86 protein-coding genes, 1 tRNA gene and 25 pseudogenes (2 of these 112 running past the window's edge) are annotated in these 115,343 nt (G+C 62.4%); 54 read left to right on the forward strand and 58 right to left on the reverse strand.

Going from position 1 to position 115,343, the window contains the following annotated elements:
• The 4 genes from ACTGJ9_RS36545 to tnpA all read right to left on the reverse strand — a co-directional run.
• Window positions 1-144 carry the 5' portion of an IS4 family transposase gene (locus ACTGJ9_RS36545; RefSeq protein WP_456674494.1) on the reverse strand. It extends 1,020 nt beyond the left edge of the window, so 144 of the gene's 1,164 nt are visible here — the first part of the coding sequence; the start codon lies at window positions 142-144; its stop codon lies beyond the left edge, outside the window.
• 484 nt (window positions 145-628) lie between these two features.
• Complete coding sequence (gene tnpC, locus ACTGJ9_RS36550; RefSeq protein WP_456674891.1) at window positions 629-2,218, reverse strand: IS66 family transposase; 1,590 nt, start codon at window positions 2,216-2,218, stop codon at window positions 629-631.
• 69 nt (window positions 2,219-2,287) lie between these two features.
• Entirely contained in the window at window positions 2,288-2,641 is a 354-nt protein-coding gene (gene tnpB, locus ACTGJ9_RS36555) for an IS66 family insertion sequence element accessory protein TnpB (RefSeq protein WP_456674892.1), read from the reverse strand.
• Complete coding sequence (gene tnpA, locus ACTGJ9_RS36560) at window positions 2,638-3,060, reverse strand: IS66-like element accessory protein TnpA (protein ID WP_456674986.1); 423 nt, start codon at window positions 3,058-3,060, stop codon at window positions 2,638-2,640. The genes tnpB and tnpA overlap by 4 nt, the downstream gene beginning before the upstream one ends.
• A 235-nt stretch (window positions 3,061-3,295) precedes the next feature.
• On the opposite strand from tnpA, the pseudogene ACTGJ9_RS36565 reads away from it, so the two are divergent.
• Window positions 3,296-4,226: pseudogene (locus ACTGJ9_RS36565) on the forward strand (IS630 family transposase).
• Window positions 4,227-4,231: 5 nt separating this feature from the next.
• Here the strand turns inward: ACTGJ9_RS36565 and ACTGJ9_RS36570 are convergent.
• Window positions 4,232-4,674: pseudogene (locus ACTGJ9_RS36570) on the reverse strand (hypothetical protein).
• On the opposite strand from ACTGJ9_RS36570, the gene ACTGJ9_RS36575 reads away from it, so the two are divergent.
• The 4 genes and pseudogenes from ACTGJ9_RS36575 (at window position 4,673) to ACTGJ9_RS36590 (ending at window position 8,989) form a co-directional block, all read left to right on the forward strand.
• Window positions 4,673-5,080: a hypothetical protein gene (locus tag ACTGJ9_RS36575; RefSeq protein WP_456674987.1), complete on the forward strand. Its 408-nt coding sequence runs from the start codon at window positions 4,673-4,675 to the stop codon at window positions 5,078-5,080. The pseudogene ACTGJ9_RS36570 and the gene ACTGJ9_RS36575 overlap by 2 nt on opposite strands.
• A pseudogene (locus ACTGJ9_RS36580) lies at window positions 4,999-5,970 on the forward strand (HD domain-containing phosphohydrolase); the annotation flags it as partial. The gene ACTGJ9_RS36575 and the pseudogene ACTGJ9_RS36580, both read left to right, overlap by 82 nt.
• A 183-nt stretch (window positions 5,971-6,153) precedes the next feature.
• The gene (locus ACTGJ9_RS36585) at window positions 6,154-6,822 is read left to right on the forward strand and encodes a hypothetical protein (RefSeq protein WP_456674988.1); all 669 of its coding nucleotides are present in this window, start codon (window positions 6,154-6,156) and stop codon (window positions 6,820-6,822) included.
• Between the two features lie 19 nt (window positions 6,823-6,841).
• Entirely contained in the window at window positions 6,842-8,989 is a 2,148-nt protein-coding gene (locus ACTGJ9_RS36590; RefSeq protein ID WP_456674989.1) for a CHASE2 domain-containing protein, read from the forward strand.
• A gap of 29 nt (window positions 8,990-9,018) precedes the next feature.
• On the opposite strand, the gene pobA is transcribed toward ACTGJ9_RS36590, so the two are convergent.
• Complete coding sequence (gene pobA / locus ACTGJ9_RS36595; protein WP_456674990.1) at window positions 9,019-10,191, reverse strand: 4-hydroxybenzoate 3-monooxygenase; 1,173 nt, start codon at window positions 10,189-10,191, stop codon at window positions 9,019-9,021.
• A 49-nt stretch (window positions 10,192-10,240) separates the two neighbouring features.
• Between pobA and ACTGJ9_RS36600 the strand changes: the two are divergent.
• Window positions 10,241-11,165 (forward strand): annotated as a pseudogene (locus ACTGJ9_RS36600) (helix-turn-helix domain-containing protein).
• 8 nt (window positions 11,166-11,173) lie between these two features.
• Here ACTGJ9_RS36600 and ACTGJ9_RS36605 read toward each other — a convergent pair.
• Entirely contained in the window at window positions 11,174-11,563 is a 390-nt protein-coding gene (locus ACTGJ9_RS36605) for an SPW repeat protein (protein ID WP_456674991.1), read from the reverse strand.
• A gap of 93 nt (window positions 11,564-11,656) precedes the next feature.
• Window positions 11,657-12,672 (reverse strand): annotated as a pseudogene (locus ACTGJ9_RS36610) (GlxA family transcriptional regulator).
• 54 nt (window positions 12,673-12,726) lie between these two features.
• Between ACTGJ9_RS36610 and ACTGJ9_RS36615 the strand changes: the two are divergent.
• From ACTGJ9_RS36615 to ACTGJ9_RS36625, 3 genes and pseudogenes are all read left to right on the forward strand, one after another.
• Window positions 12,727-13,116, forward strand: a complete 390-nt coding sequence (locus ACTGJ9_RS36615; RefSeq protein WP_456674992.1) for a nuclear transport factor 2 family protein — start codon at window positions 12,727-12,729, stop codon at window positions 13,114-13,116.
• Window positions 13,117-13,193: 77 nt separating this feature from the next.
• A pseudogene (gene pncB, locus ACTGJ9_RS36620) lies at window positions 13,194-14,497 on the forward strand (nicotinate phosphoribosyltransferase).
• A 236-nt stretch (window positions 14,498-14,733) separates the two neighbouring features.
• Complete coding sequence (locus ACTGJ9_RS36625) at window positions 14,734-16,041, forward strand: GGDEF domain-containing protein (RefSeq protein ID WP_456674993.1); 1,308 nt, start codon at window positions 14,734-14,736, stop codon at window positions 16,039-16,041.
• 9 nt (window positions 16,042-16,050) lie between these two features.
• Here the strand turns inward: ACTGJ9_RS36625 and ACTGJ9_RS36630 are convergent, their stop codons facing one another.
• Window positions 16,051-16,563, reverse strand: coding sequence for a TetR/AcrR family transcriptional regulator (locus ACTGJ9_RS36630; protein WP_456674994.1), 513 nt, complete (start codon window positions 16,561-16,563; stop codon window positions 16,051-16,053).
• A gap of 158 nt (window positions 16,564-16,721) precedes the next feature.
• Between ACTGJ9_RS36630 and ACTGJ9_RS36635 the strand changes: the two genes are divergently transcribed.
• On the forward strand, window positions 16,722-16,988 hold the full coding sequence (locus ACTGJ9_RS36635; RefSeq protein WP_456678742.1) for a hypothetical protein: 267 nt from the start codon (window positions 16,722-16,724) through the stop codon (window positions 16,986-16,988).
• Between the two features lie 227 nt (window positions 16,989-17,215).
• The gene (locus tag ACTGJ9_RS36640; RefSeq protein ID WP_456674995.1) at window positions 17,216-20,623 is read left to right on the forward strand and encodes an acyl-[ACP]--phospholipid O-acyltransferase; all 3,408 of its coding nucleotides are present in this window, start codon (window positions 17,216-17,218) and stop codon (window positions 20,621-20,623) included.
• A 119-nt stretch (window positions 20,624-20,742) separates the two neighbouring features.
• Here the strand turns inward: ACTGJ9_RS36640 and tcuB are convergent, their stop codons facing one another.
• Window positions 20,743-21,843, reverse strand: coding sequence for a tricarballylate utilization 4Fe-4S protein TcuB (tcuB, locus tag ACTGJ9_RS36645; RefSeq protein ID WP_456674996.1), 1,101 nt, complete (start codon window positions 21,841-21,843; stop codon window positions 20,743-20,745).
• Window positions 21,830-23,220, reverse strand: a pseudogene (tcuA, locus tag ACTGJ9_RS36650) (FAD-dependent tricarballylate dehydrogenase TcuA). Before tcuA ends, tcuB begins: the two are co-directional and overlap by 14 nt.
• A 156-nt stretch (window positions 23,221-23,376) precedes the next feature.
• Between tcuA and ACTGJ9_RS36655 the strand changes: the two are divergent.
• A pseudogene (locus tag ACTGJ9_RS36655) lies at window positions 23,377-24,070 on the forward strand (GntR family transcriptional regulator).
• 10 nt (window positions 24,071-24,080) lie between these two features.
• Here ACTGJ9_RS36655 and ybaK read toward each other — a convergent pair.
• The 8 genes and pseudogenes from ybaK to mobB all read right to left on the reverse strand — a co-directional run bounded on the left by ybaK (window position 24,081) and on the right by mobB (window position 33,938).
• On the reverse strand, window positions 24,081-24,554 hold the full coding sequence (ybaK, locus tag ACTGJ9_RS36660; protein WP_456674997.1) for a Cys-tRNA(Pro) deacylase: 474 nt from the start codon (window positions 24,552-24,554) through the stop codon (window positions 24,081-24,083).
• A gap of 224 nt (window positions 24,555-24,778) precedes the next feature.
• Complete coding sequence (gene fdhF, locus ACTGJ9_RS36665) at window positions 24,779-27,544, reverse strand: formate dehydrogenase subunit alpha (protein WP_456674998.1); 2,766 nt, start codon at window positions 27,542-27,544, stop codon at window positions 24,779-24,781.
• Window positions 27,541-29,250 (reverse strand): NADH-ubiquinone oxidoreductase-F iron-sulfur binding region domain-containing protein, encoded by a 1,710-nt coding sequence (locus ACTGJ9_RS36670; RefSeq protein WP_456674999.1) that lies wholly within the window; start codon window positions 29,248-29,250, stop codon window positions 27,541-27,543. The genes fdhF and ACTGJ9_RS36670 overlap by 4 nt, the downstream gene beginning before the upstream one ends.
• 245 nt (window positions 29,251-29,495) lie before the next feature.
• Window positions 29,496-29,779, reverse strand: a pseudogene (locus tag ACTGJ9_RS36675) (hypothetical protein).
• An 88-nt stretch (window positions 29,780-29,867) separates the two neighbouring features.
• On the reverse strand, window positions 29,868-31,520 hold the full coding sequence (locus tag ACTGJ9_RS36680) for an OFA family MFS transporter (RefSeq protein WP_456675000.1): 1,653 nt from the start codon (window positions 31,518-31,520) through the stop codon (window positions 29,868-29,870).
• Between the two features lie 316 nt (window positions 31,521-31,836).
• Entirely contained in the window at window positions 31,837-32,100 is a 264-nt protein-coding gene (locus ACTGJ9_RS36685; RefSeq protein ID WP_456675001.1) for a sulfurtransferase TusA family protein, read from the reverse strand.
• A gap of 44 nt (window positions 32,101-32,144) precedes the next feature.
• Window positions 32,145-33,401, reverse strand: coding sequence for a molybdopterin molybdotransferase MoeA (locus tag ACTGJ9_RS36690; protein WP_456675002.1), 1,257 nt, complete (start codon window positions 33,399-33,401; stop codon window positions 32,145-32,147).
• 9 nt (window positions 33,402-33,410) lie between these two features.
• Window positions 33,411-33,938, reverse strand: a complete 528-nt coding sequence (gene mobB, locus ACTGJ9_RS36695) for a molybdopterin-guanine dinucleotide biosynthesis protein B (protein WP_456675003.1) — start codon at window positions 33,936-33,938, stop codon at window positions 33,411-33,413.
• A gap of 107 nt (window positions 33,939-34,045) precedes the next feature.
• On the opposite strand from mobB, the gene fdhD reads away from it, so the two are divergent.
• Together fdhD and mobA are read left to right on the forward strand one after the other, a co-directional pair.
• Entirely contained in the window at window positions 34,046-34,936 is an 891-nt protein-coding gene (gene fdhD, locus ACTGJ9_RS36700) for a formate dehydrogenase accessory sulfurtransferase FdhD (RefSeq protein WP_456675004.1), read from the forward strand.
• A gap of 64 nt (window positions 34,937-35,000) precedes the next feature.
• Window positions 35,001-35,600 carry a molybdenum cofactor guanylyltransferase MobA gene (gene mobA, locus ACTGJ9_RS36705; RefSeq protein ID WP_456678743.1) on the forward strand — a complete coding sequence of 200 codons (600 nt, stop codon included), beginning with the start codon at window positions 35,001-35,003 and terminating at the stop codon, window positions 35,598-35,600.
• A 122-nt stretch (window positions 35,601-35,722) separates the two neighbouring features.
• Here mobA and ACTGJ9_RS36710 read toward each other — a convergent pair.
• The 4 genes and pseudogenes from ACTGJ9_RS36710 to ACTGJ9_RS36725 form a co-directional block, all read right to left on the reverse strand.
• Window positions 35,723-36,694, reverse strand: a pseudogene (locus ACTGJ9_RS36710) (FAD-dependent monooxygenase); the annotation flags it as partial.
• 43 nt (window positions 36,695-36,737) lie between these two features.
• A pseudogene (locus tag ACTGJ9_RS36715) lies at window positions 36,738-38,686 on the reverse strand (molybdopterin biosynthesis protein).
• A gap of 13 nt (window positions 38,687-38,699) precedes the next feature.
• A pseudogene (locus tag ACTGJ9_RS36720) lies at window positions 38,700-39,805 on the reverse strand (molybdopterin-binding protein).
• A gap of 55 nt (window positions 39,806-39,860) precedes the next feature.
• Entirely contained in the window at window positions 39,861-40,688 is an 828-nt protein-coding gene (locus ACTGJ9_RS36725; RefSeq protein WP_456675005.1) for an extracellular solute-binding protein, read from the reverse strand.
• 252 nt (window positions 40,689-40,940) lie between these two features.
• Between ACTGJ9_RS36725 and ACTGJ9_RS36730 the strand changes: the two genes are divergently transcribed.
• Window positions 40,941-42,155 (forward strand): ABC transporter substrate-binding protein, encoded by a 1,215-nt coding sequence (locus ACTGJ9_RS36730; protein ID WP_456675006.1) that lies wholly within the window; start codon window positions 40,941-40,943, stop codon window positions 42,153-42,155.
• Between the two features lie 26 nt (window positions 42,156-42,181).
• Here ACTGJ9_RS36730 and ACTGJ9_RS36735 read toward each other — a convergent pair.
• Window positions 42,182-43,145: pseudogene (locus ACTGJ9_RS36735) on the reverse strand (TAXI family TRAP transporter solute-binding subunit).
• 107 nt (window positions 43,146-43,252) lie between these two features.
• Between ACTGJ9_RS36735 and ACTGJ9_RS36740 the strand changes: the two are divergent.
• Together ACTGJ9_RS36740 and ACTGJ9_RS36745 are read left to right on the forward strand one after the other, a co-directional pair.
• Complete coding sequence (locus tag ACTGJ9_RS36740) at window positions 43,253-44,227, forward strand: Bug family tripartite tricarboxylate transporter substrate binding protein (RefSeq protein ID WP_456675007.1); 975 nt, start codon at window positions 43,253-43,255, stop codon at window positions 44,225-44,227.
• A 351-nt stretch (window positions 44,228-44,578) separates the two neighbouring features.
• Window positions 44,579-44,654, forward strand: a tRNA-Ile gene (locus tag ACTGJ9_RS36745).
• Between the two features lie 225 nt (window positions 44,655-44,879).
• On the opposite strand, the gene ACTGJ9_RS36750 is transcribed toward ACTGJ9_RS36745, so the two are convergent.
• The 7 genes and pseudogenes from ACTGJ9_RS36750 to ligD form a co-directional block, all read right to left on the reverse strand.
• Entirely contained in the window at window positions 44,880-46,292 is a 1,413-nt protein-coding gene (locus tag ACTGJ9_RS36750) for an AAA family ATPase (protein ID WP_456675008.1), read from the reverse strand.
• Between the two features lie 96 nt (window positions 46,293-46,388).
• Window positions 46,389-46,961, reverse strand: coding sequence for a TetR/AcrR family transcriptional regulator (locus ACTGJ9_RS36755; protein WP_456675009.1), 573 nt, complete (start codon window positions 46,959-46,961; stop codon window positions 46,389-46,391).
• Window positions 46,962-47,045: 84 nt separating this feature from the next.
• On the reverse strand, window positions 47,046-47,483 hold the full coding sequence (locus ACTGJ9_RS36760) for a DUF302 domain-containing protein (RefSeq protein WP_456675010.1): 438 nt from the start codon (window positions 47,481-47,483) through the stop codon (window positions 47,046-47,048).
• Window positions 47,484-47,551: 68 nt separating this feature from the next.
• A complete protein-coding gene (locus ACTGJ9_RS36765) occupies window positions 47,552-49,018 on the reverse strand; it encodes an amidase family protein (protein ID WP_456675011.1) in 1,467 nt (488 codons plus the stop codon).
• Between the two features lie 331 nt (window positions 49,019-49,349).
• A complete protein-coding gene (locus ACTGJ9_RS36770; protein ID WP_456675012.1) occupies window positions 49,350-50,078 on the reverse strand; it encodes a type II toxin-antitoxin system VapC family toxin in 729 nt (242 codons plus the stop codon).
• 5 nt (window positions 50,079-50,083) lie between these two features.
• Window positions 50,084-50,581: a hypothetical protein gene (locus tag ACTGJ9_RS36775; RefSeq protein WP_456675013.1), complete on the reverse strand. Its 498-nt coding sequence runs from the start codon at window positions 50,579-50,581 to the stop codon at window positions 50,084-50,086.
• Window positions 50,582-50,586: 5 nt separating this feature from the next.
• Window positions 50,587-52,403: pseudogene (gene ligD / locus ACTGJ9_RS36780) on the reverse strand (DNA ligase D).
• A gap of 225 nt (window positions 52,404-52,628) precedes the next feature.
• Between ligD and ACTGJ9_RS36785 the strand changes: the two are divergent.
• Window positions 52,629-53,093: a hypothetical protein gene (locus ACTGJ9_RS36785; RefSeq protein ID WP_456678744.1), complete on the forward strand. Its 465-nt coding sequence runs from the start codon at window positions 52,629-52,631 to the stop codon at window positions 53,091-53,093.
• Window positions 53,094-53,125: 32 nt separating this feature from the next.
• On the opposite strand, the pseudogene ACTGJ9_RS36790 reads toward ACTGJ9_RS36785, so the two are convergent.
• Window positions 53,126-53,363: pseudogene (locus ACTGJ9_RS36790) on the reverse strand (hypothetical protein).
• 1 nt (window position 53,364) lies between these two features.
• Complete coding sequence (locus tag ACTGJ9_RS36795; protein WP_456675014.1) at window positions 53,365-53,589, reverse strand: hypothetical protein; 225 nt, start codon at window positions 53,587-53,589, stop codon at window positions 53,365-53,367.
• A 245-nt stretch (window positions 53,590-53,834) separates the two neighbouring features.
• On the opposite strand from ACTGJ9_RS36795, the pseudogene ku reads away from it, so the two are divergent.
• Window positions 53,835-54,686 (forward strand): annotated as a pseudogene (gene ku, locus ACTGJ9_RS36800) (non-homologous end joining protein Ku); the annotation flags it as partial.
• A gap of 16 nt (window positions 54,687-54,702) precedes the next feature.
• Window positions 54,703-54,951 (forward strand): hypothetical protein, encoded by a 249-nt coding sequence (locus ACTGJ9_RS36805; RefSeq protein ID WP_456675015.1) that lies wholly within the window; start codon window positions 54,703-54,705, stop codon window positions 54,949-54,951.
• 176 nt (window positions 54,952-55,127) lie between these two features.
• Here ACTGJ9_RS36805 and ACTGJ9_RS36810 read toward each other — a convergent pair whose 3' ends face one another.
• Window positions 55,128-57,119 carry a protein-L-isoaspartate(D-aspartate) O-methyltransferase gene (locus ACTGJ9_RS36810; protein ID WP_456675016.1) on the reverse strand — a complete coding sequence of 664 codons (1,992 nt, stop codon included), beginning with the start codon at window positions 57,117-57,119 and terminating at the stop codon, window positions 55,128-55,130.
• A gap of 340 nt (window positions 57,120-57,459) precedes the next feature.
• Here ACTGJ9_RS36810 and ACTGJ9_RS36815 point away from each other — a divergent pair, with 340 nt between their 5' ends.
• On the forward strand, window positions 57,460-58,470 hold the full coding sequence (locus tag ACTGJ9_RS36815; RefSeq protein ID WP_456675017.1) for a hypothetical protein: 1,011 nt from the start codon (window positions 57,460-57,462) through the stop codon (window positions 58,468-58,470).
• Between the two features lie 40 nt (window positions 58,471-58,510).
• Here the strand turns inward: ACTGJ9_RS36815 and ACTGJ9_RS36820 are convergent, their stop codons facing one another.
• The gene (locus tag ACTGJ9_RS36820; protein ID WP_456675018.1) at window positions 58,511-58,774 is read right to left on the reverse strand and encodes a hypothetical protein; all 264 of its coding nucleotides are present in this window, start codon (window positions 58,772-58,774) and stop codon (window positions 58,511-58,513) included.
• A 249-nt stretch (window positions 58,775-59,023) separates the two neighbouring features.
• Here ACTGJ9_RS36820 and ACTGJ9_RS36825 point away from each other — a divergent pair, with 249 nt between their 5' ends.
• The gene (locus ACTGJ9_RS36825; RefSeq protein WP_456675019.1) at window positions 59,024-60,715 is read left to right on the forward strand and encodes a recombinase family protein; all 1,692 of its coding nucleotides are present in this window, start codon (window positions 59,024-59,026) and stop codon (window positions 60,713-60,715) included.
• Window positions 60,716-60,965: 250 nt separating this feature from the next.
• Here ACTGJ9_RS36825 and ACTGJ9_RS36830 read toward each other — a convergent pair whose 3' ends face one another.
• From ACTGJ9_RS36830 to ACTGJ9_RS36840, 3 genes and pseudogenes are all read right to left on the reverse strand, one after another.
• Window positions 60,966-61,781: an exonuclease domain-containing protein gene (locus ACTGJ9_RS36830; protein WP_456675020.1), complete on the reverse strand. Its 816-nt coding sequence runs from the start codon at window positions 61,779-61,781 to the stop codon at window positions 60,966-60,968.
• Between the two features lie 1,132 nt (window positions 61,782-62,913).
• Window positions 62,914-63,066: pseudogene (locus ACTGJ9_RS36835) on the reverse strand (hypothetical protein); the annotation flags it as partial.
• Window positions 63,067-63,236: 170 nt separating this feature from the next.
• Window positions 63,237-63,943, reverse strand: a pseudogene (locus ACTGJ9_RS36840) (SOS response-associated peptidase).
• Window positions 63,944-64,116: 173 nt separating this feature from the next.
• Here ACTGJ9_RS36840 and ACTGJ9_RS36845 point away from each other — a divergent pair.
• From ACTGJ9_RS36845 to ACTGJ9_RS36865, 5 genes are all read left to right on the forward strand, one after another.
• A complete protein-coding gene (locus ACTGJ9_RS36845) occupies window positions 64,117-65,340 on the forward strand; it encodes a site-specific integrase (RefSeq protein ID WP_456675021.1) in 1,224 nt (407 codons plus the stop codon).
• Window positions 65,337-66,260 (forward strand): tyrosine-type recombinase/integrase, encoded by a 924-nt coding sequence (locus ACTGJ9_RS36850; RefSeq protein WP_456675022.1) that lies wholly within the window; start codon window positions 65,337-65,339, stop codon window positions 66,258-66,260. Before ACTGJ9_RS36845 ends, ACTGJ9_RS36850 begins: the two co-directional genes overlap by 4 nt.
• Entirely contained in the window at window positions 66,257-67,234 is a 978-nt protein-coding gene (locus ACTGJ9_RS36855; protein WP_456675023.1) for a tyrosine-type recombinase/integrase, read from the forward strand. The genes ACTGJ9_RS36850 and ACTGJ9_RS36855 overlap by 4 nt, the downstream gene beginning before the upstream one ends.
• Before the next feature lie 190 nt (window positions 67,235-67,424).
• Window positions 67,425-68,063: an SOS response-associated peptidase family protein gene (locus ACTGJ9_RS36860; RefSeq protein WP_456675024.1), complete on the forward strand. Its 639-nt coding sequence runs from the start codon at window positions 67,425-67,427 to the stop codon at window positions 68,061-68,063.
• A gap of 99 nt (window positions 68,064-68,162) precedes the next feature.
• Window positions 68,163-68,756 (forward strand): hypothetical protein, encoded by a 594-nt coding sequence (locus ACTGJ9_RS36865; RefSeq protein ID WP_456675025.1) that lies wholly within the window; start codon window positions 68,163-68,165, stop codon window positions 68,754-68,756.
• A gap of 18 nt (window positions 68,757-68,774) precedes the next feature.
• Here the strand turns inward: ACTGJ9_RS36865 and ACTGJ9_RS36870 are convergent, their stop codons facing one another.
• The 5 genes from ACTGJ9_RS36870 to ACTGJ9_RS36890 form a co-directional block, all read right to left on the reverse strand.
• A complete protein-coding gene (locus ACTGJ9_RS36870; protein WP_456675026.1) occupies window positions 68,775-69,188 on the reverse strand; it encodes a hypothetical protein in 414 nt (137 codons plus the stop codon).
• Entirely contained in the window at window positions 69,167-69,358 is a 192-nt protein-coding gene (locus ACTGJ9_RS36875) for a hypothetical protein (protein WP_456675027.1), read from the reverse strand. The genes ACTGJ9_RS36870 and ACTGJ9_RS36875 overlap by 22 nt, the downstream gene beginning before the upstream one ends.
• A gap of 108 nt (window positions 69,359-69,466) precedes the next feature.
• Complete coding sequence (locus ACTGJ9_RS36880) at window positions 69,467-69,994, reverse strand: phage exclusion protein Lit family protein (RefSeq protein ID WP_456675028.1); 528 nt, start codon at window positions 69,992-69,994, stop codon at window positions 69,467-69,469.
• A gap of 5 nt (window positions 69,995-69,999) precedes the next feature.
• Complete coding sequence (locus ACTGJ9_RS36885; RefSeq protein ID WP_456675029.1) at window positions 70,000-70,311, reverse strand: hypothetical protein; 312 nt, start codon at window positions 70,309-70,311, stop codon at window positions 70,000-70,002.
• Window positions 70,312-71,280: 969 nt separating this feature from the next.
• The gene (locus ACTGJ9_RS36890) at window positions 71,281-71,871 is read right to left on the reverse strand and encodes a LabA-like NYN domain-containing protein (protein ID WP_456675030.1); all 591 of its coding nucleotides are present in this window, start codon (window positions 71,869-71,871) and stop codon (window positions 71,281-71,283) included.
• Between the two features lie 1,217 nt (window positions 71,872-73,088).
• Here ACTGJ9_RS36890 and ACTGJ9_RS36895 point away from each other — a divergent pair.
• A pseudogene (locus tag ACTGJ9_RS36895) lies at window positions 73,089-73,288 on the forward strand (hypothetical protein).
• Between the two features lie 16 nt (window positions 73,289-73,304).
• Window positions 73,305-73,724, forward strand: coding sequence for a hypothetical protein (locus ACTGJ9_RS36900; protein ID WP_456675031.1), 420 nt, complete (start codon window positions 73,305-73,307; stop codon window positions 73,722-73,724).
• A 221-nt stretch (window positions 73,725-73,945) separates the two neighbouring features.
• Here the strand turns inward: ACTGJ9_RS36900 and ACTGJ9_RS36905 are convergent, their stop codons facing one another.
• Window positions 73,946-74,677, reverse strand: a complete 732-nt coding sequence (locus ACTGJ9_RS36905; RefSeq protein ID WP_456675032.1) for an alpha/beta hydrolase — start codon at window positions 74,675-74,677, stop codon at window positions 73,946-73,948.
• Window positions 74,678-74,929: 252 nt separating this feature from the next.
• Here ACTGJ9_RS36905 and ACTGJ9_RS36910 point away from each other — a divergent pair, with 252 nt between their 5' ends.
• The gene (locus tag ACTGJ9_RS36910; RefSeq protein ID WP_456675033.1) at window positions 74,930-75,412 is read left to right on the forward strand and encodes a cupin domain-containing protein; all 483 of its coding nucleotides are present in this window, start codon (window positions 74,930-74,932) and stop codon (window positions 75,410-75,412) included.
• Between the two features lie 184 nt (window positions 75,413-75,596).
• Here ACTGJ9_RS36910 and ACTGJ9_RS36915 read toward each other — a convergent pair whose 3' ends face one another.
• Together ACTGJ9_RS36915 and ACTGJ9_RS36920 are read right to left on the reverse strand one after the other, a co-directional pair.
• Window positions 75,597-77,042, reverse strand: coding sequence for a DUF5939 domain-containing protein (locus ACTGJ9_RS36915; protein ID WP_456678745.1), 1,446 nt, complete (start codon window positions 77,040-77,042; stop codon window positions 75,597-75,599).
• An 85-nt stretch (window positions 77,043-77,127) separates the two neighbouring features.
• Complete coding sequence (locus tag ACTGJ9_RS36920; protein WP_456675034.1) at window positions 77,128-78,189, reverse strand: transporter substrate-binding protein; 1,062 nt, start codon at window positions 78,187-78,189, stop codon at window positions 77,128-77,130.
• A gap of 733 nt (window positions 78,190-78,922) precedes the next feature.
• Here ACTGJ9_RS36920 and ACTGJ9_RS36925 point away from each other — a divergent pair.
• From ACTGJ9_RS36925 to ACTGJ9_RS36945, 5 genes and pseudogenes are all read left to right on the forward strand, one after another.
• A complete protein-coding gene (locus tag ACTGJ9_RS36925) occupies window positions 78,923-79,105 on the forward strand; it encodes a DUF3606 domain-containing protein (protein ID WP_456675035.1) in 183 nt (60 codons plus the stop codon).
• A 254-nt stretch (window positions 79,106-79,359) separates the two neighbouring features.
• Window positions 79,360-79,965 carry a hypothetical protein gene (locus tag ACTGJ9_RS36930; RefSeq protein ID WP_456675036.1) on the forward strand — a complete coding sequence of 202 codons (606 nt, stop codon included), beginning with the start codon at window positions 79,360-79,362 and terminating at the stop codon, window positions 79,963-79,965.
• 520 nt (window positions 79,966-80,485) lie between these two features.
• Entirely contained in the window at window positions 80,486-81,310 is an 825-nt protein-coding gene (locus ACTGJ9_RS36935; protein WP_456675037.1) for an IS5 family transposase, read from the forward strand.
• Window positions 81,311-81,526: 216 nt separating this feature from the next.
• A pseudogene (locus ACTGJ9_RS36940) lies at window positions 81,527-81,766 on the forward strand (IS21 family transposase); the annotation flags it as partial.
• A gap of 214 nt (window positions 81,767-81,980) precedes the next feature.
• A complete protein-coding gene (locus tag ACTGJ9_RS36945; RefSeq protein ID WP_456675038.1) occupies window positions 81,981-82,253 on the forward strand; it encodes a hypothetical protein in 273 nt (90 codons plus the stop codon).
• Window positions 82,254-82,585: 332 nt separating this feature from the next.
• On the opposite strand, the pseudogene ACTGJ9_RS36950 reads toward ACTGJ9_RS36945, so the two are convergent.
• Window positions 82,586-83,059: pseudogene (locus ACTGJ9_RS36950) on the reverse strand (transposase); the annotation flags it as partial.
• A gap of 187 nt (window positions 83,060-83,246) precedes the next feature.
• On the opposite strand from ACTGJ9_RS36950, the pseudogene ACTGJ9_RS36955 reads away from it, so the two are divergent.
• Window positions 83,247-83,639 (forward strand): annotated as a pseudogene (locus tag ACTGJ9_RS36955) (transposase); the annotation flags it as partial.
• Between the two features lie 1,218 nt (window positions 83,640-84,857).
• Here ACTGJ9_RS36955 and ACTGJ9_RS36960 read toward each other — a convergent pair.
• A complete protein-coding gene (locus ACTGJ9_RS36960) occupies window positions 84,858-84,998 on the reverse strand; it encodes a P27 family phage terminase small subunit (RefSeq protein WP_456675039.1) in 141 nt (46 codons plus the stop codon).
• 133 nt (window positions 84,999-85,131) lie between these two features.
• Between ACTGJ9_RS36960 and ACTGJ9_RS36965 the strand changes: the two genes are divergently transcribed.
• The 4 genes and pseudogenes from ACTGJ9_RS36965 to ACTGJ9_RS36980 all read left to right on the forward strand — a co-directional run.
• Window positions 85,132-85,353, forward strand: coding sequence for a hypothetical protein (locus tag ACTGJ9_RS36965; protein WP_456675040.1), 222 nt, complete (start codon window positions 85,132-85,134; stop codon window positions 85,351-85,353).
• 226 nt (window positions 85,354-85,579) lie between these two features.
• Entirely contained in the window at window positions 85,580-85,858 is a 279-nt protein-coding gene (locus ACTGJ9_RS36970; protein ID WP_456675041.1) for a hypothetical protein, read from the forward strand.
• Between the two features lie 168 nt (window positions 85,859-86,026).
• The gene (locus ACTGJ9_RS36975; RefSeq protein ID WP_456675042.1) at window positions 86,027-86,257 is read left to right on the forward strand and encodes a hypothetical protein; all 231 of its coding nucleotides are present in this window, start codon (window positions 86,027-86,029) and stop codon (window positions 86,255-86,257) included.
• A 311-nt stretch (window positions 86,258-86,568) separates the two neighbouring features.
• Window positions 86,569-86,664 (forward strand): annotated as a pseudogene (locus ACTGJ9_RS36980) (hypothetical protein); the annotation flags it as partial.
• Window positions 86,665-86,697: 33 nt separating this feature from the next.
• Here ACTGJ9_RS36980 and ACTGJ9_RS36985 read toward each other — a convergent pair.
• Both ACTGJ9_RS36985 and ACTGJ9_RS36990 read right to left on the reverse strand, forming a co-directional pair.
• Entirely contained in the window at window positions 86,698-86,991 is a 294-nt protein-coding gene (locus ACTGJ9_RS36985) for a hypothetical protein (RefSeq protein ID WP_456675043.1), read from the reverse strand.
• 281 nt (window positions 86,992-87,272) lie between these two features.
• Window positions 87,273-87,635 (reverse strand): DUF6538 domain-containing protein, encoded by a 363-nt coding sequence (locus ACTGJ9_RS36990; RefSeq protein ID WP_456675044.1) that lies wholly within the window; start codon window positions 87,633-87,635, stop codon window positions 87,273-87,275.
• Between the two features lie 338 nt (window positions 87,636-87,973).
• On the opposite strand from ACTGJ9_RS36990, the gene ACTGJ9_RS36995 reads away from it, so the two are divergent.
• Window positions 87,974-88,513: a hypothetical protein gene (locus tag ACTGJ9_RS36995; protein ID WP_456675045.1), complete on the forward strand. Its 540-nt coding sequence runs from the start codon at window positions 87,974-87,976 to the stop codon at window positions 88,511-88,513.
• A 331-nt stretch (window positions 88,514-88,844) separates the two neighbouring features.
• Window positions 88,845-89,303, forward strand: a complete 459-nt coding sequence (locus ACTGJ9_RS37000) for a hypothetical protein (protein WP_456675046.1) — start codon at window positions 88,845-88,847, stop codon at window positions 89,301-89,303.
• Window positions 89,304-89,864: 561 nt separating this feature from the next.
• Here the strand turns inward: ACTGJ9_RS37000 and ACTGJ9_RS37005 are convergent.
• The 4 genes from ACTGJ9_RS37005 to ACTGJ9_RS37020 form a co-directional block, all read right to left on the reverse strand.
• Window positions 89,865-91,661 carry an NAD(P)/FAD-dependent oxidoreductase gene (locus tag ACTGJ9_RS37005; protein ID WP_456678746.1) on the reverse strand — a complete coding sequence of 599 codons (1,797 nt, stop codon included), beginning with the start codon at window positions 91,659-91,661 and terminating at the stop codon, window positions 89,865-89,867.
• Between the two features lie 630 nt (window positions 91,662-92,291).
• Complete coding sequence (locus ACTGJ9_RS37010; RefSeq protein ID WP_456673553.1) at window positions 92,292-93,491, reverse strand: IS91 family transposase; 1,200 nt, start codon at window positions 93,489-93,491, stop codon at window positions 92,292-92,294.
• A 10-nt stretch (window positions 93,492-93,501) separates the two neighbouring features.
• On the reverse strand, window positions 93,502-94,377 hold the full coding sequence (locus ACTGJ9_RS37015; protein WP_456673554.1) for a tyrosine-type recombinase/integrase: 876 nt from the start codon (window positions 94,375-94,377) through the stop codon (window positions 93,502-93,504).
• A 412-nt stretch (window positions 94,378-94,789) separates the two neighbouring features.
• Window positions 94,790-96,178, reverse strand: a complete 1,389-nt coding sequence (locus ACTGJ9_RS37020) for a hypothetical protein (RefSeq protein ID WP_456675047.1) — start codon at window positions 96,176-96,178, stop codon at window positions 94,790-94,792.
• 1,020 nt (window positions 96,179-97,198) lie between these two features.
• On the opposite strand from ACTGJ9_RS37020, the gene ACTGJ9_RS37025 reads away from it, so the two are divergent.
• Complete coding sequence (locus ACTGJ9_RS37025) at window positions 97,199-98,302, forward strand: S1C family serine protease (RefSeq protein WP_456675048.1); 1,104 nt, start codon at window positions 97,199-97,201, stop codon at window positions 98,300-98,302.
• Window positions 98,303-98,630: 328 nt separating this feature from the next.
• Window positions 98,631-99,194 (forward strand): ATP-dependent DNA ligase, encoded by a 564-nt coding sequence (locus ACTGJ9_RS37030; RefSeq protein ID WP_456675049.1) that lies wholly within the window; start codon window positions 98,631-98,633, stop codon window positions 99,192-99,194.
• A 482-nt stretch (window positions 99,195-99,676) separates the two neighbouring features.
• Here ACTGJ9_RS37030 and ACTGJ9_RS37035 read toward each other — a convergent pair whose 3' ends face one another.
• Window positions 99,677-99,853 carry a DUF6894 family protein gene (locus ACTGJ9_RS37035; RefSeq protein ID WP_456675050.1) on the reverse strand — a complete coding sequence of 59 codons (177 nt, stop codon included), beginning with the start codon at window positions 99,851-99,853 and terminating at the stop codon, window positions 99,677-99,679.
• A gap of 763 nt (window positions 99,854-100,616) precedes the next feature.
• Between ACTGJ9_RS37035 and ACTGJ9_RS37040 the strand changes: the two genes are divergently transcribed.
• From ACTGJ9_RS37040 to ACTGJ9_RS37070, 7 genes and pseudogenes are all read left to right on the forward strand, one after another.
• Window positions 100,617-101,033: a hypothetical protein gene (locus tag ACTGJ9_RS37040; RefSeq protein ID WP_456675051.1), complete on the forward strand. Its 417-nt coding sequence runs from the start codon at window positions 100,617-100,619 to the stop codon at window positions 101,031-101,033.
• A gap of 322 nt (window positions 101,034-101,355) precedes the next feature.
• Complete coding sequence (locus tag ACTGJ9_RS37045) at window positions 101,356-101,625, forward strand: DUF2934 domain-containing protein (protein WP_456675052.1); 270 nt, start codon at window positions 101,356-101,358, stop codon at window positions 101,623-101,625.
• A 2,397-nt stretch (window positions 101,626-104,022) separates the two neighbouring features.
• A pseudogene (locus ACTGJ9_RS37050) lies at window positions 104,023-104,392 on the forward strand (transglycosylase SLT domain-containing protein); the annotation flags it as partial.
• 461 nt (window positions 104,393-104,853) lie between these two features.
• Window positions 104,854-105,225: a hypothetical protein gene (locus ACTGJ9_RS37055; protein WP_456675053.1), complete on the forward strand. Its 372-nt coding sequence runs from the start codon at window positions 104,854-104,856 to the stop codon at window positions 105,223-105,225.
• A gap of 713 nt (window positions 105,226-105,938) precedes the next feature.
• Window positions 105,939-107,918, forward strand: a pseudogene (locus ACTGJ9_RS37060) (PAS domain S-box protein).
• On the forward strand, window positions 107,918-108,589 hold the full coding sequence (locus ACTGJ9_RS37065; RefSeq protein ID WP_456675054.1) for a response regulator transcription factor: 672 nt from the start codon (window positions 107,918-107,920) through the stop codon (window positions 108,587-108,589). The pseudogene ACTGJ9_RS37060 and the gene ACTGJ9_RS37065 overlap by 1 nt, the downstream one beginning before the upstream one ends.
• Before the next feature lie 96 nt (window positions 108,590-108,685).
• Entirely contained in the window at window positions 108,686-109,072 is a 387-nt protein-coding gene (locus tag ACTGJ9_RS37070) for a response regulator transcription factor (RefSeq protein WP_456675055.1), read from the forward strand.
• A 384-nt stretch (window positions 109,073-109,456) separates the two neighbouring features.
• Here ACTGJ9_RS37070 and ACTGJ9_RS37075 read toward each other — a convergent pair whose 3' ends face one another.
• Complete coding sequence (locus ACTGJ9_RS37075; protein ID WP_456675056.1) at window positions 109,457-109,654, reverse strand: hypothetical protein; 198 nt, start codon at window positions 109,652-109,654, stop codon at window positions 109,457-109,459.
• Window positions 109,655-109,923: 269 nt separating this feature from the next.
• Here ACTGJ9_RS37075 and ACTGJ9_RS37080 point away from each other — a divergent pair, with 269 nt between their 5' ends.
• Entirely contained in the window at window positions 109,924-110,052 is a 129-nt protein-coding gene (locus ACTGJ9_RS37080; protein ID WP_256374932.1) for a hypothetical protein, read from the forward strand.
• 204 nt (window positions 110,053-110,256) lie between these two features.
• Here ACTGJ9_RS37080 and ltrA read toward each other — a convergent pair whose 3' ends face one another.
• Window positions 110,257-111,666, reverse strand: a complete 1,410-nt coding sequence (gene ltrA, locus ACTGJ9_RS37085) for a group II intron reverse transcriptase/maturase (RefSeq protein ID WP_456675057.1) — start codon at window positions 111,664-111,666, stop codon at window positions 110,257-110,259.
• A 548-nt stretch (window positions 111,667-112,214) separates the two neighbouring features.
• On the opposite strand from ltrA, the gene ACTGJ9_RS37090 reads away from it, so the two are divergent.
• Entirely contained in the window at window positions 112,215-113,414 is a 1,200-nt protein-coding gene (locus tag ACTGJ9_RS37090) for an IS256 family transposase (RefSeq protein ID WP_456675058.1), read from the forward strand.
• Window positions 113,415-113,949: 535 nt separating this feature from the next.
• The gene (locus tag ACTGJ9_RS37095; RefSeq protein ID WP_456675059.1) at window positions 113,950-114,183 is read left to right on the forward strand and encodes a hypothetical protein; all 234 of its coding nucleotides are present in this window, start codon (window positions 113,950-113,952) and stop codon (window positions 114,181-114,183) included.
• A gap of 67 nt (window positions 114,184-114,250) precedes the next feature.
• Here the strand turns inward: ACTGJ9_RS37095 and ACTGJ9_RS37100 are convergent, their stop codons facing one another.
• Window positions 114,251-115,343 carry the 3' portion of a lipopolysaccharide biosynthesis protein gene (locus ACTGJ9_RS37100; RefSeq protein WP_456675060.1) on the reverse strand. It continues 152 nt past the right edge of the window, so the window shows 1,093 of its 1,245 coding nt (coding positions 153-1,245); the start codon falls outside the window, past its right edge; its stop codon occupies window positions 114,251-114,253.

The following is a 115,343-nucleotide window of genomic DNA, read 5'->3' on the forward strand; positions in this document are numbered from 1 at the left end:
CGCATAGATCAGCGTCACCAGGTGATCCCAGCTCTTGAACGACTTGTCATAGGCATCCCCGTCCAGACGATCCACAGCCGTCTGGAACTGCCGCCGATTGATCGGTTCAAGCAGACTACTAAAAATGCTATCACGAAATCGCATGCTCGGCCTTCTGTGTCTCGACAACCAGAAAAAACCGATTTGCCTCGGTTTTGCCGAGCATGCACCGCGACACAGTGAATCATTCCCCGGACAGCCCTGCGATTGTGGCGGCGTCATGCGCATCGTCGAGCGCTTTCGACACAGCTTCAATTGCTCCAGCCCTCGAACATCACCGTTCCAGTGCGACACATCGTGAGCCAGCTCATGCCATGTACGACAATCATCATGTGTCATCCCACTCCCAGCGGCTCGATCATCGTGGACGCTGTCGAATCCGTGCTGCCACATTGTGCGACAACAACCGCCCGATGCAGCGCTCCGCCCATCGCCACCGCTCGCAAAGCGCGTCTGATCCCAATCCATTGCCGATGCGCACATCTCGTGTCGCTGCCGCACACGCCGAGCCGGCAGACCGGACCTCGCGATCTCCAACAATCCCCATAGCTGCAAAACCGCGCATAACCGTAAGCGCTTAGCCGCAACCCTATTGAGGCTGGCTTGACGTTTTGCGGAATCGCCACGGCATAAGGTCTTCGATGCGGCTATGGGGATGGCCGTCGATGATCGTCTCGAGTGTTTCGGCGATGTAGGCGGCCGGGTTGATGTCGTTGAGCTTGCAGGTGGCGACGATCGACGCGAGCAAGGCCCAGTTTTCGGCTCCGACCTCATGACCGGCGAAGAGCGCATTTTTTCTAGTCAGGCAGACTGGCCGGATGGCGTTCTCGACCGGGTTCGTGTCAAGCTCGAGGCGCCCGTCTTCGAGGAAGCGGGTCAGCCCTTGCCAGTGATTGAGCGCGTAGCGGATGTCCTCGGCGAGCGTCGAACCACTGGAGATCATCGACAGCTGTTTTTCGAACCATGGCTTTAGCGCGGCGACGATTGGCAGCGAGTGCTCCTTGCGCGCGGCCAGCCGGATGTCCGGCGATGAACCGCGTACCATGGCTTCGATGGCGTAAAGCTGTGCGATGTGCCGAACCGCAGCCTCGGCGATCGGCGATTTGCTGTTGCGGGCCAATTTGACGAAGCGCCGCCGCAAATGGCTCCAGCAATGCACAAGCGTCCACGGCCCCTGCGGTCGAGCGACTTCGGTCAGCCGGTCATAACCGTCATAGGCATCGCATTGCAGGAAGCGTCCGTTAAAGCCATGCAGGAACTGCTCCGCGAAGGCGCCGCTGCGACCGGGGGCATATCGGAACAGCACGATCGGAGGACTTGGGCCGCTGTGGCCGCGGTCGTCGGAGACGATCGCCCAGAAGTAGCCTTTCTTCGTTTGGCCACGCCCGGGATCGAGCACCGGTGCCGTGGTTTCGTCCATGAACAGACGATCTGCCCTCTCCAGATGGCGACGCATGTGGTCCGCTACGGGTTGGAGATGGAAGCAGGCGCGGCCGGACCAGTTGCCCAGTGTCGCCCGATCAAGCCGGATCCCCTGCCGAGCATAGATCTCGGCCTGACGGTAAAACGGCGTATGGTCGCCGAACTTGGAGACGATCACGTGCGCAATGGCCGCTTCGGTCGGCAGCCCACCAGGCACGACGTGCTCCGGCGCGTGGGCCTGCACGACAGGGCCCGAGCAGCGGCGACAGATGTATTTCGGGCGGCGCGTGACCAGCACGCGCCATTGCGCCGGGATCACGTCGAGGCGTTTGCTGACGTCCTCGCCGATCTTTGTCATGGCGCCGCAACCGCACGGACAGAGCGTGCTCGCAGGCTCGATGATCCGTTCCACCCGAGGCAAATGGGCAGGCAAGCAGCCGCGATTGCGATGAGAACCTTGATCCGGCGCGCTCCGCGATCGGCCCTGGATCACAGCCTCGGCTCTCTCCTGAGCCGCGTCCAGGATGCCTTGCGCGATCTCCACGTCTTCCAGCGGCAAGTGATACTGATCTGGCCGTAGCTTCTCGGACTTCGCGCCGAACTTCTCGCGTCTCAATTCCCCGAGAATGACCTCCAGCCGACGTCGCGCTTCCTCCGATGCCGCCAATGCCCCCTGATGCTCGCTCAAGGCTGCCTGCGTTTGCGCCAAAAGCGCCTTCAGGCGTTCGTTTTCGTTGCGCAGCGCCGCAATGCTCATGCGCTATTTCGAGCACGTCGCCACCGCGCCTGCCACGTTCAAAATAGCTCCCGAGTCAATCTGCCGCAGTTATCCAGCCGCCTGGGGACGCCGCGCTTCTTTCGGGCGGACTAACCTCCAATCCAGCCCTTCGAACAGGGCTGCGAACATCGCTGGCGATATGCGCATCACGCCGTCTGCGATCGTTGGCCAAACGAACTTGCAGCCTTCGAGGCGCTTATGAACTAACACCAGGCCCGTTCGATCCCAGACCAAAATCTTGATCCGGTCCGCTCGTTTCGATCGGAACACGAAGGCTGCGCCGCTGAACGGGTCGAGGCCAAGCATCTCCTGCACCTTCGCCGCAACTCCATCGTGGCCACAGCGGAAGTCGATCGGCCGCGTCGCGATGTAAATCTTCAGATCGGCACCGGCCGCGATCATCGTGACGCTCGCACTGCGCGGATCACCCGGGACAGCTGCTCGCCATCTATTGCTGTGTCCGTCCGCAGCACGACATCGCCGATCGCGATCTCAAGCTTGATCGCCGGAACGTGACCCTCCTCCAACGCGCTTTCCACGACCAGCGGCGCGAATGTCGACTGCGACGCCTCGCACGGCGCCAACAGGCCTCGCTGTCGAAAGCGTCGTCGCCAATCGTAAATCTGCCAGCGCGTCGCCCCGTGCTTGCGCGCCACCTCGGAGACCTGGGCACCGGGTAGCAGACTCTCGGCGACGATCCGAGCTCTCTCAGCCTCCGAACGCACGCGGCGTCCCGACGGTCCTTCAAGGACCTCCAGCCGGCTCACCGGCCCTACCGATGAGCCGTCCAAATCGACGTCCTTTTTGCTGTCCAATCCCATCCCAAACCTCCGTCCAAGCCGGAGGCTTCTTCGCACGTTCATTCGAATTCTGAAGCAAGGGTATCGGCTTCGCGCTTACGCATAACCGCCCGCGCCTTCGTTCAATCCGGCTTCAATGAGGTCGCACAACTGCACCTGCCGCACCATCGCGTGAACGCGACCTCACAGAACCCTCCAGATTCCCAAATCAGCTTGTTTCTGATTCACCATGCTGGCCGGGCGGAGGCCAGCATGGATGGGCAAGCCTTATTCGTTGGATCTTCGCAAGCGCGTGGTTTCGGCAATTGAGGGCGGGATGTCCCGCAATCGGGCCGCCAAGCAGTTTGGAGTGGCGATCAGCACGGCGATCGGCTGGCTGAAGCGGTCGATGAGACCGGCAGCGTTCCCCCGGGCCAGATGGGCGGTCACAAGCCGAAGGCAGTTTCGGGAGACCACGCGGTCTGGCTGTCGCAGCGGATCAAGGACGGCGACTTTACCATACGCGGGCTCGTTGCCGAGCTTGCCGGTCGCGGCCTGAAGGTCGACTATCACTCGGTGTGGGACTTCGTGCATGCCGAGAAATTCAGCTTCAAAAAAGCGTGGTGGCTGGCGAACGCGATCGTCCCGACGTGGCACGGCGGCGAGCCCAGTGGACAAAGTACCAAGGTCGCGTCGAAGCTGAGCGGCTGGTCTTCATCGACGAGACCTGGACCTGGACCCGGACAGACATGGCGCCGTTGCGGGGATGGGCCCCGCGCGGGCACAGGCTCCCCGCCAAAGTCCCACACGGCCGTTGGAAAACCATGACCTTCCTGGCGGCCCTGCGCCATGACCGGATCGATGCTCCATGGTTCATCGAGGGACCAATCGATGGCGCGAGCTTCCGGATCTATGTCGAGAAGGTTCTTCTGCCGACCCTTCGTCCCGGCGATATCGTCGTCCTGGACAATCTCGGCAGTCACAGAAGCAAAGCCGTACGCCAGCTCATCCGCTCCGCCGGAGCCAAGTTGTTCTTCCTGCGAAATACTCCCCCGATCGAACAGCTCTTTGCCAAGCTCAAGCATCTGCTTCGCAAGGCAGCCGCACGAACCATCGATGCGGTCTGCGCCACCATCGGCGAACTCCTCGACGCCTTCACGCCCGAAGAATGCGCCAACTACCTCAAAAATTCAGGTTATCGAAGCTAATGCCATCATGCTTTAGGCGATCCCGGCGTAGACGGCGGTCGCGGCCGCGACCGGCTGTCGAGCCCTTGGGTAGCTTGTCGGGATTGAGCTTGAGGACCGCGCATTTGGCGTCGGCGGCCAGCACTTCTTCCTGGCTGTAGATCAGCGTGCACTCGAACCTGACCTCGGGCGCCTCTCGCGCCGTGCCCGAGCACGTCGCCATTGCGCCGCTGCAGAAGCCGGTCAGATTGACCTCGACCTCGTCGGGACCGAACACGCTCGGCGGACCATCGGCATGGCGTTTCACGATCAGGACGGCGGTGAAGCGTTGCTGATCGACCTGATAGAAGCCGCCATAGGTGAAGAAGCTGTCGCGGCCCGAGATCCGCCCCTCGATCAATTCGACAAGGCCTGTGCCCTGGCCACGCGGGGTTCTGAACCAGGCAGCGTATTTGCCGTCTCTCAGCATGAAAAACATCCGTCGTAATATTCAAACGTATTTGCGACGAACTCTGGGGCGCGACAATGACTCATGCGGCGCGTATTCCGGCACGGTTAACGCCGTGCAAAACCAATTCGTCAAATTTCCGGTGCCGCATGCGGCACGCCGGCCTGCAAACTCAAAACAATTCGATGCCATCATCCGCGGGCACGACCGCCTCGACCCGGCGAACGGCGGCGCTCGACGACAGCCCGAGCGCTTGCAAAAATTCCCGGTGGACGCCGCGCTCGCGCTCCATCGTGTAGCGCGCGAACAGATCGTCGAGCAGCGCCTCGTCCTGCGGCTGCGGCCGAAATGCCGCACATGGACGGCATCAGCTTCATTCGCACCCTTCGTACCTTGCCGGGATGCACCGACATTCCAATTGCGATGATCACGTCGCGGCAGACCGAGGATATCAAAATGGATGCGCTGCAGGCTGGTGCAACCGATTCCCTGCCCAAGGCACCGCAGAGCGTCGAGATGACTGTGCGCCTGCGGAATTTGATTCGGCTTGGTGCAGCCGTACGCAAGCTCAACGATCGCGCGGCGCATCTGGCGAGCGAGGTCGCTGCCGCGACGCGCAAGCCCGGCGAGCGCGAGGAAGAGATCATCCTGCGGCTCGCGCTCGTGGTCGAATACCGCGACAACGATACCGGCGAGCACACGCTGCGGGTCGCCCGCTACAGCCGGGTCATCGCCGAGCAGCTCGGCCTGCCCGCCCGGCTCTGCCGCGACATCTATCTCGCCGCCCCGCTGCACGACGTCGGCAAGGTCGCCATTCCCGACAGCATCCTGCTCAAGCCCGGCAGGCTGACCGACGACGAGATGGCGGTGATCCGCACCCATGCCATCATCGGCGAAAAGATTTTGGCCGACTCCAGCTGCGAACTGATCCAGCTCGGTGCGCAAATTGCCGCAGGCCATCATGAGCGATGGGATGGCGTCGGCTATCCGAACGGCCTTCGGGCGGACGAGATCCCGGTCGCCGCACGCGTGGTCGCGGTCGCCGACGCCTTCGTCCCCTGACGACGCGGCGGCCATATAAAGAGCCGATGCCGCTGGACCTGGCGCGTGACTATCTGGTCGAGAACCAGGGACGGCAGTTCGACCCGGCCTGTGTCGAGGCCTTTCTGTCGCGCTGGGATGAGGTGGTGGCGATCGCCGCCGGGCAAGCCGTGACGCCGTTGCCGAAATCGAGTCGCCCGCGCACCCTCTATATCGGGAGCGACGGGAAGCCGTCCGGACCTGAAGCGCACGGGCGAAGCCGCCGCGGCGGTCTGACATTGTCTCTACGGTAACGGTTTGCCGCGCCGCCGTTTTCTGCCATCACCGGTTTGAACCTGTTCCTGCCAGGGCGCACCAATACCAAGAGTGATTCTGATCACACTTGCCTGGGCGATCCCCTGCTAGGCTCCCGCCGGGACGTGGATCAGTCGGACATCGTTCGAACTGGATGAAAAAGTCATGAGAAGCCTGATCGGCGCGATCGCCGGCGTATTTTGCCTCGCGGCGCCCGCCATTGCCGAGACGCCCGCCGCCATCGTCGAGGACGTGCAGGGCAAGATCGACGGCATCGAATTCATGGACTACGTCGCGCCCGGCAAGATCATCAAGCTCGGCCCCAAGGCCGGCATCACGCTCAGCTATCTGAAATCCTGCCTGCGCGAGACCATCACCGAAGGCGTCGTGCTGGTCGGCGCGGAGCAAAGCACCGTGCAGCTCGGCAACGTCCAGCGCGTCAAGGTGCCCTGCGACGCCAACGCCGCGCAACTCTCCGAGCGCGAGGCGAACCAGAGTGCGGCGACCACATTCCGCACCATGCGATCCGATGCCGGCAGCGCACCCGCCAAGCTGCCGACGATCTACGGCACAGCCCCGCTGATTCAGGCCAAGAGCGGCAGCACCCTGGTGATCGAACGCACCGACGGCAAGGAGCCCACGATCAGCCTTCCCCTCAAGAGCGACATCATGGTCGCCGGAAAATTCTATGACCTCTCGAAAGCCGGCAAGTCGCTGACGCCGGGCGGCAGCTATCTCGCGAAGCTCGGCACCAAGCGCTACATCTTCCAGGTCGACGCCAGCGCGACCTCGTCGCCGACGCCGATTGTCGGCCGTCTACTTCGGCTCGAATAGCCGGGCCGCGACAGCAACGATGCGGCGGATCGGCAGACGGGACATCGTTGCGGCGATCCTGATTGCGCTCGCAACGGGCGCGGCTTTCACGTCTCCACCGTTGCAGAACCTGCAAGGTCTCTCGCTCGACATCCTCACGGCCTTGCGATGGCGGCTGGTCGGCGACCACCGCGATCCCGCGACATCGCCGGTCGTCGTCGTGGCGATTGACGGCGAGACCTACGACACACCGCCCTTCAAGGGATCGCCGACCCAGACCTGGACGCGCGAGATCGGCCGGGTGCTCGGCAGCATCACCGGGGGCGGCGCCAAGGTGATCGGATTTGACGTCATCTTTCCGAGCTTGATCGAGCAATCGGAAATTCCCTTTGGCGACACATCGTTCGGCGACCGTGTGAGGGGATTTGACCGGGATTATCTGATCGCGCTGCGGAAGCTGTCCGACAGCGGCAAGCTCGTGCTCGGCGAAATTCTCAGCAACGACCATCCGGACAGGCCGGATCACGCGCAGCAGCTGGCGGTAAAAGACAACATTCGCGCCCTCAACGTCCATACCGACGCCGACGACGTGATCCGGCGGATGCCGCTGAGCTTTTCCATCGCAGGCCAACGGGTGCCCACGATGCCCGTCGAACTCGCCGCGCGCGCACTCGGTGCCAAGCCCGAGATCGGGCCGACCGGCATGACGGATTTCTCCGGCTACGCAATCCCAGGCGCGGTCCCCAACGCGCTCACGCTCAATTTCCGCGGCATGGGGCGCGACGTCCCCACTTATTCCTTCGCCGATTTGCGCGCCTGCGTCGAAAAGGGCGACACCGAGTTCTTCCGCCGCGCCTTCGACGGCAAGATCGTGCTGCTCGGCAGCATCCTCAATTTCGAAGACCGCAAGCTCACCTCAATGCGCCTGGCCAGCGGATATGACGGGACACCCGGGCCGCGATGCGCCCTGCCCGCGTCTGCGAGCACCGCGCAACAAGCCCGCAATGCGCTCGCCGGCGTCTTCGTCCACGCCACGGCCGTGCGAAATCTGCTCGAGCATGACGCCATCACCGAGCTCGGCTTCCCGCTGCGGATGATCCTGACAATTGTGTTCGCGGCGATTATCGCTGCTGCCGCCTGCCTGCTCGCTCCGGTCGGCGCGGCGGTTACCTGGCTTGGGCTCACCGTCGCCTACGCTGCTGTCGCCGTCAGCGCATTCGCGCATGCCATAGCGTTGCCCCTGACCCAGCCCGTGCTCGCGGGTCTCGCAGCGCTCGCGATGATGATCGGCTACCGCTTCGTGATTGCCGACCGTGAGGAGCGCTTCCTGCGCAAGAGCTTTGCGTTCTATCTTGCGCCCGAGGTGATCGACGGCATGGTCGCCTCCGGCAAGATGCCGGTGCTCGGCGGCGAGATGCGCAACATCACCATGTTCTTCTCGGACGTCAGCGGCTTCTCCTCGATCGCCGAGAAAATGACGCCAAGCGAGCTGGTCGCGTTGATGAACGTTTATCTCTCCGCGATGACCGACATCATCGAAAGCCATGGCGGCTATGTCGACAAATATATCGGCGATTCCATCGTCGCGATGTTCGGCGCGCCCGCCGACGATCCCGATCATGCACGTAACGCCGTCGCCGCTGCGCTGCAATGCCGCGATCGGCTCGAGGAGCTCAATCAAGACCATCCCGCGTTCCGCGGCCGTGGCCTCGCCCATCGCATCGGGTTGAACAGCGGCGAAGCCGTGGTCGGCAACATCGGCTCGCGCCGCCGCTTCAACTACACCGTCATGAGCGATACCGTGAACATCGCCTCGCGGCTCGAAGGCGCCAACAAATATTTTGACACCGTGATCATGGCCTCCGAGATGACCGTGAACCAGAGCCGTAGCGCCTACACCTGGCGCGAGCTCGACATGGTCAGGGTGCAGGGACGCGACGAGCCGATCAGGGTGTACGAGCCGCTCGGCGAGAAGAACCAGGAGACGCAGGAGCAGGGTATCCGCACGGCAACCTACGCCAGGGGACTTGCATGCTGGCGTGCGCGCGATTTCGCCAAAGCGGCCGAGCTGTTCGAAAGCGCCGGCGACGATCCGCCGTGCCGATATTTTGCCAAGCGTGCGCGGACATTGGCGGCGCATCCACCGCCGGCCGACTGGACGCCGGTGAATACGCTGGAGGGAAAGTAACGGCAGAACGTACCGTGCGCCGCGGGAGCCTAGAACGGCAGCCCCACATAATTCTCCGCGAGCAACCGCTGCGCCGTCTCGGACGACAACAGGTACTCCAGCTCGGTCTGCTGGAGCCGGTCTTCATACTCGGAACGATCCGGCAAACGGTGCAACATCATCGTCATCCACCACGAGAAGCGCTGCGCCTTCCAGATCCGCGCCAATGCCTTGGCGGAATAGCCACTCAGCCCGGAATCGTCGCCATCCTGATAATGCGCGAGCATCGCGTGGTAGAGATAGTAGATGTCGGAGGCGGCACTGTTCAGCCCGCGCGCGCCGGTCGGCGGCACGATGTGGGCGGCGTCGCCCGCGAGAAACAGGCGGCCATAGCTCATCGGCTCGGCGACGAAGCTGCGCAAGGGCGCGATGCTCTTTTCGATCGACGGGCCGGTGATCAAGCGGTCCGCGACCTCATCGGGCAAGCGACGCTTCAGCTCCGCCCAGAACGCATCGTCCGACCAGTCCTCGATCTTGTCAGTCAGCGGCACCTGGACGTAGTAGCGGCTCAGCACCTGTGAGCGCAGCGAGCAGAGCGCAAAGCCGCGCGCATGCTTCACGTAGATGAGCTCGGACGACACCGGCCTGGTGCGCGACAACACGCCGAGCCAGCCGAACGGATAGACCTTCTCATATTCACGCAGCACGGCTTTCGGGATCGACTTGCGACTGACGCCGTGAAATCCGTCGGCGCCGACGATGTAATCGCACTCAACGCGGACCGTCTCACCGTTCGATCGATACGTCACGCAAGGCCGGTCGGAGGTTAGATCATGCGGCGTCACCTCCTCGGCATTGTGCACGACCTTGCCGCCGAGACGGTCGCGCGCCTCATAGAGGTCGCGCGTGAGCTCGGTCTGACCGTAGATCAGCACCGAATTGCCGCCGGAATGCTTGTGCAGATCGATGTGGGAGGGCACCCCATCATGGGCGATCTCGAAGCCGTTGTGCATCTCGCCCTCGCGGTCCATCCGCTCGCCGCATTGCGCCTCGCGCATCAGCCGGGCAAAACCGTGCTCGAGCACGCCGGCGCGAATGCGGGCCAGCACGTGCTCGCGGCTGTATTTCTCCAGCACGATGGTGTCGATGCCCTTCAGGTGCAGGAGCTGGGACAGCAGCAGCCCGGACGGCCCGCCGCCGATGATGCAGACCTGAACTTTCAATTTTCCGTCCTCCCGCCGGCATTCTTTGCAGATTCCGCAGCCCGAGCCGATGGAGGGTTTCGCCATTGTCTTGTACGATTCGAACATGAGAACCGTAGCGCCCGCCCCCGCCATCCGCGTCTACAATCTGTTCGGCGAAGCCGGCGACCTGCCGGACGTCGTCCATTGCGAGACGATTGCGTCACGCTCGGTGCTGCATGACTGGACGCTCGCCGTGCACCGCCACGCTCGGCTGCATCAGGTGCTGCTGATCGAGCGCGGCGGCGGCGAAGCGACGCTCGACGGACGCGTGGTGCCGCTCAAGCCGATGCAGATCGTCAACGTGCCAGTCGGCCACGTCCACGGCTTCCAGTTCGTGCCGGGGACCCAGGGCTGGGTGTTGACCATCGCGGCCGAAATCCTGGACGAGGCACTGCTCGCCGCTGAGGGACTGCGCGGTGTTCTGTCACGATCGGCCATCGTTCGCGGCACACCGCAGATCCGCGCGACGATGAAGCAGATCTTTGCCGAGCACGCCGCGCGCGATTTCGGCCGCGCGCATGTGCTGCGCGCCTTGTCCGCCGCCATGATCGGCCTCGTGGCAAGGGCGCTTACAGGCGAGAGCGGCACCGGCAGCAGCTCTGAATCAGACCTGTTCCGCCGCTTCGAAGCCCTGCTCGAACAACATCATCTGGAGCGCTGGGCCGTTGCGGACTACGCGAACGCGCTGGCGATCACGCCGACCCATCTCAACCGCGCCGACCCATCTCAACCGCGTCACGCGCGCGGCGACCGGCGACACCGCCTCGCACCTGATCCTGAACCGGCTGATCCGCGAAGCGCGCCGCAACCTCGTCTATACCAACCTGCCGGTCTCGACGATCGCCTATGCGCTCGGCTTCGAGGACCCCGCCTATTTCAGCCGGGTCTACGCCGCAGCCACTGGGTTGTCACCCCGCGCCTTTCGCGCGCAGCTTCATGGCGATGAAGGATGATCCGCACGTTACCGGCGCGCTCGCTCCTCCACGGATTCCGCCGACGCTTCCTCGGGATGCCGCTGCTCGTAATGCAGGAAGAGATCGAGCAACGCCAGGAGCACGATGACGGCGCCGAAGCCGATGCTTAGATGCATCGCCCGCGTATGCGGAAATCCGAGTAGCCAAGGTGACGCGATGAGCCAGACGCCCATGAGGACGTTGATCCATTCCTCCCAGTCCCGATAAGCGATGATGGCTGCCAGCGAAAGCACGACGATGATCGCGCTCGTGACCCAGAGGTCGATCTTGCCCTGACTGTTTGTCAATTTGAACAGCCATGGCGATATGAAGAGGACGGCCGCGAGAAACAGATTATAAACGTCCGGGACAGTTTCGCGCTCTTGCAACCTGCTCATGACACACCTCCGCGGCCGCCCCGGCGGAGCAAAGATCGGGAAGCGATTTGGTTCCCATTCGAGGTGGGCTTGCTGGCTAGACTTTGGTCTCACTCAGGAGCCGAACCGGCGTCGATAGTCCTGCGGCGCCGTGGCCAGCACCCGCAGAAAGCTGCGGCGCATGGTCTCCTCCGAGCCGAAGCCGCAACGCTGGGATATCCGCTTCACCGGCAGGCGCGTCTCCGACAGCATTCGCCGCGCCGCTTCCACCCGCAGCCGCTCGATCGCCCGAAGCGGCGTCAGTCCCGTCGCCTTGACATAGTGGCGGCCGAAACTGCGTTCGCTCATACCGGCCTCGCGCGCCAGTCTGGGCAGGGAGAGATCGCCGGCGAGATGCTTGCTGATCCATTGGTGCAGCGCGCCGAATTCATCCTCGGCGGATTGCAGCGACAGCGCCTCGCTGAACTGCGCCTGCCCGCCCGGCCGCTTGAGGAAGACGACAAGATAACGCGCCACGGCCAGCGCGGTGGTGCGGCCGAGATCTTCCTCCACCAGGGCGAGCGCCAGATCAATGCCGGCAGTCACGCCTGCCGAGGTCCAGATCGAGCCATCGCGCACGAAGATCGGATCGGGCTCCACGCGCACAGCCGGGAAACGCCGGGCGAGCTCGGCGCAATACGACCAATGCGTCACCGCACGACGCCCGTCGAGCGCGCCGGATGCACCGAGCAGAAATGCGCCGGTGCAGACCGAGGCCACCCGCCGCGCCTTCTTCACGCGCTGCCGCAGCCAGTCCAGCAGCACCGGATCGGAGGCGACAGCATCAACGCCAGGGCCTCCGCAACCACCAACGTGTCCAGGCCGCCGCCGGCGCGCGGCAGCGGCTCCGTTGCAATCTCCAACCCTGAGGACACCGTCACACGCGCGCGATCTTTCGCCACCACGCGAAGCGCATAAGGCGGCGTTCCACCGGCCTCCACGATCTGCTCGTTGGCAGTGGCGAACACCTGGAGCGGTCCGGTGACGTCGAGCAGCTGCACCGATGGATAAGCCAGCACTTCAATCACGCGTGCGGAATTCCGCGAGGCGCGCGAAATGGAATTTGGCGGAAAGCGAGGGGTCTTTGGCATTCGCGCCAAAGCGTGCCCGGTTATGATGCCGCTGTCCAGCCTCGAGGAGAGACCATGACCACGAAGACCTTTACCAAGACCGCCCCGCCGGACTGGCTTCTCGCAATGTGCAAGGAGATCAACGACAAGACCTTTGGCAAGGGGTTCGACTGTTTCGCCGAAGATGCGATCTGCAATCTCGGTGTCGCCGACTGGCACGGCCGCGAGGCGATCCGCAACAATCTGCGGCAATTCATCGACCGCGGCTTTACCGCGCTCCACGACGTGGTCGAGTTCTGGGACAGCCCCGAGCTCAAGATCTTCCACGGCAAGGTCGCGATGCGCTTCGATGACCCCAACATCGCAGCCGTGAGACCGACGATGGTCCATTTCTTCTACATGGACGAAAAGGACCCCACCAAGGTCAAGCACTGGATCGGCGCGGTGGGACCGACCGGATTCTAGCTTCCCGGATCGAGACAACAGAAACGGCTGCGTAAAACCCACTGGTTGCGCAGGGGCCGTCACGCTAGAATTCGGCCATGACAGTGACCGACATTGCGAGCCGGACCTACAATCACAGCTGGCGGCTGGATCCCATCATCCGCAGCCTGCTTGATACCGACTTCTATAAGCTATTGATGCTGCAGCTGATTCGGGAATCATACCCGGATCAGCAGGTGACATTTTCGGTCATCAATCGCTCGCGCCATGTGCGCCTTGCCGAGATCATCGACGAGGGCGAGCTGCGCGCCCAACTCGATCATGCCCGCACCATTCGCTTCACCAAGAAGGAATTGATCTGGCTCGCCGGCAACACCTTCTACGGCAAGACCCACATGTTCTCGGCGGATTTCATCCGCTGGCTCGCCGAATTCCGCCTTCCCGAATACGAGCTGCGCAAGGTCGAGGGCCAGTACGAGCTGCACTTCCACGGGCCCTGGACCCACACCACGATGTGGAGATTCCGGCGCTCGCCATCCTCAACGAACTGCGCTCGCGCGCAGCGATGAAGGGACGCGGCCGGTTCGAGCTCGACGTGTTGTTTGCGCGTGCCAAGGCGAAGCTATGGACCAAGGTGGAGCGGCTGCGCAAGCTGGAGAATTTACGGTTGTCCGACTTCGGCACCCGCCGTCGCCACGGCTTCCTGTGGCAGCGGTGGTGCGTGGAAGCGGTGAAGGAAGGGCTGGGTCCATCCTTCATCGGCACCTCCAACGTGCTGCTCGCGATGGACAACGATCTCGAAGCCATCGGCACCAATGCGCATGAGCTGCCGATGGTCGCCGCCGCGCTCGCCAAGAACGACGAAGAGTTGCGCTGGGCGCCCTATCGCGTTCTCGACCAGTGGCGTCAGACCTATGGCGGCAATCTGCTGATCGCCCTGCCGGACGCTTTCGGCACCAAAGCCTTCCTGCGCGATGCGCCGGAATGGGTGGCGGACTGGACCGGCTTCCGCCCCGATAGCGCGCCGCCAATCGAGGCCGGCGAAGAGATCATCGCCTGGTGGGAGAAGAAGGGCCGTAACCCCAAGGACAAGCTGCTCGTGTTCTCCGATGCGATGGATGTCGGCTCGATCGAGGAGACCTATCACCACTTCGCCGGCCGCTCGCGGCTCTCGTTCGGCTGGGGCACCAACCTTACCAACGATTTCGTCGGCTGCGCGCCGGACGGCTCATTCGATCTCGATCCCATCTCGCTGGTCTGCAAGGTGTCGTCGGTCGACGGACATCCCGCCGTCAAGCTCTCCGACAATCCGGAGAAGGCGACCGGCATGCCCTCGGAGATCGAGCGCTATCTGCGCGTGTTCGGCGACGCCGGTCGCGTGCGCCAGCCGGTGCTGGTCTAGTCCCGATCCAAATTCTTCCAATCGAGTAAATCCCGGGCGGCGGGATTCAAGGCATCGGCGCGTCGGTTCCGGTTTGACGGCATTTGCGGCGACATGGACGAATCCGTTTCACGACACCTTCACCCTGCGAGACAGTCTCCCGGCTTTTTCAGCGCGAGTTAAGCAGCGTTCCCGCCTCATTCGCGTTATGAGCGGAATGCTCCGCTGGGATCGTTGAGTGATTTGGGGAACGCAGGGTGTTTCGCAGAACAGCAACGTCGGCGAAGGAACGCAGCTTCCTGCACGCCACCAAGCTCGTCTCGCCTTTCGTCATGGTCGTCGTGCTTCAGGCGGCGATTGCGGGATTCAGCTTAGAGGTGATGTCATCGGTTCGCGCCTATGTCGCGGGCGAGGCGATGTGGTCGCGCTCGCAGAAGAACGCCGTTTATTTCCTCAATCGCTATCTGCATTCGGGCCAGGCCAGCCAGTTCGCGCAATATCAGGCCTCGCTCGCCGTCCCGATCGGAGACGAATATGCGAGATGGGCACTCGAGGGCGATCCGGTCGACGTCGAGCTCGCGCGCATCGGCTTCCTGCAAGGCGGCAACCATCCGGATGATGTTCCCGGCCTGATCTGGCTGTTCCGCTATTTCAGCCGAGTCAGCTTCCTCCGCGAAGCGATCCGGGAGTGGGCTGCCACTGATCCGATGCTGCTGGAACTCAGCGTCTTCGGTGAAGTCATCAAGAGTGAACTAAAAGACGGTCCCATCAAGGACAACGACCGTCTGCAATTCCTGTCGTCGCGCCTCTCGGAGCTGAACAGGCAGTTCACAGGGCATGCCGAGCGATTCTCGACCGTGCTCGGCGAAGGCTCCCGCGCCATCAAGCTGACGTTGACATGGCTCAACATCGCCACGGCCGCGACCCTGATCCTGCTCCTGATCTGGCACACGCGGCGGCTGGTGCTGCAGCGGCAGGCGTTCGAGGATGCGCTGCATGCCGAGAAGGAGCGCCTCGCCTTTCAGGCCTCGCATGACTGGTTGACCGGCATCGCCAACCGGCGGGCCTTCGAGGCGCGCCTGCAGAGCGAGCTCGATGGCCGCGGCGAAAATTCGCTGAGCCTGATCCTGCTCGACCTCGACCAGTTCAAGAGCGTCAACGACAGTTGCGGCCATCTCGCCGGGGATCGACTGCTGTGTCAGGTCGCGCGCCTGCTCCAGCAGGACCGCCGGCCGCACGATCTAGTCGCGCGGCTCGGCGGTGACGAGTTCGGCCTGATCCTGCCGCAATGCGCGCCGTTCGACGCCGTCGATATCGCCGAGCGGCTGCAGCGATCACTCGAGATGTTCAATTTCGCCTGGGACGATCGCTATTTTGCGGTGACCGCCAGTATCGGCGTTGCCTGCATTGCCGATGCCAGCACCACGCTCGAAGAGGCGATGCGCCGGACGGATGCCGCCTGCTATCGCGCCAAGGAAAGGGGACGCAACCGGGTTCAGGTCGACAACGGAAGGCCGGACGTCACTGTTGTCGCTGCGCCGCTGCGCGAAGCTGCCCGCGCGTAACCGTCGCCACTATCGTGCCGGCAAGATCCCGAGACCCAGCAGATGCGCGTCCAGGAACTGCGTCACCTGCTGGCGCAGCATCTGCCGCGGCACGGCGACCATGCGCTCTTCGAGGCCGAGCGAGATGATGCCATGGACTGCGGAAAACAACGTCCGCGACAGCAGTGCAATCTTCACGTCATCCGCATCAGGTAGCACCCGCACCAGAGGCGGATGCATCAACGCGAAGGCGTCCATCACCATCTGAAGAATGTCATCGGGATAAGGACGGTCATCCTCCATCCGATGCTCGAACAGCGAGCGCAACAGGTTGGCGTTCTCAGCGAAGAATTCGAGAAAGGTCTCGGCCAGACCATAGAGCTGGCGGACCGGGTCCTCAGCCGAAACACGGCCCAGCCGCTCCGTGAGCGCCTGAACCGTCTCCCGATTGACGGTCAGGATCACCCCGTCAAAGTCGCCGAACTCGTTATAGACGCTGCCCACCGAGCAGCCGGCGGCCTCGGCAACGTCCCGAACCTTCAATGATCTCAGTCCTTTAGTCGCGATAATGGTGCGGGCGATCTCCAGAATCTGGAGACGTCGTCGATTCTTTTTTGGTCCCGCAGCGATTCTTCTTGAACATTGTTCATTTTTAAACTACCAATGTGAACATCGTTCAAATTAACCCGGAGACCTGCAAAATGCAAACCCTCGCTGTTGATATCGCCTCCACCTTCGTCGATGACGCCGCAGCCCGCTTGAGCAGCTTCGGCCGCGCCCTGTTGCTTGTCGTCATGACCCCGATCGATCGGATCACAAACGCCTGCGACATTGCCGGCGTACTCGCCGAGCGCCGCGCCACCTTCCGGATGTGGCGCACCAGCCGCGCCCGTGCCCGCCACGGGCGCCGCCGCTTCAGCCTGCTCGGCCGCTTAAACCCCTTTCGCCATCTCGTTCACCTCACCTAAGGAGAACCGATGCGCAGGCGAGTCCGCTCGAATGCGTGGACCGGCCGCAACAAACCGGATGTTTGCGAACCTAACGAGACCACTTGGAGACCAACAGGATCGGAGGGACCGAAGGGACAGAGCAGGCCACCATCGTCACCCTGCAATCAATCCTCCCATAGCCATCCGGTCGTGACGTTTCACCAGCAACGCAACACTCAGACTGCTCTTCCAAGACAGGACTCGTCATGATCAGGGATTTGATGTCGTCACGCCGCTTTGCGCCGCTGTTCTGGGCGCAGTTCTTCTCGGCACTCAATGACAACGTGCTCAAGAACGCACTCGTCATCATCCTGCTTTACAGCGCTGCGACCGGTCACGGCGATGCGCTGGTGACGGTCGCAGGCGCCGTCTTCATCTTCCCCTATTTCATCCTGTCAGGGCTCGGCGGCCAGCTGGCCGACAAATACGTCAAATCGGTCGTCGCAAGGCGGCTGAAATTCACCGAGATCTTCGCTGCGGCGTTCGCCGCCGCCGGCTTCTTTCTACATTCGGTGCCGCTGCTGTTCGCGGCGCTTGCGCTGTTCGGCATCATCGCCGCCCTGTTCGGACCCGTAAAGTACTCCATGCTGCCGGACCAGCTCGAACTTGGTGAGCTCGCGACCGGCAACGCGCTGGTCGAAGGCGCGACGTTCATGGCCATCCTGCTCGGCACCGTCGCGGGCGGCCAGTTCGTGGCCGGCTCCGCCCATATGGGCTGGGTCGCATCGGCCGTGGTCGTGCTGGCCTTGTTGTCGTGGGCCTTTGCCTCCCGCATTCCGCAAACAACGCCCTCCGCGCCCGATCTGCCCGTCGATGCCAATCCCTGGACCTCGACGCTCGGCCTGTTGAAGACGCTTCATGCGGATCACCGGCTCTGGGACGGTACGGTGATCGTCTCCTGGTTCTGGCTGGTCGGCGCGATCGTGCTGTCGCTGCTGCCGGCGCTGGTCAAGGACGTGGTCGGTGGCAGCGAAGGCGTGGTGACGCTGTGCCTCGCGATCTTCGCGATCGGCATCGCCATCGGCTCGCTGTTTGCGGCCCGCCTGAGCCACGTTCGCCCGAACCTCGCGCTGGTTCCGATCGGTGCCATCATGATGGGATTTGCCGGCATCGACCTTGCCTGGGCCATCGGCGTCACCGCGAAGGCGAACGACATCGCGGCGGTCGATTTCGCAACCTCGTTTGCGGGGCTGCGCATGCTGGTCGACTTCGTCGTCTTCGCGTTCGGCGGCGGAGTGTTCGTCGTTCCGTCCTTCGCCGCGGTGCAGGCCTGGTCGGAGCCGTCCGAGCGCGCCCGCATCATCGCCGCCGGCAACGTGCTGCAGGCCGCCTTCATGGTGCTGGGCTCGTTGTTCGTCGCGCTGTTGCAGGCGGCCGGATTGCACGTTGGCTGGATCTTCCTCGGCCTCGGTGTTGCAAGCTTCGGCGCGGTGTGGTTCGTGCTGACGAAATGGGGCAAGGACGGCGTACGCGATTTCGGCGGGCTCTTGTTCCGCGCCCTGCTCCGCACCGAAGTGCGCGGGCTCGAGAACCTGCCGCCATCAGGCACGCGCATGTTGATCGCGCCCAATCATGTCAGCCTGATCGACGGCCCGCTGCTGCACGCCGTGCTGCCGATCGATGCGAGCTTCGCGGTCGATACCGGCATCTCGAAGGCTTGGTGGGCCAGGCCGTTCCTGCGTGTCGTCAAGCACTACACCATGGACCCGAGCAAGCCGCTGGCCGCACGCGACCTGATCAAGCTCGTCGCCGCCGGCGAACCGGTCGTCATCTTCCCGGAAGGTCGTATCACCGTCTCCGGCTCGCTGATGAAGGTCTATGACGGTACTGCGATGATTGCCGACAAGGCCGACGCCGTGGTCGTGCCGCTTCGCATCGAGGGCGCCCAGCGCTCGCATCTCAGCTATCTCAACAGCAGCCAGATCAAACGCTCGTGGTTTCCGCGAGTGACGGTCACGATCCTGCCGCCGGTCAAGCTTCGGGTCGATGAGCAGCTGAAGGGCAAGGCGCGTCGCAATGCTGCGGGCGCCGCGCTCCAGGACGTGATGATCGATGCGATGGTCAAGAACGCCATGCTCGACCACACGCTGTTCCAGGCGCTCGGCCACGCCTACCGCGACCGCGACACCGGCAAGGTCATCGTCGAGGACGCGCTCGGCACCAAGCTGACCTATCGCAAGCTGATCCTGGGCGCGCAGGTCTTGAGCCGCAAGCTCGAATCCGGCACGACAGTCGGCGAGAATGTCGGCGTGCTGCTGCCGAACTCGGCGGGCGTCACCGTCGTCTTCATGGCGCTGCAGAGCATCGGCCGCGTTCCGGCGATGCTCAACTTCTCCGCCGGCCCGGTCAATGTCCTCGCCGCCATGAAGGCTGCGCAGGTCAAGACCGTGCTGACCTCAAAGGCGTTCATCGAGAAGGGCAAGCTCGACAAATTAGTGACAGCGATCTCCGCTGAGGCGCGCGTCGTTTATCTCGAGGACGTCCGCGCCTCGATCGGTACGGCCGACAAGATCAAGGACCTGCTCGCCGGCACCGCATCGCGCGTTGCCCGCGAGGCCAACGATCCAGCCGTGGTGCTGTTCACGTCGGGCTCGGAAGGTACGCCCAAGGGCGTGGTGCTGTCTCACCGCAACATCCTCGCCAACGCCGCGCAGGCGCTGGCGCGGGTCGACGCCAACGCCAATGACAAGGTGTTCAACGTGCTGCCGGTGTTCCACTCCTTCGGGCTGACCGGCGGCATGATGATGCCGATGCTCGCGGGCATTCCGATCTACATGTACTCCTCGCCGCTGCACTACCGCATCGTGCCCGAGCTGATCTACCAGACCGGCGCCACGATCCTGTTCGGCACCGACACCTTCCTCGCCGGCTACGCGCGTTCGGCGCACGCCTACGACTTCCGCACCTTGCGTCTGGTGATCGCTGGCGCCGAGGCGGTCAAGGACCGCACGCGGCAGGTGTTCATGGAACGCTACGGCATCCGCATCCTCGAAGGCTATGGCGTCACCGAGACGGCGCCGGTGCTGGCAATGAATACGCCGATGGCCAACCGTCCCGGCACCGTCGGCCGGCTGTCGCCGCTGATGGAAAGCCGCCTCGATCCGGTCCCCGGCATTGAGGAAGGCGGACGCCTCTCGGTGCGCGGACCGAACGTGATGCTTGGCTACTTGCGGGCCGAAAATCCCGGCGTGCTCGAGCCGCTTGCCGAAGGCTGGCACGACACCGGTGACATCGTGGCGATCGACGCAGCCGGCTTCATCACCATCAAGGGCCGCGCCAAGCGCTTTGCCAAGATCGCAGGCGAAATGGTCTCGCTCTCGGCGGTCGAGAGCATCGCGACGACGCTGTGGCCGCAGGCCGCATCGGTCGCCGTGTCGATCCCTGACCAGCGCAAGGGCGAACGCATCGTGCTGCTGACGACGGAGAAGAATGCCGAGCGCAGCGCGATGCAGGTCCAGGCCAAGGCGATCGGCGCCTCCGAGCTGACCGTGCCCGCGGCGATCATGGTGGTCGATAAGGTGCCGCTGCTCGGCACTGGCAAGACCGACTATTTTACGGCAACGACGACGGCCCGCGAGCAGGCGACGGCAACATCGGAGCGCGAAATTGCGTGATACACGCCCCGCGACGGTCGCGCCAGCGCGGCGCCCATGCCGGTTGCCGCGTCACGCCGCCGCGATCGAGCAGACGATCGCGTTTCTGTGCGAGGGTCGATTCAGTCCGCCCTGACGACTCACGCCGACGTTCGCCGCTCCTGCGCGTAACGCACCAGCGCCGCGAATCGATAGATGCCATGCACGAACTTGCCATAGGGCATCGTAACGAACAGCGCGAACACCGCGCCGAGATGCAGCGCCAGCAGCGGGCCCATGGCGGCGGTCTCGCGCAGGAGCAGAAGCAGCATGCCCGTGAGCCCCGTCAGGAACAGCATGGCGATGAAGCCAACATCCATGCCGTAACGATTCTCGTCGAGCAGCTCAGGCGCCCGGCGCGATTTGGCGACGAGCAGCCCGACAGGGCCGACAACGAGGCCGATGCCGCCGAGCGTGCCGAGCACGACCGGCAGATCCCACCACGGATACGGAGCCTCCCGCCCGAGGAGGTAGTGGTACAGCGTGGCGACCGAGGTCGCGGCGAAGCACAGTAGGAAGCCGTAGAACGTCAAATGATGGAAAAGCTTGCGCCGGTCCGTCGGCGTGTCGTCCTCATTGTAGCAGCCGACCCCGCCGCCATGGAGATAGCGCAGCTCGCCGGCGTCGCGGATGGCCTGGAATATTGAGCCGCCGTCAGCCCGGCCGCCGATCGGCGCGCCGATGTCGCGCCAGAATGCGCGCACGCTCATGGTCATCGCGAAGATCGCATAGAGAAAGGCCGCGCTGAACAGCGCGGCCATGGCATTATGCGGCATCAGCTTGTAGAACGCGCCGGGACCAGTGTGCACGCCAAGCAGCACACCGCGGTCGTTGAGAGCCGCAAAGCCGAGGATGAAAGCGGCCATGCTGAGCGCGGCGACGATGCTGATGACGAGGCCATTGCGTGCGAAAGCTCCGGACAATGCCCGCGGCCAGGCATAAGCAGCATAGGATTCGGCGCGCGCCACCGCCAGCGTCTTTGGAACGTTGACGTTGAATTCGTGCGGCGGCGAGAACTGGCAGTCGACGTAGCAGGCGCCGCAGGAATGGCAGAGGTTGGCAAGATAGTTGAGATCGCCATCGGAGAAGGCGCGTCTCAGCTCCATCGCGGGAAACACCGCGCAAAGACCCTCGCAATAGCGGCAGGAATTGCAGACCGTCATCAGACGGTCGGCTTCGTCCAAAATTCTAGTTCCGTGCATGTTTCGCCGCTTCCCGTCCTGCGATCCGCCCGAACACGCTGCCGATGGTCATGCCCATGCCGGCGGCATAACCCTTGCCGAGCACGTTGCCAGCCATGATCTCGCCGGCTGCAAACATGTTGGCCGACGGCTTGCCGTCAGCCATCTGCATCCGCGCCTGCTTGTCTACGCGCGTGCCGAGATAAGTGAAGGTGATACCCGGCCGCACCGGATAGGCGAGATAAGGTGGGGTCTCGATCCGCCGCGCCCAGTGCGTCTTGGGGGCGTGATGCCTTCGGTCACGCAATCGTCGAGAATGGTGTGGTCGAAAGTGCCGGGCCGCACCGCGGCGTTGAATTCGGTGATGGTCTTTTCCAGCGCGGCCGGATCGAGCTCAAGCTTGGTTGCAAGCTCGGCGATCGTCTGTCCGGCAATCGGCGGGAACAGCGTCGGCATGAAGCTCGTGACGACTGTGGAGTCGAAGATGATGTAGGCGATCTGGTCGGGCTGCGCCGCAACCAGGCGACCCCAGATCGCGTAACGCTTCGGCCAGATGTCCTCGCCTTCGTCGTAGAAGCGCTGCGAATGCTTGTTGACGACGACGCCGAACACGACGGAGTCATGCCGCGTAATGATGCCGCCGTCGAATTTCGGCGCGCGGGCGTCAATCGCCACCGCATGGCACTGGGTGGGATCGCCGACCTCCTGCACGCCCCTGTCGAGCAGCAGCTTCAGGATCGAACCGCGATTATAGGGCGTACCGCGGATCAGGAAATTGTCGGCGGCGTCGCCCCAATATTGCTTCAGCCATTCGATGTTGGCCTCAAACCCGCCGGCCGCGGCGACCAGCGAGGTCGAGCGGATCTCGGTCTCGCCATCGATCGGCCGCTTCAGGCGCGCAGCAAGGAACATGCCGTCTTCGATCACGAGGTCGGTGACCTCGGCGTCGTATTCGATGTCGACGCCGAGCCGCTCGGCGGTGAGATAAAGCGCATTCAGCATCGCGCGACCGCCGCCGAGGAAAAAGGAGTTGGTGCGGCCCAGACTGAGCGTGCCGCCGAGCGACAGTTGCCAGCGCACGCCCTGCTCCACGATCCAGTTCAGAATGTCCTTGGATTCCCGGATCATGTGGCGAGCTAGCACCTCGTCGGTCTGTCCGCCGGTGACGCGCAGGAGATCCTCCCAGAACTCCTCCTCGGTATAGGGACCGGTCAGGATTTCGGTTGCGGTGTCATGGGCGCAACGCATGTTGCGGGTGTGACGGGTGTTGCCTCCGCGATAGAACTTTGGCGCACCTTCGAGCACCAGCACCGAGGCACCGCCGCGGCGGGCACCGATTGCTGCGCACAGCGCCGCGTTGCCGCCGCCGATCACCAGCACATCGTATTTGCTGCCCATGCCGTCTGTCCAATTCGACGAAGTTAGAGACATTCTGCCCGCAGGCGGTCCTGGTCAAGCGATCCGCCATTGCGTACTATTGTATACAAATATATACATCAGCGCTGCAAGCGGCATCTGTGCATGGGCAGGATGCGCATTGGGGCCCGAGGATTCATGGCCAGACGCCCGGCAAAGCTAAGCGGATCGATCGCACGTGGCGGCGGCGTCCCGCTGGGCGAAGCAGTGTTCCGCTCGCTCTGCGAGGCGCTGCAGGCCGGCAGCTACCGCGCCGGCGATCGCCTGCGTGAGGAGGAGGTCGCCCAGCGGCTCAAGGTCAGCCGGACGCCGGTGCGCGAAGCGCTTGGCCGTCTCGCGGCACGTGGCTTCGTCGAGCCCGCCGGCGGCCGCGGGCTGATCGTCCGCAATCTCGACATTTCCGAGGTGCTCGAGCTTTACGCCATGCGCGAAATCATGGAGGGCGCCGCCGCCCGCCTCGCCGCCGAGCACGCATCTGCGCCGGAGATCGGCGCGCTCCGGGACATCGAGCTTGCCTCTCGAAGTGTCCGAAACCGGTGCCGCCGAGATGGCAGGAGAAATGGCAAGGCTCAACCGTGCCTTTCACGAAGCCATCTGCCGCGCCGCGCGGAACCGCTATCTCGACAACGCGTCGCGGGAACTACAGGACTGGATCGCCCTGCTCGGCCCGACCACCTTCACCGTGACGGGGCGCCCCTCAACCAGCCATAGCGAGCATCAGGCCATCATCGAGGCCATTGCCGTGCGCGACGGCGACAGGGCCGAACAGCTCGCGCGCGCGCATATCCGAGAGGCGCTGCGCTGCCGTCTCAAGCTGCTGCGGAAGCAGTAGGGCTGGATCCTCAAGCGAGCACGTCCGCTGCGATCGCCTTCAAGAGGTCCCGCACATCCGTCGGTTTCATCCGTACCTGCAGGCCGCGCTGACCGCCATTGAGATAGATCAGATCTTGTGCAAGCGCGCTCTGCTCGATCACGGTACGCACCGGCTTTCGCTGCCCGAACGGGCTGATGCCGCCGACCTTGTAGCCGGTGACACGCTCAGCCTCCGGCGGCTTCATCATCTGCGCCGACTTGCCGCTCACGGCCGCGGCGAGCTTTTTCATCGAGACTTCCTGGTCGGACGGAACGATCACGCAGATCGGCTTGCCGTCCACCAGCGCCATCAGCGTTTTCAAGACGCGTGCCGGGTCTTCGCCGAGCGCAGTGGCCGCATGAAGGCCGATGCTCTCGACGTCGGGATCGTAATCGTAAGCGTGGACGGTGTAGGCAACACGAGCGGCCGTCAGCGCACGGGTGGCTGGGGTGACCTTGGACATGCACGAGGCTTACGACCGTCGTTGCCGGCGGCGAAGCGGCGCAGACGCCACGCACTCAGTCGTCGTCCCGGCGAAGCCCGGGACCATAACCCCAGGAAGAGGTTTGGCGATGACTCGGTACTGCGACTTTCTTCCACCGAGAGATCACGCGGTGTGAATCCCGGCCGTCGCCGGGACGACAGCGGTGATTTGGCAAACACCGTGCCGCCAAACGATCGCAGCCCCTACTCCGCCGCGTCCCGCATCTCCGCGCGTTCGGCCCTCGCCGCGCAGAACTTGAACTCCGGGATCTTGCCGAACGGATCGAGCGCCGGGTTGGTCAGCAGGTTTGCGGCCGCCTCCGCGTAGCAGAACGGCATGAACACCATGTTCTCGGGCACGTCGCGGTCGGAACGAACCTTGACCTCGACCGCGCCGCGGCGGGTTTCCAGCCGAATGAAATCCCCGGGCACCAGCTTCTTCCTGTGCATGTCCTTCGGCGACATGAACGCGACGGCCTCAGGCTCGATCTGGTCGAGCACCTGGGCGCGGCGCGTCATCGAGCCGGTGTGCCAGTGCTCGAGCACGCGGCCGGTCGACAGCACCATTGGATACTCGGCATCAGGCAGCTCATCCGGCGGAATGACATGGGCCGGCACGATCTTGCCGCGGCCGCTCGCGGTCGGGAAGCCCGTTGTGAAGATGATCTCGTTGCCGGGCTTGTCCGGATCGTCGGCCGGATAGGTGACGGCGCCTTCGCGCACCAGCCGTTCCCAGCTGATGTTCTTCAGTGACGGCATCAGCTCCGCCATTTCGGTGTAGACCTCGCCCGGGCCGGAGTAATTCCAGGGCAGGCCCATGCGCTTGCCGATCTCCTGGATGATCCAGAGATCCTGCCGCGCATCGCCCGGCGGCTTGATCACCTGGCGCGCGAGCTGCACGCGGCGGTCGGTGTTGGTGAAGGAGCCGTCCTTTTCCGCAAACGCAGAGGCCGGCAGGATAACGTCGGCGTGGAACGCGGTCTCGGTGACGAAGAGATCCTGCACCACGAGATGATCAAGCATGGCGAGCGCCTGGCGCGCATGCTGCAAATCAGGGTCGGACATCGCGGGGTTCTCGCCCTCGATATACATGCCCTTGACCTCGCCGGCGTGGATCGCGTTCATGATCTCGACCACGGTCAGGCCGCGCACGGGATCGAGATCCTGTCCCCACAGCTTCTCGAAACTGCCGCGCAAATCGTCGCGGCCGACCGGCTGGTAGTCCGGCAGGAACATCGGGATCAGGCCGGCATCGGAGGCGCCCTGCACGTTGTTCTGGCCACGCAACGGATGCAGGCCGGTGCCGGGACGGCCGACCTGGCCGGTGATCAGCGCGAGCGCGATCAGGCAGCGCGCATTGTCGGTGCCGTGGACATGCTGGCTGATGCCCATGCCCCAGAAGATGATCGACGATTTTGCGCGCGCATAGGTCCGGGCGGCCTCGCGCAGCGTCTGTGCCGGGATGCCGCAGATCGCCTCCATCTTCTCCGGCGTGAATTCCTTGATCTTCTCCTTGAGATCCTCAAAGCCCTCGGTGTAGCCGGCGATGTACTGATCGTCGGTCAGGCCTTCGGTGATGATCGTGTTGATCATCGCGTTCAGCATGGCGACGTCCGAGCCCGGCTTGAACTGCAGATGCTTCGTCGCATGACGCGACAGTGTCTGCCGGCGCGGGTCCATGACGAAGAGCTTTGCGCCGTTCTTGGCCGCGTTCTTGATGTAGGTCGCGGCGACGGGATGATTTACCGTCGGATTGGCGCCGATCACCCAGATCACCTCGGCGTCCATCGCCGCCGAGAACGGCGCCGACACAGCGCCCGAGCTGAGGCCCTCGAACAGGGCCGCGACCGACGAGGCGTGGCACAGACGGGTGCAGTGATCGACATTGTTCGAGCCGAAGCCGGTGCGCACCAGCTTCTGGAACAGATAGGCCTCTTCGTTTGAGCCCTTGGCCGAGCCGAAGCCGGCCAGCGCCTTCACGCCCTTCTCATCCCGGATCTTGACCAGGCCCTTGGCGGCGATGTCGAGCGCCTCGTCCCAGCTCGCTTCACGGAAATGCGTGAAGGGATTGGCGGGGTCGACCTGGTCGTTGGAATCCTTCTTCGCATTCGGCAGCCGCACCAGCGGCTTTGTCAGGCGGTGCGGATGGTGGATGTAGTCGAAGCCAAAGCGGCCCTTGACGCAAAGACGGTTGTGATTGGCCGGGCCATCACGGCCTTCGGCATAGATCACCTTCTCGTCCTTGACCTCATAGGTCACCTGGCAACCGACGCCGCAGAACGGACAGAGGGAATCTACCTTCTTGTCGGCATAGGTGACGCGTGTCTGCTTGTCGTCGAGCATCACGGCCGGCATCAGCGCGCCGGTCGGGCAGGCCTGCACGCATTCGCCGCAGGCGACACAGGTGGACTCGCCCATGGGATCGTCAAAGTCGAACACGATCTTGGCGCCGTGATTGCGGTAGGCCATGCCGATGACGTCGTTGACCTGGACCTCTCGGCAGGCGCGCACGCAGAGGCCGCACTGGATGCAGGCATCGAGATTGACGCGCATCGCAGGATGGCTGGCATCGGTCTCCCAGCGCTCGGCGGCGGGAAAGCGGCTCTCGGTCACGCCAGTCGTCTCGGCCCAGTGCCAGAATTTGGACTCCGGATCGTGCGACGTCTCGCGCGCCGGCTGGTCGGCCACCAGCAGCTCCATCACCATCTTCTGCGCCGAAACCGCCCGCGCAGATTCGGTCTTCACCTTCATACCGACCGACGGCGTGCGCTTGCAGGACGCGGCCAGCACGCGCTCGCCTTCGATCTCGACCATGCAGGCGCGGCAGTTGCCGTCAGGGCGATAATCGGGCGCCGGCGAATAGCAGAGATGCGGAATCTCGCGGCCCTGACGTTCGGCGACCTGCCAGATCGTCTCGCCGGGTTTGGCCTCGACCTGCTTGCCGTCGAGCTCGAACGTAATCTTCGTCATTCGGCCGCTTCCTTGAACTCGTCAGGGAAATATTTGATCACGGAGGACAGCGGATTCGATGCCGCCTGTCCGAGCCCGCAGATCGAGGCATCGCGCATCGCCTGACTCAATTCTTCCAAAAGGGCGCGGTTCCAGACCGGCTTCTGCATGAGTTGCGCCGCCTTCTGGGTTCCGACCCGGCACGGCGTGCACTGGCCGCAGCTCTCGTCCTCGAAGAACTTCATCAGGTTCAGCGCGGCTGCACGCACGCTGTCGTTCTGCGACAGGATCACGATCGCCGCCGATCCGATGAAGCAGCCGTATTTCTCCAGCGTGCCGAAATCGAGCGGGATGTCGTCCATCGATGCCGGCAGGATGCCGCCGGACGCGCCGCCCGGAAGATAGGCATAGAACTGATGGCCGTCGGCCATGCCGCCGCAATATTCCTCGATCAGCTCGCGCACGGTGATGCCTGATGGTGCGAGCTTCATGCCGGGGTTCTTGACGCGGCCCGACACCGAGAAGCTGCGCAGGCCATGGCGTTCATGACGGCCATGGCCCTTCCACCAGTCGGCGCCCTTTTCGACGATGTCGCGCACCCACCACAACGTCTCGATGTTGTTGATCAGCGTCGGCAGGCCGAACAGGCCGACCTGGAACGGATAAGGCGGCTTGTGCCGGGGCAGGCCGCGCTTGCCCTCAATACTTTCGAGCAGCGAGGATTCCTCGCCGCAGATGTAAGCGCCGGCGCCGCGGCGCATGTGCAGCGTCGGACCACCCGCGGGGAGTTTTGCGATCTCCCGCTCCAAAATCTCGCGCGAGGCCGGATATTCGTCGCGCAGATAGATGTAGACGTCGGAGGCCTGCACCACATGCGCGCCGATCAACATGCCCTCGATGAAGCGATGCGGGTCGGTTTCGAGATAGACGCGGTCCTTGAACGTGCCGGGCTCGCCCTCGTCGCCGTTGATCGCCATCAAGCGCGGACCGGGTTCGCCGAGCACCGCGCGCCATTTGCGCCCCGTCGGGAAGCCGGCGCCGCCGAGGCCGCGCAGCGAGGCGTCGTCAAGCGCCTTCAGCAAATCGTCGTTTGGCAGCTCGCCGGAGCGCAGACGATTGAGCAGCTTGTATCCGCCGCCGGCGACATAAGCGTCGTAGCCGATATATTTCGGCAGATGCGGGTGGGTGTCGCCGGCCTTTGCGGCGGCGATCACATTGGCCACGGTCGCATGGTCGACGAAGTTGTGGCCGACTTCCGCGGCCGGCGCGGTATCGCAGCGGCCGACGCAGGGCGCACGCACGACGCGGATGCCGGGGCCCGACGCGCTCTGCAGATCCTCAAGCAGCTTCTCGCCGCCGAGCATCGCGCAGGTCAGCGAGTCACAGACGCGGATCGTCAACGGCGCGATATCAGGTTCGCCTTCCTTCACCACGTCGAAATGCGCGTAGAAGGTCGCGGTCTCGAACACTTCGGCGAAGGCGAGCTTCATCTCGTCGGCGAGCGCAGCAAGATGCGCGGCCGAGATTTGGTGGTATTTGTCCTGGATCAGGTGCAGATATTCGATCAGGAGGTCGCGCCGCCGCGGCTTGTCGCCGAGCAATTGCTCGATCTCGTGCGCGGCTGTCGGATCGACCTGACGGCCCTTGGGCGTGGCCTTGGCGCGCTTGCGCCCCTCGCCCGGATGCTCGAATTCCCTGACCTTGTGAACGTCGTCGTTGCTGCTCATGGAAACGTCGCGTTCTCCTCAAAAGCGCGATGATCTAAGGGCGGACGCCATCGCGATCCGCTCTCATACCCAAGGCCGATTGACCGGGAACCGCGTCTCGCGCGTGCCGCGGATCGAGCCTCATCCAATCGACTGTAGTCTCTGGTATGCCAGATGCAAGAGGAATTTAGAACGTCTCTATAACGCTTTAGGAGCCGGCAGCCGCGCCGCCATGCCCCTCTCCCAGACACCATGCGGAACCCGGCTCAGGTCTTCTCCATGCAGTCCTGGATGTAGAACCAGCGATCGTCGCCGATCAGCCCCTTGACCTTACCTCGGCGCGGCAAGCCTTCAGCTTCGGCTTGTTGGCGGTCCACTTCGCCTTCATGTCCTTTAGCTTTTGCATGGTGAGTTTCATCTTGCCCGGCGGCTTGGCATCCTTCGTCGTGGCAGGTGCCGGTGTTGCGGGCGCGGTTGCGGTCTGGGCAGACGCGGTGTGAAGGCTTGCTACCAGCAGCACGGCGGCAAGACAGATACGGGTATGAAGCATAGGAATCCCCCTAGGTCCCATTCTCAATTATTTTGTAAGGCGAGTACCGCGGGCGCTGGCATCAGCCTCCCGCGGTTGCGGGTTGCGATCAGAGAATCTTCACCGCGCTTTCGAGCGTCTTGTACACGCCCCATGCCAGCGGGATGCCGACGAAGAGCCAGAACAGCGCAGCCTTGACGTCGAGGCCGCCGGTGCCGATCCCGAAGGAGCCCGTCTGAATCGGACCTGCGCCGGCGTTTGCCGCCTGCAGCTTCGCGACTTCGGCCTCGCTCATGTACCATTTCGAATCGACCGGCTTGACCAGATAGTTGCAAATGATGCCCGCGATCAGCATCGCACAGAGGATGTACATGGTCGTGTTGTAGAGCTGGTCGCGCGGCACGCCCGCCGCGAGCTGGAACTCGCGGATATAGTTGACGACGACTGGACCGATGATGCCTGCAGTCGACCATGCCGTCAGCAGCCGGCCATGGATGGCGCCGACGAACTGGGTCCCGAACATATCGGCGAGATAGGCCGGCACCGTGGAGAAGCCGCCACCATACATCGACAAAATGATGCCGAAGCCGAGCACGAAGAGCAGCTTCGAGCCCATCGCCGCGAAGGTCGGCGCCAGCGCGTAGAGCACGATGCCGAGGATGAAGAACGTGTAGTAGGTGTTCTTGCGGCCGATGTAGTCCGACAGCGACGCCCAGACGAAGCGGCCGCCAATGTTGAACAGCGATAGCAGACCGGCGAAGCCCGCCGCGATGCCGGCGATGACCGTCTTCTGCTCGGCCGAGAGCTGACCAAAGGCGAGCTCCGGGTGGCCGATCAGCTTGCCCGCGAATATCTCCTGGAGCATCGGCGAGGCCATGCCGATCACGCCGATGCCGGCCGATACGTTCAAGCACAGTACCCACCAGATCAGCCAGAACTGCGGCGTCTTGTGCGCATTGTCGAGATGAACGTTATGCTCGGAGATCATCGTCTTCTTCTCGCTCGGCGGCGTCCAGCCGTCGGGCTTCCAGCCGGCCGGCGTCACGCGATAGGCGAAGGCGCCGATGGTCATGAAGACGAAATAGACGACCGCCATGACGACGAACGTCTGCCACACACCGACGTCGGTGGAGGTCTTGAAGTAGTTGATCAGGAGGTTGGCAAACGGCGCGCCGATCATGGCGCCGCCGCCGAAGCCCATGATGGCCATGCCGGTCGCCATGCCGCGGCGATCGGGAAACCATTTGATCAGCGTGGAGACCGGCGAGATGTAGCCGAGGCCAAGGCCGACGCCGCCGATCACGCCGGAGCCAAGCCACATGATCCAGAGCTGATGGGTATAGATACCGACGGCGCCGAGCAGCAGACCGCCGCACCAGCACAGCGCGGCTACGAAGCCGGCCTTGCGCGGCCCGACGCGCTCGAGCCAACCGCCCCACAGAGCGGCGGACACGCCGAGCACAACGAAGAACAGGGTGAACATCCACCCGAGGCTCGCAACCTTCCAGTCGCAACTGGTGGTGAACAGCTCCTGCCACAGCGACATGTCCGGACAGGCCTTCGGCGCGGTCAATCCGATCGCGCGCGACAGCGGCAGCCAGAACACCGAGAAGCCGTAGGCCATGCCGATGCAGAGATGAATGCACAGCGCCGCCGGCGGCACCAGCCAGCGATTGAACCCGGCGGTCGCGATGGTCCGCTCGCGATCAAGAAAACCTGCGCCAGCGCCTGAAATCCTTCCAGCGCTCTCAACTGTCGTCATGAATTCCTCCCCTGCAGCTGTCCTTCTGAGCAGCTTGCCGCTACCATCCTGGTCCTCAGCCCGTTGCGGTGCAGCTGTTGCCCCTGCTGCTCCGCACAATCACCCGACACGCGCCAGGATCATCACGCGCGTCTGGAAGTTAACCCCTCGAGCGGGGCTCTATGCCCGATACGATTTGCAGGCTTCGCAAGTGGCCCGTTGATCCGCTTACCGCGGACAGGACTCAACCTCCCCGCCTGCATGGGCAAAGTCAATTGGGGCAGAAGCCGGGTTCGATGTCGATAGATAAATGGTCGGTATCAGCGCGGTAACGCGCTCAAGAACGCAGCGCAACATTGGCACTGCCTATCGAACCATTTGCTTTTTCTATCAAGAACACGATGCGCGCGTCGTTGCGGTCGGTGATCTCCACCTTGTCGCCGGTCTCGCGGATCAGGTTCGGAATGTCGATCACCGACAAGGGATCCGTGCAGTGCACTTCGAGCTGATCGCCCGGCTGCAATGGTTTCAGCGCCTTGCGCGTCTTCAAGGCGGGCAGCGGGCATTTCAGCCCGGTGAGATCAAGCGTCGTTCTGGTCATGAGCGCAACATGGCGGCAGGGGTCGATGGCGTCAACGCGTCGCCTCAGATCAGATCGGCATAGGACAGGAAACCTACACTGTCGTCCGGCTCGACACGCGTGATATCTTCGCCGAGCTCAACGAGGCCGTCGGTCTCGACCAATGACGAGAGCAGTCCGGCGCCCTCGCGCGGGAACTTGACCGCCTCCAACGCGCCGTCGTCTCCCCGGCGCAACGAGGCGCGAACATATTCGCGCCGGCCGATCTTCTTCTTGTAGGTGAAGGCGGCGCGCACGGGGATCGGAATGAGCTTTTCCGGCAGACTGCCGGCGAGTGCCAGCACGGTCGGCCGCACCACATGGACGAAGGTGACGAAGCTCGCGACGGGATTGCCGGGCAACCCGATCAACGGCGTGCCGCCGATGATGTCCATCGCCACGGGCCGTCCCGGCTTGATCGCCATTCGCCACAGCACCAGCGAGCCGACGCTCTCGACCGCCGCCTTGACGTGATCTTCCTCGCCGGTCGAGACCCCGCCGGTGGTGAGGATCAGATCCTGGTGGCCTGCAACCCGTTTCAATCCGTTGGCGAGCGAGGTGCGTTCGTCGCGCAAAATACCGAGGTCGGAGACCTCGCAGCCGAGACGGCGCAGCATCGCCATCAACATGAAGCGGTTGGAATCGAACAGCTGCGAGGTCGCGCGCGGCTCGCCGGGCGAGACCAGCTCATCGCCGGTGGAAAAAACGGCGACACGGATACGCCTGACGACATCGAGCCGGGTCAGACCGAAGGCAGCGGCAAGCGCGACATGCTGGGGCCGCAGCCGCTGGCCGGCGCGTAACGCGACGTGCCCAACAGGAATGTCCTCGCCTGCCGGACGAACATTGGCGCCTGGCTTCAGACCGGGCGGCAGCACGATCTCGCCTGAAGCATCGATGCGGACGTCTTCCTGCATGAAGACCGATTCGGCGCCCGGCGGCATCGGCGCGCCCGTGAAGATACGCGCGGTGCGGCCGGGCTTGATCGGTGCTTGCGCAAGGCCACCCGCCTGGATGCGGCCATCGAGCGGGAATGCCTGTTCCGTTTCTCGAGGAAGATCGACGTTGCTCACGGCGTAACCGTCGACGGCGGAGTTGGTGAAGGGCGGCAGCGGCAGCGGCGCCGCGATATCGCGCGCCAGCACACGCCCGTCGGCATCGACCAGCGCGACCGCATCAAGATCGGCAATCGCACTGACGCGTGCCCTGATCAGGCCAACGGCCTCATCGACCGACATCATCGGTCCGCCGAAGGCAAAGCAATCGTCCGACAGTTGCGCCATGGTGCCTCGTCAGCGCATCGCAGCGCTTTTCGCGACCGCTTCCTCGACCGGCATCGCCGCGCGCAGCAGCAATGCCGCGGCGGCCTCGATGTCATCGAGATGGACGGTCGGCAGTTCGGTTTCAACCGCGATGTCGGTCGCAATTCCGACAATGCCGGGATCGTCAGGGAACAACAGCGGCTTGTCGTTGGCGGCGCGATGCACCTCGATCTTGCGATGCGGCTCGCGCTTGAAACCTTCGACCACCACGAGATCGACCGCGGACAGCTTGCTCAACAGTTCCGGCAGCCGCGGCTCGGCCGCGCCGCGTAATTCGTGCATCAGGGCCCATCGGTTCGACGAGGCCACCAGCACCTCGGCCGCACCGGCCTCGCGATGGCGCCAGGAATCCTTGCCGGGCACATCGACGTCGAACCGGTGATGCGCATGCTTGACGACGGAGACGCGCAGGCCCTGCGCGTTGAAATGCGGGATCAGCCGCGTCAACAGCGTGGTCTTGCCTGCACCGCTCCAGCCTGCAAGGCCGATGACTTTCATTGCAACTCGATCTCCGCCGGGCGCATCAGGCGGCCGGAACCGCCTTCTCCATCGTCGTGCGCATGCTTATATCGGCTTGACCCGAATGTCATGCTAACGTCGCACCCATGATGAAGATCGACAAAGCCCCGGTGCCCCTGATCGTCCCGAACCCCGACGATCCGCGCATGACCCAGAGCGTGACCGGGACTGACCAGACCGGCGCCAAGGTCGAGATCAAGGTGCCGATGGAGCGGCCGCTGACGCTCTACCTGAATTCGCAGGAGATCGTCACCATGATGACGATCGGCGACCATCCGGAATATCTGGCACTCGGCTACCTGCTCAACCAGAACATGCTGAAATATAATGACGCGGTCACCGAGGTCGAATACGACGACGACCTCCAGGTCGTGGTGGTGCGCACCGAGCACCATACCAATTTCGAAGCCAAGCTGAAAAAGCGCACGCAGACCTCGGGCTGCGCGCAAGGCACCGCCTTCGGCGACCTGCTGGAGGCGGTCGAAAGCGTCGCGCTGCCGAAAGCCGAGTTGCGCACCTCCTCGCTTTACCAGATGACACAGACCATCAACACGATGCCATCGCTCTACCTGGAGGCCGGCGCGATCCATGGCTGCGTGCTGTGCAAGGAGGGCGAGCCGCTCTGCTACACCGAGGACGTTGGCCGCCACAACGCCGTCGACAAGATCGCGGGCTGGATGTATCGCCACGGCGTCGATGCGTCCGACAAGATCCTTTACACGACAGGACGTCTCACCTCGGAAATGGTAATCAAGACGGTGCGGATGGGAATCCCGATCCTGGTGTCGCGCTCCGGCTTCACCGCCTGGGGCGTCGATCTCGCGAGGCAGGTGGGTTTGACGCTGGTCGGACGCACGCGCGGAAAGCGCTTCATCGCGCTCGCCGGCGAGGAGCGGATCGTCTACGACCAGAGCCTCGATTACGTCGAAGAGGAATCGGCGAAGCACAAGCGTAAAGGCGAAGGTGGTGACGACTAGGACTCCGGCAACGAGCATTCCATCGACTCTCGGCGTGCTGCTCGCCGGCGGCCTCGCGCGCCGCATGGGCGGTGGCGACAAGCCGATGCGGACCATCGGCGGCCGCACCATCCTGGAGCGCGTGATCGCACGCCTCGCGCCCCAGTGCGACGGATTGATCCTCAATGCGAATGGCGATCCAGCGCGCTTCGCCGCGTTCGGTTTGCAGGTCATTGCCGATGACGTGCCCGGCTTTCCCGGCCCGCTTGCCGGCATCCTGGCCGCGCTCGACTGGACCGCGGCAAACCGGCCGGAGATCGAATGGGTGCTCAGCGCCGCCGGCGACTGCCCGTTCCTGCCACGCGACCTCGTCGCGCGCCTGCATGAGGCGCGGACACGGGAGAACACGCAACTTGCGGTCGCCGCATCCGGCGACCAGTCGCATCCGGTGATCGGCCTCTGGCGCGTCGCCTTGCGCAACGAGCTACGTCACGCACTGGTCGTCGAGGATCTCCGCAAGATCGACCGCTGGACCGCGCGGTACCCGCTGGCGACGGTGACGTGGCCCGCCGAACCGCTCGATCCTTTTTTCAATGCCAACACGGTCGACGACATCGCCGAAGCCGAGCGGCTCGCGGCGCTGGATGACGCTCTAGCCGCCAGCGGCACCGACCAGGCGTCGTAGCCGTAGACCCAACTCGTATCGGTCCGCTCCTTCAGCCAGATGTTGGCACGTGAGGTCTCCTGCACCCGCGTGGTCCGCAGCTTGCGGGTCGCCTCGAAGCGGCGGAAGGCATCCACGATGCCGTCGCGGTCGACACTTTCGAGGCAGCGCGACAGCACCGCGGCATCTTCGATCGCCATCGCCGCACCTTGCGCCATATAGGGCGTCATCGGATAGCAGGCGTCGCCGAGCAGCGTCACCTTGCCGTCGGCCCAGCGCTCCAGCGCATCGCGATCCATGATCGCCCATTTGTGCACGTCGGGACATGCCGCGAGCACCTTTCCGACCTGCGGATGAAAGCCTTCGAACGAGGCACGCAGATCGCGCACATCGCCCTTCGCCGACCAGGACTCGATGCGGAAGCTGGGCTCCGGCTGGCTGGTGACGAGATAGACCTCGCTACGGTCGGGCTTGACGTAATAGATCACGATGTGGCGGTCCTCGCCCCACCACTTCGTGCAATCGTCGATTTTTTCGACGAGCAGTGTCGCCGGATAGGTGGTGCGGTAGGTGATGCGGCCGGTGAATTTGACCGGCGCGGTATCGAACAAAATGTCGCGCACCGCGGAATGTACGCCGTCGGCGCCAATCACGGCATCGGCAACAGCGCTGGTGCCGTCGGCAAAGCCTAACCGGACGCCCTCGCCGGTCTCGTCGAGACCGACGAGCTTGTGGTTGAGCCTCACAAACTCATCCGGCACGACGCTCGCCAGCGCTGCGTGAAGATCGCCACGATGCGCCAGCAGATATGGCGCACCGAACTTCTCCTCCGCGCTCTCGCCAAAGATCATGTCGAACTTGATCTCGCCGCTCTTCCAGTCGCGGTTATTCCAGGACCGCGGATAGAACGAGTGCTGGCGCATCCGCCGCTCAAGCCCGAGCGCGCGCAGCACCTTCATCGCATTGCAGCCGATCTGGATGCCGGCGCCGATCCGGGCGAACTGGGAGGCTTGCTCGTAGACCATCACATCGACGCCGACGCGCCTGAGCGCCGCAGCGGTCGCGAGCCCGCCCATGCCGGCACCGACGATCGCAACCGAAAGCGGCCTTGCCATCGCGTCCCCGCCTGTCGCGCGGCTTGAACACCGCGTCGTCCACTTAGGCTGGCCGGAAGCCAGCGCGCTCCAGCGCTGCGCGCGCCTCGTCCGAGCCGAGTGCGTCAAGAAACGCCTGCACCGCCGGACGTTGCTTGCGCGCCGTCACCAAGGCAAAATCATAATGCTCTTCCGCGAGCGGAATGAAACCGAGGCCGACCGCATGGGCGACCGGCGCAATGGTCATGCCCCAATCGGCGCGATGCTGCGCGACGGCTGCGGCGACCGCATTGTGCGAGCGCGGCTGATTCCAATAGCCCTCCGGACGGGCGCCACCGAGCAGCCGGTCGATCAGGATCCGCGTGCCGGCGCCCTGGTTGCGGTTGACCATGATGCAGGCGGGGTCGGCCAGCGCAGCAGCGACGGCCTCCTTCGCGCCGAGCCCCTCAAAACGCTTGTCGCCCTTGCGGTACACAATGCCCTGCATCCGCCGCCAGCCCGGCACGAGCGCGAGCCCTTCGGCGAGGTAAGGCGTGTTGTAGGTCTCGCTCCTGTCGTCGAACAGATGGATCGGCGCGAGATCGCATTCGCCGCGCTTCGCTGCCGCAAGTCCGCCGAGGCTGCCGACGGCGATCGAGCGCACGGTGAGGCCGGCATGCGCGAGCGGTGCGGTGACGATGTCGAGGCCGGTGCAATGGCTGCCGACGATGACGAGATCAGGCACCCGCACATGTGGCGTAAACAGAGTAACCTCTGCTTCGGTGCCCGCCGGCATCTGGTCGGCGAGCGCGTCGATGCGCAAAAAGCCGTCGGCCTGCGCAAACGACGTGATCGCACCAGAGCCTTTGCCGGAGGGATAGGCGATCAGGCCGTCCTTCCCATCGACCAGCGAGACCATGACGAATTCGGTGCGGCCGAGCTCGGAAGAAATGCGTACCGGCACGGTGGCACTCACCTTGGCATCGGAGCGCGCCGGCAACCCGGCCATCTTGCGCAGCGCCGGCACGATCATGTCGTGGAAGGTGAACATCGCCGAGGTCGGAAAGCCCGGCAGGATCACGACCGGCTTGCCGTCGCATACCGCGAGACACAACGGCTTGCCGGGCTTGAGCGCAACACCATGCGCGATGATGCCGGGCTCGCCGAGCCGGCCGATGATGCGATGGGACAGATCGCCCGCCCCTTTCGACGTGCCGCCGGAGAGCACCAGCATGTCGGCGTCCGCCAGCGCCTGGCGCATCGCGGCTTCGAGCCTGGCTTCGTCATCGGGAATGGCACCGAGGAAGATGGCCTCGCCGCCATTCTCGTCAATCGCGGCCGCGACGATGGCGCCGTTGGTGTCGTAGATCGCGGCCGGCGCAAGCGTCTCGCCGGGCTGCACCAGTTCGTCGCCGGTGGACATCACCGCGACGCGCGGCTTCCGCGCAACTTTCACCTCGGCGATGCCACAGGCCGCCAGCATGCCGATCTCGCGCGAGCCTATGATCGTGCCGGCGCGCAGCAGTGCCTCACCGCGCGCGATGTCGAATCCGGCATAGGACACGAATTGCCCGGGCGAGACCGCACGACGGACCTCGATCGTGGCGGGGCTGGCCGGCTGGGTGTGCTCGACCATGACCACAGCATCGGCGCCTCGCGGCAACGGTCCGCCAGTAGCGATTGGCGTTGCGGTCCCCGCTGCGACTTGCAGCTTAGGCACGGTGCCGCAGTGAATGGTCTCGCCGTTCAGGACGAGCCGCACGGGGCGCCTTCACCGGCGGCCGAAATATCCGCCGAGCGCACGGCAAAACCATCGACGTTGGAGCGGTCGAAGGGCGGCACGTCGATCGGTGCGGTGATGTCTTCGGCCAGTGCCGTACCGAGCGCATCGGCAAGCTTGCGCTGCTCGCTCGGGATCGCGCGCGGAAACAGGGCCGCCTCGAAGCGCGCGAGCGCCTCCTCGCGTGAGAGGATCTGGAGGAATTGCTCCTGTTCGAGCGCGCTGCGGTCTGACGCTTTTGAGATCATGGTCATGCCGGAACCCATATCATTCCCGCATCAAATAAGCATCGACCGCTTCGCCCGCCGCAAATCCCTCATGGCTGGCGGGAATGAGCAGCCATGCATCCGCTCTGGCAATGGCATGGAGCGGCCATTCACCGACTGCAAGCGGCATCCACGCTCTATGTTCCTCGGCCAGCAGAGCGATCTCGGCAATGCCGACGTTGGAGGCGATTTTTCGCGCGAGCGGCATGGTCACTGTGCGGCGCGGCTGCCGCGCCGACATTTTATCGATGAGCGGAAGCACCAGCGCGAACCAAACCGCGAGCGCCGAAGCGGGCGCCCCGGGCAATGCAAGGACGGGAACTTTTCCGAGCCGCCCAGCGGCTGAGGTGCGGCCGGGCTGGAGCGCGAGGCCGTGGGCGAATTCGGCTCCACGCTGGGCTAGCGCCGTCACCGCGGCATCCGCGCGACCGACGCCGCTGCCGCCGATCGTCAGCAGCAGATCGCAGAGGAGACATCGAGCGCCTCCGCGATCGATGCCGCATCGCGAGCGCCGACCTTATGCGCACTCGCATGCAATCCTGCCGCGCGCGCGAGGTCGGTGATCATCTGCATCGTCGCGGTTGCGCCCGGCACGTTGACAATGCGCAGCCGCGGTCGCCTGACGCTCAGCCTTTCGACATCGGCGACACGCGCGAGCAACAGAGTCGCTGCATCGACGGGATGTCCTGCTGTCGCCGCAGGCGAGCGGTCTGCGATGTCGCCGCTGGCACGCCCGACGCCTTGCCCTGGAACGCCCTCGGCCAGAACCTGGACGAGCGGGCCCGACACCTCGACCGCCCCGGCATCGAGCACGCAGTCGCATCCCGCCGGCATCACGTCGCCGGCGTCGACCCACACGGGAGGCCTGGTCAGAGGCAGCGGCGAATAGGAGGACGCACCGACCAGATCGTTGGCGCGCAACGCCCAGCCATCTACGACGGCGATGTCGCATGGCGGATAGGCTGCGAGTTGCGGCATTCCCGCGGCGATACAGCCGACCGCTTCAGCCAGCGGCAATTCGACTGGCGCGACCGGATCGACCCCGCGCAGCAAAACAGCGAGCGCAGTGTCGAGCGGCGTCAGCGAGGGCGGCAGGCGCTGGGTCATGCCTCATGATGGACCACGCATCGCGCATTTTGGCAACCGCTCGTGCCTCGGCCAATCAGTGCTTGTCCGCGTTCGGAAAGAATACCTGTTGCCCGTCAACCTTGAAGCTGGCGATCGCCGCCTGCCCTTCCGGCGAGATCAACCAGTCAACGAAGGTCTGGCCCAGCTCTTTCTTGACGTTCGGATGCTTCTCCGGGTTCACCAGCATCACGCCGTATTGGTTGAGCAGCCGCTTGTCGCCCTCGACGACGATGTCGAGATCGCCGCGTTCCTTGAAGGCGATCCAGCTCGCGCGGTCCGCGAGCACATAGGCATTCGCCGCGCGTGCGGCGTCGAGGGCGGCGGTCATGCCCTGCCCGCTCTCGCGATACCACGCACCCTTGGTCTTGGCGATGTCGATGCCGGCAACGATCCAGAGTGCAAGCTCCGCCGCGTGGGTGCCGGAACGATCGCCACGGGTGATGAACGGTGCCCCCTTGGCCTCGATCGCCTTCAGCGCTGTCGCGATGTCCTTGCCCTTCACGCCGGCGGGATCTCTCTTCGGCCCGATCAGCACGAAATCGTTGTACATCACGTCGTAGCGCTTCGTGGCAAAGCCGTCGGCAACGAATTTCTCCTCCTGCGGCCGGGCATGCATCAATACGACGTCGACCTCGCCCCGGCGTGCAACGTCGAGCACCTCGTTGCTGTGGCGTGCGATTACCGTCACCTCGATGCCGGTCTTGTCGCGGACAATCGGCAGCAGATAGTCGAGCAGGCCGGAGTCCTCCGTCAATGTCGTCGAGGCCAGGACGATCGCGCGATCCTCGGCAGACGAGGCCGCAATGGCCCCCGAGAGGCCGCAGAGAAGCGCAAATGCAACGGTCAGTCGGCGAACGGCCATGACGGGTTCCCATTAAACAAGACGCGATCATGATGCTCGATTGCGCCGCACTCGTGACGGACTTGTCTGTCGCTCCAGCAACAGGAGATAGAGCTTGAGCCTGACCACCGTCGAGAGGCAAGTCCACCAGGCGCCGCTTCGCGGCCTGAGATTGACGCCCGCCCCAAAATAGTTGCAAAAGAAACCAATTCAGCCGGGCCGTACCCGGGACAAGCAACTTCGGCCAACGAGCCGGATCAGGGGAGGACAAACGTGAATCCAGCGAGATTTGGACTGCCGATAGCGGCCGCCTTGACGGCGGCGCTGCTGTCGGGCGGCGCAATGGCGCAGGTGTCCGACGACATCGTCAAAATCGGCGTGCTCACCGACATGAACGGCCCGGCCTCCGCACCGACCGGCCAGGGCTCGGTGACGGCGGCGCAGATGGCGGTCGACGATTTCGGCGGCACTGTACTCGGCAAGCCGATCAGCATCGTGATCGGCGACCACCAGCTCAAGGCCGATGTCGGCGGCGCGATCGCGCGGCGCTGGTACGACGTCGACCAGGTCGATCTGATCGTCGACGTGCCGGTCTCCGCCGTTGGCCTGGCGGTGCAGAACGTCGCAAACGAAAAGAAGCGGCTGTTCATCACCCACTCGACCGGCACCGCGGATTTCCACGGCAAGTTCTGTTCGCCCTACGCGATGCAATGGGTGTTCGATACCCGCGCGCTCGCGGTCGGCACGGCGGATGCGGTGGTCAAGCGCGGCGGCGATAGCTGGTTCTTCATCACCGACGACTATGCGTTCGGCCACTCCCTCGAACGGGATGCCTCCAGCGTCATCACCGCCAATGGAGGCAAGGTGCTCGGCTCGGTGAGGCCACCCTTGGCGACGCCCGACCTCTCCTCCTTCGTGCTGCAGGCGCAGGCCTCCAAGGCCAAGATCATCGGCATCGCGGCAGGTCCTCCGAACAACATGAACGAGATCAAGACCGGCTCGGAGTTCGGCGTGTTCAAGGGCGGCCAGCAGATGGCCGCGCTGCTCGCGCTGATCACCGATATTCACGGCCTTGGCTTGCAGGCAGCCCAGGGCCTGTTGCTGACGACCTCGTTCTATTGGGACATGGACGACAAGACGCGCGAATGGTCGAAGCGCTATTTCGCCAAGATGAACAAGATGCCCTCGATGTGGCAGGCCGGCGTCTATTCGAGCGTGATCCACTATCTCAACGCCATCAAGGCGACCGGCACCGACGATCCGCTCAAGGTCGCGGCGAAAATGCGCGAGACGCCGGTCGAAGATTTCTTCGCCCGCAACGGCCGCCTGCGCGAAGACAATCTGATGGTGCACGACCTCTGGCTGGTGCAGGTGAAGACGCCGGAAGAAAGCAAATATCCGTGGGACTATTACAAGATCCTCGCCACGATTTCCGGCGACAAGGCGTTCGGTCCCCCGGACCCGGCGTGTCCGATGCTGAAGAAGTGAGATCGTGACGGTCGCTCAGGTGACCGTCACTTCACCACACCAATCTCGCGAAAATACTGCATCACGCCCGGATGAATCAGCTCCGGCTTCGGGGCCGCCGCGACCGTGTTCGCCGCGGTGGTCTCGCAGGCCTGGGCGAGCTTCCTGCAGAAGGTCGCCTCGGCGCCGTGCAGCGTCTTCGCGAGGCGATAGGCGATATCGTCGGGCAGATCCTCGCGCGTCAGGACAAAGCTCCAGGACCCGAGCGAGGCGATCGGCTCGGACTGTTTGGGATAGGAGCCGGCCGGCACGATCAGGGGTTTAAGGAACGTATGCCTGGCGCGGATGCGCGTGATCTCCTCAGTGCTGGGCGCGATGAAGCGCGCGCCTGACGCGCTCGAGGCCACCGCCGCAAAACCAGGCCAGCCGATGCCGGCGCCCCAGAGTGCGGCGACGCGGCCATCCTCGACCATTGCCGGGCCGTCGCCCGCGCGGTCGAGATAAACAGCCTTGAAATCCTCGTCCTGCTTCAGGCCGAGCCCGTCGAGCACGTAGCGCGCCAGGATCGGCAGGCCCGAGCCTTGGCGCCGAACGCCACCGGCTGGCCGACCAGATCGCGAATCGTCTTGTAGGGACTGTCCCCCGCACCACGAACATGCCGGGGTTGGAATAGATCGCGGTCAGGATCTTCAGCGCGACCTTGGCGCGGTCGATGCCGGCGAAGGCCTTATAGGCCGGCTCGCCGGCGACCAGCGCGAGGTCCAGCTCGCCCTTCTCCAGCAGCGGAATGTTCTCGTTGCTGCCCTTGGTGTTGCGCGGGGCGATGGTGAGCGAGGCATCCGCCGCATTCATCACCTCCGCAAAGGCGTTGCCGTAGAGCGGGAAACCGCCGCCGGGCGTGGCGGTGCCGAGGCTGAGTGTCCTAGTCGGAATGGCCGTACCTCCGGTTTGAGCAGCGGCAGGGCTGATGAGCAGCGCCGCACCGAGAAGGATGAAGGACGCAGATCTCATGATGAGTCCCGGCGGGCCTGCGTCAACACCGACCTGCGGCGATGTAGGCAGCGGCCCGATTTTGTGAAAGCATGCAGCCCAACGACAATAGAACAATGGGAGGCGTCATGTTGCGAATTTTGCGGTGCGCAGCTTTTGGGCTCGTGTTTCTTTCAACGCTTTTCGCAGCCTCCCCTCCCGCCTCTGCCGCATATCCCGACCGCCCCGTGCACTGGATGATCGGCTTTGCCGCCGGCGGCCCGGTCGACATCGTCGCGCGCATCATGGCGCAGGCGCTGTCGGATCGCCTCGGCCAGCAATTCATCGTCGAGAACCGCGCCGGCTCCGGCGGCAACATCGCGGCCGGCGCAGCGATCAACGCAGCCCCCGACGGCTACACGCTGCTGTTCGTCGCGCCCAACAACGCGATCTCGACCTCGCTCTACAAGAAGCTGCCGTTCGACTTCCTGCGCGACACCGTGCCGGTCGCAAGCATCATGCAGCTCACCAACATGCTGGTCGTCTCCAATGCGATGCCGGTGAAGACGGTTCAGGAGTTCATCGACTATTGCAAGGCCAATCCCGGCCAGATCTCGTTCGCCTCGTCCGGCAACGGCACCTCGGTGCACATGTCGGCGGAGCTGTTCAAGGCGATGACCAAGTGCGACATGGTGCATGTGCCCTATCGCGGCTCTGCGATCGCCTTCCCCGACATCATCTCCAACAAGGTGCAGCTGATCTTCGACAACCTGCCTTCGGCGCTCGAGCAGTCGCGCGGCGGCAACGTCCGCGCACTTGGCGTGACCTCGCCACAGCGCTGGCCGAGCCTGCCCGATGTGCCCGCGATCGCCGAGACCGTGCCGGGCTTCGAATCGGTCGGCTTCTACGGCATCTCCGCGCCGAAGGGCACGCCTCCCGAGATCGTCGAGATCCTCAACAAGGCCGTCGGCGACGCGCTGAAGGACCCGAAGGTGATCGCGCGGCTGACCGAGAACGGCGGCATCCCCAAGCCGATGACGCCCGCCGAGTTCGGCAAGCTCGTCGCTGACGAGACCGACAAATGGCGCAAGGTCGTCGAGTTCGCCGGAGTCTCGGTGGACTGAGCGGACGGCCTGCCACGGGCCGGGATCTCGCGAGCGAAACGTGTCGAGGGGACCGGCAGGTCCCCTCCCAGCAAGAACCTGCGAAAACAACCCCATGCACAGTAGAAAAGACAGGCGATTTCAGCGGCTTAAAGACGCGAAAGCGCGCACCGCCCCAAAACACATTTGACACGTCGGGCAAAACAATGGCATAAGCCCATGATCGCGAAATTCGGTTATTCGGAATGCGTCTCGACCAGGCAGCGCCGACGGCTTCGGGTCGCCAGCCCCGGCATTGCACCCCCGCCTCCGGCCCTGTAAACGAACCGCGCACCGTTGCCGGCCGCGCGTTCCCGCGGCCGCCCCGCGGCGGGGCCTGTAGCTCAATGGTTAGAGCCGGCCGCTCATAACGGTCTGGTTGCAGGTTCGAGTCCTGCCGGGCCCACCATTGTTTTCAACTACTTTGTGCGGACACTTTGAAAACGACTCGATTTCCGCTTTAAGAACGACTCGATTTCGTTTTGAAAACGACTCGATCTCTCAACCTCCTGAGCTGCCTATCGAATTCCGGCTCAATTTTTTCGCCTAAATTTGAGGGTCGGAAAAGTGAGGGGGGTCCTTTTCGTCCATGACGCGCAACCTTAGCCAAGGACTGCTTGCGAGGCGATCTGAACTACCCGGCCCTTTCTTCTCCCTGTTGCCTCCGGAGATCGACAACCTCGACGTCACATCTCCCGTCTGCCGCGAGCGCGGCGCCGGCGTGATCGGCAAACAGCTTGTGATACTTTTCGACGAGCCCCTTATCCCCTCTCCAGCCGGCGTCCCGTTGCTTGTCAGCGAGGGGGCGGTCGATGAGCGCGTACTTCTTCGAAACGTCAGCCGGGGCTATAGCCAACTGGCGAAGTCTATCATCCCGCTCGATATGCATGGCATCGACGATGACGGATCGGCCGCTGCCGAGAACTTTGGCGCTACGCATCCGCACTTCGTGGAATATCTCGGACTGGGCGCCGCGCACTTCGCCATCTGAAGTCCATTCCTTCCTGACTTCGTCCGAAGAGACGACATCCATGCCCTGCGTTGCCGACCAAGTCGATTTTCCGGCTCCCGAAGGACCGACTGTGAGTGTCATGCTCTGACCGCAGCGCGGCCAGTTCCAACCCGGAATGTCGAAATCAACATCGCCGATAGTCGCCTCGTAGTAGTCGGAGAACCGCGCGATCTCGTCTGGCTCGATGAGGTCAAAGTGCGCTACCTGGTTGCGCGTGCGGCTCGCAAGACCCAGCAAATTGGCTTCATTCGGCGAAAGAATATCTTTCGTGAACTCCCGAAGCTCATAGAACTCAAGCTTCCAGAAGTTCGTGGTTGTCTTTAAGCGCCCGTTGAAAGTCCTGACGTAGGGCCGCTCGGGAGACACCTGCTTGGCCAGGAAATGCTGGTATCGGGCGATGAGCGCTCGCAGCACGCGATGGGCGAATGGCAACAGAATGCTCGCCTGTGCGCTCCAGACTCGCCGCCGGATGTGGTCGACGTATCCGTGTTTCAGCGCGGCGACCGCGTGCGCGGCTGGCTCGTCATCCCAGTAGTCGACCAGGCCATTTTCCCAACACGGAAACGGATACTGTTTTCGAGCCGCGAGGCGATCGAGCAAAGGAAGGGGAGCGATCTGATCAGCCGCGGGCCAAACGACTGTCTCCTCCAGAAGCTCACGCGACCAGCTCGCCAATTCGATCGCCGCCGCGTGCCCGACGCGGGAGGTCAGCCCCTGCGCGGGACGAGCGCCGATCGCCGCCGCATAACTTGCACTGTCGTAGCGGTCGCACATGCCCAGGGTCGAAACAAGAGTTGCAGGCCCGCACAGCGCCGATCGCTGGTCTCGACTAAGGGCTGTCGGCAGCAGGACGAGCACGACCGGCCCGACAACAGTCTCCTCCGCGGGCTCGGCCATGAGCTGGCGCAGGAACAAGCTCCAGCGACGCAGTTGCGTGCGGTCGAGTCCGTCGACGATCTGACGTCTGGTTTTCCCGTCAACATCTGCCCAAGAGCGGATCGCCTCCGAGGTCCCAGATGCGCCGGAAGGAAACATGGGCCCGCGGTTAGCGGTTAGTCCCGAGTGTCACGGCTCGTTCCGGTGGCGTGGAAAGTCTTTCCGCACCTCTCCGCCCTTCCTAATCTAGCAAGATCAAACTCCCGCCAAGTGCAACGCGGCCTCAACGCCGCCTTCCAAGATCTGCTCCGCCTGGACACTGTCTGGGATGGCCCGCGCGAACTGGAGGGTGCCCACCATGAGGCCGAAGATGGCGGTCGCGCGGCGGCGGCTCGCTGCAGAATCGGCATCCGGAAGTAGTGCGGCCAGCGACGAAACGTAGCTTCGCAGCGCTTTCTCGTAGTCCTGCCGAGTGGACAGCGGCTGGCGGGCGATTTCCGGGAGCAACGCCGCCGAAGGGCACCCTTCCGCCGTGTCTTCGAGGTGAGCGCGGTTGAGGTATCTCCGGATCGCCCCCTCGAGGGGGAGGCCCCTCTGCTGATCTTCATCGAGCCGAAGTTGCTGGTCTCCGAGCGCGCTCGCCAGCGCCTCGCGAACGAGCGCGTCTTTGGACTCGAAGTGCGGAGAGAATGCGCCTTTGGTCAGGCCGGCCTCGCCCATGATCCCCGCGATCCCGGCGGCCGAGATGCCGTCTCGGCGCACGCACTTCGACGCCACATCGACGATGTGCCGCCGCGTCGCTGTTTTATGACCTTTCTCGAAACGCATCTTCTCTCTACTTCACTAATATCCAGCAGCCCTACGCTGCAGCCGCTTCCAACAAGAACTGGAGCTCGCGATCAAGACACTGGGCTACTGCATCGACATCATCGCTGCGAAACTGGCCGAAACGGATGCTGGTCGGTCATATTCAAACGCGACACCGCCATCGTCATCCTCGCGCAATAGGACGCGGATGGGCGCATAGAGCCCGGCCGACAATTGGTGGCGGGTCATCTTGGATGCAGTGAGCGGATTTCCGATATCGAACTGGATGGATCGGCGCGTCAGCCCAGCAATAGCCAGGAGCGCTCCGTGGTCACGCTGACCGAAAATGGTGAGCGGCGGACATGCCTCCAACTCTCGAAGCGCCCGCATGCTTTCACCATATCGCAGGAGAGTGAAGATCCCGTCATCGATGCGGGGTGCCAAGGTCGCGAGCTTGGCACGAACGTCCTCGAAAGATCTTGTTGACCGGATGGTGACGTGCTCGATCGGAATGACATGCGTTGAGTACAGTGCATTGGCCATCTGTTGATCCTCTAATCGGTTGTGATTGCTTGCAGGTGGTCCCTTCGCTACGGGAAGGGGCCACGGCGTTAGATCGCACCCGACTTTTCGTTCAAGATGCCTTCGATGCCGCGGGCAAGGTGCAGAAGTCCCCGGTCGCTCCCTAAGGGGGCGTCCAGCTCAAGGCCAATCGGCAGCCCAGCGCGAGACAAGCCAACAGGAAGGCTGATACCCGGCAGCCCCACGCTGCTCGCCGACACGGTGTGGTTCGCCAAAGCGAGGTAGCTGACTTCCTGCCCCGCGATATGGACCGTCGCCTGCTCCGTGATCAACGGCGCCGTGCAGGGCGTGGCCGGTTGCAGAATGACCAGCGCTCCATGAGAGACGAACGCCGCGTTGAGACGGCGTTGAATTTCCGGGCGGCTCACGTTGAGCGCCGTCTGGTAGGCCTCTGCCGAGGTAGCGCCTGCACCGCGTGGCAGTACGATGTGTCCCCACGCCTGGCGAAGCTGGGGCTTGAGGCTCTCATAGATCGCCTCGAATGTGGTCGGAATGTCGTGGCGCCGAAGGAATTCCGAAATTGCGCCCATCGTCTCATGAGCGAAGATGCCCCATGTCGCGGTCTGGATGAGGGCATTGAAATCGTCGCCAAGGTCGACCTCAACGACCTCAGCGCCGGCGTCCTGCAGCCGCCGAACCGCCTCGCGGAAGCGGGTCTCGACTTCCGAGTCCACCAGATCCAGGAACTGGCGCGGCGCGAAGGCCAGTTGGGCTCCCTTCAGGTTGTAGCCACCGTCGGAGAAGTCCGCAGCCTGTTCACCAGTCACGACCTGATCCACCAATATGCAGTCCGCGACGCTTCGGGCGAATGCGCCCGTCGTGTCGAGCGTATGGGAGATCGGCGCAACGCCGTTGCGCGGCCAACGCCCGGTGGTCGGCTTGAATCCCACGACACCACAGAACGATGCGGGCACCCGGATCGACCCGACGGTGTCACCACCCAAAGAGGCCGGTACGATCCCGGCGGCCACGGATGCGGCAGAGCCGCTTGAGGAGCCGCCTGTTACGCGATCGCGGGCGTGCGGGTTCTTCACCTGGCCATAGCGCTCATTGTGCCCAGTCAGCCCGTAGGACATCTCCACCAGATTGTTCTTGCCGAAGACGATAGCGCCCGCGTCCTTGATTGCACGGACGGCGTCGGCGTCTTCCCGCGGAATGAAGTGAGCCAAGCTATCGAGGCCCAGGCTCGTTGGCAGCCCTTTCGTCAAATAGCTGTCCTTCACCCCGAGGGGCACGCCAAGGAGCGGAGCCGCCGAGCCGGTCGCATGCGCCTTGTCCGCGTCCCTCGCGGCCTGAAGCACAGCGGCCTCGTCGATGGTGATGAAGGCGTTCAGCTCGGCAAGCGTTCGGGCGCGCTGCAGAAGTGCAGTAGTGTAGGCTTCCGACGTCATGTCGCCGTTACGAATCGCTGCTGCAGCGACTGCGAGCCCAAGCGAGGTGAGATCTGTGGTGTCACGCGATGCAATCTGGCGTGAAGTGGCGGTCCTGTCGTCCATGAAATCCTCGCTAAGAGCTGTTTGGCCGCATCCCGCTGCCGCCGAACAGCGGCTTAGCTCAATGCCATTACGATCATAATATAAAATTACGATCGTACTTCAATGAAGATTTTCGCGTCCATGCTCTGTTGACGGACACATGTTCGTGAGGCGCAGATGACAACGTTGATCGAGGGGAGCAATCAACCGTTCGACGAATGACCATCCGTGACGCAGGGCCTGAACACACCCTCTATTCGGGCTTTCGACCTGCGGCGCGATTGCTGCCCTATGTCATGCCGAAGCGGGGGCGGCGTTTGTCAGACCGGGTAGTCGAGGCTTGTGCCGCGAGCTACGGCCTCGCGTCCAGGTGCACCTTATCGACACATCGTTGCACCGGTCCCGGGTAGTCTTGCTCGATCCAAGGCTCGTGGGCGAAGCGAACTTCCTCGATCTTCGACAACCGAAGGCAGATCCAGCGGGCTTTGACCCGACGCTTCGTGCTCGAACTTGCCTCCACAAGGAGGACGAATGCGCGCTCCTCACCAGCGGCGTGGCCCAGAGTGTACGGGCAGACCGTCTGGCGCTTGCCGCCATCACTCACGTGAACCGGCCGGCGTTCAAGGATGGCTTGTCTGAGCGCCATAAAGACCTGGCTGTGGCCTTCGCTCAGGATCTGGAACGGTCGCTTGCGACCGCGGCGGGGTCGGTACGCGGCGAAGTCCGGGTTGAAGGTCGCTGCTTGGGTGATCCCGATGCGCTCCATCAGCGCAAAACTCGTGCGGTCAACAAACGAAAAACCCTCCTCGGGAGAGCTCGCCTGTATCTCCGCAGCCGCGTTCAGATCGGCGCGCACAATGGGTTCGATCCGAACTCCCCCGTCGCGCAGCCGCTCCCAGAATATCTCCGCAACGTTGCTGCCGAATTGGGCTTTTAGAAGCTGCCACGTTTCAGCCAGCACCAGGTCCGTCGTGAGATGCCGGTCGATGCTGCGAAGGATAGACTTGGCGCGCTCATTCTGAGCATCCCGCTTGGCGGCGGCGGCGGCGAACCAGACCGAGCTGTCAACGAACGCACTCATGCGCGTCACTCCTGAACCGGGTACTCCCAAATCTTACCCGTCGGATCGTTCTGCTCAACCCACTTTTCCGCAGACGCTTGCGAGGCAAAGAGCCTGATCCAATCGACGTCGCCAACGTCCCTGGAGTCCGGATCGTGCGAGTAGAGCCAAACCGATCTTCGGGCCCGACCGCCTTCCACTTCGTATTCCCAGGCCACGCCTTCAGGATCGTTTTCCTTGAACCACCTGTCGGCGATGTCGGCAGACGCAAACACTTTTATCCATCCGGGCTCGCCTATGATGCGCGTCCGGCCGTCCTGGTAATCGTGGAGATAGAGCCATACGGTTCTGCCCTCGCGGCGAGCTTCAGCTTGGCTACGGACAGCCTCGTTCACCCGCTGCCGATCGGAGCGATCGGCTTCTGGCAGCGACATCACGGCGGCGTAGAGTTCGGCAGGAATGCTCCGCTTGTCGCCGGTAGGTTTGTGGCGCCATTCCACCCAATGGTCGAATGCATCCGACATGCGGCTTACCTCCTTGGTTTGACGCGAAATGGACTATCGACGGTGAAGGCATCCGGCGCGATCCCGCTCTCGATACGCTTCCAGATCACGGGCGCTGCGATCGGACATCCCTGGCGAGCCCGCGGTGAATAGGTGCCGATCGCGGTCGTGCCGCGGCCGTTGCGCAGATAGTCGAGGAAGATGCGATCGCGACGCTTTGCCTGCGCCGACAGGAGGTAGCGGTTTGGATGGCGCGCTGCGAGGGCGGAGACAAACTGATGCGCGATCCGATGCGCCTTGTCGTGCAGCATTGGCTGATCCAGTGGCGCCATAAGATGAATTCCTTTGCCACCGGTGAGCTTGGGCCAGGTCTCGAAGCCCTCCCGCTTCATCAGTGTGCGCAGAGCGAGCGCGGTCTCCACGACGGCATCCCAGTCGACGCCCTCTCCGGGATCCAGATCGATTACGATGCGGTCGGCATGTTCGAAGTCCTCGACGGTCGCATTCCAGGGTGCAGCTCGACGGCGCCGATCTCCACTAGCCCAAGGAAACCATCCAGGCTGTCGACCCACAGGCGCGTTCCCTCGCCACCCTCGCGCTTCTGAATCCGGAGCTGGTGCACGGCGGCCGGAATGTCCTTCGGCAGCGATCCCTTGTGATAGAACGTCGTGCCGCGCACATGACGCACCAGCTTGAGCGGACGATGGCCGAGGTGCGGGAGGGCTTTCTTCCACACCTTGCACCAGTAGTCGGCGAGTTCTTCTTTTGACGGCACAACGGCGTCGGGCAGAAGCTGCAGGATGTTCTCTCTCGGAACGCCCAGCTTCGGGCGGCCGGCTGCGGACGGCACGAGGCGCGGGGCCTTGACCTTGCGCACCGCGAGATCATCGCGAAAGCCTTTGAACACGGCCTCGCGAAGCAGGCCATCATCGGTCAGCGCGCCATACTGGACCTCGATTTCGAGTGTCGGCTCGACCCAGGTCGCCTTTGGCTTTTTGACGGTCACATCGAGCGGAGAAGTCTTGCGGATCAACGGATCAAGCCGCTCGCGTAATTCGCGCGCGGTCGTCTCGGTGTAGCCGGTACGCACCTTGCCGGCGTAGAGCAGCTTGCCGTTCTCGCGCCGGCCGACGTAGAGGGACGCCACCTTGCGGGGGCGCGCGCCGAGCTTTTCGACGAACGCGACGATCGGAAAGGTCTCGCTCTTCTTGCACTTGAGCTTGACCCAGCTGTCCTGCCGCCCCGAGCGATAGGGCTCGCCAAGCCGCTTGCCGATCAGGCCTTCCAGCCCCAGTTTGCACCCTTTGTCGAAGACCTCGTTGCCGTCGGCCGCAAGCGCTTCGACATAATTGAATGTCTCCGGTGCGTCCTTCAGAAGCAGCTGCAGCAGGCGCTTGCGTTCCTCGTACACGACGCGGCGCAAGTCGTAGCCATCGAGGTACAGGAGATCGAAGGCGTGGTACCGCACACGCTCGCTGCGCTTTCTGCCGAGTTCTCGCCTGAGCTGCTGGAAATCCGACAGGCCGCCACTGCCGTACACCACCGCCTCGCCGTCAATGATTGCGCTGTTTGCCTTGAGCTGATCGGCGCTCGCTGCGATCGAGGAGAACTGCTCGGTCCAGTCCAGGCCCGTACGCGAATAGACCTTGGCGTCCCCATCTCGCACATGCAGCTGTGCGCGGTAGCCATCCGCCTTGATCTCGTAGACCCAGTCTTCGCCGCGCGGCGGCCTCACACGCAGCGTGGGATCACACGGCTCGATGTAACCAGGGATAGCAGCTCTGATGGCGCCATGGACACGCGATACTCCGAAACGGGACTGACGCAACGCCACGGCACACATGCCGATTCAACGCGATCGCGCGGATTCGTTCCGTCCCGCGGAGGTCCGCTTCCGCGCAGCGCGAAGTCCAGTTCAGGCGTTGAGGTGCGGGGTTCTCGCGCCGACCTGAGCTGGCTCGCATCCAACGATCCCGTCGAGGAAGGCGAATAGTCTGTCCGGTGTCGTACTCCCTGGAACAGATTGGGTTTTCGCGCCTTTCCAGAGCGCCGACCAAAAGGAAGTGCGATGAAATCGACAAGCGTTCTAGCATTGGCACTCGCTGTCTCGACATCGACGGCGTCGGCGCAGCCGGTGCGATGGACCAAGTACACCATTCCTCAGACCGGCACCTCGATGGATTTTCCGTCTTCGATCTTCACGGAAGAGGCGGGCCGACCCGATGGCTACGGGCAACGGTTCCGAACCGCCGACGGGCGCGCCGACATCACGATCCAGGCCGCGCCTAACGTCGAGAACGATTCACCCGCCGCCTTTCTCGCGAAAAAGCATCCGCCTTCACGCATTCAGTACAAGCGAGTGACACCACGCTTCTTTGCGGTCTCCAGCTACAAGGGTGACAAGGTTTGGTACAACCGCTGCAACTTCTCGGGGCGGTTGATCCATTGCGTCCTGATCAACTATCCCGCAGAAGAGGAACGCACCTGGGACAACACCGTCACTCGAATGAGTCTGTCGCTCAGCGGAAGGTAGTTGCCTTGCGGGGGCTCCGCGCCGCGCGTCCCTCACAGGGTGCTCAGGTCGTCCGGCACGTCGGCGAACTTGCGGATCACGGTTGCGTCTCCGAATTCGCCTGTAGCCGGATCCCCGCTGCGGCTGAAGGCCACCGCACCAACGACGCCGGGCTTTCGCGAAAGCGCCTCGGGTTTCATCACGGCGGCGTTGGGATTGAAGCACTCCACGGCCTCGCCGGCAGAGACACCGTCATGACGGCAGAGCCACATAGTAGGTCACCGCGGGCATGTCAGTCGTACCAATCCTTTCGGTCGCGCGGGACGTCGAACCGGCCGCGCGAGTATCCCGCAGAAATCGAAGCCCGCAGCTGTTCGACCTGCGCCTCCAGGAAGCCATTCGCGACGATGAGCGCCTTGAGAGCTTCCCGGGCGTTGCCTCCACAGGCCGCAATCGCCTGGTCGGCAGCGTCCTCCAAGTCGAAGCTGGCCGGTCCAGATGCCATGGGTTGGGTCATCAGTGCATGTTCTCATTTTGTTCGTAAGAGTCAAGACTGCCCGCCACGTCCGCCAGGCGATTGACCGGGAGTGGCCAGAATTTGCGGTGGACGCCTGCGGGCAGTGTCGGAACTGTGTCGCGCCGTTCGTCTTGAGTCCAAGTCCCCGTACCTGGAGCGTTGCGTAATCATGGCCCCCCGCGCGAACTGGAAAGGCTTCCTTCGGCTGTCTCTCGTCACCTGTCCGGTCGCGCTCTACCCGGCGACGTCGGACAGTGAGAAGATCTCCTTCAACCAGCTCAACCCGGCAGACCGGCCATCGTATCAAGTACCTGAAAGTCGACGCCGACACAGGCGACGAGGTCCCCAACGAGGACATCGTAAAGGGCTACGAGCTCGAGAAGGGCCAGTACATCGAGGTGTCCAAAGAGGAGCTCGAGGAGATCGCGCTGGAATCCACGCGCACCATCGAGATCGACGAGTTCGTAGACAAGGCCGACATCGATCCGCGCTATCTGATCCGTCCCTACTACATCCGCCCGGACGGCAAGGTCGGGCACGACGCCTTCGCCGTGATCCGCGAGACCATCCGCGAGATGGACAAGGTCGCGATCGGGCGGGTGGTGCTGACCAACCGTGAGCACATCATCGCGCTCGAGCCGATGGACAAGGGTCTCGTCGGCACGCTGCTGCGCTACCCCTATGAAGTCCGCTCGGAGCAGGAGTATTTCGACGAAATCCAGGACGTCAAGGTCACGAAGGACATGCTCGATCTCGCCAGGCACATCGTGAACCAGAAAGCGGGCAGCTTCGAGCCGGAGAAGTTCGAGGACCATTATGAAAGCGCGCTGATCGAGCTCATCAATCAGAAGCGCGCCGGCAAGGCGATCACACCGAAGGAAAAGCCGGCGGCCACCAACGTGGTCAACCTCATGGAGGCGCTTCGGCGGAGCGTAGGTCAGGAGGCCGCGCCGGCGAAGGCCGTCAAGCCCGCCAAGAAGCCGCGGAAGGCTGCTGCAGGCCAGAAGGAGATGCTGATGCCGATCGCCGGCAAGAAGCCCCCGAAGGAGGCGGGGGCGAAGAAGCCGGCGGCCAGGTCGCAGCGGAAGTCCGCCTGACAAATAGGAGAGCCGCATGGATATGAAAGAAGCCTCGGCAATGACAGAAGCCTCCGGACTGGCTAACGAGCTGGACGGCGTCGATCGTGCGTCCGCGGCGAGGTTGCGCGCCGCGGCGGAAGCGAGCCGGCGCCCGCTGCGGCCGACGTCGCAGGATGCCGCGATGCACTGGGTCGACCAACTTCGCGAGGTGACTTTGAAGGCGCCGCTGCAGTCGCTGTGCGTAGCGTTCCTGCTCGGGGTTTGGGTCGCCCGTCGGCGCTAGACCGTTAGCCGGCAGTGCCCGCCAGTTGGCTGTGGCAAACGGTTCGCCTACATGCAGGTGGTCCGGAAAGCCGGGTGCGAGGAGGAGATGTCGGCCGGCATCGTGCTGGTCGCGGTCTTGACCTTTGTTCGGTTCCTGAGTTCCGACGAGCACTGGCTCGTCGGGGACCTTCGCCGTCAGAGGCCGAATGGATAGGTGTCCGGGACGCCGGCGCGGCGATTTTCCGGTCCCAAAGGCCTGACTGCCTTCGTCTCATCGAACCACATGAATGCATCAAACTGCTGAGGCAGCGACGCTTCGGCGTAATGGCTTTGCAGTTCGGTGTTCGGCCGGTAGATGACTCCGATGAACCGTTCGAGGCGCGGCTCGGTCAAGCGACGCCGGAGGCTCTCGTCCCGGCGAAATTCGAGCAGGCCGCGCGGCACACCGGCGTCGTGGAACTGCCGCTCGTAGCTGTCCGGTCGAGAGGGCCGCACCTGCATCACTTCCATCTCGCCATCCCAGTCCGACGCGGCGGCCACGGTGCCGGTATGGGTGCCGAAGCCGACCAGGGACGCCGCCTCGGCGAACTTCTCTCGACAAAGCTGACCGATGTTGAGCTCCCCGCGGACCGCCCCCATCTCGGTGAAGCGTGCGTCGCCGACATGGGAATTATGCGCCCAGACCACCGCCTTGGATCGCGGCCCCTGGGCGTCCAGGATATGGCCCAAGGTTTCGAACATGTGCGTGTCGCGCAGGTTCCAGGATTCGGCCCCGCCATAGTACATGATCCGGTAATAGCGCTCGGCGGAGGCGATCAACCGCGCGTTCTGCGCAGCGTCCAGGAAGCTGTCCGGGTCGTTCGCGGCGTAGTCGAGTTGCTTTCCCAGGATGTCCTGGCACTGGCGAACCACCTCCGCCTCGCATTTCCGATAGGCTTCGGTCAGGACGGCACGGCCGTAGGTCGAAGGTTCGCGCTGCCAAGGCGTTAGGCATCCGTAGCGCTCGCGCGCCACGGCCGCGGCTTCTGGATCTACGCCATCGAGATAGGCGAGAACGGCGGCGATCGAGCTCCGCATGTTGTAGATGTCGAGCCCGAAGAATGTGGCGCGCTCGCCTGCCAGCTTGCTTTCGTTGTGCTCGCGCATCCAGTCGACGAAAGCGGCGACGTCGGTGTTTCGCCACATCCAGGTCGGGAAGCGCTCGAACGGCTCTCCGCCCGAACCGCGCGACGACTGGTGGCGAACGTAGCGGTCGACCGCCGCGGCGTCGGGCCAATCGGCTTCCAAGGCGACGGTCGTGAACCCGTGCTTCTCGATCAGGCGCCGCGTGATCGCCGCGCGCGCCCGGTAGAACTCCGACGTGCCGTGGCTGGCTTCGCCCAGCAGGACGACCCGGGACTGCGCAAAGCGATCGAAGAGGTCGCCAAAGGCGGGATCGTCGAAAGCCGGCAAGGGTTCGAGGGCGGCGCCGATCATGTCCGTGAGCGAGCGGAAACGCGTGCGCCCGGGGACGTGATTGCTGGCGGAGCGCGTGCCGTCCTCGGCCCAGCCGTGCTCTCCGATCAGGGGCACGAAGCGAACGGCCCCGAAGGCTTCTTCGTCATATTGGGTGTCGCTCCGGCGCGTGATCCGCAGCAGCGATTGTTCGTGCTCCAAATCGCCGACCGGGATGACGAGACGGCCCCCAATGGCCAATTGGCCCTTGAGTGCGTCCGGCACTTCCGGACCGCCGGCCGCGACGAGGATCGCATCGAACGGCGCCTCTTCCGGCAATCCGCGTGTGCCGTCGCCTGTATGGACGACGCAATTGTCGTAGCCGAGCGCCGCAACCCGCTCGGCGGCGACCCTGGCTAGGGCGCGATGGCGCTCGACGGTGTGAACCGTTCCGGCGAGCCGCGATGCGACCGCCGCCGCATAGCCCGAACCGGTTCCGACCTCGAGCACCTTGTCCGCTGGCTTCAGCTCGGCCGCCTCCGTCATCAGCGCGACGATGTAGGGTTGCGAGATGGTCTGCGCGTTCGCGATCGGCAGGGCGCCGTCCTCGTAGGCGAATTCCTCGAAACCGGATTCCACGAACCGCTCCCGAGGGACCTGTGCCATCGCGTCCAGAACGCGCCGGTCGCGGATGCCGCGGCGTGCAAGTTGAACCTGGACCATGCGGTCGCGAAGCTGTGCGAATTCGACCATGGCCGCGCCGTTCGTCGGAGTTCTGCTGCGACAAGCCAATCGGGACGAGCCGGACAGGTTCCTCCTACGACAAAGTATTGGGTTGGGTAGCGCGCCGGCGCTAGGACGGCCTCGACACGGGCCGTCGGCCGCTTCGGAACGAACGCAACGCAGCCCTGTTGGTCGCCGATAATCGGAGTGCTCGATGCACTTGGCCCGCCGGTCACATGGACGGAGAACGATCTCCGCGGGAACCTTCCTGATCGCTGTCTTGGTCGTCATGGCCGCAGTGCATCTCGCTACGCGTTCGGAGACGTGACGTGTTCGGGCGGATCTCGCCTGGCGCCGCTGGCATTCCGCCATGATCATTCAGACCATCGAGATCGCTGCAGGAATGGTCCTGGTCGTGTTCGCGCTGCGCGATGTCTTCGACACGGTGGTGGTCCCGGGCGAGAGCAGGGGCGCACTGCGCGTGGCGCGGCGGCTCCTCGCCGTCGCGCTGCCGATTTGGAAGTGGGCTCGCCGAGGCAAGAGCGGGGTCTCGACCAGCTTCGCGCCGTCGATCCTCATGGGCTCTTTTCTGATCTGGATGGGGCTTCTCTTGCTGGGTTACGGGCTCATCGCGCATGCGCTGGGGGACTGGTTCTCTCCGCCGGCCGATTTCCAGGAGGCGCTGTTCATCGTCGGAAGCGCGTTGTGCACGGTGGGCCTGAGCGGCATCGAGGCGCAAGGTCCGGCCCGCTGGGTCCTCGTCCTGGCCGGCCTTTCCGGCCTCTCGGTCCTGACGATGGCCGTCACTTACCTGCTCCAGGTGCAAGAGGGCATTTCCCGCCGCGATGCCGGGATTCTCAAACTTACGACGGCTGCGGGACAGCCACCCTCGGCTCTCGGACTGCTGGAGCGCTACGCCGACCTGGACTCTCCCGAGGAGATCAGGCGTGTGCTTGACCGAGGACGGGATTGGTGCGCCACCGTCCTGCAGAGCCATGCTTCCCATCCATCGCTGATCTACTTCCGATCGGTCGGCGTGGGCTCGGGCTGGCCTGCAACGCTCGGAGCCATGATGGACCTCGCACTGATGTTCGAACTGCTGATCGAGGACCCCGCGAGTCGAGCGCCTGCGATCCTGCTCCGAAGCGAAGGATTGCGCCTGATCGACGATCTGAATGGACTGATCGGCCTTGAGGCCAAATCTGACGATACCACTGCTGCGGCAGTTCCGCGGGTGTGCGCCCGCTTGACGGCGGCTGGCTACAAGGTGCGTTCGTCGGTGGACGCAGCGGAGTTCGCTGAGCAGCGGCGAAAGCACGCTGGCCGGGTGCGTGCCGCTGCTGAGCATCTTGGCACCACGGCGGCGCCCCTGATCCCTTGATCATCGACAGCGGCATCGGACCGTGGGTTGTTGGTGCGCTTCAGTCGGGCGGGCATTCAGGGCAGGTATCGCCGATCGAATCCAGCACTCCGCGGACCTCGGCGACAGCCTGGTCCGGAGACAAGCCGTCCGGAGGCTCCTGCCTCGCGATATCCAACGCGCGCTCCCGGGCGTGAGGGTCGGCCCGCTCCTTTGCCCAGCCATGCTCCTCGCATTCGTGGACGGCGCCCGCCTCCTGCAGCACACCGAGCGCCCATCCGCGCAGCGTTCTGATCGCCGGCCGTCTTTCCTTCGTCATCAGCATCGAGCTTGCTCCTGCCGGGACGAATCCCTTCGCCCGTCTTCTCGTTCCGGGCGGTCAGCACGCAGCAGGGATTCGCAATCGGCAGGGCTGAGGTTTGTCCCCGTGTTCCGCGGCGCTGTGCACAACGCCACCTTCCGGTGCCGACATGAGACGCGCCCCGGTGCCCCTGCAGGCTGCTCGGCATTGCTATCCCGACCGTGAAAGGTGTTATTGCACTCGCCGGTACCTCCAAAGTGGCAGGAGGGGTGCATGGGTAACTGGCTCGTTGTTCCCAAAGGGACAAGCTTGGCGAGGCGATCCCGGGCGCGCCGTGCTGCGCAGTACGTTCGAATGTCGAGGGAGCTCCAGCGCTACTCGATCGCGAACCAGATGGCGGCCATCGCCGCTTATGCCGAGACGAACGCGCTCACGATTGTGCGCACCTATCGCGACGAGGGCCGCAGCGGGCTGCGGATCAAGGGGCGTCATGGTCTCATCGAACTGATCGAAGATGTTCAGTCGGGCCGCGCCGACTTCGACCACATCCTCGTTTACGACGTCAGTCGCTGGGGCCGGTTCCAGGATGTCGACGAGAGTGCCTACTACGAAATCCTGTGCAAACGGAGCGGCGTGCAAGTCGAATACTGCGCCGAGATCTTCAAGAACGACGGCACGTTTGTTTCCGGGATCGCGAAAAGCCTGAAGCGCGGCATGGCCGCCGAGTGGAGCCGGGAGCTCTCCGTCAAGGTGCACGCCGGACACTGCCGGGTCGCGAGCCTTGGATACCGCGTTGGCGCTCCCGTTGGCTACGGCCTCCGACGCTTGATGGTCGACGAAAGCGAGCACCCGAAGGCCCTTCTCGCAAAGGGGCAATTCAAGGCTCTGCAATCGGATCGCGTTCGCCTGCAGCACGGGTCGGCCGAAGAGGCCGCCGTGATCCGGGAAATCTTCGACCAGTTCGTCAACTGCAGGAAGTCCTACAGCGACATCAGTCGCCAACTGAACGACGCGGGCATCGCGAATCACAACGGCCGGCCCTGGACCGACGGCATGATACCCACCATTCTCGGCAACGAGAACTACATCGGCAAGACCGTCTACAATCGCACCTCAAGACGTTTGGGCCAGAAGCTCGTCAAGAATCCGGATAACGCTTGGGTCCGGGGCGCTGCGGCGATCGAGCCGATCGTGGACCAGGGCATCTTCGCTCGCGCCCAGAAGCTGCTGGCCGAGCGCCGCGTGGAGATTTCGGAAGAAGAAATGCTGTTGCGCCTGCGTCTCACGCTCCGCCGGCGCGGTAAACTCAACTCGCACATCATCAATACCACGCTGGGTCTCAATCACGTCTCCTCGTACGTGAAGCACTTCGGTTCGCTGCGGAAGGCCTATGCGCTGATCGGATACGTGTCGCCGCGCGACTGCGACTGGATCGATACCCGGGATTTTTGGGCCGCCGAGCAATCGAGCCATGCCACCGAACTCGCGGAGGCGCTGCGAACGGAATTTGGCCTCCAGCGGGATCTTGTTCCGGACGGCGTAGGGCTCGATGTGGGAGGCGTGCGCGTCGTTTCGTTTCTCGTCGCACGACGACTGGCGCATCGTGGAAAGGATCACGCTACGCAATGGAAAGCCTACCGAAGGAAGATCTCATCCGGCCTGCTCGCCGTGATGCGGTTGGATGCGGCAGATCGGGCGATCGAGGACTACGTGCTGTTGCCTGCCCCGCTGAGTTCGGGACGCTACGTCTGGCTCTCATCTGATTCCCTTCGTCGGCGTCGGGGCGCGCTTTACGAGGAAAAGGGGGCATTGTTCGGTGCCATCAAGACAATGCTGGCAAAAACCAACCGTGCCGCCCCAACCAGCTCAGCAAGGTCGAAAGAGCGATCGACATCAGGCCGGCCCAAAGCCAAGGGCTTCGGCGGGCGGCGCTCACGGTGCGGAGATACAAAACCGCTCCAATGAACGTGCCGTAGTTCCTTCGGAAGTCACCATTCAGTTTCGCAATCCTGGACAATTCCGAGGATGTCTGGATGTCATTTGCCATCGGGCTGGCTCCTTCCGCTTGCTAGGACCAGCGCCTTATGAACCACTGTTTTGCCCGACGGAGCAAGTGATATTTCGCATTATCAGAATAGCATGATCGCAGTGGAACTTGGCCGGAAGCTTTAGAATTGTCAGTCCGCAGTCCAGGCACCTGCTTGGTTATGAATTGCTACGCTGCTTCGCGGTACCCCTCTTCGCTCCGCTTCTTGTTGATGAGATTCAACAACTGCGCCGACGCCCGCGCATCGCATAAGGCTCGATGATGATTGTCGAGCGAGATGCCATATATCTCGCAAAGCTTCCCAAGTCCGTAGGACTTGTGTCCCAGATAGCGCCGCCGCATTCCGGCGCACGTGCAGAGCTTCAGGAATCTGAAGCGCCGCGCGATCCTTTCGAATTCGTAGGCCATGAAACCATAGTCGAAGTTGACATTATGGGCGACGAAAATACCGTCCCCCATAAACTCCATGAATCGGTCCGCTACCTCCGCGAACAAAGGTGCGTCCCGAACCATTTCGTTCGTGATGCCGGTCAGCTGAACGATCTTTGCGGGAATGGAACGCTGGAGATTGATGAGAGAATGCCACTCGTCGACGACACAGTGATTGCGAACCTTCACCGCGCCGATCTCGGTGATGCGATCGCCATTCGACCAGGAGCCGGTCGTCTCGATATCGACCACCACGTAGTCCTGCTCGAGGTCGAAACGATAATCCACCCGACCGATCTCGGCGATGATGCCGGCGGCGCCGAGCTGGCGGAGACGGGTCAGCTGGTTGCGGCGGATCACGTCCCCCTCGGCCTTGACCTCCATGAAGGACGCTTTGCCGTCCTGCACCAGCATCAGGTCGGGGAAACCGTCCCGCATGCCGCGGAAATCGTCGCACATGCTGCGGACGATGCTGGCTATAGCACTTGGATCGAGATCCTTCGAGGAGCGCGCGGAGCGCCTCCACTTCCACATGATCCCAGCTGAAGATCCCATTCGGCCGGCCCCATTTAGCTGCGACGGTGCGGAGGATCAACGGAAGAGAAGCTCCGGATGCGATAGCGGCTAGTTTCTGGTCGATCGGCACGGCGAAGAGCCGACGGAAGCTGCGGTCCTTCAGGCAATGGGGTAGCCAGTCGAACCCGCTGGGCATTCGGGTGCTCTCGACGAGCTCGTCCCAGAAGAGAAGGCCGAACAGCGTGTGCCACAGCACATTCTCGGTGAAGAAAACCTTGGTGCCCTCACGCCGGAGAACGCCGGCGACGCCTGCTTCTGGATTGCCGCGATGCGTATCGTCGACGGTGATCGTTCGCCCGGACCGCAGCAGTTCGGTGTAGACACCTGTGCGCCTCCCTTCGAACTTGCGAGCGTAAAAGTCAGTTGCGAAAACGTGCTCCCCGTCGCTGGCGGGATCATCGATCATCCGCTGCAGCAGGTCTTCGGCTCCGGTGCGATCCCCCGTATTGTAAAGCAGGCGGACCAGGCGCTCGTTGCAGTCCGGCGAGCACCCCGCGCGGTAGAGCTGACGGGCAAGATCGCTCTCGCCCGCTTTCTCGAAGAAAAGTCCGGTCTGATGAGCCGCTCTGCCGCGCAGCTCGTTGGCGTACTGTGTCCCGCAGGCAGGCCCGGACAGCACGTCGACGGCGGCCCGCCTGTGGACAGGCTCCGATCCGTCCTCAAGGCTGTCAAGAATCTGGCTGTAGTGGAACGAGGCAAGCGCCTCCGCGGCATCGGTGAAGCGTGCGCTGAACGCGGTCTCGCGATTGGTGCGGAGGATGCCCAAGTCCCGCAGCGCGAAGTTCTTGAGGTTCACCTCGGTCTTGCCGAAGTAGAGATAGAGCAGGAATTCGATTGGCCGCGTGCCGTCGAGAGCGATGAATTTGCGGGCGCCGCAGTGCTGCGCGGCCGTCGAGAAGGGGATCTGTTCGAGATAATAGCCTATCAACTTGGCTTTGGCCCACGACTTGCGGACGTCTTTGCGCCCCGCCGCCTGCGCACCGGTGAAGAGGACATCTTTGGGAAGACACGCGACGAACCCAGGGTAATCGACTTCGCCGATCACCCGGGCATGACCGACCATCATCAGATCCGACGTGGCCTGCTCGATATCGTCGATCTCGGGGTAGTCGAACAGGGATCGATTGAATATCACACCACTCCGGTTGATCATGCGGATCAACAGGCATCGGGCATCTCTCGAGAGGCCCTCGAAGCGCGCTATGAAAGCGTGATGATCCGGGCCAAGAACGGGTTCGTACGTTCGCTGCACGAACCCGAGCATTTCGGCGAAATGGTCGAGATAATAGTAGACGGGCAGTTGCGGCAGTTTGGCCAAGCGGACCTTCGCGGCAGGAATCGTTTGTTCTATTTTTGTTCGAATGGCGAGCGTGAAGTCAAGTGCCTCGCCAGGCTCCAGCTCCCCTAGTCGCCGACCGGTCGGTGTTCCCGGAGTTAGGAAGGCGAAGCCGGGGTATCTTCCTTGACGCCCCGGGCGACAACCCGGAGCGCTCCGTCCGGAAGCGGCCGCTGCAGCTTCAGGGCTTCCTCCGCAGGCGCCGTCATCCAGGTTTCGACTTCGTCAGGCGTCGTCAGGATCACGGGCATCGCCTTCGGGTGGATTGCGCCGACTTCTGCGTTAGGCTCCGTCGTCAGGAAAGCGTAGAGGTCGTTCGTAGTCTCGCCCTCCTTGACCTTCCGGACCGACGTCCAGTTGGTCCAGATGCCAGCGAAGCAGGCGAGCGGACGGGTCTCGTCGAGCGCGAACCAGACGTCGCCGCCGGCGAGTTTGTTGAACTCGCTGAAGCTATTGAACGGTACGATGCAGCGGTGCTCCGGACCTAACCACCGCGTCCAGTGCTTCGATGTAACATTGCGGATATTCGTGGTTCCGGAATCCGGCTCCATCTGAGCAACTCCTTGAAGTCGATGGTCTTGCCCTTCGCTTGGAGCTTCTCCGCCCGCTTCTTCGTCGCGTCCATCAAAGCTTTCGACGACGACGGCATCCCCCAGCGTGCCGTCGCGAGCTCGCGGCCCTCGGCGCCCGTTCGGACGATCGGCGCCTTGTAGTCCGGAAACACGCCGGGCATCGGGGCCAGGTTGCCGACGTAGCGGTTGACGACTCGAAACAGCGCGCTGATGGCGGCCTGGTTGGTGGTGATCGAGTAGAGATTATGCCGACGTCGGCATAATCTGTACTATGCCGACCTCGGGATTATGCCGACCATTGGCTCTGAACGGGCTCTGGCGGCGGCGATCGCTGCGTTAGAGTCGGCATAATCCGATTGGTCTCACAGCGTACAGTCTCTCTCTTGCCAATTGAAGGGAGGCTTTCATGTTGATTGATCTGTCACGAGTTGGGGTTTCGGGTCCGCTTTCGGCATTCGCGACTGGGTTTGCCGACCACATGACACGACAAGGCTATAACCCACACCAGACCCGCCTGCACTTATTGCTGCTAAACCACCTGAGCAATTGGCTTGCGAGCGAGGGGCTCGTTGTAGGGGAACTGCGCGCAAAGGAAGTAGAGCGGTTTCAGCTCAGCCGTGATGAAGCGGGTTACAGCTTTCTTCGCTCTATCAGAGCGATGCAGCCGATCCTCGGGTACCTGCGCGGTCTTGGGATCGCACCGCCGGCTTCGTCACCTCCGGTCAGCGGAGTGCTTGAAGCGACCCTGGCGCGATACCGAGGTTACTTGATACTTGAACGTGGCATCAGGAATGCGTCAGCGTCCCGGTATATTGAACTGATGCGTCCCTTCCTTCAAACCAAGGTCTTGGCGGACGGCCATACTCTAGACCTTCGAAGCCTGACGGCGGTTGACGTCGTTTCTTTCGTGGTGACAAACTTCCCTCGCCTGAGCCCTGGGACGGCCGGGCTGACAGTGTCGGCCCTTCGATCACTACTCGGTTTTCTTTACGTCGACGGCGTTATCGATCGGTCACTCGTGTCTGCGGTACCGACCGTTCCCGGTCGGCGATTAACCGGATTGCCGAAGGGATTGGCCGCTGACCAAGTGCATCGCCTTCTGGCGTCCTGCGACACCAGCACCCGAAGTGGCTGTCGTGACTTCGCGGTCCTGACCATGCTTGTTCGCCTGGGCTTGCGGGCAGGCGAAGTCGCCAAACTGCAGCTTGAGCATATCGATTGGCGAGGCGGCGAGATCGTGATTGCCCACAGCAAAGGCAATCGCACCGAACGACTGCCATTGCCTGCAGACGTCGGCGAAGCAATCGCGGCTTACTTGCATCACAGCCGTCCCGCAAGCACGCAAGGCCGAATGGTGTTTGCACGGATCACAGCTCCGCATCACGCTCTCACCACTGGCGCGGTAACGCAGATTGTTCGCCACGCTGGCGAACGGTGCGGCTTTGAACCGATCCATGCTCACCGGCTGCGTCACACCGCGGCGACTCTGATGCTACGCGGCGGTGCATCGCTGCCCGAGATTGGACAACTCCTGCGCCACCGCAACGCCATTACGACATCGATCTATGCCAAGGTCGATCGCGATGCTCTGCGGTCGATCGCTCGCCCCTGGCCGGGTGTCGTCGCATGAACGCTCTCCGCAAGGCTCTCGCAGACTACTTTGTGGTTCGCCGCGCCCTCGGCTTTAAGCTCTATCGAGCCGAGAAGCTCCTCCGTCAGTTTCTCACCTTCGTCGAGGATCGCGGCGAAGATCATCTGACAACCGAGGCGGCGCTCGCTTGGGCGACGCTCCCTAAGCGCGGTCGAACCTGGGCGTTTGCCCGGCTTTCCGTTGTTCGCCGCTTCGCTAAACACCTGCGCGGGATCGACCCCGCGACCGAGGTGCCCCCGACCCACTTGCTGGTGCAGCAAAAAGGCCGAGCCACCCCCTACCTATATTCGGAGTCGGATATCGCGGCCCTCATCGCCGCAGCCGGGACGCTGCGGACACCGCACCGAGTGGCGACATTTCGGACATTGATCGCCTTGCTTGCAGTGACCGGAATGCGGGTTGGGGAAGCGATCGGCCTCGACCGCGACGATTTTGACTCCGTCATTGGACTACTCACCATTCGGAACGCAAAGTTCGGCAAGTCTCGCCAATTACCGCTGCATCCGAGCACGGTGGCTGCACTGGTTGATTATCTGCGTCGAGAAGACCGTCCGACAAACTCGTCGAATACGCCGGCACTGCTGGTCACTACGGTTGGCACCAGATTCCACTACATGGGTATCCAGCCCGTCTTTCGTCAAATTGTCGACCGTGCCGGCCTCAAGCCGCGCTCGGGCTCATGCCGTCCGAGGCTCCATGACCTGCGGCATGGATTTGCCGTCAATACCATCCTTGACGGATATCGAGATGGCAGGGAGCCGGGGAACCGGATCGCGTTGTTGTCGACCTACCTCGGCCACGTCGATCCTGTCAGCACATACTGGTATCTTTCAGCTGCGCCGGAGTTGCTGACGCTGGTTGGTGATCGTTTGGAGCGGCACCTCGGAGGTGCCGCATGACCGCACTTGCCCCAACCCTGCAAGCGTTCTTCACGGAGCGCCTCATCCGCCAGCGCCAGGCTAGTCCCCATACACTTGCAGCCTACCGGGACACGCTGCGGCTGCTGCTGGTTTTCGCGTCCGCGAGGAAGGACGTCGAACCATCGAAGCTGGACATCCACGATCTTGATGCGCCGCTCATCGGCGCCTTCCTCGACCATCTTGAGAAGCAGCGCGAGAATAGTGCGCGCAGACTTGCCGCCGTCCGTTCGCTGTTCCGGTACGCAGCGCTTCGACATCCCGAGCATGCCGCCGTAATCGAGCGGGTGCTTGCCATTCCACGCAAGCGTTTCGACCGAAGGCTCGTCACTTTCCTGATCGAACCTGAACTCGATGCGCTGTTCCGCGCACCCGACCGCTCGACCTGGACCGGGCGGCGCGACCATACCCTGCTTACGCTCGCGGCCCAAACGGGCCTGCGTGCGTCAGAATTGATCGGCCTTCGCATTTGCGATGTTCATCTCGGCACTGGCGCCCATATCAGTTGCATGGGGAAAGGACGGAAGTTGCGGATCACACCGATTACCGCGGGTATGGTCGCCCTCCTGCGTGTTTGGCTCGCCCAGCGCTCGGGTCAACCGACGGAGCCACTTTTCGTCACTCGATCGGGAACGTCACTCAGCCGTGACGCCCTCGAACATCGGCTCGCCAAATACGTTCAGATCGCCACCCGCGCCTGTCCGTCGTTGGGACAGAAATCCATCAGCATGCATGTGTTGCGTCATAGCGCCGCGATGCGACTGCTGCGGGCAGGAATTGAAACCTCGGTGATAGCACTTTGGCTCGGCCATGAGCAGGTCGAAACTACCCACATCTACCTACACGCTGATATGGGAATCAAGGAACGCGCACTCGCCGCGACAGCTCCAGCGGCAGCCACCCCCGGTCGTTTTCGACCGAACGACAAGCTTCTCGCATTTTTGGAGGCACTGTGATTATGCCGACTCCAACGCAGCGATCGCCGCCGCCAAAGCCCGTTCAGAGCCAATGGTCGGCATAATCCCGAGGTCGGCATAGTACAGGTTATGCCGACGTCGGCATAATCTGTACTCGATCACCACCAACCAGGCCGCCATCAGCGCGCTGTTCCGTGTCGTCAACCGGTACGTCGGCAACCTCCCGCCGATGGCCGGTGTGTTTCCGGACTACAAGGCGCCGATCGTCCGGACCGGAGCCGACGGCCGGGAGCTCGCGACCGCACGCTGGGGCATGCCATCGTCGTCGAAGGCGCTGATGGACGCCACGAAGAAGCGTGCCGAGAAGCTGCGGGCCAAGGGCAAGACCGTCGATTTCAAGGAATTGCTCCGGATGGAGCCCGACGGCGGGACGACCAACATCCGCAACGTGAAAAGCAAACATTGGAGCCGCTGGCTCGGCGTCGAAAACCGCTGCGTGGTCCCCTTCAACTCGTTCAGCGAGTTCAACAAGGTCGCGGGCGGCGACGTCTGGTTCGCGCTCGACGAAACCCGGCCGCTCGTCTGCTTCGTCGGCATCTGGACCAATTGGACGTCGGTCCGAAAGGTCAAGGAGGGCGAGACCACCAACGACCTCTACGCATTCCTGACGACGGAGCCGAACGCCGAGGTCGGAGCCATCCACCCCAAGGCGATGCCGGTGATCCTGACGACGCCGGAAGAGGTCGAGACCTGGATGGCCGCGCCGGCCGACGAGGCCCTGAAGCTGCAGCGGCCTCTTCCTGACGGGACGCTCCGGATCGTCGCCCGGGGTGCAAGGAAGACGCTGGTCCAGCATAGCAAAGACTAGCCAAGATCCGGTCAGCGCTCTCCCAGAGGTTGCGTGATGCGTCCCGCGCCAACTACAATCGAGAATGTGCCGCATGCGCCAGACAGAGGGGAATCGATTTTGTTCTATCTCATCAAGCTGCCCGAAGAGACCGAGGGCTTCGTCAACCTCTCGACTGCATCCGATTGGCAGACCTGGATCCGAAATTGCCTCCCGGCGGGTCTTCATGACGAAGTGCAGAGACGGCTGATCTCCAACCTCAAGCACGTTCTCGTCGCACTGGAGATGAAGGCCGCTCTGATCGTTCCCCACGAGCAGCAAGGAAAACTGCTGTTTGAGTCCTACTTCCACATGCTCAATTTCGAATACTGCGTCGGCGTGTTTTCGGTATGCGAGGGTCTGGGCTCGGCGCTTTGGCTAAGGGAAAACGGTAAGGACGGTTCAGATGCCCGTAAGATCGGCATCGAAGAGTGGCGATCATCATTGCAGAGGAAATTCGATCCCGAGGCGAAATTCGGTCTCGACGCTAACGTCGGGACCGTGAGGAGCGTCAGGGACAAGCTTCACCAGGATCGCTTGGGAGCTAGGGAGAACATCGACTGGCATGCCTTTTCGTACAAGGAGGCGTTCATGCCGGCGGCCAGCGTGATGAAATGCCTGCTGAGCACGAATGTCGGCGACGTGCCCAAGGACACGAACCTGAACGCCGAGTAGCGGGATCCGGCCGAGAAACTACGAGCGTTTGCCGCGCCCGCCCTTCTTGCCAGCGCGAGCCGCGTAATGATCGAACACCTTCTTGACCTCCTGATCGACGAACGTCCGCTCATCCTTCCAGTCGATCTCAAGCTCTTCCGCCAACGTCAGGAAGCCCGGGCCAGGATGCGTGCGGCCGGGCGCCTTCCTGTGCACGATGACCGAAAGCAGGATGCCGTCCTTCGCGTAGCTATCTTCCGACACCCGCCCCAAAACCTTGCCGACCTTGGTCCGGTCGGCCGGTATCGTCCTCGACAGACCAAGTGCATTCATCACCTGTTCGTAGAAGATGATGCTTCCGCTTCTGGCAGCCTCTTCGAGGTAATCGCGCACGATCCGGACCTGACGGTCGAACGCCTCGGTCAGATCGATCAGTCCTGTAGCTTGATACACCGCGTGTTCCTGATCTTGATCACCTCCAGCTGTTTGGTCCCGACCATCCGCTCGATTGCCGCCCGGGTCACGCCGCGGTAGTCCGCCGCCATCTGCAGCGAGACGACTGCCAACTCCGAATTCCGCCTGAAGGCATCCACGTAATCGTCAACGTTCTTGAACTCTACCATGGCATATATCCGTTATGTTACAAATCCGGTACATAACGAATTCCTTGCTCGAGTCCACGTCTATTCGGCCGCGGACCGGTGTCGGCACCCGCCCGCGAGGAGACCGAGCTAATGCGACCGCTCCCGAAGCTGCATCACCGTCCAGTCAAAAAGCTCCGCCGAGGTTTCAAAGGTCGGCGGGGTCGTCGTGGGAAAGAACAGCGCCTTGAACAGATGAGCGACCACCTCCAGCGCTACGCTGTCCTCAGCCGCCTCGAAATAGGACGACACGTGCATCACCCGCGAAAATGCCGGAGGGTGTCTGGTGTCGCCGCCGACAGGCGCGAACAGCAGCAGCCAAGCCAGCGCCACCCCGACCACCAGGATCCTGAATTCGCGCTGCCGAGCATCCGGCACCTTCTCGAACACCCACTTGGCGGCAAACTCGTCGGCCTCCTCCTCGTCCTTCAAGCTCCTTGCGCTCTCCACCTCGTGTTGCCGGTGCACGTGCCCGACCTCATGCAGCAGGATCCAGGCGACGGCACCGAAGAAAACGTTGTTGATGTCCCGCTGGTCGCCGGCGGCGACGTCGGGCGGCCTCAGAGCGCTCGGCCATGGCAGGTCCGCCTGCCGCAGCGCTTCGGCATATTCCAGCAAGCCCCTTAGCTTCTGCAATTCCTGCCGATGTCGACGGGGCCGCCCACAGCCCCACGGTTCGCCTTCACGATATCGAGCAAAAGGACGGCGTACCGCGCCATGCACCAGACCATCGCCAGGCCCGAGTACGATACCATGATGGCCTTGCCGTCCGGATCCGCCATGAACGGCTGCACGCCGCTGGGCGGGGCGCCCTTCTCAGCGACGAGTTCCAATAGGCCGCCCTTGAAAACATCCGTCATCAGTTCGGTCGCTCGCTCCGCAGCGATGTTCAACGGATTGCCTCCGAGAAGTTGGAAGTACGGCTCCATCAGCATCGCCGTGTCGTTCGCCGGGAGAGGATTAGTAGGGGTAGTCATTTCAGGTTCGCCTTTCAGTGTCGGTTATCGATCTCCTTACTCGGCCCAAGCTTCTGCGGTGCTGCTTCCATCTATGAAGAAAAACGAACAGCGCCGTCCTCCTTTGTCTTTTCCGAAGCGGACAATCGTCAAATTTGCGCCCATTCCGCGGTAACGTCAGGAAAACTTCGAGGTCAAAGTCCCTTCCAAACAACGACTTACAGGATCGAGTCGTTCTCAAAGCGAAAAACGGGGTGATCGAGTCGTTCTTAAGGTCAAAACCGAGTCGTTTTCAAAATGCCGGCCGCAACGAAATCAAGGGGATAGTCGAGTCGTTCTCAAAGTGGCCCCACATACTTGTCGAGACAAATCATAGACGAGTCGATTCCAAAGAAACGTGAGTCGATTTCCAATGAATCGCGAGTCGATTCCGACAGCAAAACCAAGATTTGCGAGTCGATTTCCCGCACGGTCGCATCTAGCGAAGCCTGCTCCAGCGCATGACGAACAAGAACACCCTGCACCGGTACGGGAATGCGGCACTGGGGCAGCTTCTAGTCCGAGACTGCCCTTCGCCCAGCACGGATGATCACGTAGAAGCGCGCAGACAAGAACGATCACCGCCGACGCCGCGAGCTTGGCACGCAGACCTGCAGATCAGACGGCGGCCGGCGGCGGGAAAATGCCTCCCAATCTAGGCATCGGCGACGCCTCGTCGTTGTACGCCGCCTTCGAGACGGGCGGAATGTGAGCCGTCGTTCATGCAGAAAACCCGCCGGCCTGGGCGCCGGCGGGGCATCTCTATTCCAGTGCGGTCGCTTTTGACCGCGATCTTTCCTAGCGGAATGATCTTAACATCGCATTTCTCGTGGGGAGAGGTGGCCGGGGGCCGGTGATCTCCGGCCCCTGGATGGCCGTTAGATGCGGACGCGACATGGCCTAATCTGGCTAGTCGTCGCTCGGCCCGGTGCCGCGGCTCGTCGAAGCACCGCTCTGGCGGACCGCGCCGCGCTCGGAGAGATCCCTGCCGATCGTGGACTGCAGCTCGGCCAGATCGGTGAAGACGTCGGCTTGGCGGCGGAGTTCGTCGGCAATCATCGGTGGCCGGCTGGCCATGGTGGAGACCACCGTGACGTGGACGCCGCGGCGCTGCACGGCCTCGACCAGCGAGCGGAAGTCGCCGTCACCGGAAAACAATATCATCTGGTCGAGTTGTCCGGCGAGCTCCATCGCCTGGACCGCGAGCTCGATGTCCATGTTGCCCTTGACCTTGCGGCGGCCGCCGGCGTCGACGAATTCCTTGGTCGGCTTGGTGACGACGGTGTAGCCGTTGTAGTCGAGCCAGTCGACGAGCGGGCGGATCGACGAATACTCCTGATCCTCGACGACGGCCGTGTAGTAGTAGGCGCGAACCAGGGTGCCGCGGCCCTCGAACGCCTTCAGCAGGCGCTTGTAGTCGATGTCGAATCCCAAGGTCCTTGCGGTGGCGTGGAGATTGGCGCCATCGACGAAGAGCGCGATCCTGCTCGGTGCGGACATTTGGACGCTGCCGGAAATCGGTTTCCAGGACGGAAGCAGGCGCTTCCATCCGGACTCCAGGTCATTGAGGCAAAAGCTTCAGGTAAGGTCGGGTGGCCTGGGTCTCGCTTCCGCTCACCCGCATTCTACGGCGGAATCCGAGCTCCGACACGCCGGAGGCTACGCGCAATGTTTCCCGCCTCAAAGCATTTTCCTTCGACGAAGGACCGTTCGCCGATCGCCGTGAGCAAGTTCGGACGCCAGGACCTGAACCTGCGGCAGGTTGGTAAGACAAAGGACAATGGGAAGTCCCCCTGACGGGTTGGCGGTGCGATGCAATTCCCTGTTTTCGAGACGCACCTGAGAAAGCGCGGCCGCACGTGGTGGTGGTTCTTGTGCATGGCCGACGGCCGGAGGCTTAGGCAGGGTCGGAAGGCAAGCGCTCTACAGCCAGATATCGGGCCAATCGGGCACTGTTCGAGGCGCTGCTGTTCGCGGCGCCTTTGTCGGAGAGTGCCCCCGACAGGGCCGGTCCAGCCGGCGGCCCAGCCGCTCGGCCAGCTGACAGCGCAGCCTGCGCCCTCTTCGCGCTTCGCCATGGCACCCCGACATGACCAGCCGATCGAGCCCGTTCGCAGGGCGCTCCGCCGGCTGCCGCGACAAGGCAATTCGTGGTCATGGGTCGGGAAGTACCGCCGCCAACGCCGGCCAAGGCGAACTGGCGGAGCAACTCAGCCTGTCCAACATGTCCAATTCGCGCAGCGCTTGGCGCGCTCGCCGGTTTCGGTGCAGCCGTCCGCACCCGCGCTCGGCATCACGGTGCGAGCTCCTCGCACGACAGACCGGCGGTGATGCAGTCGCGGCCGGACCAGGCGAGGCCGAGCGGAATCAGAAGGCCCAGCCCACCTGGAGCCGCGGCCCACTTCTGAATCCACTTCTGAAAAGGAGTAGCTGCTGAAATGCTCGGGCTCGATAACTCCCCCTTCTAAGCACAAGCGAGCCGAAACTTGGATTCCGGGATTCTACGGCCCAGCCGCCCGGCGGTCTTGCGGTTTCTGCCGAGAGCGACCTGCCTGGTCGACGAAAGCAGGCGACGGATCGGCGGCGCATCGTCGCGGCCGAATGCTGCCAGGCCGCACTCTGCTCTTGCCAAGCGTCGGCTGGAAGGTAAGAATTCGCGAGATTCTACAGCACTTGATTTTGACGTCGTGAGCTAATTTTTCCGATGGGGGTCTCCCATGTTCGATCCTGCGACGACCACGCTTTGCGCGCGGTGCTGGACGAGGTCTGCGAAAGCGTTTCCCGGACCGAAACCGGCACCCGTACCCAAGTCGCCTCGAAAATTCTGGAAGCCGTGACCAGGGGCGCCACGTCTCCGGACCAGCTCAGGCAGATCGGACGTCAGGCTCTGTCCGAAGCACCGACCATGTGGCGATAGGCGGACGAGGGCGAGGGTGAACTTCCAGGTCACGGTGCTGAAGATCCTGGTGAGCTATCCCGACGGCTTTGCCCCGATGGCCGACCTCAAGCGTGACATGGCAATCCTGGCGACCAGCGGCCGCGAATGGGCGGAGCGGACCAAGCGCCTCGCCACGCGGGTGCCTGATCTCGACATCTTTTCACACCGGCTGGTCGAACGGATCAGTGGCGGGTGGCAGATCACGGCAAAAGGACGGGCGGTGCTCGAGTTCATGGAAGCCCGCCCCGCCGCCGCTCCCGAACCGATCCAAGCGCCCTTGGTCGAGGAGACTACCGCTGCCACTCCAACGCAGGTTCCTCCGCTGCGACAGCCAGTCGATCGAGCCAAACGGCGGCGCGAACGCCGCGAGCGGCGGCGCGAGGCGCGCGAACGAGCGCGGGCGAACGCCTCCTGAAGTGTCCTACAGAGCCGGCACAGCGCGAAAAGAAGATGACGGAAGCCGAACCCGCGCCATATCGCCGGCGACGACCGCTCCGCCGGCCCGCACCGCGCCCAGCACCCCGCATTCGAATGGGAGGCCCGTTTCCGCCGACGAGAGCGCCTGCCGTTTCAAGCCGACCTGGAAGCGGTCGATGAGGACGAATCGATCTCACGCGGCTTTCAGTAACAACTCGCTCATGCGGTCTGGTGCATCGAGCATGGCCATGTGCCCAATGTCCGGCAATTCGAACGTGGCCCACGACTTGTCGCTCTTGCAGTCAGCCAGTGCCTTGTCGAAGGGCGGCTGTGGAAATTTCGGAAGGCGGATGTATGTCTTCTTCGCCACCTTTTGGAGCGCCCCGGAAAGCTTGATCTGCTGAAGATAAGTGCCGAGCGGATGTGGAGTAACCTTGGACTCGGCGAACGCCCGATCGCGTTCGGCAACAACACTGGCGGATAATGCGCCGATCCACGCACGCCTGGGTCGCCCTTGTCGATGGCCGCTTGTATGCCTTTGCGAACCGGCTCGGCTGCGAAGTCGGCCACCCTTTGTCCATCCGTCGGAATGAAGGCATCAAGCCATACAACCGATGAGACGCGATCGCCGATGTTTTCAAGTGCGCCCGAGCCTACAAAGCCCGCATAGGACCACGCCACAAGACAGACGTTCTCGAGACTTTCCCATTTGATCAGGTTGACGACATCGGCGATGTGGGTGTCCAGATTGACGTCCTTGCTCAGCAAATGCGAGCGATCGGCCAAACCCGTGAGTGACTGAGCGAACACGTTGTGGCCGCCCTGTTCCAGCCGGTCAGTGACCCGGCGCCATATCCAGCCGCCGCAAAAAGCCCCGCTGACAAAGACGATGGTCTTTCGCGCCGATTGGGCGCGGGCGGCGCCGATCACGCCGGATGCCGCCGTTGCCATCAGACCGCATGCTGCAGCGCTGCGAAGCACACGGCGGCGCGTCACGTGAATTCTTGCCACGACACGTCTCCCCTATCGTCAGGCAATTCACCACTATTAGTTGCTGATCATAGAGAGTTGCCGCCAAAGCGGCAAGGCGGTCTATCGCGGCGGGCCGGAGAGGAAGGCCGAGAGACGTCGGCAATGATCCATGGCCGACGAATACCACTTATGGTAGAGTACCGGCGCCGGCTATTTCAAACGGAGGGCGAGATGCCTTTGTTCAAAAGCGGGATGGGTCTTTTGGCCATACTTGTTGCGAGCGGCTTTTGCGCGGCGCTGGCGGCGGGTAGTTCACTTGAATATGACCGTGTGACGCCGACCGACATGAAGTGGAGCCCGCTGGCTTCCATGCCGAAGGGGACGCAATCGACGGTGCTCCACGGTCATCCGGGCAAGCCCGGCCTGTACACCGTTCGGCTCAAGATACCGGCGAATTCCAAAATGCCCGTGCATTCTCACCCTGACGAACGCGTTCGCGTGATCATTTCGGGGACCTATTATTCGGCACTCGGAGACAGGGTCGATGCATCGAAACTCCTGAGCTTTCCACCCGGGACGTATTCGCACGTGCCGCCGAAGGTTTGGCAATTCGCGGAAACGAAGGATGAAGACGTGATATTCGAGATTACCGGAATCGGACCGACGGGCATCGACTACCTGAATGCTGAGGATGATCCACGACAACAAAAGTAGTGGTCAGGTTCATTTCCGCTGATGGTCCTTTGAGAGCTTCCGATGAGCACCGAAGATGTCCCCTCATCGGGGCTGGCCGGAAGTGATCCGCGGCAGACTCAAGACGCGATTGCCCCCATAGCGGACGATTTCGGCTGTCGTGGAGGAACCGCCGGTCTTCGCCTTGCGGCAGCACGGCGGTCGTTTATGTCTGCGTCGGCGTGATTGCTATGCGATGGACTTCCATCTTTTGACCGACGCCCTTCAGGTTCTCGTATTTGCGCGACACCGAGTGTGAATTGACGAGGTCGCCGACGCCCGGCGCCTCGATCACGGTTGCACTGATGCAAACTTCGTTTACATCGGCAAGACCTTGCACGCGTGCGGCGATATTCACGTCCTGTCCGAAATAGTCGATCCGGTCATTGAGCGTCACCGCAATCGCCCGACCTTTATGAACACCGACCTTGAGGCCTAGCGGCCGCGAAGCGGTCCGGTTGAATTGCGACAGTTCTTCGATCATCTCGATGGAGGCGCAAACCGCGTCCTGGGGACGCTCGAACCCGGCCATGACCGCGTCGCCAATCGTCTTAATAATGGTGCCGGATCTCTCCCTGATGATCCTGTTCAAGATCTCGAAGTGTTGTCGAACCAAAAAATACGCGTTCACGTCTCCAACGCTTTCGTACAGCGGCGTCGACTGCTTCAGGTCGGTGAACAGGAACGTCATATCTGAGACATTGATGCTCTCGCCCTCATCCACCAGCTGCGCCTTGTAGAGTTCGCGGAAGCTCGGGGTGAGCAGCAACCGCTTGCCGGACAGAAACGGTTCATATTCGACCAGATGGGGTTCGAAGCCTGGGGGATACTGGACGAACCAGAAGCGACCGCGATCGCCAGTGCGGTTCTCGATCCGGATGGTGTGCTTGCCTGGGTTGAGATCGGCCGTCTGCCGGAACGAAAAACGTCCGTCGCCGAGGACCATGTCTCTCGGTGCCGTGGGGCGGTCCGGTAGCAGAAAGCGGCCGGACTCGAGCTGGACTAGCGTCTCTTGCCGTTCTGCCGGCTCCCCGCCCGCGAAGAAGACCAGAAGAAGTTTGTGGCAGAGGTCCAGCACCTCGAAACGGCCAGCTGTGACATCGAAGTCGAAGCTGCGGTGCTCTTGGGCATTGATATCGGCGAATCCGCGTGAGAGCGCAGCCACGAGCTGCTGGTGCGTCATCCCGTGCGGAGCGATGAAACCTTTGGAAAAGCTGTAGCGCAGGTAGAAATCATCGACAGTCAGCATTTCAGGATGGCGAAATATGATGTCGCGCACGCCGCCCGAGACCGTGAAGGTGACCTGAATGTAGTCGTCCAGCGATGCATCGTTGACCGCGTTGCAGAACGCACATTGAAAGCGTGGATGGACCTGGTCGAGCTCGCGAAAGCTGCCCGCGACCTGCGGGCAATAGGCGCAGATGAGCAGCCAGTCCATCTCGAACAGGCCCACCTTGGCGGTGTGCACGAACAGCTCTATCGCGTTCGCATCGGACAGGCCGACACGGCGGCCGTATTCGATGGGGTTGACGCGAAAGAGATCATAGTCGTCGGCGGTACGTATGAAGCGTTCGAGATCGAGAGGACGTTCGGCTCCCAGCTTCTTGCCGATCCGAGTGCGCCGAGGCGCTGGCTCAGGAGACTCTCGTTGACCGGAGACGGGACACTCATCTCACGCTCCCTAACTGATAGGCTGACTACGCGATCGGTCTCCGGCCGGACTCCGCGATGGACGGCACCATCGCCTCGTCCGGCGCGATAGCCCCCAGGTTCTCGACGATCTCGAAACAGCCGTTCTTCGCCTGGGCGATGTACATGTTCAAGCGGACGTGGTGCTGGCCGGGAACCATTTCCGCCGGACCGCCCGGCCCCTCCGCGATCCTTGCGTGATCGAGCGCCGCGATGACGTCCTCTTGGCGGAGCGAGCCGGCCTCGTTCACGGCCGCCGCCCAGAGCTGATCCCACGATAGAGGCCGGAGCAGCCGCTGCCGCCGGTAAACTGCTCTCCGTCTGGATAGCGCTTGTCGTACGCACTGAGCAGCGTCTTGCTGAAGGGATCGCTGACGTTCTGGTAGAAGTCGAGGCAGCCGTAGAGGCCTTCCACATGCGGCGCGGGCAGCAGGCCGAGCAGGTTCTCGTCGAAGTAGGTGCAGATCAGTTGCCCGCCGCGGCTCTGAAAACCGGAAGAAGGGCACGACCCCAGGCGGAACGATGGTGTTGAACACCACTTCCGCGCCGCTGGCCATGATCCTCCCAACTGTCGCGTCGTACTCCATGTGATCGAGGGGATAGTATTCCTCGTCGACAATGCTGCCGCCATTGGCGGTGACGAGCTGGCGGACCCTTTCGTTCATCACGCGCGGCCAGATGTAGTCTGCGGACGGCAGGTAGAATGTCTTGGCACCGGTCTTGCGCATCAGCCAGGGAATGAGCGGGTCGAGCTGCTGCGCCGGCACCGGGCCGGTGCAGAAGATCAGCGGGTCGCATTCCTGCCCTTCGTATTGTTCGGGGTAGATGTAGAGCGTCCTGCCCTTTACGACGGCGGGGCCCTTGATGGCTTGCCGGGTGGAGCTGTAGATGCCGCCGAAGATCACATCCACCTTGTCCTGCGAAACAAGCTTGGCCGCCTTGGCTTCCGCGACGGCGTCGGTCGTTGCGCCGTCCTCGAGATAGAGCTCGATCTTCCGTCCCAGCAGGCCGCCATTGGCGTTGATCTCGGCAACCACCATCCTTGCCACGTTGGCGTTGGCGCGGCCCATGAACGAAAGTGCTCCGGTCTCTTCCGCAATCATGCCGACTTTGCTGGACGCTTGTGTCATAGCAGACACCTCTCATGAGCTGTGTGCCCACATGGCGCGTTTCGGGCCCAAAAATGTCGTCCGCTCGTCGAGAAGCGGTATCGGCAACCCACATCGCCGGCACGCAAGAGCGCAGCGCATTGAACAGTGATCAATTCAGTCGCAACGGCAAGCACGATAAAAAAGTCGGTGCGTCGAGCTGCCCGTGCGGGCACTCAATTCCATATTCTGCGACAACGCGCCCAATGTATCCTCGATACCGCCTTGCATGCAAGCAAGCAAAGCGTGCGCCGGAACGATTTGCCGCGAGAACAGTCTTGAACACTTTCCCGCTGCTGGATCGAGAGTGGCAACTGATCGGCCGGTCCAGGCAAGCCCGCGATTGTGCGGGAAAGCGCTAATCGAGATCATGACCCGCGACCTTCGCGCGCGTATCCGGCCACGAACGACATGTTGGCCCAATTCGGACCTCGGGGCGGTGTCCGCCAAAGTGCCGATCTCGGAGGAAGAGCGGACCCGAAGTGCAGCACGCTTTAGGCGACTAGACGCACCCGTCGAACGTGACGGCGAGATGCAGGCCAGCCCATTCGTCACGGTTGCCGCGGGCGGCGTTGCGCAGGGGATGGAGGGATCGTTGCGGAGCCTACGAATCCCTTCAGCGTTGCACCGCCATCAATTCGTACAGGAGGAGCCGATGGTAGCAGCGAAGAAGACCGCGCGTGGACGCAAACAGGACCGCGCGCGCGTGGCTAAAGGCCAGGACCACGAAGTGCGATACGAAGCCAAGAAGTCCGGCCGCTCAGTCTCGGCGGTGAAGAAGGCCGTGAAGAAGGTCGGCAATAGCCGCAAGCGTGTCGAGAAGCGTCTCGCGCGCTAAGCGGAAACGGCCGAGTAGGCTTGTCAGACACGAACGGGTGAATGCGGTCAGCGTCTGCAGGCGCGGTTCGATGTCGCGAAGATAGATCTCGGTCCGAAGAAATGCGAGTTCGCCGTCGCGCGCGGCCTCCGAGACGTCGACGTACCGGCCTTGGGCCCGCCGTTGCTACCGTCGCTCCAGCGGCTGCCGAGCGCGCCGCCCGAACACCGGTCGAACTATGGCTCGTTAACGGTGTGGTTGTACGTTGGGGCACTATGCAATACACGGACGGTTCATTTGCCGATGTGAAGTCCATCAGTCAGCAGGCCATGTGCCGGTACTGGGCACGCACGGCCGGCGATCTGCCCTTTCCTTCGCTGGATCAGTTCAGGCCGGAAGCGCGGTTGCATGACCCGAAACAACTTGTCATCTGGAGCGTCGAGCGCCGGCCAGACGGCCACACATTTCGAGCGCTTTACCAAGGCGCCAGCGTAGGAGAGGTCTTCAATTCGAGCTGGGCCGGGAAATCGATGGATGAGGTTTTGCCACCGGCCTTGAAGGAGTTCGGTCTAGCCGCCGCCGAACAATGCGTATCCAGCGGCTGCGCCATCTACAGCGTATTTTCGACCCACAACAGCGGCGGTCATACGATCGATTGCGAGCGTTTGCTCCTGCCTTTGGGACGGGCCGGCCGCGTCGAGCAATTGGTGGGGTCGCTTCAACTGATCAGCCGGATCGTTCAACCGCGAGACCGTCATCCGGTATTTCGAATGGAAGACGGACGTATCCTGCGCATTCCGCATCTCCGCTTCAGCCGGCCGCCGCGGTCACGTCGCATGAAAGCGGGAAGCGGCTCGATCTCCTTAACCTTGCGCACCTAAAGAGTCGGCGGATGGGGCGGGGCTTGGCCGGACGGCTCGACAGCAGCCACGTACGGTGCCGCCCTCGGATTGCTATGGTCCCACCGGTGCGTGATCGTTTACGATCTGCAACTATGTTTGCATCCATGGATCTCCAGTACGACTCCGAGCGCGATGCCGTCGCGGCAATGAAGCTTGCCGCCGAAGCCGATGGTCAGAACGGTAGAGACGGATCACCGCCGCGCCGGCGCAGTCGGAGCCCACTCGCCTACGCGCGGCTGCCGAGGACAACCCGCCGGAAGGGTGACTTACGCGGCAGCTCGTTACCCGTGCAGCCTCCCCCACCTCCTTCCAAGCCGTTAGGATCGCGTTCAGGGAAACGCGATGCCGCACCCACTCACGGCATCAAATCCTCACTGGTGAGGCCAGAACCATAGGCTGGCACGCAAGCTTCGTCCTGAGACCCTGACCGAAAAAGAAAGTTGAGTGATTCCAGCCGGTTGTGATTCCTTGTGTTTGCGAAGACTCAAGGGAGCACAACATGAGTTGGACTGAAACCACCCGACAGCAATATCGGCGCGACGGACTGCGTTATGCAAGCGACATGACGGACGCGGAATGGAAGTTGATCGAGCCGTTGCTACCTGCACGATCGCGGCGCGGCCGGCCGCGCAAGATCAGCCTGCGGGTGATTGTGAATGCAATCCTCTACGTTGGAGCCAGAGGCTGCCAATGGCGAGCGCTGCCGAAGGACTTTCCGCCATACTCGACGGTTCAGCATTATTTTTACAAGTGGCGCGGTTCTGGCTTATGGCGCACGGTCAACGACGCGCTGGTCCGACGAGTGCGCGAGCGACAAGGACGCAAGCCTGTTCCAACAGCTGGCGTCATCGACAGCCAGAGTGTGAAAACCACGGAAAGTGGCGGTCCAAGCGGGTTTGACATGGCGAAGCGGATCAAGGGACGCAAGCGTCATATCGTCACTGATACCGAGGGCTCCTTGCTGGCTGTGCAGGTGCATGCCGCCAATGTTCAAGACAATCATGGTGCAGTCCCGCTGTTGCGGATCATCGGCCGTCTATTCCCCACCCTGCGCCACATCTTCGCCGATCGTGTCTACCGTGGCCCAAAGCTGCTCGATGCGATCGCTGATCTTGGCCAATGGACGATTGAAATCGTCACCCGCTCGCAAAGCGTTGGAACGTTCAAAGCCGAGCCTCGACGTTGGGTCATCGAGCGCACGTTTGCCTGGTTCGGCCGCAACCGACGGCTCGCCAAAGACTTCGAGGCAACCATCGCCAGCGCGGAAGCTTGGGTCTTGATCGCCAGTATCCGCCTGCTCTCCCGCCGTTTGGCCAGAACCTGAGATACCAATGACTTATTTTGAGTCGGACTCTGAGGAGGCGTCCGTCGGCGGCTCTCCTTGCCGCTGCGGGAAGGGGGCCGCGCTCGATTGCGGGCGCACTGCGTGTCATTCGGCTTGCAATATTGCCCCCTAAGCCGGGGGATCGGCGTCCAAAATTGACCCCCAATAGGTTGGTCTGTTGCGCTGCCTGCTTCGTAACAAAGCAGGTGGTGGAGGATGCTGATCGTGGAGACGATTGCGCGGATACGGCGCGAGCACTTCATCAAGGGCAAGACCATCAAGGAGATCGCCCGCGACCTGAAGGTGTCGCGGAACACGGTTCGGAAGGTGCTGAGGTCGGGAGAGACCTCCTTCGAGTACGAGCGGCAGGTGCAGCCACGGCCAAAGCTGGGGCGCTGGGCGTCAGAGCTTGAGGGGCTGCTGGCGGCGAACGCGGCTAGGTGCAACCGAAGACGCGGATTAAGCTTGATGTCGCCGCGGAAAGTTAAATCTGGAACAGACGCAGGTCGCGCGGTCCGGCGGAAACTTTCGGGGCAGCCTCAAGATCGGCGACTGTTACCTTCCGCTTCCAAACCCAAAGGCTCCTCGACATTCAGCGCAGTGCGATTACCCTCTCAAGTTGCACGGAGATGTTTCTTTGGTCTGATCAACCAAGATGGGAGTACTAGCGATGCCCCATAGACGCGGCTCCAACTTTTTGACTGCCGTAACAGGAGTGTCCCTTCTGATTTTGGGAATAGTCATTTTTACTACTCACGCTATCGATATAAGAGCTAATCGCGTCATCGTTAACGGCGGCGCGTGCATTCTCTTTGGATTGGTTCTTCTGTGGTGGACCTATGGTGAAGGCAGCGAGTGGGGGATCGGCTTCGAAGCAGTTACCATGACAGTCGCAGTCGTGACGGCGGTCATCGCAATTTTGGCGCTAAACGCCGCCCCGTGAGCCCTCCGCAATCTGTTGGCAATCGCGTTGCCCGTTCACGAAAAGCGCGGGGGATTTCCATTGGCCTAGCTTCGGCTCGGGTTAGTCGCGTTGAATGGTCCGAAGCGGCTTGCCGCTCTTGGCGGCGGTGTCCTGCGCAATGAGGCAAACGTCCCGGCCGGAGACCTAGCCCGCATTTCTCACACGACCGATTGCTCAGCGACGGAGGATAGGAGGATTTGGCAAGGCAACGGGGAGCCGTGGCGCTGAAGGCGCAGCCGGCGATTTGGTTTTGAATGTCTCCGTTGGGCCTGTGGTGATGCCGCCGATTGAGCGCGTCGCAGCGTCGCGTGTCAGGCCGGCGAGGCGCGAGCCTTGGCGGCTTCGGCCAGGCGACGAGCCGCATGTCCCCACGGCTGAGCGGCTGGGCAGGCCGAGGCCATGGCGATCCTGATGCGGCGGACGCTGATGCGCACCAGTGCGCCGATCTTGAGGAGCTTGAGGCGGATGGTGCCGCAGGTGGCGTCCGCAAAGGTGGTTTCGGCAAGGCCGATGCGCCGCAGGGCACAGATCAGCACATAGGCCATCGAGGCGAACCACAGCCGCAGCTGGTTGGCGCGCATGGTGGCGGCCGAGGTGCGGTCGGCGTAGAGATCGAGCTGGCACTCCTTGATGCGGTTCTCCATGTCGCCGCGGGCGCAGTAGATGTCCTCATAGAGCTGCCGCACGCCCGCCGCGCTGCGCTTGAGCGAGGTGACGACGAAGCGCGGATTGGCCTCGCCTTGGATCGTGGTCGAGTAGCTCAGCCATTTGGCTTTCGCCCTCACAGATCCGGGCTGGCGGCTTTCCCGCACCCGGCTCTTCCCGAGGGTAACCCGCGTCATATCCGCGCCTGCGCCCAATTGCGAGTGATGCGTGGAACGGGCAGACGGAAGCGTGCCGTCAGGGTCTCGAACTCCGACCAGCCCATGCGCCGACTTTTCTGACTGCGCCGTCTCAGACAGCGCAGCCAAGTGGCGCAGGGACATGTGGTGCATCCCCGATGTCGACGGCGAATACGTCGCCCGCATGGAGGACGTGCTCGACCTCTACGCCGAGGCGCCGGATCCCACCCGGCCGCTGGTCTGCTTCGACGAGACCCCCGTCCAACTCATCGGCGAGGTGCGTCAGCCGATTCCAGCCCAGCCGGGACAGCGGGAGCGCTACGATTACGAGTACCGCCGCAACGGCACCGTCAATCTCTTCGTTACCTTCGACCCGCATCGAGGCTGGCGCAACGTCAAGGTCACCGACCGCCGCGCCGCCGTGGACTATGCCCACTGCATGCGTGAACTCGTCGACATCCATTATCCCGGCGCCGCCTGTATCCGTGTCGTGCAGGACAATTTGTCGATCCACAAACCTGGGGAACCGGAACGGAGCTCTTCCCAGCGGGTTGAACCAGCTCACAGGTTGGAGAAGTGTCAATGTTGAAGCTGAAATTTCTGGTCGCCGCTGCGGCGCTCGCGACCTTGGTAGCCAGCCCGGCAAGTGCGCGGGTGGTCCATCGCGGGCATTACTATAGTCACCACCACTACAATCGCGGCGTCGGGCCAGTAGGCGCTGCGGCTGGGATCGCCGGATTGGCCATCGGAACGGCCGGCGCTATTGCGACCGCTCCTTCCGAGACTCCTATGGCTACGATCGCCCTTACGGCTACGGTTACGAGCGGCGCGGGTATTACGGACCCGGCGACGAATGGTAGGCAAAGGGCGGCCCGCTGTGGCCGCCTTTCTTCTCCGCGGGCAGCGCAGGCGCCACGGCGAGCGCGTTCCGGCTGGTGCGATGAAGGAGCCACCTGTAAATTTCCGGTCCAGCGTGAAGCACCTCTACCTGAATTTGGGGCGCGGATTTTTTCTAACCTGAGTTAGTTTTTCCGATCCCCTGGGTCGACTACCCCATCTTTTCAGCGAGTAGAGCAAGGGGTGGGCCGCGTGGTTCAACAACGACTAGAGGATGGGGCTTGGCAAGTTGCTGCTGAGGTGTATCGCGTGAATTTGTATAGCCGGTTAACTGGACGAACAGCCTCGGGAGGCGCTGTATCCGACGAACAGCTAGCTAGGGCGATCCGTGAAAGCTTCACTCAAACGAGCGACGCCGCTTATCGAGAAATGGTTGAGTTGGCGACCGACGCAGCACTCGCGGCTTACGATCGGGTGGTATCACGCAACATGAATCAAGCGCGCGCTCGACGAGCGAACTGAAGGACGCTCTCGTCACCGCCCGATCGGACCGCGATAGCCGCGATCACGACAATCACCCACCCAATGGCGTTGGTCCGCCGAGGGTTGTTCAATTCCGGGCTAGACATCCACCGACCCCGAGACACCTCCTAGCGCTCCTGCCGTGAATTGCTCCGGTTGGTCAGACCTCCGATGCAGCCTTCGAGAGGGGCTTCAAAAAGGCGGCCTCAGGCGACAACAGACCTGAGGCCGAAGATGACCTTCCCCAATAGCCACAGGCCTATACACGAAACTAAGCCCGGGGCCTTTACCGAACGGTTCGCGGATCAGGCAGTTCCGTGGTCTGCCAGAGGCCCGCCAGCGTGAACCGGGGGATGCTCCTAGGCTGACTTCGGCGCGTTGTTCAAAATGACGATGGCCCCCGGATGCGGCCGATCGCGATGCAGTAGCTTTCGAGGCTGCCCAGATCTGCAATGGTGAGAATGCGGCGCTTGGCGAGCTCCGGCATGACGCGGCGCCATTCGGCGTTCGCAGCTTTGCCCATCCAGGACGGCGGTTTCGTCGCAGGTCGAGTGCAGCGGCAATTTCTGGTTTCCGGCCTCTCATTGGCTAAGACCATGGAGGGGCTTGCGTAATATCGGCGCGGAACTAACATTTCCCAGCGCTGAGGAGACGCGATGGCGAAGAAGATTGTTTCTGCGACCGATTTGGCTTGGATTGTGCTTGAAGAATTGATGAAGGAAGGTGTCAGACCGCAAGGGCTGGGTATCATTCCCGACCGCAACAGTTGGAGCGTCGTCATTGAGACGAGAGGTCGGAAAAACTTGCAGAAAGGTGATTTGAAGCGAATTGCGGCCGTCGAAAAGAGACTTCGATCCATTTACGGTTTGGCGAACTAGCATCGATCGACCCTCGCGAATTTGCCGAAGCGCTGGCGTGAGGCCTTGGCATAGGCTTCCGCCGCCGCCTCTTTGGTGGTGAACGTGCCGAGGCTTAGCGCGCGATCGTTGACGTAAATGGATGCCCGATAGTGGCCGTTCGGAGGTTGGCGAGCGCCTTTAGTTCCAAGTTTGTTGCGGGCCTTAGTGCCGTGCGACACCTGCCTCGGTGACGCCAAGCGGAGATTTGCCCAGCGAAGATTCCGTCTCCAAAGGCCGACTTCATCACCGTCAACCAGACTATGCCGGTCGCCCGACGTATTCCGGTGCTCAATTGAACAGCATGCAACAAGAATTCGAGAACCTCCACGCCGGTCGTCTGATAGGTGCGCGCGACGTAGGTGTTTGCTCCGCGACCTACGAAATTGCGGACGCATTCCCGGCAAACGCTGATGCCGCGCTCACCCTTCAAATGAAGATCACCTACCTGGGCAGCACGGAAACTGGCGGGAAGTTATATCCGTGACGCGGAAGCTCAACTGAGGTCATGAGCCGACCCGCTCGCAGGTAACATCCACCTTGCTCAACCAAGCCGGCGGCCTGCTACCGACGATAGCGTTGGCGCCTGGCTGTTACTCCGGCTTGCGGCCTTCCATGGTATTCTGTCCGTAGGACGGCCGATTCGGAGGACTGATTGACCAAGATCATGAAGACTCGCAAAGAACTTGCCGCCATGATCGTCGAACGGGTTAACCGGGAGACGCCGGAGAAGATTGAGGGCGTCGACATTGTGCCGGTCCATAATCCCGTTGTGAATTGGACAATCGGATTGATCTGGCCGCCCGTCGCAAGAAACGGCGTTACAGAAGCCATCGTTGTGCATGTTGTCGCGGAGCTTTGTCGCGACTTCGATATAGTTGAATAGCTTCACGGGCCAACCCGCTCGCATTTAATGTCCATGCCAACGCGGCGGCCGATCTCGCTGATACCGATGATTTCGCATTCCCTAAAGGCAGAGGATTAATTTTTTAGGCGGGCGCTTCAGATAGTGTGGAGTCTTCGTCGGCGCGAAGGCCACGGTATGGAGAACCCTCCGGTGGACTCGAACGGGTCGAATGACACTTCCCCCGCGGCGTCCTGGTCCCGACCGAGCCTGCGCCCTGGTTCCGTCAGGAGCACTATCTGCTTGACCGCGAGAAGACGATCGTCGGCCGAGCGCCTGAGTGCCAGATCCGCATCAACCATCCCAACGTCTCGCGGACCCACCTCTCACTGGAGTGGGTCGGTGGCTCTCTCATCGCCTCGTATCTGAGCTCTTCGAACGTCACCTACATTAACGGTGTCCCGCTCGCCGGTGCCTGCGCACTACGCAATGGCGATCGAATTGAGCTCGCCGAGGGCGTGCAGTTTCGGTTCGAATTGTTCGACGTGAACGACGATGCGCCGACGGAGCATCGGCCATTCGGCGAACATCTCCTGCTCGCCATAGTCCATACCGACGTGGCTTCCTATTCGCGCCTGATGGAGGACAACGCCGAGGGGACGGCGCGCCAGTTCGAAGTCTGTCTCGACATTGTGAAGGCGGAAATCGCTCGTGTTGGAGGGCGCATCGATAATGTCGCCGGCGACAGCCTCCTCATCGTATTCAAGAGCACGCATTCCGCCGTCGTCTCGACGATGGATTGGCAGAAGCGGATCGCTTCGCTAAACCAAACGCTGCCACCCAAACGTCGCTTGCAGTTCGTGCCGGGATCAACCTCGGCGACGTGTTCATCTCAAGCGCCGGCGCGCTCCACGGCGAGGCCATCAATATCGCCGAGCGCCTCCAGCGTTTGGCAGCACCGGAGAGTGTCGTAGTCGCAGGGGTCGTCCGCGATCAGCTGCAGGGGCATAAGCAGTTCATGTTCGACTTTTTAGGCTCCCCGGAACTGAAAAATATCTCAAGGGAAATCCGGGCTTACAGAAGTGCAGGCGCGGTCGGAAGGATAGGGACACAAGAGCACAGTCACGCGGCGCTCGGCCATGCGCTTAATCTGCGCATCAGTCAGGGACGCGATGACGGGACGTTCCTTCAGCAGCGCATCGGCATCCGCAAGCGTGCGGTCGAAGTCTGCGAGAACGTGCGTGGCGGCCACGTTCGCGGCCTTGAGGTTCTTGGTCCCTAGCGACTTCTTGAGGAAGACTTGGCGATCCCGGTCTGAATTAAGCACGCGCGCGACCGCTTCTTGGAGGCGTTCGGGCACCTTCCGCTGCGCGTAGTAAGTCCCGTGTCTGTCCTTAATCAGTCCCATTAACGCGCGCATCAAAAGCTACCACGCAGTGCTACCACCGGAGCGCAGTCAAAGCCATGATTTGCTAGATGTTCTTGAAATTTCAGCGCTTCTAGAGCCGCTGGCGCTCCCCTAGGGGAATCGAACCCCTGTTTCAGCCTTGAGAAAGCGAAATCCTCTCAACGCGCTGAGGGCTCGGCTCTCTCCTTGGTGAGCCATCCCTCCAAGCCGTTCAAATGTCACAAACCTTGGTCGAATGGCGTCTTTTCTGCATCGCAACATCCGCGATAACCACGTTTCCATTCTTAATCTATCTTTAGCGATCTACTAAGAATTCCGGTTTCAAGGTCGTCACGAATGGGAGGCGACCCATGCCGTTGATCAAATACTTCGGGTTTGTCGGCAGCGCCCTTGTCCTATTGCTTGTCGGATTGGGGTGGTTTTTGCCGCAGCAATTGGCGGAACCTACCGGTGGCTCGACCGACAGGCCAGCCATAAGGATAACCTCGGCCGAACGGCTGCCCGAGCGGGTCATTATCGACACGAATTTGCCGACGATTGTCTCGCCGCCGAGCGTTCTGGAGTTTGCTGAACGATGGCCACAAGCAGCTGTTGCAGCTGTGGTCCCTACTCCCAGGACGGCGACTCCGGCGCCGGTTGGTGAAGTACGGATAAAGCCGAATCTTACAAACCCGGAACGTTCGAAAAAGGTTGCTGTTCGTCATGCGGCCTCAAAAACGGACATCGAACCCTCGAGCAACGACAAAGCCACGACTCCACCTGCAGTCGCTGAGTTGTCTCTGTTGAACAGCTTGAAGGAAGGGTTGGGGCAAGCGCAGGAAAAACTGATGGCAAGCCTCGAACCCCTGACGACCTATGTCTCGAAATCCCGGCTCGAGATACGGCGATAGTGCCATGACCCTCACTCGTGGGGCCATTTGATGATCCGTTCCCCGTCGCCAACATGGTAGCTGGGGGGAGCGATGAATGGGAGATGCGGTGTCACAATGTTTTCCTTGGCATCACCTTCGCCGGAGTCCTGGTGCTTGTCTTAGCGTCTCTTGTCGGCCTTCAGAGGATAATTGAGTGACCGTCGCCTGACGATCCATTGCACCGCTTGCGAGGAACTGCGGCCTGTCGCGGCTTCTTCCAAGTGTGTGAGGCATCTCTCACAAGATTGCGTCGATTCTGGCGTATGATGGGCGTGGAGGTCGTCTTCCGCAAACCACCGTGGAGATCGAAATGGCCAAGAATCCAACGGGCTCAGGTAATGACCGGCTCCCGCATCCGTTCAGCGACTTGCTCGCCGCCGCTTCCGTACCACCGCAAGCCGAGTTCCTCGTGCACAGCGTGAAGGTCGTCTGCGGCAGGCAGTCCGAGACGAACTGCTGCTGTACCGCAGGCGCCCGGCCGGGCGTGTACGCGACCGAGGTCAACATTCAAAATATCACCGGTCAGCCGGCGCAGGTCGCGAAATTCTTCGTACCTTTGATCAACGCGGGCGCCGTTAATGGGCGCGAGCCCAAATTCGCCGATCCAGCCAAAATCTCTCAGCGCACTGGCGAGCTCATCACGCTTCCACCGCTGGCGGCGACGATGGACGATTGCTGTCACATCGCGGAGTTGCTGCTCGGCGGCCCCCAAGCGGAGAGTCGGCGCTCACCATTGGCTATCTCACGATCGGGAGCTTCTTCGAATTAGCCGTCTCTGCGGTCTACACAGCGACCCCCTGAGCGGGGACGGCATTAGCATTGACGTCGAGTACATTCTGCCGCGGCGCCTGGGACGTGGCCCAGGTCAGGGCTGAAAACCGCCTGACAAGAACAAAGGTTATTGCGACGAAGGTGTTGGTCGCCCCTTGCGCGCGCACGGGCGGCCTTCTTTGCCGCGCGGGAAAGCCGCCTGCGGCGAAAGTGGGTCCAGAGCTTTGACGGGTTCGGTCGCTGACGCATTTGGCGTCTCGCGAGCAAGCATTCAGCCCCGTTTGAAGAGCATCCGAGCTGCCCGCGAGCAAGAACGGAGATTCGCAAATCAGTTGTTATGGAAGAAGTCGCCCATAGACCGACCTCAAACCGCAGACCGGGCCGACATCTATCTTTGATGTCCGCCTTGCATTGCCGGCTCAACCGGTCGATGCGACACAGGCGCTAAAACTAGCGCGGCTGACCAGAGGATCTTCGATGCGGAGTGCGCACAAGCTTGCCAGGCCCATGCAGCAATTGGCGACGCTAATCCGCGAACACAACCCGTGTACTACGAAGCTTATGCCTTGTGATGGACGGCTTGCAGGCCATAGACCGGGGTCCGGATGCCCTCATAGAGGGCTTTCAACTGGAGGGAAAGGAATTGCGAGTAGTGACGTGACTGGTGCAGATTGCCACCGTGGAACCATAAGCCTTCCTGCAGCGTCGGCTTCCACATGTTGCGCTCTTCGCCTTCCCATGGGCCGGGATCCTTGGTGGTATTCGAGCCTAGTCCCCAGACCTTGCCGACCTTGTCGGACATTTCCCGGCTGATCAGGTCAGCGACAAAGCCGTTCATCGAACTGTAGCCTGTGGCGTAGACGATCACATCAGCGGCCAACTCCCTCCCGTTGTCTAGTCTGACGCCGTTGGGCGTGATTTCCTCGACCTGGCCTGCGACCAACTTGACCTTTCCATCGATGATGAGCTGCGAGGCGCCAACGTCGATGTAATAGCCCGAGCCGCGACGCAAGTACTTCATGAACAGACCGGAATCGTCGTCGCCGAAGTCGAGCCGAAAACCGGCTCTCGTCAACCCTGCATAGAAATCGGCGTCATCCTTGCGGATCTTGTCATAAACCGGCTTCTGCAACTGATGCAGGATCTTGTAAGGCAGCGAGGCGAAAATCAGATCGGCCTTGGCTGTCGTCATGCCACCGCGGACGGCGCGCTCTGAGTAGAGGTCGGCGATGGATGCCATCAGCGAATCCGAGCGCACGACATGGGTCGTCGAGCGCTGCACCATGGTCACGTCGACGCCGGCCTCATACAGCGCGGCGCAGATGTCATGTGCGGAATTGTTCGAGCCAATCACCACTACCTTCTTGCCCTTGTAGCGATCGGGGCCTGGGTGGCGCGAGGAATGGTGCTGTTCACTCTTGAAGGTATCCATGCCCTTGAATTGCGGCATGTTGGGCTTGGCGGACATGCCGGTCGCAAAAACCAGCTGCTTCGGCTTGAGCGTAATCTCCTTGCCACCGCGCTCGACGACGACCGTCCATTCCTTTTTGGCGTCGTCCCAGTCAGCGTGTTTGGCCGTGCTGCCGGTCCAGTAGTTCAGCTCCATGACCTTGGTGTACATCTCCAGCCAGTCGCCGATCTTGTCCTTGGGCGAAAACACCGGCCAGTTCTTCGGAAAGTCGATGTAGGGCAAATGATCGTACCAGACCGGGTCATGCAGGCAGAGCGACTTGTAGCGGTTGCGCCATGAGTCGCCGGGACGGCCGTTCCTCTCGACGATGATGGTGGGCACGCCGAGCTGGCGCAACCGCGCACCGAGTGCGATGCCACCCTGGCCGCCGCCGATGATGAGCACGTACGGCTGCGTTTTAAGGCCGAGCTGCTCGGCTTCCTCGTCCCGCAATTCCTTCCAGGTTTTGGCGCCGGGATTGACGCCGTGGCGGGCGCCAAGCGGCCGGGTAAAGCCCGCTTTCTCCTCGTGACCTTTCAATTCGACCATCGTCGTCAGCAGCGTCCAGATCTGGCCATTCTGGAGACGGATTAGACCGTAGCCGCGCGCGACCTCGGTCTCGAACGAGATCCAGCATTCGGTCACTCCATCGGCTTCGGTAGCGCTTTCCTCGTCGGCAATTTTCCAATTGAGTGGCTTTGCGTGCGCTAAGCAAGAGTTGAGCATCTCGCGGATCTGATCGCGACCTTCCATGGTCTTGACGTTCCAGGTGAAGGCAACGAGGTCGCGCCAATAGCACTCGCGTGCGAACATCGCCACAGCGGCGTCCAGGTCGCCTGCCACAAGCGCCGCTTCGAATTTCTCGAGAAGGGCCTGGATGCGCGCATTAGGCGTGGTATCGAGCATCATTTCCTCCCAAGGTGTTTTTGATCTTTCCGCAGTTGTCGCAAGCTTACCCGAACTATCGACCGAAACCAGACATGCGCGGATCAACTTTTTCACAGCACTTCTGATCGAATAGGGTCACCTTGACGCGGTGCGTCAGTCCGCGGATTGTCGATGTTTCGCGATCACTCTGCGGGAAATTTGCGATCAAGAAATGCCGGACTTTTCAGAAACATCGGCTCTTTTGCGAACTATCGGCCCGACCGAATGTCCGCCTTGCGCGAGACGTGGCCATCCTCGCCAAGTCGCCTACTGTGAAGGTTTTCGGATGCCGGCCCCATGACGGTGTTGCCGCGCACACGAGGGCCGGCGTCCGAAAGCCTCCAAGGGAGGAAACCGCGGGTGAGGCATGTGGGTGGCGCGGCGTGGGCTATGGGGATTTGCGTGCCGCGGATGATGTGTTTGATTGGAATTGAGCCGGTTCGGCGAGCTGGCCGAGGGCGGAGCAGCTCATGAATGAGGGGCCTGCCGCGTTGAACGGGGTGGATTGGCGGACGATTTGCGGCGGCTGGCGGATATCTGGGCGCGCTCTGCCATGGCCGGTCGAGAGGCAGCGCGCGCGATAAGCCGTTTTGCGGGATTGTGACGCGGTCATGAGGTGTCGATCCTGATGCGGTTCGTTGGAGCTGTTGGCCGATGTCGTGGCGTAGCACCGCGCTCGAAGACCTCGATGACGACCATGCGACCGCCGCAGCATGGGCAGCTCGGCTTGGTTTGATCGGCGGCGGCAGTGATGGGCTGACCTTCAGAATTTGCAGCGGCGAGCAGCTCACGCGCGCGAGCGATGTTATCGGCGCGGGTGCCACTGGCGAGCAGGCCGTAGTGACGGATGCGGTGGAAGCCTTGCGGCAGGACGTGGATGAGGAAGCGGCGGATGAACTCGCTGCTTGAGAGTGTCATGAGCTTCTGGCGGTCGCGACCCTCGGCGCGATAGTCCTTCCATCGGAAGGTGACGCCGGTGCGGTCGCAGGCGATCAGCCGGCTGTTTGCGATGGCGACGCGGTGGGTATAGCGCGATAGATAGGCCAGCACAGCCTGTGGCCCGCCGAACGGGCGCTTGGCATAGACCACCCATTCGGCTCGGCGCAGCGGCGCCAGATAGGCTGCGAACGCCTGCGGGTCGGCGAGAGCAGCATGGTTGCCGAAGAATTGGAGGCGGCCGGCGTTGTGGGCGGCGATCAGCTTCTCCAGCAACAACCGGCGGAACAGGCGCGAGAGCACGCGCACGGGGAGGAAGAAGCCCACCCGGCACGCCACCCAACGCTCGCCGTCGAGCGAGATGCCGCCGCCCGGCACGATCATGTGGACGTGCGGGTGATGGGTCATGGCCGAGCCCCAGGTATGGAGAACCGAGGTGACGCCGATGCGGGCGCCGAGGTGTTTTGGGTCGGCCGCGATCGTGGTCAAGGTCTCGGCCGAGGCTTTGAACAGCAGGTCGTAGATGGCGGCCTTGTTGTGATAGGCGATGTCGGCGATCGACGCCGGGAGCGTGAACACCACGTGATAGTACGGCACCGGCAACAGCTCCGCCTCGCGGTCGGTGAGCCAGTCCTTCGCGGCGGCGCCCTGGCACTTTGGGCAATGGCGGTTGCGACAGGAGTTGTAGGCGATGGTGGTATAGGCGCAGTCCGCACAGCGCGCGACATGGCCGCCGAGAGCGGCCGTGCGGCAGCGCTCGATTGCTGACATCACCTTCAATTGCTGGAGGCCGACATGACCGGCATGGGCTTTGCGCCATGCCGGGCCATGGTCGCGGAAGATATCCGCAACCTCCAAGGCCGGGCGCGACATGCGCGCCAGGTCAGCCGGGCGGCCGGTCCTCCTTCAGTTTGATCGCGATGTGCTCCAGCGGGCTCATGACCTCGCTGATCGTCTTGGTGGCGACGCGGGTATAGAGCGCCGTGGTGTCGAGCTTGGCGTGACCGAGCAGCACCTGGATCACGCGGACGTCGATGTTCTGCTCCAAGAGGTGGGTGGCGAAGCTGTGCCTCAGGGTATGCAGCGACACGCGCTTGTGGATCTCGGCCATTTGGGCGGCGGCATGACAGGCGCGATTGAGCTGCCGTGTCGTCATCGGCTGGGCCGGATCGCGGCCTGGAAATAGCCAACCCCGGGGCCGCGCCGCCCGCCACCAGGTGCGCAGCAGATCGAGCAGCAGTGGTGAGAGCATGACGTTACGGTCCTTGCCGCCTTTGCCCTGCTCGACGCGAATGATCATTTGCTTGCTGTCGATGTCGGCGACCTTGAGCGAGATGACCTCGGTGGCGCGCAGGCCGGCGCCGTAGGCCACGCTCAGCGCCGCCTTGTATTTGAGCCCGGGTGCGGCATCGAGCAGCCGCGCCACTTCCTCGGGGCTCAGCACCACCGGCAGCTTGCGAGGCTCGTGAATGACATGCGTATGCTCAACGATCTCGTGGCGCCTCAGCGTGACCCGGAAGAAGAACCGCAGTGTCGAAACCGTCTGATTGATGGTCGGCACACCAACGCCGCTCGCGGCCAGGTGCAGCTGATAGCGGCGCACGTCTTCGAAGCTCGCCGTATCCGGCGAGCGCTCGAGAAATGCGGCGAAGTTCTTGACCCTTTGCACGTAGTCATGTTGGGTCTTCGGGGCCAGCCTGCGGATCGTCATGTCTTCGATCATGCGCCGGCGCAACGGGCTCATTGCCTCGTCGGTCATGGGGATGCTCCTGTCTTGAGTGAGGTTGTTGCAACCCCTCATCTCAAGACAGGACGCCTCGTTGCGCTATCCCTCAGCCGTGCTGCCGGCCGTCGTGCCCTACCGCGCGAGCGGTTTAGTCCTTTGGACCCAAAGCCAACCTCTGCTGAGGTCCGCTATCGCGCCACTATCAGGGGTACAGCAGACCTCATACGCGCCCTGACTGCCGGTCGTTCTGCGAGTACAAGCCTCGGTGCGCCTCGTAAAACCGGCTCAAGAAGCTTCGGCCGTTTCGCTGCGCGGCTGGCGGATGCGTGCCGATCCTCGGCCATGATGCCGGCATTCATGAAGCCGACGCAGGTCGAGATATCGGCGAAGAAGGCCATCTCGTGCGTGACCAGCATCGTCATGCCTTCGGCGCTTCTGGCCCCGGTCACCCCTTGGCAGCAACGTACCCATAAAAATTCATAAGAAAGTCCCGAACGGGGAGGGGCTTGACGGCACCGGTTTTTTCCTGCGGATGCGGTATCACGTAGTCTCCGTCGCCATATGAGAAGACCTTCGCCTTCACGTACCCGTTCATCACTTGTATCTTCTCGCGCAGCACGACCCAGTGCATCGTAAACGCGGAGCCTTTATCGGACTGGTCGTCATAGTCGATCATATTGGCGCTTATGAAAAGACATACGCGATATCCGCTGTCGAGCAGCCGGTTGGCTTCGTTTACGTCGTCGATGTCTTTGTTGAATCGCGAAATGTTGGTATTTTCGCGCACGTCCCCGTATCCTGCCTTGCGAAACCATTGCTCCATTTCGCTCGGCAGGGTGACACCCGCAAGATCGCTGATCTTGCCTGTGTCGTCGAAATCGAGGAACCAGTTCTCCGAATCGCGAATGGAGGCGCATGTCAGCCAGTCCACGTGGTCCAGTGACCAGGGTGGCGTGAAGTTCCTCACATCCTTTCCGGGCTTGATCAGCAGGCGGCCAAGGTTCGCCTGCCCCTTCTGATAGAGATCGATCGCGAACCGCGCGTAAGACCCTGGCTTGTCGGACGCGTAGCCGAACATCAGGGCGGATGGCCCGCACAGACTTCCCTGATCTTGATTGATGAGGCTCGGCTTCGCAATGCGCCTGAGAATACCTATGCCGACGCGGTGTGGGTCGAGCTTCGGAAAGAACGTCGTTCTCGTGTTTTTCAGGAAATCGCAGACTATTTCCGCGGCTAATTTTTTCTGGTCGGAATTGAGGTCGTACGGTCCAATCCCGCGCTTCTCCTTGTATTCTTCTCCGACGAAGAGCGTGATGAGCTTTTTCGAGGTGGGGGAGAGCGTTCTGGAGGTGTTCGCAATGGTGGTCAGGTCGTCCAGCTCGAATGCGGTGACCACGCCGTCTGCGACGGTAGCCCGGATGATGTCAACGACCTCTGCGTAGTCCAGCTTTGAATCGTCGATGAGGCCTTTGCGAAGTGCAGCGTCGACGGAAGGAGTCGCGATTGCGTCCCATTGGCCCTTTGGCGGGGCGGGCTCGGCGGCCGCCTTCGTCGACAGTTCAACGAGCCGATTGAATGTCGGGCCGGCAGGCCGAACATAGCCGTCAAGCGTGCCGGGAAAGTTCTTCTTTTGGAAGTACAGAATCGAATTGTAAAGGCCGTCGCTGGCATAGCCGGTCACGACCATCTGTGGTTTAAGCGTGTTTTCGGCGCCACCGTCGGAAATGGCAATCTTGTTGAGCAGCGAAATGACCAGCTCCTGATCCTTTTTCCAGTTCTGACAGCTGCGCCCTGTCGTCGCGAACCGTCCGACCTTGTCTTTCAACTGCAGCATATCGCGCTTCCCGGAGCGGGAATGCTGCCTCGAACGTCCTGACATGCAGCCGGAGGCAGGCGCTGTGGCAAGTCTTCCCGCTGAAGGGTTGGTCGCACCTGCCGTCTCTTGTGTTCATTCGCAAGGACAGCGGTCGCGCGGTGGCGAGGTTCACGAATCCGTTATGTCTGCCTATCGGGGTAGACCGGAATTCGTCGGCGCACCGCTAGAATGTCGCGAATGTGAAGGGTTCGGATGCCGGCCGCAGCGGTGGCGGCGCGGCATATTCGGGCGGTCCGCGTCCGAAACCCTTCACAAAAGCAGCCTTGCTCGCTGAGCCTCACGGCATCAGCATTGAAGTCGAGTACATTCTGCCGCGGCGCCTGGGACGTGGCCGGGGGTCAGAGCTACCGCTCGACAGAAGAAAGGTCATTGCGAACCGGGAAGAAGTTGGGCGCCCCTTGCGCACGCACCGGCGGTCTTCCCCGCTCGCGGCACGGCGCAAGTAAGTCCAGAGCCTTGGTGGATGCGATCGCTGATGTTTGGCGTCTCGCGAGCAAGCATTCAGCTTCGTTTGAACAGCATTCGAGCTGCTGCGCTACCAAGAACGGAGATTCGCAAATGAGTTGTTATGGAACATCAGTTGGTGTGTTCAAATGTGAAAACGCGCATCAGCTGAGTGCTCTGGTGAAGATGATCACAAAGCTCGATCCAAAAAGCTCTTGTTGATCCAATCTTATCTAAGGGATCGCCCCCCGGTATCGGGCAGCGACTTGGGGTGCGGCACGAACACGCTACCGGGAGCGCGGCGGTTATCCATGCACCTTGGCGGGCGGGGATGATGGCGCGCAGCGCTCGGTACCGTTCATGCCCAGATTGTCCAGCAACGACATCGCATTCCGCAGATCCGGGCTGTCGAATCCTACACTGAACCAGCCGTATATCTGCGCGAGTAGGTCGTACGCCCGGTCGGGCTTCCGAACCGTCGCAAGGAACGATTGAGGGCTCCTGAAATTGAGATGCCGGCAAGGAGGCATCAGAGTGCCCGTTCGTTTCCTGCGCTTCGCGATCGTCTGGTTGCTGGCATTGGCAACCATGTGGGTGATGCAGCCCTACCTGTCGGCACTGTGGTTTTCCGCGTCTGCTCCCCGTACTATCGCCCCCCGCGCCGACCTCGCCGCGAACGAGCAGGCGACTGTCCGTCTGTTCACGGAGGCATCGCCATCCGTCGTGCATGTGTTCGGTCGCGGAAGACCCAGCACATCCGTTTTTTCCGACGAACAGGACAGCGTCGTACAATCTGGCTCGGGCATAGTGTGGGACGCTGCCGGGCACGTAATCACCAACAACCACGTCATCAGTGGTACGGCCCAGATCGGTGTTCGACTGACGTCGGGTGAATTCCTCGAAGCGCATGTGTTGGGTGCCGCTCCAAATTACGACCTGGCGGTTCTTCAGCTGGAGCGGACAAGATCGGCGCTACATCCCATTGCCGTAGGTCGTTCGGCTGATCTGCAGGTCGGCCAGAGCACGTTCGCGATCGGCAATCCGTACGGGCTGGACCAGACGCTGACCTCCGGGATCGTGAGTGCACTCGGTCGGAGACTGCCGTCGGTGACTGCGCGTGAGGTCAAAGGGATGATTCAGACCGATGCGCCCATCAATCCCGGAAACTCTGGCGGCCCGCTGCTCGACAGTGCAGGTCGGCTGATCGGCGTAAACAGCGCCATCGTGTCCGGCTCGGGTGCGTCGGCCGGAATCGGATTCGCCATTCCGGTCGACACCGTCAACCGCGTTGCAGCCGAGTTGATCCGCAACGGTCACGTCCCTTTGCCAGGGATCGGTATCGTGGCGGTCAAGCAGGGCGAGGCAACAAGCCTCGGAATTGACGGCATAATCGTTCTGCGAACGCTGCCCGGCTCTCCGGCCGCGCAAGCCGGAATTGAAGGCGTGAGCGATGACAGAGTGATCAGGGACGTCATCACCGAAGTGAATGGAAAACCCATCCACAGCATGGAGGAATTGACTTCAATTCTCGAGGACGAAGGGATCGGCAAGCAGATCGCCCTGACTATTGACCGCGGCGGAGAAACCCGCACGGTCAAGCTGAACATCGCGGACACCTCTCAGCTTGCCCAGCGATGAAACGGGGCCGGATTTGAACGCGGGCTTGAGGTTCGGATCCATACAAGCCCGATAGCACGCGAGTATCGGCCCAATACATGCATCCCCGACACCGTCGAAGGATCGATTTGGCTCTGCTTGCCCAATCCGGCGTCCAGAGCGATCGGAGATCCCGATTCGGTCAGGCTCTTTGCCTCCAAAGAGAGCGCGCAAAAGTGGCTTGAGCGTACCGATCGAAGCGGCGAGAGGGAGTATCTGGTTCAGGAGTGACGCGGATGAGTGGTTCCCATGGACCGTCGAGGCGGCACGGAAGGACCGCAGAAGCATTTCGTGCTTGATGGGAGCCGCGGTGCTGGGCATCGACGGCGTGTCCGACTTTAATGCCCTGCACTCGCAAAAGCATGATGGTGGGGTCCAGCTCTACGCCTTCGACCTTCCGGCTTTGGACGGCGACGACCTCCGGAAACTGCCGCTGTCGATGCGCAAGACGAGCCTGTCGTGCCTGTTGCGCGGCCCCGAAGGCATTTTCATTTCGCCCTTCGAACTCGGCGAGATCGGTCCCGATCTGTTTCAGGCCGCCGTCAGCATGGGATTGGAAGGCCTAGTCTCAAAGCGTCGCGATCGCCCCTACCAGGCCGGGCGATCGAAAGAATGGATCAAGGTCAAGAATCGGACCACATCCAGCGATGACCAGGGAGTTTTGAGGTGGCTTACAAGCGCGGCGCACGGCAGGACAGTGAGCCGGGACAGGTCACCATCGCCGCCGCCTGACCGCGAGCCTGATCTCAACGCTGGCCTGCCGTGGTCGGAGATGGCCGAGGAAGACCTGCGCGCGGCCTGGAAAACCGGAGCCGATCTCACTGTCCAGCTATCTGTGTCGCGAATGGGAGGAGATCACGGCGAAATGCCGTGAGTTGGACCTGGACCTTGTCAAGCAGCCGCAGCGCCGGACCCTGTATCTGCTGAGGCAAATGCAGCAGAAATTCGGAAACGGCGACCACCCGTAAAAATTCCGGGTGTCATGCTCCGCGGTACGGCCCCCGCGAAGATGGATGCATCCGGGCGGTGCATCAATTTATTGCAGTGAAGCAGGATCGATCTGCATGAGAGCGGCACCCGCCCTTCGTGCGGCTGCTCACTGACGAAGGATCTGCTCCGTCAACAGATCAGCGTGAAGGAATAACCACGCCGCAACGGACGCGCAGAGACAAATTCCAAGATAAGGCAATGCAAGGCGCATCGGGATTCCCTTCAGGCGCACACAATTAGGGCGAGCAGCTGCGATACATAGCTCGCGGTGATTTTGCGCGCGCCTTCCATATCTATCATTGAGCGCCCGCTTCTTTCCCAGAGAGAGCGAAGGCCAAGAGCGTCCGTCCATCCTCGAGCGAAGGGCTATCCCGCACTGCCACGTTTCTGCTTCCTAAAAAATCGGCTTGGAAGCGCCTCCATCAGCATTGCGCCGGCCAGTCTGACCGCCTCGACCTTCGCTTCGGCTCGGTCAACAAGCTCCGTGCCAGTGTCGTCCGTGAGGGCTATCCCATCGAGGACATGGAAATAGCAGTGCGGCATAGCGTGCTCCCATCCGTGAGGCGGGAGCGCAGTCGCGTTTCTCAGTCACCGCCCACGGCCAAGGGTCTGGGATGGTGAGGGCCTGGCTATACATCGCCAGTAGCGACGTTTCTATTTTGGTGGTTGTAGGCCGGGGGACGATAGCCACTCTGTCATGTGTGAGCCGGTTTCCGCTAGGCGTGCCTTGCGGAGGATGGCTTCGCGATCCGCACCATGTGGGAGGCTTTTGGCTTCATCGCGAAGACGCTTTGCTTCCTCGGTAAGGCGAATTTCGAGCGAGGAAGTTTGCGTGATCTTGCGACGCGGCGCCATGGTCGGACTCCCACGGAGTTATTTTTTCTCCAACGTGCAATGATGGTTCCGGTTCCGGACTGCCGTTTTGAAATTTCGAGACTGATTCACATTTGATATGGCAACGATCTGTTGACCGGGAAAAACTGGCAGTCCGGGCGGCGAAGCCATTTCATTTCGGAATTATTGAACCCCGGAAGCATGAGGGGCCGTTGTCTCCGGACAGCGGCCCTTTGCTTTGGGAGTCGCGAGGGAAATCGAGGACACCGTGAAATTTACAGGGTGCTGCTGACGCCAGGCGAGAATCTATTGACGCGCGACGGAACGGGCGGGGCGTGATTTGCTTGAGTCCGCGCCGGCTCGCAACCCGAGTGGCGGAGCGGCCCCGGCCATCCCCAAAGGCGCCCCCTGAAGCTGGGGCCGCCCCCTGAAGCTGGGGCCGTCTCTCCGCCTCCAGTTCTGGAGTAAGCGGATGCGTTTCTCGCTCTCGATCGTGCCGCTCGAATCGCCTCAATCGCGAGACCTATCTCGTCGGCGCGCACGGGCTGCGCCTGCGCGGGAGACGGACGAGCAGGACACCGATCTTGAGACGGTGCCCGCGACCTGCTATCCGGCTGGTACGCCTATCCGGTCCGGATCGTCGCGTTCACTCGAAGGCTGCTCTCGCCACGCCGCCTGCGAGGTCGCCGACGCGCTGGCACGTCGCGCCGCCCGCGAAAGGCTGGAGCTCTCGCCCGAGCTGGATGCCTTTGTCGCCACGACCGCAAACCGCTCGTTCGCCTTGCAACTGCCGATGCCTCTCGTCCGGCGCGTTGTTCAAAATGACGATGGCCGACGACCGGCAGAGCTCAGCTCGCCCAATGTGATCTTGCCTTCCCGCGCCGCTTGAATGAGTTGCTCGGCAACATACCGGCGGCTTTCGTGATCGCCGCCATTCGGCAACTCCGCACAGACCTGATCCAGGACCACGTCCATGTTCGTTTGAACTCGTTCCGGAAACTCGCCCACGCCCCTTCTCTCCTTCCGAGGGAAAACGGGTCGAGGCTAACCCCATTTTTGCGCTTGGTACAGCGCAGGCGAGCGGCGAGGTTAAGAGCCGTTTGTGCAGAAGTGAACTGACAACGTAGGGATTGGCAGGCCAACGCAATTTGCCGCCGCGTCGAACAATTGCGCCCTGCTGGAGTCGTCTTAGGAGGAATGGAGCGGCTCCGATGGATGATCGGAAAAAACTCGAGCATCAGATCGCATTGGCTACCCGGACCGCCGCATACACCGGGGACGAGAACACTGCGAGCAGGCTGCGGCAGTTTGCTGATCAGCTCAGGCGCAAGCTATTCCCCTCTTCTTCCCGGCGCGCCCAGATCACGGCGCGCGCCTATCAGCTGTGGGAACAGGCTGGACGCCCTTCCCGGCGCGACCTCGAGTTTTGGCTCGAGGCGGAGCGACAGATCAGCGCGCCAGCCGACCAGACCGGCAACTGACCCTGGAAAGTGCCTCAAGGCGCAACCCTGACAAATTAAAGCCCGGCAGTTCTGACTTATGTTCACTTTCACACGGTAAGCCCCTCAGGCGGAACGTAGAGGCGATCTGTCGCTCGTCGGGAGTCGAGCTGAACGCCGGACCCGAATGCATATTTAACCCGGTTTTTGACTATGTGTGCGCCGCAGCGATTTAACCTCCGCTGCGGCCTTCGTATGTGCGGCTACACCCCGCAGCGTGCATCGGTGAACCCCTTTCCAGCTTGCACGAAGCCATTTCCCACTCCGGCGAAATCCTCCTGAAACATGCGGGGGCGATAGTCGCGGGGTCGAACACGGGATGCCAGCATGCTAGTCCTGATGAACCTGATCTGGCGGCACGTTGCTAATACGATGCTGGCCGGTATGCGGTCCAAGCTCGCCCGGAAGTAGGGTAGACGGGCCGTCGCCTGGAGGCCACCACGTGCCCAAGCAGATCGTGATAGCCCTGTGGTCCTTGGCAGCTGCGTGCGTAATCGCATTCAGCATGGCGACGCTGGTTGCGTCGCACTAAAAGGAAAACCGGCCAGCCTCGACAGCCGACGGGATCTCTATCCCAGTGCGTACCGCGGTACTCGTCACAGGGAATGGCCTTCGAGTACGATGTGATAGGGCCGTCAGCGTAGTCCCTCGCAGCTGCAAAAACCGTAGACGCGGATCAACGCCGTACCAAGATAAGCTGGCTCTGACCGTTGTTGCCCTTGTCGTGGTAGCGATCGTCGTATTCCTCAGGATTCCTTCGGTCTGATGAGCGCTAAAAAAGGCGCATGGGAAAAACTTGCAACCGCGAACGCATCTGACTGAGCGCCACTTCCGGAACGCCGGCCAGCCGGTGCCTACAAAGATCGTGCGGCCGGGCGTCAGACGCGGCAGTCCAGAATCCAGAGCAGGCTTCTGCCCCAACTTGCAGATTGAGTTGCTCAAAGAGCTGGCGCTTAGGATGGGCATTGCGAGCCGGCGAGCCACAGCGGCGGCCAGCATGAAGCGCCGCCGTTCGGTTGAGGTTTGAGCCGCCTGCCAAGTTAGTCTTTCCAAGCAAGGCGACTGCAATTCGGGCACTGGTAGACGGAGATCTGGCGACCATCACGCGGGTCGAGAATGACAGATCTCCGGCTGGTGACGATGTGACAGTCTTTGTCTTCGCACTTCGGACGCAAATCAACGAACGTAGGCTGAGAGAAAACGTTCTGCTCGCGCATGTGATTCGCCTCCCTGGTGCACGGGATCAGATCGCGAATCCGGCATCAACATCATGGATTATACTGAGGCAATTTTATCTGGCATTCCGGCCGGGCCACGAATGGAACCTAGAGGTTACGAACGACGCCGGAAAGCCGATCTACTTCATTAGCATTGGACCTAAGAAGATGAAGTAAAGGCCGCCTCAGTGGGCGGCCCTCCTTGCCGGTTACGCGGGGAGCCGCGAACGAGAACTTTGGACTCAATAACGCCGATAGTATCGATGGGCACGACGAACGACGACTACGCCGCGCCGATAGGCAGGGCGATAGACGGGGCGAGTTCGGACGCATCCGTGCCGGCCGCACACCAGGGCTACTGTCTCGACGTTCGCGACGTTGTTGGATTGTCCCAGCGGAGCAACTGGCATTGTCGATGCCGTTGCAATTGAGAATGCCGTCCCACCGAGAACGGTTAGTGCGGCAAGTGTAAGTCTGAATTTCATCCGTGCTACTCCGGCGGAGGATATCCCGCTAGCAAACCTTAGACGTTCCATCCTCAACCTTGGATGACCAAGGGGCTGTAGCCCGCGCTGTACACCCCGGACACATCGGCTCCCGTACTGCGGAGGTCCGCACCTGATCCGTAGCACAGGAGCCGAGCGTCGGCGCTGCCGCCGACCGCGGGCCCATCGTGCATGCGCTTTCGTGGGACGCAATAAACTATGTGGGGGGCTGCCTGGTTGCTAGCCGCCCCGGGAGAGCCTCCGGTCACTTCGCCTCTCACCAGAGCGTCAAGTCGATCCAATTGACCAGCTCTAAGATCCCATTCCGACACCGAAGTACAAGCGGTCATGCTTGTCGCGGCATGTCCCGTGATTCGCTATTACGGGCGTCTAATTGATCTTGTTTCACTCTTTCTCATTTGCAGATTCAAGCACACGGTGAGCACACTTCACGCCCAATATGGCGGCGGTGCAACGGTGATCGGCGCGTGTTCAATCGTTTTGGCGAAGCTGCCCTTCAAGTAGGTCTCGATGCCGGCAAATATCTCCGCCGGGTCCCCTGCTTTGCCGGCATCTGGACCAACTGGACCTCGGACCGGAAGGTCAAAGAGGGGAGACCACGAACGACCTCTACGCATTCCTGACCACCGAGCCAAATGCCGAGGTTGGTGCAATCCAACCAGATGGTCTCCGATCCCGTCTACAACACGCAGATGGGGCGCAGCCGAGCCTCAGCGCACTGATGTCAGAATATCGCGGCAACCAGATCATGACCTTCGCCGGCTATAGTGCCGGCCGCGGCCGCGTGCGCGAATGGGTGCAGGCCCGCGGCGACCCCGGGATCCCAAGGTCGATCCGGTCGACTGGGTCGAGCGCATCCCGCTGTCGGAGACGCGCAACTACGTTCAGCGCGTGATCGAGAACGTGTTGGTGTACCGCGAGCGGCTTGAGGCCAGCAGCATGGTTGCCGGCAAAAACGACGAGCGCGTGGTGACGCATGAGGCCGGTGCAACCGCACCCGTGGCGGCCGCAGCACCCGTTCCATAGTCGACGCCGCCGGGGCTGGACGCGGCGCCTGCGAGGTTAGGGTGCTGCGGCTTCCACGCGCGTACAGTCGCGCAGCCAGGTGTCACCTCCTTCCATCAATCAGATCGCGACCGTCCAAGCATGCGCCGGTCAAGGCTCTTGCAAAGATCCAAGCGTGTATCGTGGCCGCGCACAGCGGAGGCTGGTGATTGACCACCGCGACTTTCATGAAGCCGCTCTTACGCGATCGTTCGCAAGTGACTCGCAGAACAGCATGTAACAGCGATGGTCGCAGTAAGGCAGCCGGGTCCCAATGTCGCGGAGATAGCTCTCGGCGATCGGCTCGCAGCACTGCATGCACCAAGTCTGCCGAAACGGCGTCCGGCCGTTCACCAGTACGAACGCGAATCTCATATGGCACCTCCCAAAGCGAAGCAGTAAACGCCGTCCGGCGGAGATAATGCGGGCGATGGAGCGCATAGATGATTTCGGCCGTCCGGATTATCTCTGTTTCGCTCCACTTTTTGCGGTGGGACCAGAATGTATCTGCCCTCCTCCCTGCGCCGTGCAAAGATCTGGCCGTCGATGCACTTGATATCAGTCGGATAGCAGTCAGCGCTGTTGCAACAACTGAGGCTCGGATTATCCGGCATGTGCCAAGTCGAATAGAATTTTTCGTGCAGCGCCTGATCGTGAGCCGGATGCTGACGATGAACGGTACCCTGTCCGTCTCCTGCGCCTGGACTGTCGCAGTTGAGCCGAGGAGTACCATCGAGCAGAAGAGCTTACATGAGCGGTTCAACGCGCGGACTCCCGGATCAGACTTACTGAGCGATGTCAGCTCTCCAATTTAGTCTCACGCGACTTGAGCCCGAAACAACCACCGGCGGTCGCGTTCTCGGCGGGTGCGGAAGCGGTCAACGCACTTCTTGGAGCAGAGCGCGGTGCGCCAGGAATAGTAACGGATCAGACCAAACTTGCCGCCACATAGGGCACAGCCGCTACCCGAAGAGCAACTTTCGGACTCGGACAGGCGAGGCTCAGGAAGTTCCGATGTATTGCACATTCTTGTCTCGCTCTGTTGCTTGCGCTCTTGTTTGTTCCGTTCGACCTCACGCGGGTCGTGAATTGCCGCAAGGCGGCTGTGGGTCGACAAATGCAGCGGCCGGTTCGTCAGCGAGCGCCTGTCGGCGAGACGCCTGGGCCGTACGGTTCAGACCAGGTTCGTACGTCGCCGCGATTGGCTGGTCGACACTCCCGATGGTCATGAGTCTAGTCCGTCGGCCACGAGGCGCTCAATTGTACGGAGGTAAATGGCCGACATCACTAGGAATGGAGGAGCTATACCTAAGTTTGTCCCGTAATCGCCGGGAACGCGCACGCTGGTTGATGTTCAACGAGACGACGCACACTGCGTCAGTTGCACGGCCGCCGCGAATGCTCCGCGCTGGAGAGCAGTCATTCAAGGCGAACTGCCCTAAGGCCCATCCGACTTTGGCCGGAATTGCTCCTCAGGCGGCAACGTGCTCTACTGGTCTTCACGCAGAGAGCGCCGGGAGCGTCTGCGATGAAGCCGGGCCGGGCAGCAACGTTCGGGAAGTCAGCCACGCAATTCCTCGTCGGCTGCGTCAGGCAAACTGTCACTGCCAAGCCGCGCACCGAGCCCCGTGACGCCGGTCTGCTGGAGGCGGTCAAGCAGTGGCAGCAAGTCTTCGAGCATAATCCGGTCATGTACTTCATGGTCGACCCGGGCGGAACCGTGATCAACGTGAACACGTTCGGCGCGGCGCAACTGGGCTATACGGCTGCGGAATTGATCGGCCGATCGGTGCTGGAGGTCTTCTTCGAGGAGGATCGTGATTTCGTCCGCGCGTGTGTCGCGCTGTGCCTCAAGACCGTCGATCAGTCACACACTTGGGAAATCCGCAAGGTTCGCAAGGATGGCTCGGTGCTATGGGTGCGCGAGAACGCCAAGACCATGTTGCGGGCCGATAGCGGGCCGATCGTGCTGGTCGCCTGCGAGAACATCACCGAGCGCAAGGAAGCAGAGAATGCGCTGCGACAAAGCGAGGCTTACCTCACGCAGGCGCAGGAATTGAGCCACACCGGCAGTTTCGGTTGGAGGTCCGCAACCGGCGAGATCACCTGGTCCAAGGAGACCTATCGCATCTTCCAATGCGACGAGGGGACCAGGCCAGCGATCCCATTCATGCTTCAGCGGATCCATCCGGAAGACCGGCTCGCAGTGCAGCAGACCACGGCCCGGGCGGCCCGAGAGGGAAAAGATTACGACCACGAATACCGGCTCCTAATGCCCGACGGCTCCATTAAGTACGTCCAGGCAATAGCCCGGGCGATGCGAGATTCCGGCGGTCGCGTGGAGTTCGTCGGATCGGTGACCGACGTCACGGCGACCAAAGAGGCGGAACGCAGGCGTCGTGAGCGAACAGCGCTTTCGCGACTATGCCGAAACCGCTTCTGACTGGTTCTGGGAGACGGGGCCGGACCATCGCGTCACTCAGATATCCGAACACTCAGATATCACCATCACTCCCGCTGGCCTGATCGGGCTCACACGCTGGGACATTGCTCCGGACTCCGATCTAGAGCCCGACAAATGGCGGCAGCATCGGGCGGCGCTCGACGCACACATTCCGTTCCGCGACTTGGTGTATCGCAGCAAGGACCGCAACGGCCAGCCGATCTACGTCCGGACGAGCGGCAAACCGTTCTTCGACGCCGACGGCGTTTTTCTGGGCTATCGTGGCGTCTGCACCGACGTGACCGCGGCCATCCGCGCCGATCAGGCCGAAGACGCACTGCGCAAGGCCCAAGCCGAGCTCGCCCATGTGACGCGCGTCACCACATTGGGCGAGCTGACGGCTTCAATTGCCCACGAAATCAACCAGCCCCTCGCCGCCGTAATCGCAAATGCCGACGCCTGCCTGGCGTGGCTGCAGCGCAGCCCGCCCGATCTCAAGGCGGCGCGCCGCTCGGTAGAGTGGATCATCGAGGATGGCAAGCGCGCCAGCGACGTGATCCGTCACGTTCGGGCGCTCGCCAAGCCGTCAGACATCGAGATGGCTCCTCTCGACGTCAACGTGGTCGTGCGCGAGGCCGTCGCGCTCGTCCAGCGCGAGATGGCCAGCCATGCCGTATCGGTGCGAATGGAGCTCTCGTCGGCACTGCCCAAGATCTTTGGCGATCGTATCCAATTGCAACAGGTCCTGATCAACCTGATCATGAACGGGATCGAGGCCATGGAAGGCGTCCGTGATAGCCCGAGGGAGCTGGCGATCCATTCAGCAGCGAACGGCGATGGCGCGGCGCTGGTGAGCGTTTCCGACTGCGGCGTGGAATCTGTGAACAGGCAATGGACCGCCTGTTCACGCCGTTCTTTACGACGAAGTCCTCCGGCATGGGCATGGGGCTGTCGATCTGCCGCTCGATTATCGAGGCCCATGGCGGACGCCTTTCCGCCTTACCGAACCAGGAGCGCGGCGCGACTTGCCAGATCACCCTGCCGCTCCATCGAGAGGATGCATAGTGACCGATCATGCGGAGCCTTCGTCGCCGCAGCAGGAGGGCGATCAGCCAATCGTCTTCATCGTCGACGACGACGCGTCCATGCGCCGTGCGCTCACCAATCTGTTCGAGTCGGTCGGCCTCAAGGTCGAAGCGTTCGGCTCGGCCCCGCAACTCCTGCAAGCCAAGCCGCCGGAAGTCCCCAGCTGCCTGGTGCTCGACATCCGCCTGCCCGGAGCCAGCGGCTTCGACCTGCAGACCGATCTTGCCAAGGCAAATATCCACACGCCCATCATTTTCATCACGGGTCATGGTGATATTCCCATGACCGTTCGGGCCATGAAGAGCGGCGCGATCGACTTCCTGACCAAGCCGGTTCGCGATCAGGACATCCTGGACGCAGTCCAGGCCGCGATCGAGCGAGACCGCAAGCGCCGCGATCTCAGCAAGACGGTCTCGAGCGTCAGATCACGCTTCGAGTCACTCACCTCGCGAGAGCGGGACGTATTGTCACTGGTGACCTCGGGACTGATGAACAAGCAAGTGGCCGCCCAGCTCGGTTTGGCGGAAATCACCGTTAAGATCTATCGCGGCCAGATCATGCGGAAAATGGGTGCGAAGTCGCTGCCCGACCTCGTGAGGATGAGCGAGGCGCTCGGGATTCGACCCGGCAAGCCCGACGTACAAACCTAAGTATGAGTTTCCAATAGTGACTGGCAGGTCCACGTTACTGGTTCATGTGTGGCCGTAATGGCGGCAAGCGTAACCCCCGAGCGAGGAGCGGACGTTTTGTCACCGGCTTCGGTCATTTCGGTGGTTGATGATGACCCCTACGTGCGGGCCGCGATCAACAACCTCTTGGAATCGCGCGGCTACATCGTCCATACATTCGCCTCCGCCGAGGAATTTTTGAGGGCGACTGATTTGAACGACACCTCCTGCGTGATCGCGGACGTGCAGATGCCGTTGGCAACTGGAATCGATCTGCTGACGCAGGTTCGGGCGCAGGGTTCGGCTATGCCGTTCATATTCATTACAGCTTTTTCGGATGAGAACGTGCGTGTGCGTGCGCTTAAGGCCGGGGCAGTCTGCTTCCTCAGCAAACCGTTCGCCGCTTCGGATCTGATGCAATGCCTGGAGCAGGCGCTCGCACCAGGTGACGAGACCATGGAGTGATTGCCCGACAATCAGCGAATGCGACACCGACATCAGAGAAGCCCTGCTTCTCCCGAGGGCTTGCCGTGCGATAGCTGAGAATCGGCGCCGGGGTCACGTCGCTTGAAGTACCGGCAGTATCCGTCTGAACGAAATTAAAAAAGCCAACGTTGGGATGGGGTCACGATCGGCGCCGATCGGGACCCCACCTCAACGCAAATTCGGTCAGCTGCGACAAGGAATTGCCGCCGTTAGTTCAACGGGCCGAGTTCGGCGCCGATTGACAATTATCCTCGAAAACGCCCTTAAGGCTCATTTCGGGTTTGAAACCTGGGAAAGTGCATTTGACCCGCTGAGGACAGACAGCATAGCACGTGTTGCAAGTATGTGCTGACGGCAGTTACGTCAGTTCTTTGCATCGAGCAGGCGCCAGATCTGGCTGCGCGAGGTCTTCATGGCCTGCGCCAGATTGTTGCGCGATATGTTCTTCTCCTTCATCGCCTGCTCGATCTGCCATGCGAGGACTTCCCTGACGGCGACGGCCTCGAACTCGTCGCCTGCCTTCCTCGCCGAGATGCGGTTGCTCGGCAGTGAGGTGCGCACCTCTCATGAGCCGTCGCACAGCGCGCGGCAAAGCGGCATACGCACCGGCCAGCAATGGCAATCCGCCTTACCTCCTTGTTGCAGCTCGCGCACCATCGGGGTAGATCGGCAAGACACCACGAATATCTGTAGCCCCATGCCTACAAAAAAGCCCGGGCATGGATATCGAATGAAAACGGCAGCGGAATCGGGTCCCTCTGGATTGTCCCCTCGCCGAGCCACCGGCCTACTAAACGCCAATGAACCGCCTCTCGCGGCAGGAGACTTCCATGGTCAGTGAAAAAGGCCCGAACATCAAGAAGAAGCAGAAATGCAAGAACTGCGAGGGCAAAGGCCTGCTCAAGAAGGGCGACAAGGTGGTGAAGTGCCAGCGCTGCAAAGGCACTGGGGTGCGTTGATATCGGGCTGAGGGCCTCTCCGATGCCAGGGTCTTCGCCCGCGTGCTTTCGCAAATGCGCAGGCTCGCGAACGAATTGCACCTCAGCTTGATTTCACGATTGGCACTTCGGTCGTGGTCGAGTAGCTCAGCCATTTGGCTTTCGCCCTCACAGATCCGGGCAGGCGGCTTTCCCGCACCCGGCTCTTCCCGAGGGTAACCCGCGTCATATCCGCGCCTGCGCCCAAGTGCGAGTGATGCGTGGAACGGGCAGACGGAAACGTGCCGTCAGGGTCTCGAACTCCGACCAGCCCATGCGCCGACTTTTCTGACTGCGCCGTCTCAGACAGCGCAGCCAAGTCCGACGCACTTCGCGATAGAAGCCGTTGAGCGCTGGATAATTGTGCGGCCTGCCGTAGTAGCCGTAGTGTCCACGCAGCACTGCGGCGAACCACTCGTGCTGGGTGGCCAGTGACTCGTGCATGAGCCGCCAGGCGTCCTGGCGCAACGCCGTCAGCTTGCGCGTCAGGCGTTTCCCTTCCGTCTTGTGCTTCACGATGAACCGGCCGTCCCGAGTCCGCCCGCAATAGTGGGTGAAGCCGAGGAAGGCGAAGGTCTCGGGTCGCCGCTCGCCGCGCCGCTGACGCGAGAGGGCCGCAAATCGACCGAACTCGATCAGCCGCGTCTTGCCCTCATGAAGCATCAGGCCAAAGCTGGCCAGCCGCGCCTTGAGGGCCAAGAGCATCTCCTGCGCATCCGCCTTGCTCTCGAAGCCCATGATGAAGTCGTCCGCATAGCGCACGGCCACAACGCGACCGCGTGCGCGGTGACGGCGCCATTGGTGGACCCAGAGGTCAAGGACGTAGTGCAGAAAGATGTTGGCGAGGAGCGGACTGATGCCCGCCCCCTGCGGGGTACCCCTGTCCGTTTCTTGCTTCTCGCCGCTCTCAAGAACGCCGGCCCGCAGCCACAGCTCTATGAGCCGCAAGATGCGAGGATCGGCGATCCTGTGCGCCACCATCCGCAGCAGCCACTCGTGGTCGACCGAGTCGAAGAAGTTGCGTATGTCGGCATCGAGCACCCAGTTGACGCGCTGGCTCATGATCGCCGTGTGCAAGGCGTCAAGCGCCATATGAGGATTCCGCCCCGGCCGGAAGCCGTAGGAGAACCCGAGGAAGTCGGCCTCATAGACGGCGCTCAGCACCTCGGCGACTGCGCTTTGGACAATCTTGTCCTCTAGCGCCGGCACACCGAGAGGCCGCTTACCGCCATCGGCTTTGGGGATGTAGACTCGCCGTACCGGCTGTGGCCGGTAGCGACCCGTATGGACGCGTCGGCAGAGCTCGCGGAGGTTATCCGTGAGCCTCTCTTCGTACTTCGCCACCGTTACCCCATCGACCCCCGCGCTGGCCTGCCGCTTTTGTCGTCGAAACGCCCGAAGCAGAGCGTCCTCGTCGACGTGATGCAGCAAGGCTGTGAACCGGGTTTGGGCAGCCTGCTTGGCCGCCGCGTTCACCCGTTCGAGGTTCGGCGGCAAGGCAACCCGGCTCTGTGTCCGGACCCTGGCCTTCTCGCGCGGGCTCCCCTCGGGCTGGCCCCTTCCCTCCATGCGTCTCGTTTCCTTCGACGACTTCACAGGTACTATGAACCAGTCCGACTCCCGACCTCAGCTCGGACCGCGGCTCCGGCACTGCCTTGCCGCTGCCCCCCGTTGGAGACCAATCCAACGGACCCGGTCGGGCCTCTCATGTTCCGATGATTACCTTCCATACGTGATCCGGCCATCGACCCCGACGGAGTGGCATCGTCTCGCATAACGACGATGCTCATGCTGCCTTCGTGTTTAGGGAACACACTCGGCCTCCGCGAACATCCACCTTTCGAGGCTCATTCCCGCACCCCGCATGGCTCCTGTCTACACTTCGAACCCCGCGTTGCCGCGACGCCCGCAAGACTCGGTCCCGGCCTGCCTGCTTCGGCTTTGGCCGGATGGGACTTGCACCCACAAGCAGTCATCAGCTTGGCATGACGTACTCCCCGGTGGTGGTGTAGCTCGGTAGAGCAAAGCCGCCCGGACGCGCGCCCTCAAATAGCGCCGTAGCGGGCGGGCGGCTTTGCGGTGGCCACCGGCAGTTCTCCGGTAGGATCGGGTTGCGACACGCCAACGCAACCGAGGAACCACCGATGACCGACGACATGATGAACCTGCGCACGCTCGTAGAGAAGACCCCGGACGCCGATCTGCTGCGCGAGATGATCGGCTTTGCCGCCCAGCGCCTGATGGAGCTGGAAGTCGAAGGCCAGACCGGGGCGGCCTATGGCGAGAAGAGCCCCGAGCGTCTGGCCCAGCGCAACGGCTACCGCGACCGGATCTGGGAGACCCGTGCCGGTGCGGTCGAACTGCGCATTCCCAAGCTGCGCAAGGGCTCCTACTTCCCGGGCTTCCTGGAGCCGCGCCGCATGGCCGAGAAGGCGCTCACCGCCGTGGTGCAGGAGGCCTATGTGCAGGGCGTTTCGACCCGCTCGGTCGACGATCTGGTCCAGGCCATGGGCATGACCGGCATCTCCAAGAGCCAGGTCAGCCGGCTCTGCGCGGAGATCGACGACAAGGTGAAGGCCTTCCTCGCCCGCCCGATCGAGGGCGACTGGCCGTATCTGTGGATCGACGCCACCTACGTGAAGGTGCGCCAGAATGGCCGCATCGTGGCGGTCGCGGTGATTGTCGCGGTCGGCGTCAACAGCGACGGCCGGCGTGAAGTTCTCGGCATGGATATTGGTCCCTCCGAGGCCGAGACGTTCTGGACGGCGTTCCTGCGCAAGCTCGCTCGCCGCGGCCTGCGCGGCGTCAAGCTGGTCGTCTCCGACGCCCACGAAGGCATCAAGGCCACTGTCGCCAAGGTGCTCAACGCCAGCTGGCAGCGCTGCCGCGTCCACTTCATGCGCAACGCGCTGGCGCATGCCGGCAAGAGCGGCCGCCGCGTCGTCTCGGCCTTCATTGCCACAGCATTCGCACAGGACGATGCCGAGGCCGCGCGAACCCAGTGGCGCAAGGTCGCCGACCAGCTCCGCCCGAAGCTGCCGAAGTTGGCCGGCTTCCTCGACGAGGCCGAGACCGACGTGCTGGCCTACATGACGTTCCCGCCGCAGCACCGGACCAAGCTGCACTCCACCAACCCGATCGAGCGCCTCAACGGCGAGATCAAGCGGCGGACCGAGGTGGTCGGCATCTTCCCCAATGAGGACGCCATCGTTCGCCTCATCGGCGCGATCCTGCCCGAACAGAACGATGAATGGGCCGTCCAGCGCGCCCGTTACATGACACTGGAAACAATCGCGCCGTTGAGCGATGATCCGAGCGTCAGCCTCACGGCTATCACCAGCTGACCAGCCCGGCTCTCGCCGGCGAACGCGGTGATCCACCGCCAGCTACACCACGCCACGGGACACGATCGGCACTTCCCCCGGCAAGGCGCGTTGCGGTCTTTTCGAGGAGGTGCAGATGACCAGGATCAACGCTTCCGACACGCAAGGTGCGAAGACCGGAACATCGCCAGCCGGTTCGCCGGCACTCAACCCCGGTGATGAAGCTCCGCCGGGAACAACGGGCACCGGCGAAGATGTGTGCCCTGATTGCCATGGCAAGGGGCGGATCGACGGCGCTCCCTGCGCCACGTGCGGAGGCAGCGGTACCGTCGTCCGAGCCGTCGGCGGGGCCTGAGCAAAGCTCATCCGGACCGGCGGCATGATCGCGGGCTCGTTTCGCACCGGCCGGACGTGCGCGGATCTGCCCGCTTCGCCGACGCCCATCCAACTATTGGAAGGGGCATTGGAACAGCCTTCGGCCCTTGCGTATTGAGCCGCGCCGGGTCGCACAATTCCGGCAAACGGCGGCCTGCCATTGAGGACTGCGCTGGAGACCATGGAGGGGCCCACACCAGGGATGCAAAACCCGCTTCGACAGGCGCGACTCTACGGCTACCTGATCGAACACGAGAGGGCGCTGTTTCATCCCGGCGGCAACCACCCGCTGTGCGGAGCAGGCATGGCGCGGCGCCTGATCGAGGCGGGCTGGCTGGTCAAAGCCGGCGATCGCTACGAGCTGACGCCGAAAGCACTGAGACAAATCACCCCGCAGGCGACGGGTTCAGGGTGAATGTTTGTTGCAAAACCGGGCCCAGCGCGTTCCCCGGCGAAGATCGCCATCGAGCCGGAAATCACAATCAGCTCACCATTCGCGGGCGAAGCCAGGACATCATTGCCGTTCTCACGTGAACGACATCCAGCAACCAGACCGCGGCCGCATAAGCAAGTCCGCCGGCTGCCGTGACGACCAGCAGCGACGGCAACCCCGTGCCGCCGACCGCGATCCTTGCGGCATAGATCGCCGCGCCCATTACGACCGCGGCAGCGAGTACCTTGGCCAGCCGGCGCGGCTCGAACGGAAGCAGAAAGGCGCGGCGCGCCAGCAGTATCCCGAGCACCAGCCCCGTGGCCTCGGTCACCAGCGAAGCATACGCCGCGCCCATCAGGTTGAATCTCGCAACCAATGGGAACATCAGTGCTGTGCCGAGCGCCAGGGTCACGACCGACTGGACAATCGGCAGCGCTGACCGTTCCGACAACTGAAAGCTGATCTGGACATAAAACTGATTGATCACCCCGCACAGCCGCGCCACCGCAAGCACCGGCAGCAGCAGCAGGATGCTTGCCCGGAAATCCGAGCCGACCAGGGTTCCCACGACCTGGTCCGCGGCAAACGAAAGCCAGACAGCGACCGGCACCACAACGGCCAGCAGCAATTCGGCATTCTCGTTCAATCGCGCGCGGGTCGCAGCAACGCCTTGTTCAGACAGCGCGCGGAACACGAGAGGAAAGGTCGCCGCCGCCACACTCGATGCCAGCATCACCATGAACTGGCGCGGAAGATCGGCGGCCACGCCATAATGCCCTGCCGCGTCGTCGCCGAGCAGATAGGCCACGACCAACCTGTCGCTGACGCTATAAAGCCCGAAAGACAATCCACCGACGGAGAGCGGCAATCCGTAGCGGGCGAACTTGACCAAATGTTCGTGTCGATAGGTGTCGAGCCGGGCGCCACCTTCGAGGCCGGACGCCAGCGCTCCGATCAGAAAGCTCAGTCCGACCGCTCCGAGCAGCCCGAGCCCTCCCCAACCGATCCCGATCGCAAGGCATCCAATCGCAAAGCCCAGCACGCTGCGCGAAATGCCGACGGCCGCATAACGGACCGGCTTCAGGTTGGCGCGGCAGAACTCCTGCGATATGTCGAACGCGCCGACGCTGAGCGCGACAAAA

Source organism: Bradyrhizobium sp. RDM12 (assembly GCF_051917485.1).
In the GTDB taxonomy this organism is placed as follows: Bacteria; Pseudomonadota; Alphaproteobacteria; order Rhizobiales; family Xanthobacteraceae; genus Bradyrhizobium.

What these genes read in the sequence shown, in the direction of transcription:
- ACTGJ9_RS37040 (WP_456675051.1), top strand. Translation starts at nt 100,617, where the DNA reads ATGCGTTTCTCGCTCTCGATCGTGCCGCTCGAATCGCCTCAATCGCGA.
- ACTGJ9_RS37055 (WP_456675053.1), top strand. Translation starts at nt 104,854, where the DNA reads ATGATTTCGGCCGTCCGGATTATCTCTGTTTCGCTCCACTTTTTGCGG.
- tnpC (WP_456674891.1), bottom strand. Translation starts at nt 2,218, where the DNA reads ATGAGCATTGCGGCGCTGCGCAACGAAAACGAACGCCTGAAGGCGCTT.
- ACTGJ9_RS37020 (WP_456675047.1), bottom strand. Translation starts at nt 96,178, where the DNA reads ATGCTGCAGTTGAAAGACAAGGTCGGACGGTTCGCGACGACAGGGCGC.
- ACTGJ9_RS36810 (WP_456675016.1), bottom strand. Translation starts at nt 57,119, where the DNA reads ATGGTCGAATTCGCACAGCTTCGCGACCGCATGGTCCAGGTTCAACTT.
- ACTGJ9_RS37090 (WP_456675058.1), top strand. Translation starts at nt 112,215, where the DNA reads ATGACCGACGACATGATGAACCTGCGCACGCTCGTAGAGAAGACCCCG.
- ACTGJ9_RS36875 (WP_456675027.1), bottom strand. Translation starts at nt 69,358, where the DNA reads ATGGTAGAGTTCAAGAACGTTGACGATTACGTGGATGCCTTCAGGCGG.
- ACTGJ9_RS36905 (WP_456675032.1), bottom strand. Translation starts at nt 74,677, where the DNA reads ATGGCAACGGCGGCATCCGGCGTGATCGGCGCCGCCCGCGCCCAATCG.
- ACTGJ9_RS36885 (WP_456675029.1), bottom strand. Translation starts at nt 70,311, where the DNA reads ATGCTGATGGAGCCGTACTTCCAACTTCTCGGAGGCAATCCGTTGAAC.
- ACTGJ9_RS36765 (WP_456675011.1), bottom strand. Translation starts at nt 49,018, where the DNA reads ATGGACGACAGGACCGCCACTTCACGCCAGATTGCATCGCGTGACACC.
- ACTGJ9_RS36890 (WP_456675030.1), bottom strand. Translation starts at nt 71,871, where the DNA reads ATGTCCGCACCGAGCAGGATCGCGCTCTTCGTCGATGGCGCCAATCTC.
- ACTGJ9_RS37045 (WP_456675052.1), top strand. Translation starts at nt 101,356, where the DNA reads ATGGATGATCGGAAAAAACTCGAGCATCAGATCGCATTGGCTACCCGG.
- ACTGJ9_RS36985 (WP_456675043.1), bottom strand. Translation starts at nt 86,991, where the DNA reads ATGCGTGCTCTTGAATACGATGAGGAGGCTGTCGCCGGCGACATTATC.
- ACTGJ9_RS37000 (WP_456675046.1), top strand. Translation starts at nt 88,845, where the DNA reads ATGGCCAAGAATCCAACGGGCTCAGGTAATGACCGGCTCCCGCATCCG.
- ACTGJ9_RS36830 (WP_456675020.1), bottom strand. Translation starts at nt 61,781, where the DNA reads ATGGGATCTTCAGCTGGGATCATGTGGAAGTGGAGGCGCTCCGCGCGC.
- ACTGJ9_RS36575 (WP_456674987.1), top strand. Translation starts at nt 4,673, where the DNA reads ATGAAAAACATCCGTCGTAATATTCAAACGTATTTGCGACGAACTCTG.
- ACTGJ9_RS36640 (WP_456674995.1), top strand. Translation starts at nt 17,216, where the DNA reads ATGATCAGGGATTTGATGTCGTCACGCCGCTTTGCGCCGCTGTTCTGG.
- ACTGJ9_RS36820 (WP_456675018.1), bottom strand. Translation starts at nt 58,774, where the DNA reads ATGCTGATGACGAAGGAAAGACGGCCGGCGATCAGAACGCTGCGCGGA.
- ACTGJ9_RS36930 (WP_456675036.1), top strand. Translation starts at nt 79,360, where the DNA reads ATGCAATACACGGACGGTTCATTTGCCGATGTGAAGTCCATCAGTCAG.
- mobA (WP_456678743.1), top strand. Translation starts at nt 35,001, where the DNA reads ATGGGCGGTGGCGACAAGCCGATGCGGACCATCGGCGGCCGCACCATC.
- tnpA (WP_456674986.1), bottom strand. Translation starts at nt 3,060, where the DNA reads ATGGGATTGGACAGCAAAAAGGACGTCGATTTGGACGGCTCATCGGTA.
- ACTGJ9_RS36615 (WP_456674992.1), top strand. Translation starts at nt 12,727, where the DNA reads ATGACCACGAAGACCTTTACCAAGACCGCCCCGCCGGACTGGCTTCTC.
- ACTGJ9_RS36965 (WP_456675040.1), top strand. Translation starts at nt 85,132, where the DNA reads ATGGCGAAGAAGATTGTTTCTGCGACCGATTTGGCTTGGATTGTGCTT.
- tnpB (WP_456674892.1), bottom strand. Translation starts at nt 2,641, where the DNA reads ATGATCGCGGCCGGTGCCGATCTGAAGATTTACATCGCGACGCGGCCG.
- ACTGJ9_RS36725 (WP_456675005.1), bottom strand. Translation starts at nt 40,688, where the DNA reads ATGGCCGTTCGCCGACTGACCGTTGCATTTGCGCTTCTCTGCGGCCTC.
- ACTGJ9_RS36995 (WP_456675045.1), top strand. Translation starts at nt 87,974, where the DNA reads ATGCCGTTGATCAAATACTTCGGGTTTGTCGGCAGCGCCCTTGTCCTA.
- ACTGJ9_RS36755 (WP_456675009.1), bottom strand. Translation starts at nt 46,961, where the DNA reads ATGCGTTTCGAGAAAGGTCATAAAACAGCGACGCGGCGGCACATCGTC.
- ACTGJ9_RS36585 (WP_456674988.1), top strand. Translation starts at nt 6,154, where the DNA reads ATGAGAAGCCTGATCGGCGCGATCGCCGGCGTATTTTGCCTCGCGGCG.
- ACTGJ9_RS36850 (WP_456675022.1), top strand. Translation starts at nt 65,337, where the DNA reads ATGAACGCTCTCCGCAAGGCTCTCGCAGACTACTTTGTGGTTCGCCGC.
- ACTGJ9_RS36860 (WP_456675024.1), top strand. Translation starts at nt 67,425, where the DNA reads ATGGCCGGTGTGTTTCCGGACTACAAGGCGCCGATCGTCCGGACCGGA.
- mobB (WP_456675003.1), bottom strand. Translation starts at nt 33,938, where the DNA reads ATGAAAGTCATCGGCCTTGCAGGCTGGAGCGGTGCAGGCAAGACCACG.
- ACTGJ9_RS36990 (WP_456675044.1), bottom strand. Translation starts at nt 87,635, where the DNA reads ATGCGCGCGTTAATGGGACTGATTAAGGACAGACACGGGACTTACTAC.
- ACTGJ9_RS36690 (WP_456675002.1), bottom strand. Translation starts at nt 33,401, where the DNA reads ATGGCGCAACTGTCGGACGATTGCTTTGCCTTCGGCGGACCGATGATG.
- ACTGJ9_RS36945 (WP_456675038.1), top strand. Translation starts at nt 81,981, where the DNA reads ATGCCCCATAGACGCGGCTCCAACTTTTTGACTGCCGTAACAGGAGTG.
- ACTGJ9_RS37005 (WP_456678746.1), bottom strand. Translation starts at nt 91,661, where the DNA reads ATGCTCGATACCACGCCTAATGCGCGCATCCAGGCCCTTCTCGAGAAA.
- ACTGJ9_RS36740 (WP_456675007.1), top strand. Translation starts at nt 43,253, where the DNA reads ATGTTGCGAATTTTGCGGTGCGCAGCTTTTGGGCTCGTGTTTCTTTCA.
- ACTGJ9_RS36815 (WP_456675017.1), top strand. Translation starts at nt 57,460, where the DNA reads ATGATCATTCAGACCATCGAGATCGCTGCAGGAATGGTCCTGGTCGTG.
- ACTGJ9_RS36935 (WP_456675037.1), top strand. Translation starts at nt 80,486, where the DNA reads ATGAGTTGGACTGAAACCACCCGACAGCAATATCGGCGCGACGGACTG.
- ACTGJ9_RS36925 (WP_456675035.1), top strand. Translation starts at nt 78,923, where the DNA reads ATGGTAGCAGCGAAGAAGACCGCGCGTGGACGCAAACAGGACCGCGCG.
- ACTGJ9_RS36960 (WP_456675039.1), bottom strand. Translation starts at nt 84,998, where the DNA reads ATGGGCAAAGCTGCGAACGCCGAATGGCGCCGCGTCATGCCGGAGCTC.
- ACTGJ9_RS36775 (WP_456675013.1), bottom strand. Translation starts at nt 50,581, where the DNA reads ATGTCGGATGCATTCGACCATTGGGTGGAATGGCGCCACAAACCTACC.
- ACTGJ9_RS36855 (WP_456675023.1), top strand. Translation starts at nt 66,257, where the DNA reads ATGACCGCACTTGCCCCAACCCTGCAAGCGTTCTTCACGGAGCGCCTC.
- ACTGJ9_RS36770 (WP_456675012.1), bottom strand. Translation starts at nt 50,078, where the DNA reads ATGAGTGCGTTCGTTGACAGCTCGGTCTGGTTCGCCGCCGCCGCCGCC.
- ACTGJ9_RS36750 (WP_456675008.1), bottom strand. Translation starts at nt 46,292, where the DNA reads ATGTTTCCTTCCGGCGCATCTGGGACCTCGGAGGCGATCCGCTCTTGG.
- ACTGJ9_RS36910 (WP_456675033.1), top strand. Translation starts at nt 74,930, where the DNA reads ATGCCTTTGTTCAAAAGCGGGATGGGTCTTTTGGCCATACTTGTTGCG.
- ACTGJ9_RS36825 (WP_456675019.1), top strand. Translation starts at nt 59,024, where the DNA reads ATGGGTAACTGGCTCGTTGTTCCCAAAGGGACAAGCTTGGCGAGGCGA.
- ACTGJ9_RS37035 (WP_456675050.1), bottom strand. Translation starts at nt 99,853, where the DNA reads ATGCCGCACTGCTATTTCCATGTCCTCGATGGGATAGCCCTCACGGAC.
- ACTGJ9_RS36670 (WP_456674999.1), bottom strand. Translation starts at nt 29,250, where the DNA reads ATGAGCAGCAACGACGACGTTCACAAGGTCAGGGAATTCGAGCATCCG.
- ACTGJ9_RS36920 (WP_456675034.1), bottom strand. Translation starts at nt 78,189, where the DNA reads ATGGGCCGCGCCAACGCCAACGTGGCAAGGATGGTGGTTGCCGAGATC.
- ACTGJ9_RS36845 (WP_456675021.1), top strand. Translation starts at nt 64,117, where the DNA reads ATGTTGATTGATCTGTCACGAGTTGGGGTTTCGGGTCCGCTTTCGGCA.
- fdhD (WP_456675004.1), top strand. Translation starts at nt 34,046, where the DNA reads ATGATGAAGATCGACAAAGCCCCGGTGCCCCTGATCGTCCCGAACCCC.
- ACTGJ9_RS37080 (WP_256374932.1), top strand. Translation starts at nt 109,924, where the DNA reads ATGGTCAGTGAAAAAGGCCCGAACATCAAGAAGAAGCAGAAATGCAAG.
- ACTGJ9_RS36635 (WP_456678742.1), top strand. Translation starts at nt 16,722, where the DNA reads ATGCAAACCCTCGCTGTTGATATCGCCTCCACCTTCGTCGATGACGCC.
- fdhF (WP_456674998.1), bottom strand. Translation starts at nt 27,544, where the DNA reads ATGACGAAGATTACGTTCGAGCTCGACGGCAAGCAGGTCGAGGCCAAA.
- ACTGJ9_RS36605 (WP_456674991.1), bottom strand. Translation starts at nt 11,563, where the DNA reads ATGAGCAGGTTGCAAGAGCGCGAAACTGTCCCGGACGTTTATAATCTG.
- ACTGJ9_RS36685 (WP_456675001.1), bottom strand. Translation starts at nt 32,100, where the DNA reads ATGACCAGAACGACGCTTGATCTCACCGGGCTGAAATGCCCGCTGCCC.
- ACTGJ9_RS36785 (WP_456678744.1), top strand. Translation starts at nt 52,629, where the DNA reads ATGAAATCGACAAGCGTTCTAGCATTGGCACTCGCTGTCTCGACATCG.
- ACTGJ9_RS36760 (WP_456675010.1), bottom strand. Translation starts at nt 47,483, where the DNA reads ATGGCCAATGCACTGTACTCAACGCATGTCATTCCGATCGAGCACGTC.
- tcuB (WP_456674996.1), bottom strand. Translation starts at nt 21,843, where the DNA reads ATGCACGGAACTAGAATTTTGGACGAAGCCGACCGTCTGATGACGGTC.
- ACTGJ9_RS36795 (WP_456675014.1), bottom strand. Translation starts at nt 53,589, where the DNA reads ATGACCCAACCCATGGCATCTGGACCGGCCAGCTTCGACTTGGAGGAC.
- ACTGJ9_RS36805 (WP_456675015.1), top strand. Translation starts at nt 54,703, where the DNA reads ATGGATATGAAAGAAGCCTCGGCAATGACAGAAGCCTCCGGACTGGCT.
- ACTGJ9_RS37095 (WP_456675059.1), top strand. Translation starts at nt 113,950, where the DNA reads ATGGAGGGGCCCACACCAGGGATGCAAAACCCGCTTCGACAGGCGCGA.
- ACTGJ9_RS37010 (WP_456673553.1), bottom strand. Translation starts at nt 93,491, where the DNA reads ATGTCGCGCCCGGCCTTGGAGGTTGCGGATATCTTCCGCGACCATGGC.
- ybaK (WP_456674997.1), bottom strand. Translation starts at nt 24,554, where the DNA reads ATGTCCAAGGTCACCCCAGCCACCCGTGCGCTGACGGCCGCTCGTGTT.
- ACTGJ9_RS37015 (WP_456673554.1), bottom strand. Translation starts at nt 94,377, where the DNA reads ATGACCGACGAGGCAATGAGCCCGTTGCGCCGGCGCATGATCGAAGAC.
- ACTGJ9_RS36680 (WP_456675000.1), bottom strand. Translation starts at nt 31,520, where the DNA reads ATGACGACAGTTGAGAGCGCTGGAAGGATTTCAGGCGCTGGCGCAGGT.
- ACTGJ9_RS36590 (WP_456674989.1), top strand. Translation starts at nt 6,842, where the DNA reads ATGCGGCGGATCGGCAGACGGGACATCGTTGCGGCGATCCTGATTGCG.